The following is a 115,343-nucleotide window of genomic DNA, read 5'->3' as shown; positions in this document are numbered from 1 at the left end:
CATTAATTCATGCCCGCTCAAGCGGGCGTAGGCCTGGAAGTCGCGCACCGAACCTGTATCTGTAGCCAGAATCCGTAACACCTGCCCTGCAGCCAGATCGCGCAATGCCTGCTTTGCCTTGAGTAACGGCAATGGACAATGCAAACCGCGAGCATCCAACTCGCGGCTGACAGGATAGGCAAAACAATCAATAGTTTCACTCAAGGCTTATTACCACGTAAATCCAGTCACCCGATTGACTGGCAGACCGAATATATTCCAGCAACTGTAGAACCCGATCTCGGGCTTATGGTCTTAAAAGATTGCTAACCTAGTCTTTAAGCATCAAAAAGGCTAGAGTTACGCCCTATTTTTTTGCCCACCGGGCAATATGAGCGAGATCCTGCAGGAGTCAATCAGTACCGTGCCCATGTCTTTTCACCGCTGTATATCAACCCTCACCCAGCATTTATTAGCGCCTGCCGGAATAGCACTTCTATTACTTGGTGATTTGATCGCCAATCCCTATAGCAGTCATGCGGAAGTGGAATTACCTAATCTGGGCGATACCAGTTCGATCATGATTTCGCCTGTGCAGGAGAAAATTCTCGGCCAACGCTGGCTCAGGGCCTATCGCAGCCAAGTGCCGACTTCATCTGATCCGTTAATCATCAGCTATCTGGAAAACCTGTTTGGACAGCTGATTCCCTACAGCCAATTGGATGAAAAGCGGGTTGATCTGGTTGTCGTCGAAAATAACACGCTTAACGCTTTTGCGGTACCCGGAAACATCATCGGGGTGCATACCGGCTTGCTGATGTATGCCAAGACAGAGAACCAACTAGCCGCCGTTCTCGCCCACGAAATGGGCCATTTAAGCCAACGCCATTATGCGCGCCGGCTGGAACAGCAAAAGAAAATGATGATGCCCATGCTCGCCGGTATGCTCGCTGGCCTGGTGTTGGCAGCCAATAGCAATAGCGATGCCGGTATGGCCGCCATTATGGGAACCCAGGCCGCCGCCCAACAAGCTTCACTTGCGTTCAGCCGTCAAAATGAGCAGGAAGCCGACCGCATCGGTATGCAGACTATGGTTGAAGCTGGTTTGGATCCTCATGCCGCTGCCGATATGTTCGAACAAATGGTACGCGCCAACCGCTTGAATCGCCGTCCCCCCGAATACTTGTTGACCCACCCTGTGAGTGAAACCCGGGTAGCTGATGCACGCAACCGCGCCCAGCAATATCCGCGCAAACCTGCTGTCGACAATATGGAGTTTCAACTAATGCGCACCCGTGTGCGTGTCAAAGCGGAAGAAACACCTCAAATCGCGGCCAGAATGTTCAAGAGTGAACTCGATAAAGAGAGCAATAACCCCGATGCCAGCCGCTATGGCTGGGCGTTGGCGTTATCAGAAGCGAGCCAATTTGAGGCGGCACGCGACGCACTTGCTCCACTGCTGGAAAAAGAGCCTGAACGCATTACCTATCAGATCATGCGTTCCGATATTGAAATCGCAGCAGAGCGATATAAAGCGGGATTAGAGATTCTTGAAACCCAATTAAAGGCGAATCCGGATAGCTATCCCCTGATTATTCGTCATGCTGAAGCCTTGATGAAAGCTGGGATCTATCAACAGTGCGCCGATATTCTGGAACGTTATTCGCGCAAACGCAGCAACGACGATTACGTGTGGTATTTACTCGCAGAGGTAAATGGTTTGGCGGGAAATATCCTTGGTGTGCATGAAGCGCGCGCAGAATATTTTATTTTGAACGGGGTTTATGACCGCGCGCAGATCCAGCTACGCAATGCATTGAAGCTCACCAAAAACAATTCCTACCGCACTGCGTTAATTGAAGAACGGTTGAAATATGTAGAAGCGCAAATGCGTAACGAAGGTTTCTGATTTACACTGCACTCTAATTGGCTATTGAACAGTACAAGCAGCTATCGATCAGGATGGCTGTTTGATCCATCCCGATTCCACAATCCATTCATCGGCATTAATCACTGCCATCGGCCGGCCAATAAAATAGCCCTGCGCCTCATCGCAGCCCATTTCACTCAAGCGCGCCAGTAACGCCTCGTTTTCTACTCCTTCAGCAACCACCGTTAAACCCAGGTTGTGGGCGAGATGGATGGTGGAATTAACGATTAATTCATCTTGCAAATCTTCCAGCATATTGCGTACAAACGAGTTATCGATCTTCAGCGTTTGTACCGGCAGGCGTTTGAGATAGGCCAGGGAGGAGTAACCAGTGCCGAAGTCATCAATCGCCAAATGCACCCCCAGTGCGTGCAATGCATCGAGGTTGCGCAAGGCGCGCGTGGGATCGGTCATGATCGAACTTTCGGTAATCTCTAACTCAAGCCGCGATGCTGACAAGTGATATTTAGTCAGCAATCGCTCCACTAATTTGGTGATGTTGTCATCCATCAGATTACGTGCCGATAAATTCACTGCAATACTCAGTGACATTCCCTGGTCTTGCCAACGACGGCATTGCTCAATGGCTTTCTCCAATACCCAGGCGGTGAGCTGGTGAATCAAACTGGTTAATTCGGCAATAGGAATAAAATCTCCCGGAGGAACAAAACCTAACTCCGGATGAATCCACCGTATTAACGCCTCAAAACCGTAGCAGCGTTTTTCATTCAGCAACACTTTAGGCTGATAGTACAAACACAACTGGTTTTCGCGGATGGCGCGCCCCAACTCACTTACAATCGCAAGCCGTTTGGTTGAATGCGGATCATACTCCGGGCTGTAAATCGACAAGCCCAACATCTGCCCTTTGGCATGATACATAGCAATGTCGGCATAGCGCATTAATGCATGATGGTCCTGCGCCTGTTGAGGTGAGATCGCAATTCCGATACTCGCAGAAATCTGTGTAGTAAAACCATCCAGATCAAACTCTTGTGCGAGCGCATCCAGCAAACGATGCCCGAATACAACCGCCTGATGTGTACTGCGGATGCGCGGCAAAAACACCGCAAATTCATCTCCGCCCAAACGCGCTACCGTACCTGGAACCTCCGACATTTCATTTGCCAGACGCGGTCCGATCAATTGCAATAAATGATCGCCCACATTGTGACCAAGCGTGTCATTAATCTCTTTAAAACGATCCAGGTCAATTAATAACAACGCACTGATTTGGTCAGCGCTACGCTGTTCAAAACAGGTTTCCATATCGAGATACAATTTTTCGCGGTTAGGTAATGCCGTGAGCGAATCATGGAATGATTGATAGCGAAGTTTTTCTTCGTAGCGTTTGCGCGCAGTAATATCTTTTGTGGTGCCCCACACCCGTTTCAGATAGCCATCTTCTACTATGCCGGTGCAACAAATCTGGAAATAGTAATTTTTACCGCGCTGGTCTTGCCGCACTATGTCGTGGTCAACCATCTCATAGTTGTTGTTCACAAAATAATGGATATCAAAAACATAATTGGTTGAGCCGCTCTCCATTAATCCCATACCCAAAATATCGTCCAGCGAACCGGCGCCAAGCATATTCAGCAGTACTTTATTCGCTTCAACCAGGCGTGCGCTCTGGGCAATTTTTTTGACTTGTTCTTCCAAAACCAATTCCACCGGCACTGGCGGCAACATGTCGTAACACCAAATTGCCTCCGAGCTGTTGGTAATAAAAGCCTTGTAGCTCGCCTCACTTTCTTGCAGCGCATCGCGCGCACTTTTTTCGCGCGATAAATCCTGTAATTGAATTAACACACGCTCGGTATTGCCTTGTCTGTCGCGGATCGGCAGCAAGCTCGCGCGGAAATATAAATTCTTATCGCAAATAAAACGGCTGCGATGAATGTTACCTAATGAGTAATTCATCTCGATGGTGCGAATTTCACCACCGTCATAGACAGCGCGAATAGTGGCACCAAGTTCCGGATCAGAATTGACACGTTTATCGCGCAGAATGGAATAGAAACCTGCCGCACTTTCCGCCTGCCGATGCGTCAAATGGAACAACCGCTCCATCGACTGGTTCATATGCAGGATGATGCCGTGCTTATCAGTGATAACAGTGGGAATCGGGCTTTCAGCAAATAATCCGGATAAAAATTGCAACGCATTTTCATTGCCGGTGTTAGCTAACCAGTGACGAGCGCTAATCACCACACCTTCAAAACGGCGGCCGGTATTATCGGTACCCACCTGTAAACGCCCGACAAAACGCACCTGCGGTTCACCAGCCAAACCAATTAACCGTACATCACACGCACGCAAACGCTCGGTGTCCTGATCATGAGCATCGGAATTAAATGATTGGAGAAAAAGATATTTATCGGATTTTGGCAAGAGTGCTAACAAATCAGAAAGGCAGGACAGCATGGGCACGGGGTCAGCCAGCGACTCAAATAGCTCCGCCGAGATATTCATCTCGCCGGTTAAAACATCCATGTTCCAAGACGCAATATTGGACGCATCCAACGCGTTTTCGATAGCGAGCTCACCCGACAATTGGTTTGCCTGGCCACTCGTTGAACTGGAGTGCTGCATAGTGAATAAAATAGCCCCGTACCCAAAAAAGACTCATCAAGCTCACAGTGTAGACAAGAATTTTTCGGCTGCGTCTGAATACGCACTTTGGCAGATGTTATTCTACTTAATGATAATTTATATGCCACTCCATTTGACTTGGACGTCAAAAAAATGACCTCGGATAACCAAACAACAGCAACAAAAATTCACCGTCAATAATGCGGCGGCCGTTCATTGGTAATTTTCGTCTCGCCACCTTGCGCAGGATCACGCGCCAATTCATCCAGGCGTTGGGCGAGCAAACGCATTTGCTGCTTTAACTGCACTATCTCCGCATCCTGTTGGGTAATCACATCATTCAATTGCGCAAGCGTATCTTCCTGATAAGCAACGCGGGTTTGTACATCGATTAATTGTTCTTCAATGTCAGACATTTTCCTGCTCCACAATTTGATAGGTCGCATCGATCAAACGCACAGCGCGTTCGTCGATCAATAAACCCTGCCCCATACGATGGGTTACATAACCAAAACCCAAGTGATGATCGGGATCGGCAAAACCGAGACAGCCTCCCGCCCCCGGATGACCAAATCCCCGTGTGCCGCGACCGTAGCGACAATCGGTGCGATGGTGTTGCGATAGCATAAATCCATGGCTAATCCGCAACGGCAAACCAAGGGTCCGATCATCCGCAAACGTTTGTTCTTGCCAACACAGCGGCAATACAGATTTCGCTAATAAATCCGTTTCGACCTTTGCCAATTCGCCATAAATAGTTGCCAATGCGCGGGCATCTGCATGGGCACCGGCAGCAGGGATTTGCGCCTGACGCCACTCGCGGGAATTGGTTGCGGTCATTAAACTGACCGGATTGGAAAACGCGCGATTGGTAAGGCCGCGCGGATCGGCTTTCATCAATTTTCCCAAAGCGATGCTATCAGCCCCGGTTGAACTGGCAGCAACACCTGAAGGACGTTTCAGTGGGCCGGTATCGGCAATGGCATCAAGCAAATCATCCGGCACACCAAAGTGACAATTCACTCCCAACGGCTGGGCCACATGCGTTTGGAAATACTCATTGAAGCTGGTGCTGCCACTCGCGCGTTTAACCAGTTCCCCTAAAATCCAGCCAAACATAAACGGCGAGTAACCTTGTGCAGTGCCTGGTTCCCACCAGGGCGATTCCGCTGCTGCCGCTTGCGTAATTGCTGCCCAGTCAAAAATGTGTTCGTTTGCAATATGCTGGTGAAACGCCGATAAACCGGCGCGATGGCACAACAGTTGGCGCAGGGTAATTGCCTCTTTGCCAGCCGCTGCAAACTCTGGCCAGATAGCCATAACAGGCTCATCCAGATTCAATTTCCCAGCGGCAACCAGTTGTAAAATACACAGCGCGACCATGCCTTTGCCTGCCGAAAAAATATTGACGAGCGTATCTTCACTCCAGTCACTGTGCTCCAGTCCTGCCAGTTTATTGCTGCGCTGGCCAGCCCAGGCATTCACAACCAACTCACCGCGATAGACCAGCGCGATACCGGCACCCTCTTCACCTTGCGCAAAATTAGCGACGAATGCATCGATAAGGGGTTGCCATTGCGGCGCCCATTGGCCATTAACTGTCATAGTTCGATCTCTGTGAAATTTACTGCCGTGAAAGATTGTCGAAAAAAGTTGTGCGCATTCTACCAGTGCCCGAGGTTAGAATTGGCAGCTTGTTTCCTGTGAGCTGCCATCATGAGCAAAGACAAAACCTCCCGCCTCGTTTATTCCACCGAAACCGGTCGTATCAAAGAAGAAAAAACCGCTGCAAGCATCCCGCAGGGCGATGGCATAGTCCGCATCCGCCGCGAGACCGCTGGCCGCAATGGCAAGGGTGTCACCACCATTACCGGTATCCCGCTCGATGGAGCCAAATTAAAAGACCTCGCCAAAGCCTTGAAAGTCACTTGCGGTGTTGGCGGCTCATTGAAAGACGGGGTGATTGAAATCCAGGGCGACCAACGCGACAAACTCAAAACCGAACTGGAAAAGCGCGGCTTCACCGTGAAGCTCGCGGGTGGCTGATCATGGACGAATTCCCCTTTGATCCACAGTTACTAAAAGAATTGGTCACCACCCCCATGCCGTACGGTAAATATGCCGGCCATGTGATTGCAGATATTCCCGAGCATTACCTTATGTGGATGGCGCGCGAAGGTTTTCCTAAAGGCAAGCTCGGCCAATTGCTCGGGTTGATGTATGAAATCCGCTTGAATGGCTTAGAGTCCTTACTCAAACCTCTACGTTGAGATGGATGGCAGTGCTCGCTCAAGACCGTCTGAAACATGGACGCCCCACATGGATGTGGAAAGTGTCGCGAATAGCAGGGACCTATTGTGACGGTCGAAGTCTAGCGCCAGGGATTGATTCACGGCATATCTTGAAGTAAGCACTGCCAGTTAGCTCAACACATCGCGAAGCTCACTTACTGGCCTATTTTTTGCAAAAACCCTGTCAACGCATCTAAACCGCCGTTTTTCTGACAGAGGGGCACTACCAAATGGATAACGAGCTTTTTCTACAATTAACCGATACTTCCCTGAAAATTGGCTTGGGCGCCTTGATTGCTGCCGTGACCGCCTGGGTTGTGCTGCGCAAAGGCAATAGCCAACCAGGCACCAGTGCGCGCGACAATCGCCGCCTGCAGATTCTGGAAGAGGTATCCACCCAGGTTGGAACCGTTACCCACATATTCGCCAAATATTCGTCACTGGTGGTGGAGTCGATTCAATTCGGCGAGCGCTGGCCACAGGCGCGTCGTATCGAGCTGGATGCGGTGAACACCGAGTTAGTGGCAGAGTTTAAAAAATTGGCCGAAGCTGAAGCCAAATTGCTGATGCTGGGCGAGAAGAATCTGGAGCGCAGCCTGCGCTTGTACGGCGCCAAGATTGCCGTGTACCGCAAGCAGGTTTACATCGGCCGCAAGGATATTTCGCTGGAGCAAATTACCGCGCTGAAAAATACCATCGTGCAAGTCCGCGAACAGTTCTACGACATGCTCAGCCGCAAGTACGACAGATTATTGGCGAGCGTGTAATCGCACTGGATAGATATCCAACACCCTCCAATTACGCCCGCATTGCGGGCGTAGTTGTTTCTGTTATCTATAAAAGTGGATCACATCAACAGGAGATTGCTATGCTGCGCAGCCTAGATTTCTTATTCATAACAGGTTTATTGTTGATCATGTCCACCTTTACCCACGCAAATGAAATTTGGATTGATGTCCGCACCGCCGACGAATTTAATGCCGGCCACCTTGAAGGTGCTACCCATATTCCCTACGAAGAAATCGCTGTACGCATTAGCGAAGTCACTACCGATAAAGACGCAACCATCCACCTTTACTGCCGCTCGGGCAACCGCTCCGGTATCGCCCAGCAAACCTTGCAAGCCATGGGATTTAAAAATGCGGTGAACGAAGGTGGATACGAAACGCTGTTGCAACAACAAGCGCAATAATTTATGCAGCTATCACTGCACATGCTGAAGGTTTAGATAGCTATCGCGGTGATGAAAACTCGAATTTGGACGAGTGTGAGATTCCGGGAAAGTGATTGTTGCGCTAGCGCGATAGCTTTTGCAGAATGAGTTAACAAACTGTTGGCACTACTCCGCCAATAAATCATCACTCCCTCCAGTTGGAAACCATGTATCACCAACTTTAGTGATTACCATTCCGCGCCAGGTGAGTGGAAATTTTACTGTTTTTGATTCGCTGTTCATCGCTGTTCCCAGCGCCAATATCACATCGTCTTTTGTGGTACTTCTACCATTAATTTGCTCGGGGAAAAAAGTAGATTGAATAGGTTTTTTAGTTTTGGGAGCAAGCGCTCCTTTGACGCTTTGTTGATAGATTCCCAATCCATCAATCGCCGTTTTGCTACCGTAGGTAGTATGAGTTGAAGAGCCTTCCGCCGCAGAATGATAGCCTGTTGGAGTGGTAGTCCCCTCTTTAAAATCACCTTTAAAAACATGTTTTTGCAAAGCAGGCGTCACTCGGGTAGCTGCATCCTCTTTCGCCAGACGTAGTTCTTCTTCGGCTCTCAAACGCTCCTTTTCCACTGCAACCACCGCCCACTGCGCTTCCAAAACCTCAACAATTGCCGCCTGACTTTCTGCTTGCCCATCTTCATCTTGCTCCCATCGTGGATTAGCTTTAAGAGCGGCAGCTACGCCACGCAAAGCGCGAAACCACGTGAATAGATCACTTGGCTTCTTATCTGGCCATACGATACCGACCAGTTTCGGCATTACAAATGACCTAGCTGCATCCGGGCTAAATACCCGCTGAATGACAACTGACCCAGTTCGCTGTGCAGTATTACCCAACCCCTTTGCATACTGAATAACCCCTCCTCCATCCTTCAATGCCCTACTCCCCATTACATCCGCTTCATTCTCCAATCCCACCTCATCATTAACCGATACATTACCTTTCATTTGCATAGTTGGTTTTACTCTGCCCTGAGCCTGCTGCACCACATGCCACGCCTCATGGGGCAAATGCTTTTCCTGTCCCGGTGCCAGATGAATATCGCTGCCCTGCGCATAAGCATGGGCATTGAGTTGCGCAGGTTTATCTGAGTTATAGTGAACCTTGACATGATCCATACTCATACCAGAAAGGGATTCAATACCGACTTTAAGTTGGTTGGGCATGCCCGTGTTATTGGGGTTTTCTTCGAGTTGTACTGTAGATTCAGCCGCAAATTTTGCTTGTAATGATGCTTCATGCTCAGCGCATTGATCCATTTGTTTTTGAGTGATTGCCGAAGACTGCATTGACGTTTGTGTTTTGCGTTGCGCAATTGCCCGGGGACTTGCATGCATCATTCCCTGAGTCTGCAAGCGGGCAACTGAGCTGATGCGATTATCTGCAAATTGTGCAGTTCCATTATGCTGCTGCTCTTGCTGAGTCTGCGTGTTTTGGCTAACGGTCCGATCTGCGTTGCTATATCCCATTCCAAGCCCCGATTCTTAAGTGATTATTGCTATCAGATTTCGAGCTTAGCAGATGTTCCCGTATTTCAACTATTACCTCAAGTTTCAGCTTAATGCTGTATAGGCAAGCCTATTTCTGGGACAATAGCCGCCTGATTCTTCCCCAGCGCAGTACCCAAGCATGAACAGCACCGCCAAACATCTGTTTTCCTACGCAAAACCCAATATCCACGCCCATGTGAAAACCTATAAGCCCGCGCCCTTCCTGCCGATGAGTCGGCAGGAAATGGATAATTTGGGCTGGGATAGCTGCGACATTATCATCGTGTGCGGCGATGCCTATGTGGATCACCCGAGCTTTGGTATGGCAGTGATTGGCCGGTTTATGGAGTCTCTGGGGTTTCGTGTGGGTATCATCGCCCAACCTGATTGGCGCAGTGCCGAACCCTTCAAGGCGCTGGGCAAACCCAACCTGTTTTTTGGTGTGAGCGCGGGCAACATGGATTCTATGATCAACCGCTACACTGCCGACCTGCGTATGCGCTCGGACGACGCCTACACTCCCGGCGGCCAAGGCGGTAAACGTCCCGACCGCGCAGTAACTGTGTACAGCCAACGCTGCAAAGAAGCCTACAAAGATGTGCCGATTGTGCTCGGCGGAATCGAGGCCAGTTTGCGCCGCATCGCCCAATATGATTACTGGAGCAATGAAGTCCGCCGCTCGGTATTGATCGATGCCACTGCTGACATTCTGCTATATGGCAACGCCGAACGCGCTATTGCCGAAATTGCGCATTCGTTGGCGGAAGGTAAAAGTATCAAAGAGCTGGACAGTATTCGCGGCACAGTGGTTATTAAAAAAGAAGCACCCGCTGGCTGGACGGAAATCGATTCAACACGCATCGACTGGCCAGGCAACATCGATAAATTGCCAAATCCCTATGAATATCAACACAATCCAAAATCCGTTGTAGATGCTGCGCAAGCAGACGTTAACAATTCACAAATTGGTTTACGCCAACTCGATCCGGAAAAAATGGCCGAGCAAATTGCAGCCTTAAATCCGGAAGCCGCTGATCAATTAAAGACGCAGGGTTGCCCTGCACAGGGAATCGAAAGCGAAAAAGTGCTCAATCCCAATGATCCGCAGCCGATACGTATTATTCCCATGCCATTACAAAATCGCAGCGACCTGGTTGATAACGAAAAAGTGTATGTGCGTTTACCTTCATTCGACAAAGTACGCAAAGACTCGATTTTATATGCGCACGCCTCGCGGGTTTTGCATCAGGAAGCGAATCCTTATAACGCGCGTCCGATGATCCAAAAACATGAAAACCGCGAAGTCTGGATCAACCCGCCACCGATTCCGTTGGAAACCGATGAACTGGATGGTGTGTTTGATTTACCCTACGCGCGCGTGCCGCATCCGAGCTATGGCAAACAAAAAATTCCCGCCTACGACATGATTAAAACCTCGGTGAATATCATGCGCGGCTGTTTTGGTGGCTGCACATTTTGTTCAATCACCGAGCATGAAGGCCGTATTATCCAAAGCCGTTCGCAAGAATCGATCCTGAAAGAAATTGAAGATATCCGCGAAAAAGTACCGGGATTTACCGGGCATATTTCTGACTTGGGCGGCCCCACTGCGAACATGTATCGCCTTACCTGCAAAGATATGCCAACGCTTTCCAAATGCCGTCGCCTGTCTTGCGTATACCCGACCATCTGTAAAAATTTAACCACCGATCACAAGCATACAACAGCGCTTTATCGCGCTGCGCGCAACGTTAAAGGTGTGAATCGCATCTCAATTGCATCGGGTTTGCGTTATGACTTAGCCGTACGCGATCCCGAATATGTAAAAGAACTAGTCACACATCACGTTGGCGGTTATTTGAAAATTGCCCCCGAGCACACCGAAGATGGCGTGCTTGAGCAAATGATGAAACCGAAAATGAGCAGCTACTACGATTTCAAACGCATGTTTGATAAGTTTTCGAAAGAAGCAGGCAAGGAACAATTTTTAATTCCGTACTTTATCGCCGCTCACCCAGGCACGCAGGATGAAGATATGCTCAACCTTGCACTCTGGTTGAAGAAAAACAATTTTGAAGTGGATCAGGTGCAAACCTTTTACCCATCGCCCATGTCACTGGCGACTGCTATGTATGTAAGCGAACGAAATCCGCTGAAAAAGCTCACCTATAAGAGTGGAAAAATTAATATCCCACGCGGAATAGAACAGCGCCGCCTGCAAAAAGCCTTGTTGCGCTATCACGATCCAGCTAACTGGCCGATTATCCGTGAAGCATTGCGCAGCATGCGCAAATCTCACTTAATCGGCAATAGCACTTCGGCGTTGATCCCGGATGAGAAAGCGGATACGCGCACGACCGGGCGCGGCCACAACCCAAATGCGCGCGCGGGGAAACCAGGCGGCAAACCCGGTTCAGGAAAGTTTACTGGCAAAGCGGGCAATCACCAATCGACGTCCATAGCGAGTAAACCTGCAGCCAAAGCGTTTGGTGATAAGTTTGAAAGTGCCAAAAAATTCAATGTGCAGGCAACCGCTACCAAGCCGACGAGATCATCTGCGAAAAAAGAATTCATTGGTACCAAGACGAGCAAACCGCAACATAACAATAATCGCCCCATCGGGAAAAAACCTCACGGCAAACCCGGTAGCCCGAAAAAATAATCTCCGCTTCTGCCTACCGGTAAGTGATGGATGAACGCAGCGCAAAAGGATTTGTGCAACACAGCCAGTTTATATTCAGCAATCTCCGTTAAAATCAATCGCGACATATTCCTCTTTGCCTGCACAAATATGATTTATTAATAAGATGCAAATTCCTGGCTATACCATCATCAAAAAAATTAACAGTGGCGGCATGGCGACTGTCTATCTTGCGACCCAACACAGTGTCGGGCGCACAGTGGCATTGAAAGTCATGAAGCCTGCGCTTGATAAAGACCCGGAATTCCATCAGCGTTTTCAGCGTGAAGCTAACATCATTGGACAGCTGTCCCATCCCAATATTATTCCCATCTATGACATTGGACGACACCAGGAATTAAATTACATCTCCATGGAGTTTTTATCCAAAGGTTCACTGGATGAAAAAATCAGTAACGGAATAACTATCGAGGAAACTTTAAAAATTGCTTTGGGAATTGCGGCCGCATTAGAACATGCACACAGTAAAGGTTATGTGCACCGCGACATCAAACCGGAAAACATTCTCTTTCGCGATGATGGCTCACCTGTACTCACCGATTTTGGCATTGCACGGACGATAAAATCCAAAGCCAATATGACCCAGGCAGGAACTATTGTCGGCACGCCCTACTACATGAGTCCCGAACAGGCAAAAGGTGAGCCCAGCGATGGTCGCTCTGATTTATATAGTTTGGGTATAGTGCTGTTTGAAATGCTGACCGGGCAGCGACCGTTTCATGCCGATAGCTCGCTTGCGCTGGGAATAAAACACATCCATGAACAAGCCCCCAGGTTGCCGCTCAATTTATTTGCTCTGCAACCTACCCTGGACAAATTGCTCGCTAAAAAACCCGAGCAGCGATTTCAAACGGCAAAAGAATTAATCGCAGAACTGAAATCTTTTAATACCAACACATTTTTGCTGCACGGTAAAAATGGAAGAGCATCATTTTTACCGTTAATAAAAACCGCAGGGCATTTGATTAAGCAAAATGCCAGATTTCTCGCCCAAAAAGCATCCGTTCACGTTCAAACATTAACACGCAAATTTAAACGGCAATCAAATGAAGTTCCTTTTGTTCCTGCTTCTGCACTGCAACAAACACTCGTTGCTACGCGGATATCAGTTCCCATTTCAGGTAATCAATCTGATGATTTATCCAGACACGAAATCTTCAGCGAAAACCGCCACAAACGCTATTGGATTTATAGTGCCATAGTTGTGCTAATTTTATTGGCCGCTGGCAACACCATTATTTATCCTGAATCTGGAGTAAATACCGCTACACAATGGGCAACTCTGGTACCTGATAACAAAAATACTGCGACAGCGGAAAGTTTTGATGCAACCACGAATACCTTAAGGTTTACCGTCACACCTTCCCCTGCCGAGGCGCGCATTAGAATCCTTAACATTAAAGAAAAGTACGCGCCCGGCATAGCGCTTCCAGCGGCCGCCTACCACATCGAAGTAAGTCACCCCGGTTATCTCACCAAAACCAAATGGATACGGTTAAACCAAAGCAATCAGGCATTGGATGTAACGCTACAAAAATCCACTCAAATAACAGACACGAGCCAATTACCATTATCCGATATGGTGCGCTTAACTGGCGGTAATTTTTTGATGGGTAATGCCAATAATCCCAATGATGGCAATACCAAACCAATCAATATTGGACAGGATTTTTTTATTGGCCGCTACGAAATTACCTTTAACGAATATGATTTTTTTGCGCTGGCGACCAACCGTGCATTACCCGATGACATGGGCTGGGGGCGCGGCGAACGCCCCGTTATCAATATCAGCTGGGATGATGCTATTGCCTACGCGAATTGGCTGGGCAAAACGACAGGAAAAAATTATCGCCTGCCGACCGCAATTGAATGGGAATATGCTGCGCGCGGCAATACTACGAGCAGTTATTGGTGGGGTAACAATGAAGCTGATGCACAACAACGGGCAAACTGCCGCTATGGCTGTAAATCATTATGGAAAATTTTTTTTAATAATGAGACAAAACCTGTTGGCAGTTTTCCTCCCAATGATTTTGGTATTCATGATACCGCAGGAAATGTTGCCGAATGGATCAATGATTGCGCCGATAAAGTATCGAAACAAAGCTGTTTAAAACGCGCTGTGCGTGGCGGATCATTTGTTAGTAATGTAGAGTCAATTACGGCTTATTCACAGATTGCGTTTACGGCAAGCAAATCACGCAAATCTATTGGCTTTCGTCTGGTACAGGAAATTCCACCACCACAACTTCGCGATGAAATCAAAAGCGACCAAAAGCCGCGACGCCGCAATATCTTCCGGGAAATCTCCGACAGTATTTTTAAACGCGATTAAATCTAAAACTGACAGACATAAAAAAACCGCTGACTTTTATCAGCGGTTTTTTTATGCTATTCGTATTTAATTACCGTAGCTCATCAAGCGCTGGTAACGGCGCTCCAGCAAAGCATCAATAGGTTCTTTGCTCAAGCGATCAACCTGTGCAATCAAACGCTCCTGTAGCTTTCTCGCCATATCATCGGTATTGCGATGGGCACCGCCTAAAGGCTCAGGAATAGTTTCATCAACAATTCCCAAGTCTTGCAATATCTTGGAAGTCACACCCATCGCCTGGGCTGCTTCCGGTGCTTTGGCAACAGTTTTCCAAATGATGTTGGCGCAACCTTCAGGAGAGATAACGAAATAGGTTGAGTATTGCAGCATGTTCAATTGATCGCCCACACCAATCGCAAGAGCACCACCGGATGAGCCTTCACCAATTACAGTACAAATAATAGGAGTGCGCAGGCGCGACATGACAGCAAGGTTTTGTGCAATAGATTCGGAAATACCGCGCTCTTCCGAGTCGATACCTGGATAGGCACCGGGGGTATCAATCAACGTCAGTACAGGGAGCTTGAAACGCTCAGCCATTTCCATCAAACGCAAAGCTTTGCGATAGCCTTCAGGACGCGGCATACCAAAGTTGCGCATCACTTTTTCATGGACGGTGCGGCCTTTTTCTTCGCCGATAACCATTACCGGTTTGCCATCCAAACGCGCTACACCACCGATAATAGCGTGGTCATCCCCAAAATGACGGTCGCCATGCAACTCGTCAAACTCAGTAAATACACGGGAAATATAATCCGATGTATAAGGACGCAAAGGATGACGGGCAACTTTTACGATATCCCAGGCAGTCAGCTTGGAATAGATAGTTTCAGTCAGCTTGGTGCTTTTTTCACGTAACTTGGCAACTTCATCGGCAATGTTCACATCCGAACTATTGCCAACCAATTGTAATTCTTCAATCTTGCCTTCGAGTTCGGCGATGGGCTGTTCAAAATCCAGATAATTCAGATTCATAGCGAGCTCTTGATCCGGGTAGGAAACTACCATTTTGACTTGTGAGGTAAGTGCGACAGCCTGCTATTGTCGACTTTTCAGTCAGAATAGCAGGAGGCACAATTGGGTCGCTACCTTACGCGAAATGGGCGATTTAGTCGATCTTTTCCAGCGAAATTGGGGGGAAATGCCTCCTGATATGACCGTTGACAAATGGCAAAAATAAGGCATCTACATCAGGATTAGTAGACCAGTTTGACTCGCCCGCTGCCGTAACTATCACGCAAGCGCTGTAATAATTCATCTTCCGGCCGAACGTTCCAATGATTGCCAAAGCGCAATTGCGCGCGCGAATCACTGCGCAGGTAGTCAACCACTATCGCGCAACGCGCCTCCTGTTGTGGTGACTGGCGATAAGGATCCAACATTTCACCTAACTCCCGTGAAAAATTGGCCGGTAAGGCGCCAGACTCCAACTCTAACCAGAGTTCACGCACCTTTTCCTGACGCACGTCGGCAAGCAAGCGCAAGTTTTCGGCACTCATTTTTAACATGCCGCTAAAATCGTCATACCTCACCTGACCACTGATCACCAACAGGCCCTCTTTCGCTAAAACATCACGCGAATTATTAAAGGTCTCGGCAAACAGTGTGATGTCCATGCGTCCGGTACGATCATCTATAGTCAAAATGGCCATATTGTCACCGCGCTTGGTTCGTACAACCCGCTGCGAAATCACGAGCCCGGCAATTGTCTGGGTGCCTTTTTCCGGCTTTAAGTTGGCGATGCGCGAGCCGACCAAGTGGGTTAACTCACTTTCATATTCATCGATTGGATGACCGGTAAGATATAAACCCAAGGTTTCTTTTTCAGCATTCAAACGCTCTTTCATCGTCCAGATGCGTACACGTCTGAAATCGCTGTACACATCGGCAGTCGAGTCATCGCTTGCAATAACAGCACCGAATAAATCCATCATGCCCGCATTGGTGTTCGCCATTGCCTGCTCCGCAGTTTTTACTGCTTCACTCATAGCTGCAAACATCACCGCACGGTCGTGATCAATATTGTGTTGCGGTGTATTGCAGGTTGGCCCCAAATTATCGGCCGCGCCGGAGCGAATAATTGCTTCCATTGCCCGCTTATTGACTTTGCGTGAATCAACGCGGGCGCAGAAATCGAATAGATCTTTAAATGGGCCGCCCTCATTACGCGCGGCAATAATTGATTCAACCGGCCCTTCACCCAAACCTTTAATCGCACCCAAACCGTAAATAATTCGACCTGCATCGTCTACCGTAAAATGAAATTCGCCCGAGTTAACATCTGGTGGTAACAATTTTAATTTCATCGTGCGGCATTCTTCGATAAAGGTAACAACCTTATCGGTTTTATCCATGTCCGAAGACATAGTTGCCGCCATAAAATGCGCTGGGTAATGCGCTTTTAGCCAAGCAGTCTGATACGAAACAATTGCGTAAGCAGCAGAGTGAGATTTATTAAAACCGTAGCCCGCAAATTTTTCCACCAGGTCGAAAATTTTAATCGCCAACTCAGGATCCACCCCCTGATTTTTTGCACCGCTTTCAAATACCTCACGCTGCTTGGCCATTTCCTCCGGCTTTTTCTTACCCATTGCACGACGCAACATATCAGCGCCGCCAAGTGTGTAGCCCGCAAGCACCTGCGCGATTTGCATTACCTGTTCCTGGTAAACAATTACACCGTAAGTCGGTTCCAAAACGGGCTTTAATGTGTGATGCTGGAATTTGGCATCGGGATAAGCAACTTGTGCGCGGCCATGCTTGCGGTTAATAAAGTCGTCAACCATTCCCGATTCCAACGGGCCAGGACGAAAGAGCGCTACCAATGCAATCAGATCTTCGATATTGTCTGGCTGCAAACGTTTAATCAAATCTTTCATGCCGCGCGATTCCAACTGGAATACCGCAGTCGTTTCAGCGCGTTTTAACAAACCAAACGTTTTGGGATCATCAAGCGGAATCGCACTGATATCAAGCCGTTCTTCGCCTTTTTTAATGCGCTGTTTATCGATCATAATACGCGCCCAATCGATAATCGTAAGCGTACGCAAACCGAGGAAGTCAAACTTCACCAAGCCCGCTTCTTCCACATCACCTTTATCAAATTGGGTAACCAAACCGCCGCCCGTTTCATCACAATAGAGTGGCGAGAAATCGGTAAGTTTGGTTGGTGCTATTACCACACCACCGGCATGTTTACCCACGTTACGCGTCAGGCCTTCAAGCTGTACTGCCATCTCCCAAATTTCACCGGCATCGCCATCCTGCTCAATAAATTCTTTAAGCTGCGGCTCCTCTTGTAGCGCTTGCGCAAGTGTCATACCCGGTGTGGGTGGAATCATTTTGGAAAGTTTATCGGCAAGACCGTAAGACTTTCCTTGTACACGTGCCACATCGCGCACTACCGCTTTTGCGGCCATGGTACCGAAGGTAATAATCTGGCTAACGGCGTCGCGGCCATAATTATCAGCAACGTAAGAGATAACCTTATCGCGGTTATCCATACAGAAATCGATATCGAAGTCGGGCATGGAAACCCGCTCGGGATTCAAGAAACGTTCAAACAGCAAATCGTATTCAAGTGGATCGAGATCGGTAATTTTTAACGAATAGGCAACGAGCGAACCCGCCCCCGAGCCACGTCCCGGCCCTACCGGAATATCATGGTCTTTAGCCCATTGGATAAAGTCCATTACGATAAGGAAATAACCAGGGAATCCCATTTGGTTAATAATATCCAATTCGAAATTCAAACGGTCTTCGTATACTTTGCGACGCTCAGTGTAATCCGCAGCAGATTTATCCAGAATCCGCTCAAGTCTTTCATCCAACCCTTCATGGGAAATTTTACGGAAAAACCCGGCCTCGGTAAGACCTTCCGGCACTGGATATGCTGGCAAAAAATATTTACCCATTTGGATATTAATAGTGCAGCGTTTGGCGATTTCGATCGTGTTGGTAATGGCTTCAGGAATATCACTGAAAAGCTCAACCATCTCTTCCGCAGAGCGTAAATATTGTTGGTCACTGTAACGACGTTCGCGACGGGGATCATCAAGCGTGCGCCCTTCGCTAATACAAACACGGGCTTCATGCACCTCAAATTCGCTGGCTTTTAAAAAGCGCACATCATTGGTTGCCACTACCGGGCAATTTAATTGCGACGCTAAATCCACTGCTGCGTGGAGATGATTTTCATCGTTTTCTCTTCCGGTACGCTGCAACTCAAGATAAAACCGGTTAGGGAAATCCTGCATCCAGGCCTGTAGCAATTCGGCCGCTTGCGTTGTTCTGCCACCTAGCAAAGCCATGCCTATATCGCCAAACTTTCCACCGGATAATGCAATAACACCTTCACTGTGCTCGCAAATCCATTCGCGCTGTATATAGGCAACACCTTGCTGCTGCCCCTGCCGCCAACCGAGGGAAATCAACTCAATAATATTTTTATAACCCTTATCATTCATCGCCAATAAAGTGATGAGCGTTGGCTTACCTTCACTATCGTTGCTGGTGATCCAGAAATCGCTGCCTGCAATCGGTTTTACGCCAGCACCTTGCGCTGCCTTATAAAATTTAATCAGTCCATAAAAATTGGTTTGATCGGTGATTGCACAAGCGGGCATATTCAATTCTGCCACACGTTTAACAAGCGATTTAATTCTCACCAAGCTATCGCTAAGCGAGAATTCGGTATGCAAACGCAGGTGCACAAAATTAGCAGCGGGCATAATAATTTTCTTGAATGGATAAAATAATTAGAACAGCGAAATTTGTTCGATTTTTGCTCGCACAGGAGCGTAGGACGTACGATGTATTGGTGTTATCCCCAACCTGTCCAGTGCATCCATATGAACCTTGGTTGGATAACCTTTATGATCGGCAAAACCATAACCTGGATATACTTTATCCAGCTCAATCATTTCACGATCACGCGTTACTTTGGCGAGGATTGAAGCAGCACTGATCGCGGCGACCCGACTATCACCTTTCACAACTGCCTCTGATGTGTAATTCCATTTTGGCAGTTTGTTTCCATCAACCAGAACATGCTCCGGTTGAATATGCAGTCCTTGAACAGCACGGTGCATAGCCAACAAACTGGCTTGTAAAATATTGATTTTATCGATTTCTGCAACAGACGCACGCGCAATACACCAGCTCTTTGCTTTCAACTGGATTTCAATAAATAATTGCTCGCGTTTTTTTTCGGTAAGCTTTTTGGAATCATCCAAACCAATGATCGGGTTTTCAGGATCAAGAATAACCGCAGCGGCTACTACGTCACCCGCTAACGGCCCACGCCCTACTTCATCACAACCGGCGAAGAATAAACCTTGATAAACACTGATAAATGGCTCAAGCACAGGGACACCTTGATATTAATTTTTTTGGATTAATCGAGCAACTGCTTCAGCGGCGCGAACGCTGGCATCGCGTTTTAACTCGATGTGCATTTGCGTAAAAGTTTGACTCAATGCCAAAGCCTCATCAGGATTTTCAAAATAATTCATCACCGCAGCACATAGCGCTTCCGGCGTTGCTTTATGCTGCAGCAACTCAGGTACAAGTTCCTTTTGGGCAAGCAGATTAGGTAAAGAAATCCACGGAGTTTTTACCAGCCAGGACAAAATTTTGAATGTGATAGGAGCCACAATGTAGGCAACGACCATTGGCTTTTTCAGTAATAGCGCCTCTAAGGCTACAGTGCCGGATGCCAGCAACACTACATCTGCTGCTGCCATAGCATCGTGAGAGTGACCATTAATCAACTCAATAGGAAAATCCACATAATCATTTAATTCAATATGCAACTGGCGGTAGCGATCCGGGCTTGCCGCAGGAATAATAAATTGCAGACTTGGATCTTGCTCGAGGCAATGTACTGCGGTACGCATAAATAATTCACCCATACGCTCAACTTCACTTGCGCGACTACCGGGCAACAACGCAACTATGCGCCCTTCTTCTGGCAAACCGAGTATTTTACGGGCGGCCAACTTGTCTACCGCTAACGGAATTTCATCAGCAAGGTGATGCCCGACAAACTCTACCGGAACATTGTGCTCATGATAAAACTTCGCTTCAAATGGCAACAAAGTCAGCATTAAATCTACCGCTCGCGCAATTTTAAAAATCCTTTTTTGTCGCCAGGCCCATACGGAGGGGCTTACATAATGAACCGTTTTAATACCTTGCTCTTTGAGCGATGCTTCCAGAGGAATAGTAAAATCCGGTGAATCGACCCCAATAAATACGGAAGGAGGGTTAACGATAAAATGTTCGCGTAGAAATTTGCGGATGCGCAATAATTCAGGGAGGCGCTTTAAGGGCTCAATCAAACCCATCACAGCCAAACGATCTTGCGGAAAATAAGAATGGAAACCTTGTGCCAACATGCGTGGCCCGCCAATTCCGGAAAACTCTGCTGTAGGAAAATGCTTACGCAGCTCTTGCATCAATGCAGCGCCAAGGATATCGCCGGAGGCCTCTCCGACAACAATACCTATGTGTATGTGATCAGACACTCAGCCCCCTGGATTTTTATTGCATTACTTATTGCAAGAACGGTGCAAATAGGTGCACAGAAAAATTAATAACTGGCGATTAGCGAACTATTCCGCGTGTAGATGAATGCAGAGAATCAATCAACACTTGTAATGCAGGAGATTCTGCAGTTTGCGGCTGCAATTCAATCAACGCCTCATCCAAAGTCAGCCCACGACGATAGATCGTCTTATAGGCCTTGGTCAGCAAATTAATATCTTCTTTAGTGAAGCCTCGACGACGAAGTCCTTCTGCATTAATATTTTTCGCCTCCGCCGGACTGCCATTCACCATGACATAAGCAGGTACATCTTTACCGATTGCAGTACCCATTCCGGAAAAACTATGAGCACCGATTTTACAAAATTGATGGACCAAGGTGAATCCACTAAGAATTGCCCAATCACCAATATGTACATGCCCTGCAAGCGCTACGTTATTCACCAGAATGCAGTGATTGCCAATCACACTGTCATGACCTACATGCACATACGCCATCAACAAATTATGATCACCAATAGTTGTCTCGGCGCGATCCTGAATTGTTCCGCGATGGATAGTTACACCTTCACGGATAACATTGTGATCGCCAATAACCAAGCGAGTTGGCTCACCTTTGTATTTCAGGTCAGGGGTGTCTTCTCCTACTGTTGAAAACTGGTAGATCTGATTGTGTTTACCAATAACGGTGGGACCTTTTAGCACCACATGAGACGCGATTACGGTGCCTTCGCCAATCTCGACATGAGGTCCAATAATTGTCCAGGGACCGACTTTCACATCCGCCGCAAGTTTGGCTTCGGGATGAATAATTGCAGATGGATCTATCAAAATAGTTTCTCGCTAATTTAAGGCTAACGCGAATTAAACTTTGCGATCAGCGCAGAGAATAGTGGCAGATGCTGCCAATACACCATCGACGCTGGCTTTACACTCAAACTTCCAAATACCGCGCTTCTCGGAAATAACACGAGATTCCAATTGCAATCGGTCACCTGGAATAACCTGACGCTTGAAGCGAACATCATCTACTCCCGCAAAAAGATAAATCGAACCATCTTGCGGTTTTTTGTTCATGGTTTTGAAACCCAAAATCCCCGATGCTTGGGCCATAGCTTCAATAATCATTACACCAGGAAATACAGGACTTTGGGGGAAATGACCATTAAACACCTCTTCGTTAACGGTAATATTTTTGTACGCAATAATCGATTCGCCTTCAATCAATTCTACAACACGATCCACCAATAAAAATGGATAGCGATGCGGAAGATATTCGCGAATTTCGTTAACGTCCATCATGGTACAAACCCCAAGCAATCAATGAAAAATTTATTCCGCACCATGAGTGCGTTCAAGTTTTATTAAACGTGTTGCCAATGCATCCAATTGACGAAAACGCACTGCGTTTTTACGCCAATTTTTAGTCGATGATAATGCTGTGCCCGATGAATAAGATCCCGGTTCTGAAATTGAAGCAGATACCAGAGACATAGCGGTGATATGCACGTTATCAGCTAATACCAAATGCCCGGCAATACCCACCGCACCGGCAATAGTGCAACCGGCTCCAATTGTTGTACTACCGGCGATAGCACTATGCGCAGCTATCGCTGTATTTCGCCCAATGTGAACATTGTGAGCTATTTGCACCAGATTATCGATAATTACACCATCATCGATAACAGTATCATCCAGCGCACCTCTATCAATGCAGGTGCATGCACCAATCTCTACTTTGTTGCCGATCTGCACACTACCTAACTGGTGAATTTTAACCCAGCTTCCTGCATCAGGCGCGAAACCAAAACCATCGGCACCAATTACACAACCGCTGTGCAGCAAGCAATCAGCACCAATAATAATGCCATGATAAATACTGACATTACTTACCAGTTGGGTGTTTTTGCCAATTACACTGTCGTTACCGATATAACAGCCAGGACCAACACTCACCCCATCCCCCAAGACTACACCATCCCCAACTACTGCATTCGCTCCAATAGAAACCTTTTCACCAAGAATACACTCACTCCCCACAACGGCGGTTGGATGTATACCTAAAGGAGTTTCACGGCGGAATTCAAATAGTGCTGAGAGACGCGCGTAAGCAATGTAAGGATTTTTGACTATTAGTTTATTGCCTGCAAACTCGTCGGCGAGATTTGCATTGAGCAATACTGCACCCGCCCTGGTCGATGTCAAATGCTTTTTATAAGCAGGACTGGCGATAAAAGTCAGATCAGTATTATTTGCAGATTGTATAGAAGCAAGCGCTCTTATTTCTTGTTGTGAATCACCGCGTAGCTCGGCACCGAGCAATTGCGCCAATTCTGACAGCAGATAAGAACGCTTCATTATCTAAAAGACCTTGGTTTACTTAGCTTTATTAAGCAATTCAGTAACTTTTGGCGTCAAATCATTTTCCGGCTTCGACATCATCACCGCTTTCGCATCAACAATCATAGCGATGTTTTCAGATTCAACGAGTTGCTTAACAGCAGCCTCCATTTTCGGACCAAGCTCTTGCATGATTTGTTGCATCAATGCCTGCTGTTCTGTCTGCAGTTTTTTACCTTGAAATTGGTAATCTTGCCCAAGGCTCTGCAATTTCTTTTCTTTTTCAGCAACTTGTTCTTTGCTCCATACCGCACTGTTTTTCTGGTATTCAGCTTGTAGAACTTTAATATCCGCGGCCAAACCATCAAGCTTGGTTTTTGCAGCTGCAAATTCCGCACTCTTTTGCAATTTTTCAAATTTAGCTTTTGCTGCTGTAGTTCCCATTACTGCACCAGTTGGGTCAAGTACAACTACTTTACCTTGCGCCCAAGTAACAGCTGACATTAGCGATAACGCAACAACAGCAAATATTTTTTGTGTAACAGTCACAATCTATTCCTCTTTAATTTAAATAGTAGATTAAAACATTATTGTTAGAAAGTTTGCCCCAAGGAGAACTGGAACACTTCTGTTCGATCCGCCTCATTTTCATGCAATGGTTCCGCAATACTGAAAGTCATTGGGCCAAAACCGGAAATCCACGTTAAACCAAAACCAACTGATGTGTTAATACGACTAAGATCGACACCATAACAATTTACCTGAGTCGCACCACAATCTGTATCAAACACATTCCCTGCATCCAGGAAGAAGGTTGTCTGCAAAGAACGTTGATCCTTGATAAAAGGTAACGGGAACAGAATCTCTGCACCGCCCTGAATCAATACATTGCCACCAAACGCACCACGGGTCCGACTAGTATAAGTACTACCTACAATAAGATCGCTTACTAACTCACCCGGATTACAAATACGCGGATATCTATTCGAGTTAGATCCAATACCTGGCGCGTCAGGGTCTTCACACAATATATATGCCGGACCACCACGTTCACCTACCTGTACAATCCCATCCCCATTGAGATCATCCCAAACGGTGTATGCGATAGTTTCATCAGTGCTTCGCTGCGGCGAACTACGCGGTCCAAGAGTATTACGCTCAAACCCACGAACCGAACCGAAGCCGCCGGCGTAGTAATGTTCAAAGAATGGCAACTCATCCAGATCACCATAAGCACCGGCGTATCCCAAACGAGTATGCAAGCGCAATGTAAGGGAGCGAGTCAGCGGTTTAAAAATTTGACCGTTGTAGCCAAATTTATAGTATTGCAAATCACCGCCCGGCAATGACAACTCGAAAGTTAGCTGCTGTGAAGCTCCACGGTTAGCCAATATTCCGCGGTTAAGTGTCGAACGCAGCCAATACATGCTGACTTGTGCATCGTTAAAGGTATCACCATAAACATCCAGAAAGCCGGGTGCACCCAGCATATCTTCGGTGAAAGATTTAGATTCATAACTGCCATTCGGAAAGTCGATACCACTAACAAGTTGCTGGTTTAAAGCATAATTTTCGGACTGGGTAATGTAACCCATGTTTGGATTCCAGGCCGGCGTGCGAATAATCTCCTGCGAGGAATAGCGCGTTGGTTCTACTTCCAGGCTACGCAAACCAATATCAAATCCTATACGCTCAATATCGGAAATAGGATAACCAAAATTAACCTTACCACCGTATACGTTCGTACTGTAAGGAGTGATGTTGTATGAACCGTAATCGCTTTTGGTGTAATACAAACTCACACCACGACTCACACCATCAGGGGTGAAATAAGGATCGTTATAGTTGAAGTTATAAGATGTTTGATAGCGGTTATGGCTGAAACTGAAACCAACTTGCTTACCGGTACCAAACCAGTTGTTTTGCTGGATGCTGGCGGAGAACAACAGGCCGGAATATTGCGCGTAGCCAACTTGCAACCCCATACTGCCCGATGGCTGCTCTTCAACGGTGTACTCAACATCGATTTGATCTGAAGTGCCAGGAACTTCTTTATTCTCTACCTTAACTTCTTTAAAGAAGCCCAAACGCTCCAGGCGAACTTTGGAATTTTCGATTTGCGCCGAGTTAGCTGAACCACCTTCCATCTGACGCATCTCGCGACGCAGGACTTCATCGACCGTTTTCGTATTGCCACGAAAGTTAATGCGGTTTACATAAGCGCGCTTGCCCGGCTCAATAAAGAAAGTAATTTTTACCGTCTTATCTGCATCATTACGCTCGGGCATACCTTCTACTTTTGCGAAGGTATAACCTTCATTACCTAAACGCTTGGTCACATATTCTTCTGAAGTCGTCATCAGGATCTGCGAGAAAACCTGATCTTTCTGCATCAGAATCATGCGACGAATAATTTTTTCATCAATAGCAGGATCACCAGCGAGTTCAATATCGCTCACCTTATAAATATCACCTTCGCTGATATTGACGGTGATGAAAATTTTAGCTTTGTCCGGGCTCAAAGAAATTTGCGACGAATCAATTTTGAAGTTCAGGTAACCACGGTCCATATACCAGGACTCAAGGCGCTCCAGATCTCCTTTCATTTTTTCTTTGTTATATTTGTCGTTACCGGAAATCCACGACCACATACCTGTTGTTTTCAGCTCAAATAAATCGATCAACTCTTCTTCAGAGTAAGAGTTGTTGCCTACGATATTGATTTGTTTAATACGTGAAGGGCTACCTTCATCGATTTTCACCAGAACCTTGACCTGGTTACGCGGCATATCTTCAATTTCGATATTCACGCTTGCGCCGTAACGTCCCTGGTTAACATATTCGCGCTGCAAGGCCTGAGTGATACCTTCCAAGGTTGCACGCTGGAAAATTTGGCCTTCTGACAAATTATTATCTTTAAGACTGTCCATCAGGTTTTCAGTTTTGATGGCCTTGTTGCCCTTAAGCTCAATTTTGTTAATGGCCGGACGCTCTTTGATCACCAATACCAGAACATCACCATCGCGCTTGATGGCAACATCGGAAAAGTAACCCACCTTAAACAATTCGCGAGTTGCGTTTTGAATATCGGCCTGGTTAAGAACATCACCAACACGGATTGGCAAAGCACTGAATACCGTACCGGCAGAAACACGCTGCAAACCTTCTACACGTATATCGCTTACACGAAAGGTTTGCGCCTGCACGGCAAAAGACAGGAAAAGCGCTAGAAAACAGCCAAAAATTCGCATCAAAACTCGCTTCATAGAATCTGTTCTAATCATAAATGAATGTTGGTCGCAGCCCGGCACAAGAGATTGCCAGATCAAAGCCGCATTATGTCGTTATACAGCGCTAGCACGCTTAGGCTGATCACCAGAAAAAGCCCAACCTGATACCCCAGCATCTGCACTCTGTCGGACACCGGTTTCCTCTTAATTACTTCAATGAAGTAATAAAATAAGTGACCGCCATCCAGTACCGGGATAGGTAAAAGGTTGAAGACCGCCAGGAAGACACTCAACAGGGCGACAAAACCAATAAAGCTTCTCAGGCCGCTCTCGGCCGAAGAGCCCGCCACCTTAGCAATGGTTATCGGTCCACTCAAGTTTTTCGTGGAAATTTCGCCAAGAATCAATTTTTTGACTGATAAAAGAACAAATCCCGAGGTTTCCCAGGTTTTATTGATGCCGGCGACCAAGGCACCGGGGATGGAATAACTATAAGAACGGATCATTTCTTCAGGCATTTCGTATGCCTGTACAGCGATTCCGACACGCCCGAACCCTTGCCCACCCTCTTCGGCAGTATCGGGAATAAGCGTTAGCAGCAATACTTGGCCTTCGCGCTCAACATTCACTTGCAGTGGGTCGCCCGGATGTTTGCGTACGTAGTCAACCCAAGTCCGCCAATCTTCGATGACCAACTCGTCAACCTTGAGAATCTTATCGCCCGCTTTTAACCCCGCCCTTTCAGCCGCCCCACCGGCAATTATCTCGCCAGCAATCGCCGGAATCTTTGGAAGTTGCAGCGTAATACCCAAGCCTGCAATAGGATCGGGATCGGTCGCTGAACGCAGCCATTCGACTAATTGGGCATCAGATTCATACTGGAAATCGGAGTCGGGATAAGCCACTTTAAAGCGGATCGTGCCGGTTTCACCCAGGCGATTGAGTAACGCTTTGTTAACTGCCTGCCAGGTTGGTGTCAACTTCCCATCGATTGCAACTATCTCCTGCCCTTTTTCCAAACCCGCCTGGGCAGCGATTGATGCAGGAGCGACGCTATCGATTACCGGAATCAAATCCCGCTGCCCTTGCAGTAACAATATCCAAAACAATGCAATGGCCAACACAAAGTTGGCAGCAGGTCCTGCAGCTACGATGGCGATTCGCTGCCAAACATTTTTGGTGTTGAACGCTAAATGACGCTCTTCTACAGGCACTGCGCCTTCACGCTCATCAAGCATTTTGACATAGCCGCCCAAAGGCAATGCAGCAAGCGCAAACTCGGTACCCTGCTTATCGCGACGCGACCACAGCACTTTGCCAAAACCAATCGAAAAGCGCAGGACCTTTACACCGCACAAACGGGCAACATAGAAATGACCGAACTCATGGATAGATACCAGAATCAGCAGTGCCGCCAGAAAAGATAAAATCGTCTGGATTAACTCCATGGATACAACCTCAGGATAATAGTCACCAGCGTGCAATAAATTGCTGCGCCACAGTACGGGCCTCAGCATCGGCGCCTTGGACCTGCGCCAGGCTCCGGGGTTCACAAGATGGAAGGCGGGAAAGCACATGGTCGATAACCATAGCAATCTGGTCAAAGCGGATTGAACGATTCAAAAAAGCCGCCACAGCAACTTCATTAGCAGCATTTAACAATGCCGGTGCAGTACCCGAAGCTTCAGCAGCTTGTTGCGCCAGACGCAAACAGGGGAAACGATTGTAATCAGGGGCAGTAAAATCCAACCGGGCCGTGGCAATTAAATCAAGGCTGGCAACCCCGGATTCAATGCGCTCCGGCCACGCCAACGCATGGGCAATCGGGGTGCGCATATCAGGATTGCCCAACTGCGCCAATACTGAACCATCAATGTATTCGACCATTGAGTGAATCACACTCTGCGGATGAATCACCACCTGCACCTGTTGCGGATGAGTATTAAATAACCAGCAGGCTTCAATCAACTCCAGACCTTTGTTCAGCATGGTCGCCGAATCGACTGAAATCTTTTGCCCCATGCTCCAATTGGGATGGGCACAGGCTTGTTCGGGAGTCACATTGGGAAGATCGGCAATCGGTGTATTTCTGAATGGACCACCTGAAGCGGTCAGCAGGATTTTGCGTACGCCACTCGATTTCAAACCATCAGCCAGATAGTCAGTGCGATGATTAGGCAGGCATTGGAAAATGGCGTTATGCTCACTGTCGATGGGCAGCAGTACAGCGCCATGTTCAGCTACAGCGCGGGTAAACAAGCCGCCCGCCATCACCAATGCTTCTTTATTAGCGAGCAACACTTTCTTACCGGCATTGACTGCGGCAAGAGTAGGCAACAGGCCAACGGCGCCTACGATGGCAGCCATTACCATATCGACCTCATCATGGGCAGCTACTGCAGCTAGCGCTTCGGCACCTTGCAACACTTCGGTTGCACAGCCTTGTCGACGCAGCTCATGCTCCAACTCACTCGCCGCCAGCGGATCATTAAGTACGGCATAGCGCGGTTTGTGAGTCAGGCATTGGGTGGCCAGTAATTGCCAGCGACGGTCAGCACTTAACGCAAATACCTGGTATCGCCCGGGATGACGCGCAATAACATCAAGAGTACTAACACCGATAGAACCTGTCGCACCTAGAATGGTGATTTGCCGGGGAGCATTTGACATAGATTAAACACCCGCGCCCGCTGCAAATGCGCCACTGGCAAGCAGCGCCAACGCAAAGACCGGAGCACCGGCAGTAATGCCATCAACACGATCCAGAATCCCACCATGGCCAGGCAAGATACTGCCACTGTCTTTCACCCCGGCATGGCGTTTGACCATACTTTCGAGCAAGTCGCCCAACACCGAAATCAAACTGGTGGGAACAATCAGCACCAACATTAATAAAAGACTGGTGCTCAAGGTTTGGCTCAAAATGACTGCCAACAGGCAATTAGCTAGCAATCCACCGGCAAATCCTTCCCAGGTTTTGCCGGGGCTAACCGCAGGGGCCAGTTTATGTTTACCGAAACGACGACCAGCGAAATAACCCCCGCTATCGGCGAGCGCCACAATCAGCATTAACAACAGTACCAACCAGGCACCATTAATTTGCTGACGAACATATACCAACGCGACCCACGTCGGGATCAATACCAATAATCCCATTAACAGGCGCAATAACTTGTGTCCCCAGAGAACAGCACTGCCTGGATAACCCTGCACCAATAGCAACGCCACCGCCCACCAGCTGCATCCAACGATCAATAAATCGCGAATGGCTACATTATTGAGACGTGGACTCGCTTCGCCTTCAAAACCCAAATAAAGCGCAGCGCCAACAAGCAATACAAGTACGACGACTGAGTAAGAGAGCCTCTGCCACACAGCGGGTACCCCGGACAAATTCGCCCACTCCCAAGCACCGATCAACACCACCGCGCCAATGAAAAAGGAGAAATAACCTGCGGGCAAACCAAACAATGCCGCCAGAAAAATTGCGGCGAGCACCAGAGCGGTAATAACACGCTGCTTAAGCATTGAGAGCTCCCGCATCAATTTGATCACCCGTCATACCAAAACGACGTTGGCGCTCATAAAAACTGTTGGCAGCCTTTTTTAATTCGCCGCCATCAAAGTCAGGCCAAAGTTTGTCGCTGAAAAATAATTCAGCGTAAGCGCATTGCCATAATAAAAAGTTGCTGATGCGCACTTCGCCACCAGTGCGGATTAATAAATCCAGTGGCGGCAAATCAGCAAGGCACGTGTGTTCGTGCAATGAATCCTCGGTAATTGTTGCGGGGTCCAATTCACCTGCCGCAACCTGCTGCGCCATCTTTTTTGCAGCCTGGGCAATATCCCAACGCCCACCGTAATCCGCCGCAATCACTAAAGTAGTTTTACCACCGCGAGTCAATTCTTCTGCTGCCACTATGGATTTTTGGATGGAAAGGCTAAAACGTTCGCGATTGCCGATCACTCGCAGGGCGACGCCTTTTTTCTTAAGGGCTTTAGCCTCATTTTTGAGATACAACAGAAACAGCGACATCAACGCTTCCACTTCCGGTGGCGGGCGACGCCAGTTCTCACTACTAAAAGCAAATACGGTGAGCACTTCCACTCCCACTTCCTGACAGGCGGCCATCACATCGCGGATGCGCTCGACACCGACCTTATGACCGGAAACTCCCGCCATGCCACGCTGCTTGGCCCAGCGATTATTGCCATCCATAATGATCGCTACATGGCGAAGACTATTGTCAGTCACGCATACTCTCCTGGCGACAGGTTGTTATCGAATAGATCGATAGCCTGTTTTTACTTTTTGTAGTAGTGATGTTGTTGTGCGTCTATGAGTGAGATTGGATTTGATTAATACAAACCAAATCCAATCGGATGATGCGGATTAAACAGCCATCAAATCCACTTCTTTTGCGGCGAGCGCTTTATCTACTTCCGCAATATATTTATCAGTGATCTTTTGAATTTCGTCTTGTGCGCGACGGTCATCATCTTCACCGATTGCTTTATCTTTCAACAATGCCTTCACATCGCCCAATACATCGCGACGCACGTTGCGTACAGCAACACGGCCATTTTCAGCTTCAGCGCGCGCTTGCTTGATAAAGTTTTTACGTGTTTCTTCGGTCAGCATTGGCAGCGGAATACGAATCAAACCATTATTGGTTGATGGGTTTAAACCCAAATCAGATTTCATGATCGCTTTTTCAATCTCGGGCACCAGGTTGCGCTCCCAAGGACTGATAGAAAGCGTACGTGCATCCTCAATATTAATGTTCCCCACTTGGGCAAGTGGAGTCGGGGTGCCGTAATAATTCACCATAAGGCCATCTAACAAGCTGGGATGAGCGCGACCAGTGCGGATTTTATTAAAGTTAAGGCTAAGCACCTCAACTGCTTTTTTCATGCGCGCTTCAGCATCTTTTTTGATGTCATTAATCATGATTTGTCCTCTTCAATCAAAGTACCTTCGTTGCTACCCACAACGATATTCAACAGTGCGCCGGTTTTATTCATGCGGAATACACGTACCGGCATATCGTGTTCGCGGCACAAACAAATAGCCGTTAAATCCATTACACCCAATTTTTTATCCAACACTTCATCGTAAGAAAGACGATCATATTTAGTTGCAGTTGGATCTTTTTTCGGATCAGCAGAATAAACGCCATCAACTTTGGTCGCCTTTAGTACAATGTCCGCATCGACTTCGATACCGCGTAAACAGGCAGCAGAATCGGTAGTAAAGAAAGGATTACCAGTGCCGGCAGAAAAAATAACAACCTCACCGGAATTCAAAAACCGCACCGCGCGGCGGCGATCATAATGCTCAACCACACCACTCATCGGAATAGCGGACATAACACGAGATGAAATATTGGAGCGTTCTAACGCATCGCGCATCGCCAAGGCATTCATTACAGTCGCTAACATGCCCATATGGTCGCCAGTAACACGATCCAAACCTGCTGCACTCAATGCAGCACCGCGGAATAAGTTACCGCCACCAATCACCAAACCGACTTGTACACCTATGCCTACCAACTGGCCGATTTCCAAAGCCATCTTGTCGAGAACTTTGGGATCGATACCAAAACCCTCGGTACCCATCAGCTCCTCACCACTGAGTTTCAATAAAATACGCTTGTACTTTTTATCTCTTGGGCTGGACATAAATGCTCTCCAAAACAATGAGTTAGCCGCGAATACCCGCCCATACTGAGGGGTCGAAAAAATCGGTGCAGTGTAACAGAAAAAAGGCTGCCAGGTGGTGGCACCAACTCTCTTTTTCATACGCCTCTGCACTCAACTAATTTCCCCCCCAACAGAATCAACGGATTGATCAACCGGCGTCCCGGCCACCCGGAATTGATTTCTTGCCGGACTGGATAATACTTAGGCGACAGCTATAACAAAGCCTGCCCGTCGATATGAATGATGAGAACTTTAACCCTGCCCTGCTCGCTAACAATCCTGCCAACGGGAATCGATGTATTTTGCCGAAGACCAACTTTAACCATAACACCATAAAAACATGAAAAACGGGCAACAAAAAAACCCGCACAAGCTACCTTGTGCGGGTTTTTACAGACCCAATTAGCGAGGGCTAATTAAGCTTTTGATGCAGCAACTTGTGCAGCAACTTCAGCAGCGAAGTCCACCACTGCAACTTCGATACCTTCGCCCACTTCCAGACGTACAAAGCTCTTCACTGTAGCGCCGCCAGCTTTGGCGAATTGTGCAACCGTTTGCTCCGGATTCTTAACGAAGGCTTGATCAACCAGGCTAGCCTCTTTAAGGAACTTGCTGATACGACCACCAATCATCTTTTCAACAATCTCAGCTGGCTTGCCAGCCATGTCTGGTTGAGCGCGGATGATTTCTTTTTCTTTCTCTACCAGGTCAGCCGGCATTTGGTCAGAGCTAACCACTTGTGGGTTAACCGCTGCAACGTGCATAGCAACGTCTTTAGCAACTTCTTCGCTGCCGCCTTCCAATTGAACCAATACCGCGATGCGATTATTCAAATGCAGGTAACCGCCAACCACACCACCTTCAACCAGGCTAATGCGACGAACACTGATTTTCTCGCCGATTTTTTGTACCAATGCTTCACGCGCAGCTTCCAACTCGCCAGCCATAACCGCAGCTACGTCGGCTTGTTTGGTGGTGAACGCTTTATCCAATACAGTATTTACGAAAGCCAGGAAGCCGGCATCGCGTGCAACGAAATCGGTCTCGGAGTTAACTTCTACGATCACACCGTAGCTGTTGTCCGGAGCAACTTTAACAGCAACAACGCCGTCAGCTGCAGTGCGACCTTCTTTTTTAGCGGCTTTCAAGCCAGACACTTTACGCAGGTTTTCGATCGCCAGATCAACATCGCCATTGGCTTCGCCCAACGCTTTTTTACATTCCATCATGCCCAGACCAGTGCGGTCGCGCAGTTCTTTTACCAATGCAGGAGTAACAGCTGTCATGGTTGTTTCCTCTATAAAATGTTCGAATTCAATTTTGAAAAAAGGGGGCCAAGCCCCCTCTTCCGACAACTCAGTGCCTGCGCGCAGGCTACTGGAGTTTTATGGTCGTTTGATTACTACCCGAAATTACTCAGCAGCACCTTCGGCAGCTACGTATTCATCTTTGTTTGGAACTGAAGATGCTGATTTAGCACCATCCAAACACGCATCAGCGATAGCCGATACATACAACTTGATCGCGCGGATGGCGTCGTCGTTGCCCGGGATTACATAGTCAACGCCTTCCGGATTGCTGTTGGTATCAACGATACCGATAACAGGGATACCAAGTTTGTTAGCTTCCTGAATTGCAATACGCTCGTGATCGACATCGATTACAAACATTGCGTCAGGCAGACCGGCGATGTTTTTGATACCACCGATTGAACGCTCCAGCTTTTCCATATCGCGGGTGCGCATCAACGCTTCTTTCTTGGTCAATTTAGCAAAAGTACCGTCCTGGCTTTGTGCAGTCAGTTCTGACAAGCGACGAATAGAAGCGCGGATGGTTTTGTAGTTAGTGAGCATACCGCCCAACCAACGATGGCTTACGAACGGCTGGCCAGCGCGTTCAGCTTGTTCTTTGATGGTCTTTTGCGCAGCGCGCTTGGTACCAACAAACAGAATCTTTTTCTTTTGAGAAGCCATTTGCTGCACCAAAGCCAAAGCTTCGTTGAATGCAGGAACGGTGTGCTCAAGGTTGATAATATGAATCTTGTTACGTGCACCGAAGATGTATTTACCCATCTTTGGGTTCCAGTAACGGGTTTGGTGACCGAAGTGGACACCGGCAGACAACATGTCGCGCATGCTTACTTGTGGCATTTTAGTATTCCTACTGGGTTAGGCCTCCATACACCCCGCTAACCAACCATCATGTTCGCCAAAGCGAGCATTGGGCACCCAGGTTTTGCGTGTCGGTATATGTGTGACGTTAGTAAATTAAGTTAAAAACTGTATTTCCCTCATGGGTGAGCAGAACTCATCCCAAAAAGAGGCGCGCTTTATACCACAAAAATCCAGGCGGATAAACCTAAAAAGCAGTTTCCCTACGGTTTTGGCAGTGTAAGGAACTGCTTAGGCGCTAGGCTGCGTTCAATGCAACTTGTACACTAGTCACATCCAACCCCCATCATTAATTTCAGAAAATTTCCAGAGAGTGATGCAATGAAAGAAACCTGGCGCTGGTTTGGCCCTAAAGACACCGTCAGCCTGCAAAACATCGCGCAAGCAGGGGCGACCGGCATTGTGACATCCTTACACCATATTCCGACCGGTGCCGTCTGGCCTATGGTCGACATTATCGAGCGCAAGCGATTGATCGAGGCCAGTGGCCTTGAGTGGGCCGTTATTGAAAGCATCCCGCTGCACAATGACATCAAAACCCGTACCGGCAATTTCCAGCAATATATCGACAACTATAAAGAGTCGATCCGCAACGTCGGCGCCGCCGGTGTTTACGACGTTTGCTACAACTTTATGCCGGTGGTCGACTGGACCCGTACCAACCTTAATTACACCTTGCCTAACAATGCCCGCGCGCTGCGTTTTGAGATGAGTGACTTTGCCGCTTACGATGCCTATATCCTCCAACGCCTTGGCGCGGAGCAATCCTATCGCCCTGACGTACTCGCCAAAGCCAAAGCGCGCCTGGATGCAATGACTGACGAAGAAAAAATCCTGCTTGAGAAAAATATCATCGCCGGTTTACCCGGCGGCGAAGGTTCCTATGACCGCGACGGCATACGTGCCGCTATCGACCTGTTTATCCAAATGGGTGACGAAGGCATGCGCGCCAATCTGTTTGCCTTCCTGCGCGAGATCATTCCCGTTGCCGAGGAAGCCGGTGTACGTATGTGCATCCACCCCGATGACCCGCCGTTCTCCCTGTTCGGTTTGCCGCGTGTAGTGTCTACCGCAGATGACGCGCGCGCATTGCTCGAAGCTGTGCCTAGCCCGGCAAATGGCCTGACCCTGTGCGCCGGCTCCTACGGTGCGCGTTGCGATAACGACCTGGTCGCTATGGCACGTGAATTCGGTGAGCGTATTTATTTTGTCCACTTGCGCAATATCAAACGTGAAGACGACGGTTCCTTCTATGAATCTGACCATCTTGATGGCGACAATGATATGGTCGGTTTGATTGATGCACTATTAGATGAGGAAGAGCGTCGGACAAAAGCGGGAGTCAATCTTCCCGCGATCGCCATGCGCCCGGATCATGGCCATTTAATGGGCGACGAAATTGGCAAGGCAGGCATCAATCCCGGCTACTCATATGCTGGCCGGATGAAAGGGTTGGCAGAGCTACGCGGTGTGATACATGCGCTATCAACCTTGCGTAGCCGAGCGGTGTAATCGTCCCAAGTAGCCACATATAATAAAAAGCAGCTTCATATTAAGAAAGGGGCCAGACAGGCCCCTTTTTGTTTCTATCGATTGCCGCATAGATGAATCATCGAAATGCGTTGTCCAGCATCATCATCAAAATAAAGCCAATAGTTAAACCGCTGGTAGCATGGATCTCGTGCCCTTTGCGGTGCGATTCCGGAATAATTTCGTGGCTAACGACAAACAGCATAGCACCCGCCGCAAACCCCAAACCCCAAGGTAACAACAGCACCGAGTGGCTTACAATACCTGCACCGAGTGCCGCGCCTACCGGCTCAATCAAGCCAGTTGCCGCACCAATCAGGATGGATTTAGTGCGCGAATAGCCCGCTGCAACCAGTGCAATCGCAACCACTAAACCCTCGGGAATATCCTGGATGGAAATGCCTGTCATCAACGCATCCCCTACCTCTGTACCACTGGCATATGCCACACCAATTGCCAGTCCTTCAGGCAAATTGTGCAGAGTGATAGCGAATACAAAAAGCCAGGTACGACGAATGATGGAGGCAGGCCCCTCCACTCCTTTGATGAAATGCTCGTGCGGCAGGCGACTATCGATCAACAACATTAATCCACTGCCGAGAAATAAACTGATACCAATGGCGCCAGCTGCCTGCCAGCCATTCATACCAATCCCTCTGGCGGCATCCAAACCGGGAATTATCAATGAGAAGGCGCAGGCAGCTAGCATAACGCCTGCGCCAAATCCCAGAAGACCATCCTGGATTTTGCCGGACAGGTTGCGAAACAACAGAATGAGTAATGCACCTAATGCCGTGCATCCTGCGGCGATAAAGCCTCCATGCAGAGCCTCGGGTACATTGGGCATCAGCTCCAGCTCGCCCCAGCAGGTATAGACCAACACCGCCAAACCCAGCAGATTGATAACTAACCCCAAGATGCGGCGAAACAAGGATGCGCGAATCCAGTTGAGGAACGCCGCCGTCAAACCCGTGTTTTCACCAGAGGTCGCATTGCTCATTCGTTTATTGCTCCTTATGCCAGCGCGCTCCGGTAGCGACGCTCAACTTCAGGCCAATTAATAACATTGTAGAACGCCGCAATATATTCAGGACGACGGTTTTGGTAGAGCAGGTAATAGGCATGCTCCCACACATCCAAACCAAGGATCGGTGTATTACCGCTCATTAGTGGGCTGTCCTGGTTGCCACTGCTTTCAACAACCAATTTTTTCTCCGGAGTAACCGACAACCACGCCCAACCACTGCCAAAACGGGTTAATGCAGCGGCAGTAAATGCCTGCTTAAACGCATCCAACCCACCCAGATCCGCATTAATCGCCGCAGCTAATGCACCGCCTGGCTCACCACCACCATCAGGAACCATCACTTTCCAAAACAAACTGTGGTTGGCATGACCGCCGCCATGGTTGCGCACCGCATCGCGCAATTTTTCGGGAAGCGACTGAATGTCGTTGAGCAACTGCTCCAGGGTACGGCTTTCGTATTCCGTCTCTTTAATTGCTGCATTCAAGTTGTTGATGTATGCCTGATGATGCTTGCTATGGTGAATTTCCATCGTCCTGGTATCGATATGGGGCTCAAGGGCATCGTATGCGTAATCAAGCGGGGGAAGTATGTAAGTCATAATCGTTAGAGTCCTTGTTTCGGGTTAAAAAGCCTGGCTGCAGGAGTGGATGGCATGCATCCAAGCATTGAGGAGCGAATGATCTTCCGGAAATGTCAGCTGGCACGCATGCCCTCCCCTCTTACATCAAAATTCGTCTTTGATAAAGTTAGTGCCACACACAATCAAATGCAAGTAATTATTATTTACATATAAGATAAATTGTCCATTGCGCATTTGTGCTAATTTTGGCGTGCAGCAACAATTGCGTTTGATTTTGGTCAAAAAGGAGCTGAATCGTTTAGAATGCTGCAACTTTACAATCACCCGCCGAGATTGCCTGAATTCATGTCAGTTACTATCAAAACTCCGGAAGAAATCGAAAAAATGCGCGTCGCTGGCCGTATGGCTGCCGAGGTACTGGAAATGATTGGCCCTTATGTCCAGCCAGGTGTTACTACGGCCGAGTTGGATAAACTCTGCCATGACCATATTGTGCATGTGCAAAAAGCCATTCCTGCCTGCCTTGGCTATCGCGGATTTCCGAAATCCATCTGTACGTCAGTTAATCAGGTGGTTTGCCACGGGATTCCCTCCGAGAAAAAAGTCCTTAAAGCGGGCGATATCATTAATATCGATGTCACTGTGATTTATGAGGGCTACCACGGCGATACCAGCGCTATGTATTTTGTCGGCACCCCGGCACCCCACGCCGAGCGTTTGGTTAACGTCACCCAGGAATGTATGTACAAAGCGATCCAACTGGTTAAACCCGGTTGCCGTTTAGGTGATATCGGCCATGTGATCCAACAACACGCCGAAGGCAGTTATTACTCAGTGGTACGCGAATACTGCGGCCATGGCATCGGCAAAATCTTCCATGAAGATCCACAAATTCTGCATTACGGACGCCCCGGCACCGGCATGGAATTAAAAGAAGGTATGACCTTTACTATCGAACCGATGATCAATGCAGGCAAGCCACACACCAAATTAAAAAATGACGGCTGGACGGTGGAAACAAAAGACGGCCGCCTTTCTGCGCAATGGGAACACACTATGGTGGTTACCAAAGATGGCGTAGAAGTTCTCACTGCGCGTAGCGGCGAAGTTTTTTAAGCGATGAGCCTCCCCGATTTTTTAAAGCGGGTTTTCAATAAACCCGCCCCGACCGCTGAGACGCCAATTACGCAGCCTCAATCGCCTCAGGAACCCAGCAAACCCATGTCGATAACAGCGGTGCCCTACTTTGAACGGCCATTGTTTTTCTTTGACCAAAGCCGTTTTCGTCGCGCGCTGGCCGAAAAGCCGATTATCACTGTTTTCAAAGACGCTATTAACGCTGCAGGTACGCAAGCGAATCGCCGCTTTATTGAAGGTGAAGATATTCGTGCATTGGTTTACGAACGCGCACTGTTTATCGATTGCGTATTGCACTATGCCTGGTACCAATTTGAGTGGCCGGAAAGCATCAGCCTCGAAGCCGTGGGCGGTTATGGACGCGGCGAATTACACCCCGGTTCTGATATCGATTTATTAATCCTGCATCGTCCGGACATCTTTGAAAGCTGCAAAGACAATATCGAAAAATTCCTCACCCTGCTGTGGGATATCGGCCTTGAAATCGGCAGCAGTGTACGCACCGTCAAACAGACAATTGAAATCGCACGCACCGACATCACCGTCGCCACCAATATTATGGAGTCGCGTACTTTGGTGGGCGATCAATCGCTACGCTACGAATTATTGCAAGCATCCACGCCCGATAAAATTTGGCCGATAGAAGAGTTCTTCCGCGCGAAATACCAGGAACAACTGGATCGCCACAAAAAATACAACGATACCGAATACAACCTCGAACCCAATATCAAAAATGCACCCGGCGGCTTGCGCGATATCCAGACGATTAACTGGGTAACCAAACGCTACTTTGGCGTGCGTACCCTAAGACAGTTGGAAGGCAAGGGATTTTTTACCGACGAAGAATTTTCACTGCTTAACTCGGGCGAAGAATATTTGTGGCGCGTACGCTATGCGCTGCACATGGTCGCCAAGCGCCCGGAAGAGCGTTTGCTATTTGATTACCAGCGCGAAATTGCAAAAATATTTGGTTACACCGATAACCATGAAGGACTGGCTGTCGAACAGTTCATGCATAAGTACTATCGCACTGTGCTGGCGCTGCGCGAACTTAATGATGTCGTACTGCAATTTTTGTCTGAAGCCATTTTGAAGAAAGGCAAAACCAAAAGTGTTGTATCGATTAACGAACGCTTTCAACTACGCGATGATTTTATCGAGGCAACACACACCTACGTCTTTGAAGAAAATCCTTCCGCGCTGTTGGAAATGTTTGTGCTGATGGCGCAAAACCCGCAAATCGCAGGCGTGCGTGCATCCACAATTCGCTGGATTCGTGAAAGCCGTCATCTAATCGATGACAATTTCCGCTCCAATCCAAAAAATACCCAAATGTTTATCAAACTCCTGCAGCACCCTGCCGGTTTGGTTGAACAATTAAAGCGCATGTCGCGCTACGGCATTCTCGGCCTGTATTTACCTGAGTTCGGTTTGGTTACCGGACAGATGCAACACGATCTATTCCATATCTACACAGTGGATGCGCACACGTTAAAAGTGGTGCAGAACATGTGTAACTTCCTGTTGCCATCAGCAAAAGAAGATTTTCCGGTCGCGGCGACCATCATGACACGCCTGCCGAAACTGGAACTGCTTTATATCGCCGGTTTGTATCATGATATCGGCAAAGGCCGCGGCGGCGACCACTCCACACTGGGCGCAGTGGATGCCGAAGAATTTTGTATTCGCCACGGCATATCACCGCGCGAAACACGCTTGATTTGCTGGCTGGTTGAAAAGCATCTGCTAATGTCGCAAGTATCGCAAAAGCAGGATATTTCCGATCCGGAAGTTATCCATAAGTTTGCGCTCGCCATGGGTGATCAATTGCATCTGGATTATTTGTATTGCCTGACAGTTGCGGATATTAACGGCACCAATAAAGAACTATGGAACACCTGGCGTGCCAGCTTGTTGCGCAACTTATATCTGGACACACGCCGCGCATTGCGCCGCGGTTTGGAAAATAACGTTGATAAACAAGATCTGATCGACGAGACCCAACAAGCGGCCATTCGTAAACTTGCGCGCAAAGGTTTGAGCAAAGAGCAAGCACTCGCGCTCTGGGGCGATATGGGCGACGATTATTTCCTGCGTGAAAACTTTGCCGATATTGCCTGGCACACAGAAGCAATTGCTGCACGTACCGATGACAAACCGCTGGTATTGATCAAAAAAACCAGCAGCAAAGAATTGGCTGGTGCGACCCAGATTTTCGTCTACAGCAAGAACCAAAAAAATGTATTTGTCGCAGCCGCCACCGCGTTGAGCAACTGTAACCTCAGCATTCAGGATGCAAAGATTTACAGCTCCAAAGCCGGTTACACCATCGATACCTTTTTTGTGCTTAACGAAAACGGCGAACCGCTGGGCAATAACCCGACTTTACTCAAACAAATCCAGCAAGCGCTAATCGATGAACTCAGTTTGGTGAACGATAACTATCGTGAAGTCATTGGCCGTCGTACTCCGCGCCGCTTGAAATATTTTGCATCACCGACGCGTACGTCACTCAACACCGATATCATTCGCAATTGCAGCGTGCTGGAAGTTATCAGCCCTGACCGCCCTGGCCTGCTCGCCTGTATCGGTCGCATCTTTATGGATTTTGATATCCAACTATTGAATGCGCGCATCGCCACCCTCGGTGAGCGTGTAGAAGATATATTTTTTATCGCCGACAGTGAAGGCAAGCCTTTGAGCGATCCGGAGATCTGCGAAAAATTACAGCAGCAAATTCGCGAACAACTGGATAAACGCGTCGATAAACTTTAATTTAGCCTGACTATACGATTATGAATCCGGATTTAAACCAGCTTCATCCCTACCCTTTTGAGAAACTTGCCGCGCTCAAGGCGGCAGTAACTTCACCGGCACAACTTAGCGATATTATGTTGTCTATCGGTGAACCTAAACATGAGCCGCCGGCCTTTGTATTGGATACACTGGTTAAAAATCTGGGCAAACTTTCCCATTATCCAACCACGAAAGGTTTGCCGGAATTACGTGAGGCAATTGCCACTTGGGCAACCAAACGTTTTCAATTAAATGCTGGAACCTTCACTGCCGATAAACATGTATTGCCGGTAAATGGTACTCGCGAAGCGCTGTTTGCATTTGCTCAAGCGATTGTTGATCGCAATAAAGCAAATCCGCTGATTGTATCGCCCAACCCTTTCTATCAAATCTATGAAGGTGCGGCAATTTTATCGGGAGCGGAACCCTATTTTTTAAATTGCACACCGGAAAATAATTTTATTCCCGATTTTATAGCAGTGCCTGCATCGGTGTGGGAACGCTGCCAGTTATTATTTATTTGCTCACCCGGCAATCCAACCGGTGCGGTCATGAGCAGTGCGCAGTTAAAACAATTGATCGCCCTTGCAGATCAGTATGATTTTGTTATTGCGTCTGATGAATGCTACTCCGAACTCTATTTTGACGAACAAAATCCACCGGTCGGATTACTGCAAGCATGCGCTGAATCAGGACGCGATGATTTTTCCCGCTGTGTGGTATTCCATAGCCTTTCCAAACGGTCCAACCTGCCAGGTTTACGTTCGGGTTTTGTCGGTGGCGATGCAAAAATACTGGAAAAATTTTTACTCTATCGCACCTATCATGGTTGCGCTATGCCGGTACCCAACCAATTGGCAAGTGTTGCCGCATGGCAAGATGAAATTCATGTAATAGACAACCGTGAAGCCTATCGTCAAAAATTTGATGCAGTATTGAAAATATTGGATGAAGTATTAGTAGTAGAAAAACCGGATGCAAGTTTTTATCTTTGGCCTAAAACGCCGATCAAAGGTGAAGACTTTGCCCAACAACTATTTGCCCAACAAAAAGTAACAGTGTTACCCGGTAGTTATTTAGCACGCGAAGCAGATGGAATCAATCCCGGTGAAAATTACGTGCGTCTTGCATTAGTGGCGCCACTGGCTGAATGTATTCAGGCAGCTGAACGAATCAAGGCATTTGTACAATCATTATGAGTAGCGACAAAAATTTAACCAAAGCAGAGCGGGTTGAGTTTATTTTGCACAAGCTGCAAACCCTCTATCCCAACCCGCCAATTCCGTTGCTGCACAAAGATGCCTATACATTACTAGTCGCCGTTTTACTCTCGGCACAATGTACAGATGAACGGGTAAACACGGTAACACCGGCACTTTTTGCATTGGCAGATAATCCTTACGACATGGCTAAATTGCCGGTCGAAAAAATCCAGGAAATTATTCGCCCTTGCGGTTTATCGCCGCAAAAATCCAAAGCGATTTCTGTTTTATCGCAAATGCTTATTGATGAACATCAAGGCCAGGTTCCCGCCGATTGGGAGGCGCTGGAGCGCTTACCCGGTGTTGGCCACAAAACAGCGAGTGTGGTGATGAGCCAGGCATTTGGCTATCCGGCGTTTGCGGTGGACACCCACATCCATCGCCTCGCGCAACGCTGGGGATTAACCAATGGCAAAAATGTGGTGCAAACCGAGAAGGATTTAAAACGATTGTTCCCGCAAGACACCTGGAACGCGTTGCATTTGCAAATTATTTATTACGGCCGCGAATTTTGTTCGGCAAGAGGTTGCGATGGCACCGCCTGTGAAATTTGCCGAACCTGTTATCCGACACGCAAAAAACCTAAAATTGTTTTGAAGCCTTAAATTTATGACTACGTTATACGGTATTAAAAACTGCGACACTGTTAAAAAAGCGCGCACCTGGTTAGAACAACATAAGATTGACTATCGCTTCCACGATTTTCGTGCAGATGGCCTGACCGCTGCGCAAGTAAGCAGTTGGATTGCTGAAATCGGATTGGAGTCGCTGATTAACAAACGCAGTACAACCTGGAAAGAATTGGACGAAGCCACCAAAACCACGTTTTCAGAGGCGACTGCACCGGCAATTGTTAGCGCAAATCCAACGCTGATCAAACGCCCACTGCTTGATACCGGTAAGCAAAAACACGTCGGTTTTAAAGACGCAGAATACGCAACATTTTTTAATTAATTATTGAAACTATTGTCAGGAAAAATTATGACCCAACTCTACGCACTCGGTTTAGGCATTGGCACCCAGAATTCAAAAGGTGAATGGCTGGAAGTGTTTTATGCACTGCCGCAGCTTAATCCATCAGAAGCCAGCGCAAGTGTTATTGCAAAGATTGTTGGCTACACCGAAGGCAATCAGGCAATTGTGTTAACCAACAGTCAAGCAAGTGAAATCGCACAAGCACTTTCCGTCGCGGGCGACACAACTCAAGCTGACATTGCCAAAGCACTCGTCAATAGCAAACGTCCGTTGGTTGCTACTTTGCTCGCAACAGATACCAAGCCAGCTTCAGTTCCTGAAGGTTACTTGAAATTACATTTGCTTTCACACCGTTTGGTTAAACCGCACAACACTGTACTCGCTGGCATTTTCGGCGTATTGCCGAATGTTGCCTGGACGAACCAAGGTGCAATCGATGTTAACGAACTGCCCGCACGTCAACTGCAAGCGCGCTTGAATGGCGAAGAGTTGGAAGTATCTTGTGTAGATAAATTTCCAAAAATGACCAATTATGTTGTGCCCAAAGGCGTGCGTGTTGCGCACACTGCGCGGGTACGTTTGGGTGCGTATTTGGGTGAAGGCACTACCATCATGCATGAAGGTTTTGTTAACTTTAATGCAGGCACCGAAGGTCCGGCGATGATCGAAGGCCGTATCTCTGCTGGCGTATTCGTCGGTGCCGGCTCTGACTTGGGCGGCGGCAGCTCCACTATGGGCACCCTCTCCGGCGGCGGTAATATCGTGATCTCGGTTGGCAAAGAATCTTTAATCGGAGCTAACGCCGGTATTGGTATTCCATTGGGCGACCGCTGCAAAGTAGAATCGGGCCTTTACATCACTGCGGGTACAAAAGTAGTGGTATTAGATGATGCAGGCAGCGAAGTGAAAACCCTGAAAGCCCGCGAACTTGCCGGCGTTTCTGACCTGGTATTCCGCCGCAACTCCATCACCGGCCGTGTAGAAGTAGTTACCAATAAAAGTGCATTACAATTAAACGCCGCACTGCATGTAAATTAATGGTAGGGGCGCTGCTTGCCGCGCCCTGCTTTCAGAGCATCAATTTTCGATAAATCAGGGCGGGCGCAGCAAGCAGCGCCCCTACACACATAAAGGGCGCAATATGTAGCGCCCCAATGAGGCGATAATTATGGGCGCACAATGGAAAGCAAAACACAAAGAAGAAGCCGCCAGCGCAAAAGGTAAAATTTTTACCAAACTCACCAAAGAAATTATGATCGCTGCACGCAGCGGCGCCGACCCGGATATGAATCCGCGCCTGCGTCTGGCAATCGTTCAAGCAAAAAAAGCATCCATGACGCGCGAAACGTTAGAGCGCGCCATTAAAAAAGGTTCCGGCCAACTCGACGGTGCCGCCAGCTACGAAAAAGTAACCTACGAAGGTTATGCCCCGCATCAAGTTCCGGTGATCGTTGAATGCCTCACCGACAACGTCAACCGCACCATCTCCAATATCCGCGGTTTATTCCGCAAAGGCCAGCTTGGTACTTCAGGTTCCGTTTCTTGGGATTTTGATCACCTGGGCATTATTGAAGCCACTGCTGCCAGCGCCGATGCCGATGTGGAAATGGCCGCGATTGAAGCGGGCGCGCAGGATTTTGAACTGGATGACGATGGCACCGCCACCTTTTACACTGACCCAACCGATTTGGATCTCGTGCAAAAAGCCCTGCCCGACCAAGGCTTTACCGTAGTCTCCGCAAAGATCGGCTACAAACCCAAAAATCCTGTGGCACTAAGCGCCGAAGCATTGGAAGAAGTGGAGGCCTTTCTCGCCGCCATTGATAACGACGATGATGTGCATGAAGTTTATGTGGGATTGGCGGGGTAAATCCCCGGATTTAACGAATAGGGCGCAGCCAGAACTGCGCCCTTTTTTGACCACTTTAATGGTTACCGGCTTGATCGATCGAAGGCATAGCGGATACAGAATCCGCTGTAGTTGATGTCTCCTCCGCCTGCGCTGCCATCAAACTTTCTTTGTTAATAGTTGCGATGCGCTCAAACTCATACTGGCTAAGCCTGAAGTAAATTTCCTTATCATTGCGTTTAACAAAATAATTGTTGTCCGCTTTGATAAAGTCATACTCAAATTCACCGGCAGATGACTTAACAACTGCTTTTGTTATCTCGCCGCCTTGTGGAGTTTGTGTTGATACTTCCTGCACCTGCAAGCTGTTTAATGCATTGCTCAATCCAACCGCCTTGGCACGGTCAACTTTTTCTGCAACATCACCGGCAAAGCTCCAACTGTCACCGGTTTTTTGCAATTCATAATCAGCGCCCTTAATCCATTGTGGTTCCCTGGCGGCAAGTAAATCTTTCTGCAACCAGTCGTTGGCAGCAGTTGCAAATTCAAAAGAACTCAACTCAACCGCATAGACCTGGTCTTCGCCTTCGCGGCGCAGATGTATTTTCTTGAAGCCGGGAACCGAGCCCAACCAGATATCCGCTTTTTTATTTTCCCCCTGGAATAATTCAATACGGCGCTGGAATTTATTCGCAGTCACTTCAAAACGTTCGTGGCTCGCGGTGGTAGTGGTGACCGGCCAGGTCAGTGTGGTGCTGTCCAATTTTTGCAGGATATCGTCCAGCTTTTGTTGCTCCGCGGGCAATTGGTGCAGATCCGGCAACTGCCATTCGCTACCGGATTTTTTCAAGGTTAGGCTATTGTTTGCATCGCGAATAACCAAGCGATCAAGCGCTGTTGTTTTGATACCGAGCAACGGCTGGGCCTCCACCTGCGGCTGTGCGTTTTGCCGATAGGCAAAGATTGCGATGATCAACAATACCTGGATTGCCAACAGCAGCGTTAACCGCCGCTGCCATAGTGTGAAGGGCGACGCAGGCTCCGCTGCCTGCGTCCTGGTTACATCAATAGTTACTGATTGGTTCATCATGATTACCTCTAGTCAGGGCAAATTATTCCGCTCGCTATCAATTGGCCAGCCACTGTTGGTATTGCTGTTCGCGTGCACGTTTAATGCGGTGCTGCACAAAACCGACAATCAGCAGCGCCAATAATGCCAGCGCGTAATTTAAATACTCCCAGAAAGCCTGGGTGCCTTGCTCCAGCGTCGGCAAGGTGCGGTTGAAATTGCTGCGCGCGCGGATACTCATCAAGCCTTCATCTTCCAACGCCCAATCGAGAGTATTCGCCATGAGTTGCAGGCTATTGAGATATTGGCCACCACTCGCCATACCGGCCATAGAAACAACCGGATCGGTCAGGAAGTCATTGGAACTGAATACAATAATGCGCGCGGAATCCGGTGAATGCTGGATAACACTGCCGATATGTTTCGCGCCGTCCTGCGTATCGTTTTCGTTTTGCCCATCAGTATTGGCAGGTTCATCTTTTTGCAACAGCGGAGATTCTTTTCCCGCAAAGAATGAATCAAAACGCCCTTGGGCAATCACACCTAACAATTGCGATTTTTGTTCGCTCGTAGGCAGATAGCGCGTCACGCCTTCATCGGTAACCTGCGGCACTATATTCATATCGCCGCTCACCCAGGATTTATCCGAACTGCGCAACAACTCTGTTATTTTACGCGCTTTTTGTTTTTCACTATCCAACACAATCGGCGATGCCCAGGCCATAGTGGTTTGCGGCAAACTGTTGGTAATCGCGTTGCCGGCATTTAACCCGGCGCCACGCACATCAATAAAATAGGGATAATCCAGCATACGCATTTCCTGCACACTAAAACCGCCGATATTGCGCATAACAGGCAGCGGGAAAGGTACATTTTGTTTATCCATCACCAACGTTTCTTCAATGCTGATACCCTGGTGTGTCAACCACGCACGTAAACCGCTCTCCTGCTTTTGCACACTCAGGTTGCGCTGGCTTAATGATGCCGCGTAAGGTGAAGTTACCGCGATAACCGTACCACCTTGCATCAGGAACTGGTCAACGGCAAACAGTTGTTTCTCGTCGAGGTTTTTGGGCGCCGCCAAAAAGAGCACATCGGCTTCACCGGTGACTGAGCCATCGCGCAGGTCTTCGCGCACAATATTTAATTCAGCGCCGAGGAATTGTTCCAACTGGTTAAACTGCGCACCGCTGTACTGGGTATAGTGATCCATCGCCGGTTCCGGTGCGACAAATGCCACCGTTTTGGTAAAGCCGCTGGCAAAACGTTTTACCGCTGAGGCAAGGTTGCGCTCAAAGCTGGTCGCCGTCATATCATCCAGCGGGATCTGCACCAACTGGTCGCCCTGTGCGAGCGTCATATAAAAATAGAAGCGCTCATTGCTCAACAGACTGGTTGCCATGGGTTTAAAACCATAATCCTGTGCAATCTGTTCACCGAGTTTTCCGCCGTCTGCCGCCGGATCCAAAAAGTTAACGCTTAAACGATCAGCAGATTTTTCTTGCTGTTTTTTGATTTCGCTTTCCACCGCACGTTTAAAATCCTGCAGCGGTTGCGGCAATACTGAATCAGCAGAGACATACGCGTTAAACACCAGATTGCCGTTGACCGTATCAAATAAATTGCCGCCCGCTTGATAGCTGTGCAGTACTTTTTTGATGGCGCGGGTCAGGTCATGTTCGGGGTTGCGCAGCTTTACATCCAGATCGGCTTCACCACCGGTTTTGACTTCGATTAAATCACGGAAACCCAGTACCTGATATTCATCGCCGTATTGCACCAGTACATTGAAATAAGAATTCACGACTGATGCTTGATAGCGATCCGATATTTGAAAGGGCACAGGTTGTATCGCATATTTCTGATTAGCTTCCTGTTCCAGTTCCGGATTGGTCAGTGGGTCAATGAATTCCACGCGCACCCGGCCCCGGCTTTCAATTTCATATTCTTTTATCAGGTCGCGGATTTGCGGCACCAGCGGCGACAATAACGGATGGGTTTTGTTGCTGAAATAACCGCGAATCAACAAGGGTTCTTGCAGTTGCTGCAAATAGTGCCGGGTCGCCGGGGAAATCGAATATTGCTTACCCTGGGTGGCATCCATGCGCAGGCTGTTGATTTGCCCGAGCCACAGGTTTGCACCCAACGCATTGACCAGCAGCAACCCCGTGAGCATACGCCAGCCCTGGTGATACTGTTTATTGCCTGTTGCCGCCCAGCGCTCGCGCTCCAAGGCAAAGGTATTTAACGCGAGGAATACCAATACCAGGCTGATGTAGTAATAAAGGTCGCGTATATCAATCACACCGCGGGTAATCGCTTCAAAGCGCGAGCCGGTACCCAACAAGCGCAACCATTCACCCGCGCCGGCACCGAAAAAATCGGTGATGGTTTTACTGCCGAGCAGATAAAAAACACCGCAGAGTGCAACAGCACTGATCAAGCTGACAATCTGGTTATCGCTGCGCGAAGACACAAACAGGCCGATACTCAAATAAGCGGCGCCGAGCAACAAGGTGGCGATATAGCCGGCAAACACCGGCCCCCAATCGAGATCCCCCAGGATCGCTACTGTTATCGGCAACGGCAAGGTAATCAGCAAGGCCACCAGCAGCAGTGCCAGACAACCGAGGAATTTTCCAACCACAAAATGCCACAGCGGCACCGGTTGCGTCAGTACATGCTCAAGGGTTCCACTGCGGCGCTCTTCGCTCCACATGCGCATGGTCAGGGTGCTGGCAAGGAAAATCAGCAGCAGCGGCATCCACTCAAACAGCGGGCGCACATCGGCGATATTGCGTGCAAAAAAAGCTTCGCCCCAAAAAAAAGTAAATAAAGTAACAGCTACAAAAGCTGCCAAAAATAAATAGGCAATAGGCGATGAAAAAAATAAGGAAATTTCTTTATTGGCGATACGCGCAATAGTTTGCTTAGGCTGCATGGTCGAATGCCTCTTTCTTATTGTCAGCTGGGAGCTTGCTGTTCACTTCGCGGAACAGACTTTCAAGATCGCGGGTTTCCGTTTGCAGTTGATAGAGTTCAGCACCGCTGCCGACCAGCACTTTTGCGATAGCGGCACTGATCGATTTCACATCGCCCGCTTCACCTATATGCACACGTACCCGTGTTTCACCTTCACGGCTATCGAGCAGGTCGATGGCCTTTACCCCGGTGATAGTACTGAGCGTTTTTTGCAGCACATCTGATACAAGACCGGCAGTCACCAACAGTGAGCGACTGACTCTCAACTCCGCCAGTTTTTCATCGAGCACCAACCGCCCCGCGCGCATCATCAAGACGCGGTCGCAGAGCGCATCGACCTCTTGCATAATGTGGGTGGATAAAATAACCGTAGCGTCTTTGGCAATCGCGCGGATCAGTTCGCGCATTTGCAGGGTCTGTTGCGGATCGAGGCCATTAGTGGGTTCATCCAGAATTAACAAACGCGGCTTACCCAGCAAAGCTTGCGCAACCCCGACACGCTGTTTGTAGCCGCGCGATAAGGTTGCAATAGGCGCAAGTAATTTTGCGGCTATGTCGGTAGCATTGACCACACGTTTTACTTCCTGCTGTTTTTCAAGGCCGCGCAGACCTTTGAGTTCAGCGGCATAATCCAGATATTCCGCCACCGACATTTCCGGATAGACCGGCAGGCTTTCCGGTAGATAGCCAATTTTTTGTTGCAGCGTTTTTAAATGATCGGCGAGCAGTTTTCCCTCGAAAACAATCTGGCCTGCACTGGGTTCCAGATAACCGCTGAGCATTTTCATCACCGTAGTTTTTCCCGCACCGTTATGGCCGAGCAAGCCTACAATTTCACCTTTGGCAATGGAAAAATCCACCGCATCGGCCGCGACAAAATCGCCATAGACTCGCTTGAGTTTTAACACTGTCAGCATAAAAGCCTCCCTAGAATGGACGAAAGAAAAAGAACAACAAAAACGAAGATGCAGCAACTCCCTTCAAGCGAGGAAGCAGCAGAAATACATTAGGGGAAATACGGAATTAATTCGGAGGTGGACGCCAATAAAAGGCACGCCGGGAACGCAGCTGAGTGATCGCGTTATACATTGTTTTTTCCTCAGTAACGGGACAATTCCCAGAAAACAATCGTAGTGGACGAAGACGCGGAATTAGATAGGGTTGCCCTGAAAAAGTTCAAGCATAATGTCGATAAAAATTTAATAAAAAAATTTATAAATCCAAATACCGGAATAAATATTTATTATTAAATGAAAACTTGAATCTCCTCACATAGTCCCTAGTTAAAAAGGGTGATTGGTGTCTCCGCGAGAGCCGTCACCTATTAATTGTTTTTGTTTCCTATCGCTTCTTACCGGAGGATATTTTATGAACACAATTGATCTCTCTCCCCTCTATCGCAGCACCATAGGTTTTGACCGTTTAGGTGCATTGCTGGATACCGCTCTGCGCGCTGACCAAAGTGCGGCAGGTTATCCGCCATACAATATCGAAGTGACCGGTGAAAACCGTTACGGTATTACCTTGGCGGTGGCCGGCTTTGAGCAAAATGAATTGGATATCCAAACCGAGCGCGGTGTGTTGACTGTGCGCGGCAAAAAAGCCGACGACAGCAAAGAAGAGCACAAGTATCTCCATCAGGGCATAGCCACACGCAGTTTTGAGCGCAAGTTCAGCCTGGCCGACCATGTCGAAGTGACCGGTGCCCAACTCAACAATGGTTTGCTGAGCATCAGTCTGGTGAAAGAAATTCCTGAAGCGATGAAGCCAAGAAGCATTGCCATCAACAACACAGGAAATTTGATCCAACACAATAGTGATGAAAGCAAAGCCGCCTAAGTGCTGCGGGGTCAAGCAATTTGCTCCCGCTGACATGCAGTGCTGTTTTAACCAGGCACTGTATAGGTATCAGGACTGATAATGCACCTCCCCCGCCACCCGTCCAGCACAGTGGGTGGCGGGGGCTTTTTTTATTACCCGCAGACACCGAATGAGGTGCAAAATCGCGTAAAATCGCCAGCGAATTTATCCCAATCCCCGGACGATACAATGACTACTGCGTTAACCCCTACCCTGCAACTCGCCACCGATTTAATCCGCTGCCGTTCAGTCACTCCTGAAGATGACGGTTGTCAGGCAATGATGATCAAACGTCTTGATGCCATTGGCTTTAAAACCGAGCGTCTGCGTTTCGGTGAGGTAGATAACTTCTGGGCCATCCGCGGCGACAGCGGTCCCATCCTCGCGTTTGCAGGCCACACCGATGTAGTGCCCACCGGTCCTGAAGCTAACTGGAATAACCCGCCATTTGAGCCAACCATTATCGATGGCATATTGCATGGCCGCGGTGCGGCCGATATGAAAGGTTCGCTTGCCTGCATGGTCATCGCCTGCGAAAACTTTATTGCCCGACATCCCAATCACAAAGGACGCATTGCATTCCTGATCACTAGCGATGAAGAAGGCCCCTCAATCAACGGCACTGTTAAAGTGGTGGAATGGTTGGAGGCCAGCAATACCAAAATGACCTGGTGCATTGTGGGCGAACCATCCAGCACCAAAGTAGTAGGCGATGTGATTAAAAATGGCCGTCGCGGTTCGCTTGGAGCCATTTTGAAAGTAAAAGGTATTCAGGGGCACGTGGCTTATCCGCATTTGGCCGACAACCCCATCCACAAACTTGCACCCGCACTGGCTGAACTCGCAGCGGAGCATTGGGATAACGGCAATGAATTTTTCCCGGCGACCAGTTTTCAGGTCTCCAATATTAATGGTGGAACCGGTGCAACCAATGTGATTCCCGGTGAAGTGGAAGTAATATTCAATTTCCGTTTTTCCACTGAACTCACCGAAGCCATTTTGCGTGAGCGCACCGAGGCGATTTTAAATAAACATACGCTCAAATATGACTTGCAATGGATTTTAAGCGGACAGCCATTTTTAACCCCGCGCGGTGACTTGGTAAATGCGGTTGTGGATGCAATTAAAGCGGAAACCGGACTTGATACAGAATTGTCTACTTCTGGTGGCACTTCTGACGGCCGATTTATTGCACCTACAGGTACACAGGTCGTTGAACTCGGCCCTATCAACGCCACCATTCACAAAGTGAACGAATGCATTAGCGCCGATGATTTGGAAAAGTTAACTAAAATTTATGAGCGGACGCTGGAAAAGTTATTAGTTTAATAATCAAGGTGGGCAATGCCCGCCTTTCAAAAGACACTTCACAATTAAAATCTGGTAGATTCGTTTTTTCACTGCTATTTCACCTTTTCATTATCCTTCACATTTTTCTACTCTTTTACGCCGCTGTAAAAAAACATTCGATCATAACGTTCACATCCAGGATAAATTTTATCTGATTTCTTTGTCGCTTAAATTACTTTAAATAAATTAATGATCTGCAATTAGAAGCGTCAATTAGCTGGCGCTTAATTGCTCAATAATAATTAAAGTCGTTGAAAATCATAAGAAATTTATTCTTGTCATAGTTTTTGCTGATGCTTGCCTGACTGCCGCACAGTGCCGTCTTTTTGAACATTTTTGCGCGCGCAGTATCAAGCCCACCTTTTGCTTTTCAAGCAATTTTTGTCATTCAGCATTTGAAAGGAAGATGAACATGACTACCTCTTTTTTCAGCGAAGTATTGCGTATCCCCGGTGCCAAAGTCTTGAGTCGCGAGGAGGCGGCTTTTCAATATGGTGCAGATACCGGAGCCAGCCAACGCTTACCGGCCGGAGCCATCATTATTAAAGAAGTCGATGCAATCCAGGATGTGTTGGCACTCGCCAATGAATTTAAAGTTCCACTCTGGCCCATCAGTGGCGGGCGCAATTTTGGTTATGGGACTTCGCTCCCGGTAGACAGCCGCAGTTTTATTGTGGATCTGTCACAACTGCGCCGTGTTTATATCGATGTGAATTCTTCGACCGCATTAATTGAGCCGGGTGTTACCCAAGCCGATTTACATGCGGCGATTAAAAAAAGCGGGGCGGATTTATTAGTGCCGACCACCGGTGTAGGACCGAATGGAAATATTCTCGGCAACGCATTGGATGGTGGCTATGGCTTAACGCCAATCGCCGATCATTTTAATGCGATCAGCGAACTGGAAGGTTTTTGGGGCAACGGCACCGAGTTTCGCCACACCTACCAAGATCTGGGTTGTGCCGAAATGGCAAAACGCTGGAATGCGGGAACAGGTTATTCCTGGGCCGGCTTATTACGTCAGGGTAGCTTTGGCATAGTGACCAAAGCGCGCGTGCAATTGGCGCGCTCACCGGAAGCCACCCGCATTCTGGTTTTTGAATGGAAAAGTAATGAAGCTTTTATCGCTAGCCAAACTGAACTGAATAAACTCACCGAAGATATTCCCGGGATCGGCGGCATTATTATGATGAACGATTGCCGCATTCTTTCTACTCAAGTTGATACGCCTTTAGCATCGCCGCTCAAAGGTGATGAACGTGCCGACTATTTAAGAAAGCTCGCCAAAGAACGCAAGATTTCTGCGTGGACAGGTTTGGGCACATTATACGGTTCGCGTGCCGCAGTGGCAGGTTCGGTAAAAGATATTCGCCGTCGCTTAAAAAATTGCCGCGTATGGAGTTTTAGCCCGGATGAAATTCGTCTGTTGCAACAACTGCAAACCTATTTACCTTCCTGGGGATTCTCATCGCTGCGCCGTCATTTCGGTGCGCTAGTTAATACCTTGGGCACGGTGGAGGGTTATCCCATCGTTGCCTTTCTAAAAATCGCTTATGCGCTTGATCCTACCGCTAAAAAGCTTGATGTAAACTCCCACCCCGCCAAAGATGGTGCCGGTATTTTATGGTATGCGCCGCTGGTGCCTTTTACTGCAGATGAAGTCGAGCGCTACCGCACCGTAATGAGCAAATGTTTAATGGATAACGGTTTTGATCCATTGCTGGCCGTTACATCGCGTTCATCGCGTACACTCTCGGGCACAATTCCGGTTTTATTTGACCGCAAAAATCCGGATGATGTTGCACGCGCTAAAAATTGTTATCGCCAACTAGTAAAAACCGGGCTGGAAAATGGTTGGCCACCCTATCGTTTGGGTATTGATTATATGGATATGATCGCCTGTCCTGTTGACTCACCCAGTGCACAGGTTCAACACATGTTGAAAAAGGCATTGGATGAAAATGAAATAATTGCATCCGGTCGCTATGAACACGTTAAACCGACACCTTTTGTACCTGCAGCGCCAATCAAAGAATTGGAAAAAGTGGTCGAGGTGGTTCACCACACTGGCGAGCCACAGCTCGATTACACCAAAGTGTTCGGTACTCGTTTGCTCGAAACCGAAACTACCGAAGTGTAACTGGCGACTGAAAAATCCCAACACTTAACAATAACGATACGAGAAGGAATTACTCATGAACAGAATAATTTTCCAGCGCATCAGGGATGATGCCCTCTCAAGAATTTTAACTAGCTAATAGCCTTAATTTTCTTCGCTGTCCAAATGGTTACCAAACCAACCACGCAAGCAATATAACCTACCCAGTCATAACGCAATATTTCACCCGCGTCGCTCTTCAACATAATTAATCCTGCAACAAAAGCGGCCACACCTGAACCTAAATTTTGCATCGCCGAATTAAAAGCCATTACCCGCCCGCGAAAGTGCGGTTCGCAAGATGCAGTCACCATTGCCGAACAGGGAATAAAGCGACCGCTGACAAAAATGAAAAATAATCCTGCCATTATCAAGTGCCAAAACAAGCTAACGTGCAAGGTTTGCGTGACCAATACGATAGGAATAAAACTGAGCAATACGATCCAGGTAAATACCTGCGCATGGGGATACCTATCGGTGAGCTTCGCGATGATCGGACGCGTAATCAGCGTCACCGCACCCCCAACAAGATAAATATAAGGAAGATCGCCATTACCCAATTCCGTATTAGCGACTACCGCAGGGGCAATATAGGGAATCACCATAAAACCGCCAAACATCACCAATGATGAAGTGATAAATCCCCACCAATGATTAGGTACGGTGAGCAACTCGCGATAACTCTGCAGCATAGGCACATGCTGTTGCTGTAAATGTCCGCGCACCGCAGGAACAACAAACCAACTGATCAACAACACGATTGCACAAATCACCACTAAAAATAAAAACGGTGTCTGCCAGTGATAATGGTTGGCAATAAATAATCCCAGAGGCACGCCAGCCACAGCGGCGAGAGAGAACGCCAACATAACGATACCCATTGCCTGCCCACGTCGCTGTGGCGGGATAATATCGCCGATAATTGCCATAGCAACAGCACTCATCACGCCGCCGAAAAAACCGGCAACAATGCGCGCAACCAACAACAAGAAATAAGAATCGGCAAGGCCGCAACCAAGGGTTGCAATCGTCAGCCCAAGATAACAAGCTAATAATGCATGGCGACGATCAAACCGATCGGCAATCGCGGAGGCAAGCAACGCCGATACGCCGGCAGCGAGTGAATAGGAAGAAACCAATAAACCAAATTCTGCCGGCTGGATTGTAAAGGCATCCATTAATTGCGCCGAAAGCGGCATCATAATCATAAAGTCTACGATGACTGTAAACTGTAGTGCCATCAGTGTATACAGCAACGCATGTTCGCGCGTTGCGGATAACACTGGCGAAGGGGAAGGTAAAACAGACATGTATCGACTCACGCAATAACAATTAACGTCAGTCTACAGGTTGAACTTAGTGAGCGCTAATGACACTCATCAGGAATCGAGCTGAACCACCAAAATACTGCCGGTGAAACGCTTGGGCTCAAAACAGTACCAGGTAAACATTTCGCAGTCCCAGCGGTCGTAGCATTTATCGACCAGTTTCAAAAACGGGCCTCGCCCCGGATCGGCAAGCACCAGTTTTTTAACGCCTGCACTGGCAGCGCGTTTGAGCATTGCAAACCACTCGTCAGTTAATTCATCCCAGAAACAAATATCGCCGCCGACAATCACATCGTATTTAACAAGGTCTGCTTTTTTCATCGAGGCCATTGCGCCTTGGCGAGTATTAATAGCTACGCCATTTAGCTCCGCCTGTACATCCAAAAATGCAAAGACATCGTCATCCACATCCAAACCAGTGACACTGTGACCATTGTTGGCCAGATAAATGGATGTAGGTCCCCAACCACAACCGACATCCAGAATCCTGCTTTTTTTCTTGAGCGGATTGTGAGTGAAGTAATCCATCAGCAAATAACTGGAGTCCCAATGCTTATCGCCGTGCACACTCGGACTGCGCTCCTTTTTAAGATTTTTAATCGCTCGACTTTTTTCGTTGTACAACCAGATTCCATAAGTGTGAAACGTGTTCTTGGCGGGAGGGGCTAGTAGTTCGGGCACGATATCATCTCACTGGTAAAAGGCTCGGATGAATTCATTCAAAAGGCCTAGTTGAATTCGCTCAATAGCGTTGGGATTCTATGACAAAATTACGACATTTATGTGACAAGCAAACACAAAATACACACAAAACAAACGCAAACCAGAACAAGCGATGCAGTGACCTTTGATAAAAAATAATTTCGCGTTGTTGACAGTGAAAATTTTCGGCGTATTATCGCGCCCAATTTCCGGGGCACTGTTTTAACACACTGCCCTGGTAACACTGAAACCGCAAGCTCGCTTGCACAACCATAGGAGTACTCAAACATGACTTACGCGAACTATACCAACGCATAAACTTTCCGAGTACTCGCTTGGAAGGACAACAATACGAACCTTCCGAGCCAGGCGCAATACCCAAAGCCCTGATCGGGAAACTGATCAGGGCTTTTTCTTTATCAGGATTGCAATTAGTGATCGCGGAAGTTTTATTTTTTAGTGCAAAAAAATGATTGTTAACAATCATTTAGAAGGTTTATCACAGCTATACCTGACGAGGAACCGGCGATGAAACAGGAAAAACGCAATGGTCATGCATTCCACCCCATTATGTGCAAAGGTGGGGTGCATGAAAAAACCAACAAAGCCAAACGCAAATCCGAGCGGCAAGATACCGACCGCAAAGTAAAAGATTGGCTGGGCAAAGGCGCCAGTAAGCAAGCCGTAGAGGATTCTGCGGCTTTTTTATTTGGCATCTCCGCATAGGCGATGCGCCGGTGTGTTAAAGCTATAGCCTCAGGTTAGATTCACATGCTATTTTTGCCGCGCCGTTACTTTCGAGCCATTCGATATGATTGAACGTTTTATTTTCTGGCCGCTATTTTTCACCTGCCAACTCATCGTACTCGCGCTGGTGAGCTGGCACTTGCTGGCACAATTTCATTTTGCTTACCCAAGCGGCTACCAGTTACTGGATCTGGATAAACACATCGCCGAGTTTGCCCCGCTTAATCGTTTTAAAGAGGATTTTGAATTCACCGCACCGGAAGAACACTGGCGGCTTTTTGGCGAGATTAGCAATGCAGTGCAATCCAGTGGCAAAGGTTTGGATAATATCAGTTACACCTTGCAAACTGGCGAGCGTACCGCGCTGATGCATGAGGCCGAAATAATTCACCTGCAAGACGTCGCCAATTTGATTGATGCATTTTATCTGGCGGGAATAGTTTGCCTGCTTATCTGGATAGCATTAATTACTTACGCCTATTATCAACAACTAAAACTGCCTGCCATTAAAAGAATCCTGCTGGGATTCTTGGCCGGTTTCGCATTGATCACGATTATAGTATTGGCCATCGGCCCCACCGCTGTTTTTTATTGGTTGCACGTGCAGGTATTTCCCGATGGACACCAATGGTTTTTCTATTATCAAGATTCACTGATGACCACCTTGATGAAAGCGCCGGATATTTTCGCCTTCATCACAATCCTGCTGCTTTCCGTGTTGATCCTGTTGTGGTGCGCAAGTTTATATGCGCTCAACCGGTTGCTCGGGCGCGCAATTTAAAAATGCCACACACAACAAGCCAGTGGTAACGGCAAAAAAAAACGGCAGCCTGAGCTGCCGTGTTTATCCACAGGATATGGATTAGTTACAGCTACGTACCAATGTCCATGCGTTAGTCCAAGCCCAACCAGTACCCGGCGCATACGGACCACCAACAGTACACCAACCGCCAACGATGCAACGGTATTCACTGCCGGCATTTTTCACCAGAGCGTTAGTTGCGTAAGTTGATCCGTCGACATAGTTAGGTGATGTGCAATTGCCACCAGTAGCCGATGAACTTGAGCTGGATCTTGAGGAAGGTGCCACAGAACTCGGTGGCGTCACTGATGACTGGCTTGATGCATTACTGTTACAAGCACCCAAATCCAACCAGTAGTTATATTGGCCATTGGTCAACTCAGGATTGTTGCCCTGGGTCCAATAGTTAGCTTGGTAACGTCTGCTGTTGAACTTCACTTGTTGCGGGTTGGTATACGCAGTCGCCGCGTTCCAGGTCGGCAAGCCGGCGCAAGTATCGCTGGTTATGCTTGAGCTGGATGCAGAAGAGCGTGAAGACGATGGCACTGAGCTACTGGTAGTTGGAATACTTGAATTGCTAGTACCGTATTGCACATCAATACATTGATAGAAGCCTTCCGGCGCATCGGCATAATCGCGCTGCCAAATACTGTAAACCACGTGTTTACCGGTACGGGCAGGCAGGTTCACCACATGGCGGGAAGTTGCTTCTTGACCAGTAGGCGCTGATTGATGGATTTGCTCCAGATCGGACCACTTTAACGGGTTCGCCGGATTGTAGCCCTGCTTGGTGATGTAATAACGGAAGTACATAGTTCTGTGTTGCGCGGTATTAGTCCACACGAATTCGCGCGGGCCGGCTGACACAGTTGTTGCAGGCCAATCGGTTCTGGCCAGGTCGAGACCACCGTACCCACCTACACCTGCACTGCACAATTTGCCATCAGCAATCACTGATTGATGATTATCTTTTACACCGCCGATCGCAATACTTTGCGGTGAATAGAAACCTACATTGCCCGCCGCCTTTGCAGCGACACACGCGGGTAGCGTCGGATTTTCAATACCATTTTCTTTACAGACAATGACACGGGCTTTTGGCGAGGAAACATAACCATGCGCACTCACGTCAACTGCTCCCAAAAACGCCGCACTGGCAACAACAGCAGAAAGACCTAAGGTTCTAACACGAGAAATGGCGGAACGTTTGTTGATTATTTGCACTTTCACATTCTCCTTCATCGGCAACCATACCGGTCATACCGGTTATGACTACTCTGGTTAGTTGGATATTTATTGGGATATTTATTACTGCTATAAACAAACCTGATAGCAGGCAAAAAAATCCTAAAACGCCAGCCAATGAAAGGCCAGTCCCAGTTTTCGATTTGCGGTTCGACTTTGGGTGGAAAGTTCGAGCTTTGGAACCAAACATGTGCCATTAAGTGCGAACAGTGATTTTGACGCCAAGGCATTGACATGTGTGGGTTTAAACTCGTATTGCGGATGTGCTGGAGAGAGGTACTCTCTCCAGCACAAGTAACCTTGCCGGGATAAGAAACCTAACTCTGGGCCAGTATCAACTCTTTCACGATAGTGCTGCAGGCTTGAGTGGAAACCTGGATTTTAAGTGTCTCCGTACCGGTGAAATAAAACATAAAACAGATTTTTTTATCTGAGCTACCGACCAGACGTTTAATGTCGATAGCGCTGACTACTTGATAATCGTATTCGGCATTCGGAGAATTTTTGGCGATATTCAGTTTTACGTAACCTTTCCCGAGTGACTCAATGCTTTCAATACTATCCGGCATGCGTCCTGCAAAAACGCTGGTAGAGATGAATAACACAGTTAACAATAACCAATATTTTTTCATGATCAAACCCCGCAACTTCAAGATACTGAAATAAATTATCAAACCAAATTTATAGCTGGATTAATTGTTGTCGCCTGGCACTCTCTTCGCCTGCCAATAACAATTCAACTCCAAGTAAAGATTGTTGCGGCATAAATGCCAAAGGGTTTTCTCCTGCAATTGCCGCAACAATATTTTGATAATAATGTTCATAGCAACCGCGCTGCCCGGGAATAATTGTGCGCGTAGCTTCACCATTATTATGTGCATGCAATACGCCGTAATTATCTTCACCCGGTTGCGCCCAACCTGGCATACCGGGAATCAGTCCGCGCATCATTTGCGCTTCCTGAACATCCTGACCAAATTTCAGGAAAGAACCTTTATCTCCATGAATCGCGACGGTTGCACCTTTTTCACTAACAAAAGTATTTGAGCGAAGAATCACACGCATATCATCGTAATGAAAAATGACATTGAAATAATCAGTAGAACCTTCTGCACGGCGCAGGCTGCGCATATCGCCATACACCGCATTGGGTTTACCAAACAAACTCAACATGGAATCCACCATATGAATGCCCAAGTCAAACCAGGTGCCGGAACCGGGAAGTTTATCTTCTTTCCATTTTTTATGCGTGACGTTAGTGCGGTAGCGGTCGTAATGCCATTCAACTTCGACAATACGCCCAAGCGCGCCCGAAGCAATTATTTTTTGCGCGTCAAGATGATCGCTTTCCAAACGTTTATTTTGAAAAACTGCAAGGATTTTTTGCTGCCCACCAGCAAGTACAATTAATTCATTGCCTTCATCAAGGTTCAGAGTAAACGGTTTTTCAACCACTACATGCTTACCAGCTTGTAGTGCCGCTTTTGTCATTGGATAATGGTGCTCGTTAGGCGTATTGACGACAACCAAATGAATATCCGGATTGATAAGGATTTCTTCAAAGGTTGTTACGATACCCACGTCCGGATAATCCGCCAAGGCCGTAGGTTCGCCGCGCTGCAATATTGTATGAAGACACAAACCGGATTCCGCTGTAATCAGCGGAGCGTGAAATACCTTACCCGACATACCATAAGAACAGAGAGCAACATTGATCATAGGATTTTCCAGCTATTGGACGTGCGGGAGTTAAAATCTAATTGTCCCGGGCACGAGGTTTTAATTTGACATAAACGCGGCGTTTTACGCGCGCGACTAATTGATCGTTATCATCTTTGATGTCAACCAAAAACTCGGGTACGTATTTTTCACCGCCCGCCGTTTTTGCACGGATATCGTCAAGGATTTCATCGTTAATACTGAAGCGGGCATGCACATGGGTTTTGCCGGGAGCGATGTAATCTATCTCGGCGTGTTTGTCCCACACAAAATAATCGCGTCCCAGGTTGTTCATAATCATCAACATATACCAGGGATCGGTCATAGAGATTAAACTGCCGCCGTATTGTGTACCGACGTAATTGCGATTGTACCAACGCAGCTTTAACGTTACCTGCGCTTCCCGATAATCCGCAGCCAAATAGGTTATCCTGATGCCAGAGAAAAATAATGGCGGCCACAGATTGGCAAAAAATTTAAATACACCTGCGTTCATAATTGCCGCTCCAAAAGGAAGAACACACTTTAAGACTTGCAGTATTTTTACCGAGACACGCCGTAAACCCATCCCTGGGAGCTCGACTTCGTCATCCATACCTCAGACGGGCTCAGTAAAAATACCGCACGTTTCTACTGGTTAGTGTTCATCTAAAAATTCAAACAACCCGTTTACGAGGGATGATCACCACACCTTCATCGCGGCAATCAACATACGCACTTATACCGTAAACCTGTTGTAAATTTTCGGTTGTTAACACATCGATGGGGTTACCGTCGGCGACAATTTTTCCGCGATGCAATAACACCAGCCGCGAACAAAAGCGCGCGGCCAAACTTAAATCATGCAGAGCTGCTAACACTGCCCCGCCCTGCTTTGCATGTTCGGCGAGCAATTCCATCATATGCAATTGATGGTAAGGATCGAGTGCTGCGATAGGTTCATCAGCGAGGATAATCTGTGGTTCGCCAGCAAACACCCGCGCCAGCAAAGTACGCTGCAATTCACCACCGGAAAGTGTGGTCACAATACGCTGACGCAGTGATTGCAATTCAGTCTGTTCCAGCGCGCGCTCAATGGCCTGTTTATCGCGCGGGGATTTTCCGGTCAGTGGTGTGTGCCAGGGTGCACGACCAAGGCCAACCAAATGCTCCACCTGTAATGGCCAGGCGGGCACTTCTTGCTGGGGCAAATATGCCAATATCTGCGCGCGCTCGCGCCCGGAAAAATCATTCAGCAATTTTTTGTCGGTGCCGCCCAATGACAAAGTTACTCTGCCTGCGTCAGCACGTTGCAAACCTGCCATCACCCGCAGCAGCGAACTTTTACCGGCGCCGTTCGGACCGATCAGTCCTACAATCTCACCGGCTGACAATTGCATGCCCACATTATCCAGAATGTGGTTGCCATCGCGTGCAAACAAAACGTCCCGGGCACTGAGTGTTGTTATCATTATCATGCCCACCGTGAACGGGTTTTTAAAATTAATAACAGGAAAAAGGGCGCACCGATTAATGATGTAACTACACCAATTTTTAATTCCCGCGCACTGTCAAACTGGCGTACGAGAATATCGGCAAGCACCAACAATAATGCACCGCCCAACGCGCTCGCTAACATCAAACGCCCGGGGCGATAACCGACAAAGGGCCGCAACAAATGGGGAATCACCAAACCGATAAATCCAATTGCACCACTCACCGCTACGCATGCACCAACGCCAATTGCGATACCCAACAATAAAACGCCGCGCTCGCGATGATTATTAAAACCCAACGAGCGCGCGCTGTCTTCACCCAAGCTAAGCGCATCGAGAAAACGGCTGCGGCTCAGCAGCATCATCCAGCTGATAACCGCAAGCGGTAGCGCGATATACACATGGTCAAAATGGCGGTTAGCCAGCGAGCCCAATAGCCAGAAAACAATTTCCTGCATGGCATATAGACTGGGCGCGAAATTTAAAGCGACTGCAATAAACGCGACCATGATTGAACTCATTGCCGTGCCCGCCAGGATTAATGCCAGCATACTGCTGTGCATTCCGGCCAACAAATACACCATAAATAAAGTAAACAATGCACCGACAATTGCCGCGCCCGGTAGCCAATACCAGGCACTGGCAGCGAGACCAAAATACAATGTACAGATCGCACCGAACGCGGCGCCGCTGCTCACTCCCAACACACCGGGATCAGCCAGTGGATTACGCAACAATCCTTGCATAGCCGCACCCGACATTCCCAAAGTAGCGCCAATGACTATCGCCAGAATCAAACGCGGCAAGCGAATTTGCCCGACGACATTCGCAGCGAGACTTTGCTCGCCACTAAAAAAATCCTGCAAGCCGGCGACAACGTCAATATCAGCAAGGCCGGTATTCAGCGCGAGCACGGAGGCAGCGATGAGCGCTATAACCAAGGCGCCGGACAAAGCCGTAAACGAAATAATAGTCCGCAAAGTAAACTCTTCTTGTTAAGTTAATTGATAACGGCCGTGCGCTCAATCATTCGCTTCGATTACTAACGCCTGTTTAAGAGCGGCAGCTACATCACCGATAACTGACGCAGCACACCCCGATAAACCTGCTGGCAAAATGACTACTTTAAAATCGGCATGTTTCAATGCCGGGTGCGACAGATATTCGCGCGCAAGTGAAAATGCATCATCACTGCTTTCTTCCACAATTAAAATTTGTGGTTTCGCACTGAGCAATAACTCCAGATCGAGCTGATTGAAACTGAACATGCCCCGCTCTGCCGCCAAATTGCGCAAACCGGCAAGCTGCATCAACTCATGTTCTAAAGTCCCATCGCCAATCACTACACCGTTGGCGGAATACCAAAATGCAGTCAGTGGTGTTTTTCCAATAGTGGCTGCTTGCAGTTCTGCAATCTGGTGATTAATTTCTTGCACCATTTTTTGTGCTTTTAGTTGCGCGCCGATCAACTCTGCTAATTCCACAATCTGTATATTGATGTCATCCAACTTGCGCGGCAATGGTAACCGCTCAACACGCAGCCCCAACTTTTTTAATAATTCGATAGCATTGGGCGCATCAAATTCGCCCGCAAAAATAACATCAGGTTTTAACGGCACTATCTCCTCAGCCAAGCCGTGATTTAATGCCACACCGCGAACTTGTTCGGCAATGGGAGACCACATTGGATTCGCCGTAAGATAGCTGATAGATACCAAACGCTCATGGGGCACCAATTCCCAGAGCAATTGATCAATACAAATATTGAGCGATGCAATGCGCTGTGGCATTTTCGTGTAATCCGTAGCGACCTGAGCACGGCTGACGCTACACAATATTAAAAACAAAAAGCCCATCACCAAGCGGATGGGCTTTTTGTTTGCAGCCATTAAACAAAAGCTACGCAAGTGGATTCAACCAGGCCGCACCGCGCACGCCACTGGAGTCGCCGTGAACTGCGGGTTTTATCGGTGTATCGCACTCACCACCGAACACATATTTGGGTAATAGCTTGGATACTTCACTATAAATAGCTGCAATATTGGAGGCACCGCCACCCAATACAATCACATCCGGATCCACGATATTAATCACCGCCCCAAGTCCACGCGCTAATTGATCGAAATAGTTTTCCAGCACAGCTATGGCAGTTTTATTTCCAGCTTGCGCCATAGCAACAATTTCATTGCCTTTGATTTTTTCGCCCGTCGCTAATTGATAGGAGAGACACAAACCTGTGCCGGAGAGAAAAGTCTCCTGGCATCCCGCCCGGCCGCAATAACAAGGGCGCGCATTCAGGTCGGCATCATTCGTCCAGGGTAAAGGATTGTGTCCCCACTCACCCGCTACACCGTTAGGGCCGACAATTGGCTTACCCTGAAACGCCACACCGGCACCGCAGCCTGTCCCCAGAATTCCGGCAAATACCAGATCGTATCCGCGCCCTGCACCATCCGTCGCTTCGGATACTGCCAGGCAATTGGCATCGTTGGTGACTTTGACATCGCGTTGCAAAAAATCAGAAAGGTCTTTTTGGAAAGGTTTGCCATTGAGCCAGGTAGAGTTGGCATTTTTGACCCAGCCGGTCTTGCGTGAAATCGTACCGGGAATACCGATCCCCACCGGCAAGTTGGTTTGCCCTGCAGCCGCTTCAGCTTGCCCGACTAAATCGGCAAGGTCGCGCAAGGTAGCAGCATAGTCATCGCGGACTGTAGGGATGCGGGTGCGGAATAGCTCCTGACTGTTGCCATTGAGCAGGATAACCTCGGTTTTAGTGCCGCCAAGATCAATACCAACACGAAAATCTCTCATAAGAATCAGCCTGTTATCACACGTGTCGGGATTATAGGTGCGGCCGGATGCCAGAGGCAAATAGGCGAATCAGGCAATGCGAAGAATGGCGAAACGGCTGCCAACGACTACACTGGAGGAAGCATATTCGCAACATCCGGCAGCCGGACGGTTGCGCGAGACCACACCGTGACTGATAGAACAAACTATGACCACTACCAACAACAAAAATACTGCTAACGAGCGCCGCAAATTTAGCCGCATTCTTTTTGATGCCCATGTCGAACTGGCACAGGGCGAATTCCACTGGCGTGCAAGCTTATTGGATATTTCGTTGAAAGGCTTATTACTACAACAAACCTTGCCCGCTGAAGTTGCGCATGATCACCCCATACTGGTGAAAATCCTGCTGTCGGACAACACCAGCATTGCTATGTCCGTTACCGTGGCACACCAGCATCACAATCAAACCGGATTGATGTGTACCTCTATTGATATTGATAGCGTAAGCCATTTACGCCGCTTGATTGAATTGAATCTGGGCGATGCAAAATCCGCCGAACGGCAACTCTCTGAATTAATCAGCGACTACTAACCATAACACTGGTCCGACGAGTACCGATTTGCGGAGCCCTCCAAGTAATGAGTGAAGAAATAATCTACGAAAGCACCAGCGGCTTTGAATTCCAACCTGACACACCAGTTGATAAAACATTGCTTCATGAACTATTAACCCTCATAGAAAACAACCATTAATCAGAACATCTCTATGCGGTATCTGGCGTTCTTTTTTTTGTTGTGTATGCCATTCTGTTTCAGCCAATCTGCGTTGGCGGAAACCATCCTGCGTCTGACACTTCCCAAAGCTGGCTCACTTGAACCTGAAGTAACCAGCCGTTTTTACGAAGAAGCTTTGTATTTGGCATTAACCAAAACAAGCAAAGAATCTGAACGCATCCAATTTGATCATCACTCTATTGCGGTTAACCGCGAGCGAGCACGCTTGTTAGTTAAGCAAGGCGTACTAGATGTTGTCTGGAGCAGCAGTAATAAAAAGCGGGAAGAAGAACTGGCGCCGGTTAAATTCAATTTAATCCGCGGCATTAACGAGTATCGATTATTGTTGATCCGCACCGCTGACCAAGCCAAATTTGATCAGGTTAAAACCGTCGCGGATTTGCAAAAGTTTAAAATCGGTAGTGGTACCCAATGGAGCGACACCGATGTCTATCGCTTTAATGGTTTACCGTTAGTAACATCTTATTCTTACCGGCCAATGTTCAGAATGCTGAGCCTCAAACGATTCGATTACATCGCACGCGGCCTGCAGGAAGTAGAATCCGATTTAAAAAATTACGAAAGTTTAGGATTGGCAGTGGAAAAGAATCTGGCGATCCATTATCCACAACCGATTTATTTTTTTGTTAATGACAGCGATCTTGCCTTACGCATTCAAAGGGGATTGGAATTAGCGCAACAAGATGGAAGTCTGGATGCCTTATTTTTTTCCATCCCTAATTTTCGCGAAGCCTGGGAACAATTAAAAAAGATTGATCGCCATATAATTGAACTGAAAATTCCGGATTAAGTATCGTTAGGATAGCTAAAGTGCATTCAGCGCTTCTTGCAAATTTTTAACTGCAACAACTTCAATTCCTAAATTCTTTTCGCGCGGGGCATTGGCAAACGGGACTATTGCGCGTTTGAACCCATGCTTGGCTGCTTCACGCAAACGCTCGTGGCCGCTCGGCACCGGGCGAATCTCACCGGAGAGGCCCACCTCGCCAAACACAATTAAATCCTGCGGCAAAACGCGGTCGCGAAAACTGGAGACGACGGCAAGCAGCAGCGCCAGGTCTGCGCTTGTCTCCATCACTTTTACCCCGCCAACCACATTCACAAATACATCCTGGTCGCCCACCATAATACCGCCGTGGCGATGCAAAACGGCAAGCAACATCGCTAACCGATTTTGATCCATACCTACCGCGACCCGACGCGGATTGCCCAAATGACTGTCATCAACCAGCGCCTGGATTTCTATCAGGAGCGGACGCGTGCCCTCCCACATCACCATCACAACTGAACCGGATGATGCATCTTCCGCGCGCTGTAAAAAAATCGCCGAGGGATTATTTACTTCGCGCATACCTTGCTCGGTCATCGCAAATACGCCCAACTCGTTGACGGCACCAAAGCGATTTTTGTGGCCACGCAAAGTACGGAAGCGAGAGTCGTTGTCGCCCTCCAATAAAATGGAACAGTCGATCATATGCTCCAACACTTTGGGACCGGCGAGAGAACCGTCTTTAGTAACATGGCCGACAAGGATTAATACCGTGCCGGTTTGTTTGGCAAACCGGGTGAGATAGGCGGCGCTTTCCCGCACTTGCGATACAGAACCGGGCGCGGAAGAAATATCTTCCATATGCATGACTTGGATCGAGTCAATCACCATCACTTTCGGCGCGACTTTTTGCGCAATAGTACAAATACTTTCTACGCTGGTGTCGCTCAGCATTTGTAACTGATCGGTGGGTAACCCGAGACGCTGTGCGCGCATCGCAACTTGTTGCAATGACTCTTCGCCAGTGATGTAAAGCGCGGGCATAGTGCGAGCAAGATTGCACAGGGTTTGCAACAACAGCGTCGATTTACCTGCGCCAGGGTTACCGCCGATCAGGACGACTGAACCCGGCACAAAGCCACCGCCCAGCACGCGATCAAACTCACCTGCGCCGCTGCTAAAACGCGGCACATCATTGAGTGAGATCTCGGCAAGTGTTTGGATTTTATTGCCGGTGGCACCGCCTGCATAACCTTCAAATTTTGCGGTGCGATTAGTCGGTGTTGGCCCCAAGCGCACTTCACTCAAGCTGTTCCATACACCACATTCAGTGCATTGACCCTGCCATTTTTTATAATCTGCACCGCAGTCATTGCAGACAAATGCACTTTTGGTTTTGGTGGACATGAATTATTTTCTCGCATGAGTGAACTCCCCTCCCACTTGCGCGCCCCGCTTAAAATGGGGAGGCGCCGGTCAAGAATGGCGTTATTCTTTTTCGCTGGTCAATTTCAAATAAGCGCCCAAACCGACTAATAAAGCAACAGCAGCACAGAGCATCCACACCGCAGAATTCAAGTGCGTTGCATCACCCAGCAATGACTTAAACATTAACAATAAGGATTCAATCGATACCGCAATCACAATCGCCGACATAAAGCGACTAATGGTACGGCGAGTCGAGCCGGTGTGATGAATATCTTTGTGTAGCAACACTTCTTCTTCGAGAATCGTTTTACCCAAATCGAAAATTGCCAAGCCCAAGGTCACCAGAATAACAAGATGGAACGCCTGGGTTGCCGTGTTGGTGTGCTCATGCACCACATCAAATAAAGAGCTGCCAGCCGAGTACAACAACAGGCCGGACACCAATACCAACATAGAGCCAATAATGCCGTAGATAAGCTGGAAAAAAGGGTGAACCATGCGGCGTAAACTATCGCCATTCAGGAAAGTGATGAGTTTTTCCAGATTGAAATTAATCACCAGATAACGCGTGGCATCGTTGGGATCAACAAAACGCTGCACCGCAGAAATCGCGAGCTGGTGCGTAGCGCTGGAGAGATAAGGCTGGGTAACCGTGGCAGCAGCGGCATTGTCGCGCGCGCGCGCATAGTAAACGCGATGGCTACGGTCAGAACCAAAGCCCGGTTCGCGACGTTTAGGATCAGGCACGGTTGGTGATGCAGCAGACTCGGTAATTTGTATGCCTTGGTCATCCAGGCAATAAATCAATTCCACAAACGGATAGGACTCATGCAGGCGCCCTACAATTTCTTTCAGCTGTTCATTGGATGCACCAAATTTGTTGGGCGACAGCGAGGTTACTATCGACTCCAGCAAACGCTCGATCTGCGGCTGGTATTCATCGTACTTTTTTAACAGGTATAAGTAATTGCGTGGGGTCATGCTGGAAACTCAAGGCTGATTAAAAATAATCCATCACTACGACGATGAATAACTGGCGGCATAATCCCGAAAAACACCTTTGAACACAAGAATGCCGTGAAGATTTACCGGACCTACACTACCTAGCAGGTATTACGCCATTGTTTATGAGTGCTTGTGGTTCGACAAAAAAATAACCCCGGCATTGCCGGGGTTTAGTTCCTCACCTTAACACGATTAGTTAGCAGGCAACTCGATATTCCCCGGAGCCCCGCTACCAACGCCGACGTTACCGTTATTCAACACAAAGGTAACGACTTGTGCCTGCAATTCTGCGGTGACTTGCGGTGCACCGCCTTCAGGACGCAAAAGGGATGAATGCCCACCGGCAGTGTGTTTAACGTAGCCGCGCCCCAACTGGGTGCTACCTAAACCTAACTGTGTAGCGTTAAGCAGCGATGCCATCGCCGAGGTTCCGGCAAGCGGTGCACTGGCAGCACTATTAGGAATTACCGCATCGTTATTGATTTGCTGCACCAATACCGGAATCCCCAATAGAGCCAGAGGTTGCATAAAGTTAACCGGATCACCAGAGTCCATTGCGCTTTGCGCGGCGTACAGGAAACGTTCGTAGTTACTGGTGCCCACATTCACGCCGCTAGCCGCCAAGCCATTATTGATGACCGGCGCGAAAGTCGCGGAGTTCACCAGAATTTGCGCGACCTGGGTGCCTGCACCGCTGGTCACCAGGCCGCGAATCGGATTGAGGTTGGACGGCAGACCAATTTGGGCATCGTTGGCGATGGCGATTTGGTTAACGGTAGTGAAAACACTGCCCAAAATCCCGCCGAGGGATACTCCCACAACATAGACACGATTCAAGTCCAACCCGGTATTTACTGATTTGCGAATTTCAGTGTTAATACCACCGAGGCTGGCATTGAGATTGAGCAGATCCATCACTGCCTGACGGTTGTTATCGCGGGTATTAGTCAAATATCCCAGATTGATAAATTGAGCGCCCGAACCATCGGTAGTGCCGGGGGTTTCAAAATTCATTGGTGCCGGCGCGCCACCGGAACCAGCAACGTTGAAGTGACGCTCGTGCGGCGCGTTGGCCCCGTAAAGTGCAACAAACGGAATCGACTTACTCTTTTCCACATTCAGCGCATTGACAAATGCACTATTTGCCGGAACCCCGTGCACGGGAAGATCAATGGCCACTGTCGCAATACAGCGACTCGCCAGTGTATGCCCGAGGGCAACTATCGAGGTGCGGTCACTGGTAATACCGTGAACATAAATAACCGTTGGATAACCGGAGGCGGCGTAGATCTGACCACAGTTAGCTGCACCCGCATAACCCGGCACCCAGTTATCCTGGGGCAGTGTGACCTGCAGAGGAATTGATTCATCACCTGTTTTCGCCGCAAATGGATAGCGATAAGTGACGTTGTAACTGCCATCCACATCGGTTGGCACAGTGACACCCAAAGCACCCGCGAGGGTCAGATCAGGCTTCCAGGTGCGTTGTAAATATTCCCCAAACGCCAAACCCGTCGCAGCAGTTTGGTAATAAGGTACCTTGATATAACCGGTGTAAAGCTTGCCCACATTTGCAGCCAGCGCAGCGCTAAAGTTATTGAAATCAATGCCCGTGAACCCGGAAATTCCAAGATCGCGTTTTTTGGGAGTCGGCAATAACCCCAGCGAGTCAAGCATCACTGTATTGGCAACTGCAGCCTCAGGTGAGGTTCCCGCCGTAATCTGGGTGGAAGCAATAGCCGCACGCGGTGCGGCCATCGCAATGAGCGGTGTAATCGGGTCGCTGGTAGTGAAGGTATAGGTAAGCACCAGTTTCTCTTTAGCTGTCGCCGCACTTAACTGCCCTCCACTTACTGCGGCCAAAAAGCCGCTGGCAAGTGTTTCCCAACCGACAATCGCTGTGCGCACGGGCGCCAGACCGGCAAGAGTGTCATAACTTGTATCGCGCAGCGCGTTGTAAGTCCAGGACCGAGTCAGCGCGCTACCGCTGGAATCTTTAACATCGCTGGTAATCGCAACCAGATATTTGGTTTTGGATTTGAGCGGCTTGGTGGGGCGAATGCGGATGGTATTGTTGGTTCCACCATCCTGGGAAACCACCGTCGCGTCATAATTTGCCAAGCCAACCACTCCCACAATATTGGCCGGGTTTAATGCATCCTTACCGCCGGTATTCAACTCAATCAAAAACACACTTTTCGATGCCAGCACCGAAGCGGGATCAACACTGCCGCTGATCAAAATATCAAAAAAGGCCGAAGTGGAAAAACCGTCCAGTTGATTGATGGTGGCACGTACCGGATCAGTCGCAGCTCCCAGGCTGGCAGTACCATCGGAGGTTGCCGCAGCGGCAAATACCAAATCAGTATTAAACGGAATGTCGGAAATCACAGGATCAAAACGCGGGTTTGTACCGACCTTATAAACATCCGGCGCTGCAGGTGCTGGCGGCTTTTCTGTATCACTACCGCCCCCACAGCCATGCAGGGCTACCAATGAAGCTGCAATTGATAAAAACAGGATCCGGTTAGTTTTATTGTTCATGGTCACTTCCTGAGCAGACGTTATGGAATTATCTAGAAAGTGTAGCCAGATTTTTCTTTCGTGCTAAACAGAAAATGCAGGAATGAAATATTGTGCGGTGAAAAACACGATGGAGTTGTCATTTAGGCCGCAGATTGGTAACGAATATTCACACCAGCGGAAAGTCTTTGGTTTTTGGAATGATAAGGGGTATTTAAGCGCTTGTTCATCTCCGTGCCGTCCCTGGCACGATGTCTGAATTTTCTTCAACTACTGCAACTACACAGCAATCTCAGCCAGATTACCCTTTTCCTCCAGCCAATTTTTTCTATCGCCCGCGCGCTTTTTGGCGAGCATCATATCCATGATTTGCATAGTGCCATCTTCTTCACCGATAGTGAGCTGAACCAATCGGCGAGTGTCGCGTGCCATCGTAGTTTCACGCAACTGCAAAGGGTTCATTTCCCCCAAACCTTTAAAGCGCTGCACGTTAGGTTTACCTTTTTTGTTTTCGGCTGCGATACGATTGAGCACACCGTTCTTCTCACCTTCATCAAGCGCGTAATACACTTCCTTGCCGATATCAATACGGTACAGCGGTGGCATTGCCACATAGACATAACCATGGCGAACCAGCACTGGAAAATGCTTTACAAACAGTGCACACAACAAAGTGGCGATGTGCAATCCATCCGAGTCCGCATCGGCGAGAATACAAATTTTGTGATAACGCAATTCGCCGAGATCTTCACTGCCGGGGTCCATACCAATGGCGACGGAAATATCGTGCACTTCCTGACTCGCAAGAATCTCTCCGGAATCTACCTCCCAGGTATTCAGGATTTTCCCGCGCAGCGGCATGATGGCCTGGAATTCACGGTCGCGCGCTTGTTTAGCTGAACCGCCCGCCGAATCACCCTCTACTAAAAATAATTCACTGCGCGCCGGATCGCCGCTGGAACAATCAGCCAATTTGCCAGGCAACGCCGGCCCTTGGGTAACACGTTTACGTTCAATTTTTTTGCTCGCACGCACACGTTTTTGCGCGTTGCTGATACAAAATTCAGCGAGCTTGTCGCCATCTTCTGTGTGCTGGTTTAACCAAAGCGCGAAAGCATCTTTGGTAATTCCGGATACAAACGCAGCAGCTTCACGCGAAGTTAAACGCTCTTTGGTTTGGCCGGAGAATTGTGGATCGGCATGCTTGTACGATAAGACAAAACAACATGCCGTCCATAAATCTTCCGGGGCGAGTTTTATACCGCGCGGAATTAAATTGCGGAATTCGCAATAATCGCGTAACGCATCCAACAAGCCGGTACGCAAACCATTTACATGAGTTCCACCCTGAGCGGTGGGAATCAGGTTGACGTAACTTTCCTGAATTAATTCGCCACCTTCCGGCAACCATTGCAATGCCCAGGTTACGGCTTCCGTTTGGCCGCTAAAATCGCCCACAAAGGGATGCTCAGGCAAAGTAATAAATTCTTGCGTGGCACCGGCGAGATAATCTTTTAAACCATCTTCGTAATACCATTCATCTTTTTCGCCGGTCTGTTCATCCAAAAATGAAACCGACAATCCCGGGCACAAAACTGCTTTTGCACGCAGTACATGACGCATGCGGCTAACAGAGAATTTGTTGGAATCAAAATAACCAGGGTTCGGTAAAAAATGAACACTGGTGCCGGTTTGACGCTTGGGACAGGTATCGATAATTTCCAGATCGCTGGCTTTTTCGCCATTGGAAAAACCCATTTGGTATACGTTGCCGTCGCGCTTAACGGTGACAATTAATTTCTCGGACAGGGCGTTCACAACCGAAACACCTACACCATGCAAACCACCGGAGAATTGATAGTTTTTGTTGGAGAATTTACCGCCCGCGTGGAGTGTACACAAAATAACTTCGACACCGGGTTTGCCTTGCTCGGGATGGATATCCACCGGCATACCACGACCATCATCGATGACAGTGATTGATTGATCTTTATGCAAAATAACATTGATCGATTTGGCGTGACCTGCGAGAGCTTCGTCCACCGAGTTATCGATAATTTCCTGCGCAAGATGATTGGGGCGTGTAGTTTCGGTATACATACCGGGGCGTTTTTTAACCGGGTCTAATCCCGTGAGTACTTCAATATCTTCTGCGGAATAATTAGCCATATTATTTTCTATTTACCGAGTAGTTTAAAAAAAGGCCGAGTGTTTAAAAAAGAGAATGCAATCATCAAGAAAGCGCTCAAATCCCTGGAAGGAATGATCTCCGCCCTCTTCTATTGTCTGTTTGCACGATTGGTATTTTTGCACAGCTTGTCGGTAATCCAGGGTTTCATCACCTGTTTGCACCAACAACCAATAATTTTGCAGGCGCGTAACCGGCACATCGACCGCAACAGCCTCGTCGATGTGGTGTGCGCTTAAGCGGTAGCTATCATCCGTGTGATAACTTTTCAGGTCAACCTCTAAATAAGCAGGCATAAAATCCTGCGGGCGAACTGCCGGATTAATCAGCACTGCACGCAAGTCGTATTTTTCCGCCAGCCATGTCGCCCAGAATCCTCCCAGCGAACTTCCCATTACATACACAGGCTCAGGTAGTAAGCGCTCAACAAGCGACTCCAGCAATTGTTGGGTATCGGCGGGATAAGGCGTTAATTGCGGGCAGTGGAATTCAATGTCCGGATGATACGCAGCCAGCCATTGTGCTGTTTGCTGCGCTTTGAACGAGAGGGGAGAGCTGAGGAAACCGTGGATATACAGCAATGCAGCCATAGGCAATCAATAACCCGCTGATTTGTAATCGATCACGTACTGTTTATTGGTGACGCGGGCGATACCGGTGGCAAAGGTGCCATCGTCGTTCAATTCAAACCAGCGATAACCCGGCATTTGGGTATCCACGGTAAAGTCATCACATTGAGGTTTAAATTGCACACAAGTAGAAGGAGTTGCGACCATAGTGACGCCTTTGCGTTGCATCTCGAAATCCTGATGTACATGGCCCCAGACAATCAATTTCACTTGCGGGTATTCATCTACCAACTGGAATAGCGCATCTGAATTGCGCACTACATATTGGTCGATCCATACGCTCCCCACGGGAACAAGCTGATGGTGCAGAGAAACGATAGTGTGTTTATCAGGATGAGCCTTAAGGACATGCTCAAGAAAGTCCAACTCACTGGCCGCAAGTTGGCCGTAAACCTGGCCCGGGACACTGGAGTCCAGCAACACTAATAACCATTCACCCAATTCCACTAACCGTCCTTGAATACCAAGGGACTCTTGCACCGATTCCATAATATCGGCAGAGTCATGGTTGCCGGCAAGCCAGCTGATAGGTTGGGAAAAATGACTGCGAATCGTTCGAGCGAAACGTTGATAGCAGTCTATGTGACCGGCACTGGCAACATCACCGGTACAAACTAAATGATCAAAACGCGGCTCTGCCTGTTGGATAAGCAGTAGCACATCCTCAAGGCTCTGGTCGGTATTTAACCCCAAAAGGGTTTCGCTTTGTTGCGGTCCCAAATGGCAATCGGTTATCTGAATCAGACGCACTGGCTGCTCTCGTCCTTCGATAGTCGGTTTCTGTTGATTAACAGACTGAATTCCACTCTCATTGACGCGTGGACTTAAGTGTCAAAATGGATAAGTTTCAATCGCAACGATATACGCTAATCATTCTTTACGCCACCCTGAAACTGTGGAAAAAAATGGATTTAGGCCCAAGAAGTGTAAAAAGTGTGAGGAAGTTAAGAATTGTTCCCGATGAATTTTAATCATCGACACAGGAAGCGAGCAATTATTGACACGCCATAAAGGTAGTTAAAAAACCGGAAAACAAGTCTTACTCAAAGCAAAAACTTTCGTCCAGGCTATGGCCATGCTCCAGACAAACCGTCAGCCACTCACCTAGAAAACGATTGAGCTGGTATTTTTCGTCATTCTGATACATGGACTGATTGGGATATTCATAACGCGGACGCAGGCGTTTGTGCCCTTCCCATGCCAATACCTCGGCCAGCTTTGCATCGTGATACATACGCAATGTCAATTTAGGCATCGCCAACCAATTAGAATTTTCACCAACAGCCGTACGGCCCAATTCCAATGTGGTGGTATAGGGTGAGCGCTCAGTGATGCGCAGTACATGCAGCCAGTTTTGTTGGCCGCGCGACACCATAAAACGAAACTCGTCTTGCACTATCAATTTATCGGCATGCTGCTTGACCAGCAATTTGCTTAAACGTGCATAATTGGTTTCACATTCAGCCATCTGCAATGGTAAGTCCACCTTGTAACGCTCTTTGTAAGTAACGTATTCAGGTTGGGCTTTGGCAGCGCGCAATGTGAACATAGAGGCCTTTAAAAATAGTGAAAAGAAATTAACATACGATGTTAGAACAGCGGGCACAACCAATGTCGATTAAAACGCCCTTGAAGGAAGTGTTAGCCAGACTCGATGTTAAGTCAATGGTTACAAAAAATTATTCATTGGCGGTCGGTTGCGAACACAACCGCAACCGCGAACGGTTCAATTGCAACCACTGTAAACAAATAAGTGCGGTGGCGTTATTAAAAGCACCGTTTAATAACTCAGCGAACACATCGTCCGCTGCCAAAACATGGACGCGAATATCTTCCCCCTCTTCCGGTAATCCGTAAATACCGCCAGCCTCACTCAGATCGCAGAGGCCACAGAATAAATGTAATTTTTCATCGCAACCGCCCGGACTGGACAGATAATTACAAATATATTCCATCGCATAGGGTGTAACATTTGCCTCTTCAATCAATTCACGGCGTGCCACTTCTTCTGGCGATTCACCCTCCTCCAACATACCGGCTACGACTTCATAGCACCAAGGGCCGTTAGGTTCATTGAGTGCACCTATGCGGAATTGTTCGACCATGCCGATCAAATCATTTGCCGGATCATAAAGCACAACGGCAACCGCTTCGCCACGCACAAATAATTCGCGGCTGATTTCCTTACCCCAGCCACCGTCAAATAATTTGTGGCGAAGAAATACTTTTTCCACGCGGAAAAAACGTTTGTACATTTCTTCGCGCCGGATGATCTCTACATCCGTGCGGCTAAATTCCGGTTTTTTAATCATAGCTTTTTATTGTGCAGGTTTATCGTTGATCGATGCGCCCATGAACTTTATTCAAGGGCGCGATTGCTACTCTATACTTTATGGTACAACTCGGAGCCCTGCTCCAAAAACTCTTTGGATTTCTGTTTCATTTCAGCTTCAACATCAATCATTTTAATGACTTGATGATCGCCAATTACTGAAATATCAGTACCATTTTTAGCCGCGTAGTCACGTACTTCCTGCGTGATTTTCATGGAGCAGAATTTTGGCCCACACATAGAACAAAAATGCGCTACCTTTGCTGAATCTTTCGGCAAGGTTTCGTCATGGTAAGAACGAGCGGTGTCAGGATCAAGACCAAGGTTAAACTGATCTTCCCAACGGAATTCAAAGCGCGCTTTTGACAAAGCGTTATCGCGCAATTGTGCACCCGGATGGCCCTTAGCTAAATCCGCAGCGTGCGCAGCAATTTTGTAAGTGATAATACCTGTTTTTACATCGTCTTTATTGGGCAAGCCCAAATGCTCTTTTGGTGTTACATAACAGAGCATAGCGCAACCATACCAACCAATCATAGCAGCCCCGATTCCCGAGGTGATATGGTCGTAGCCAGGTGCGATATCAGTGGTCAATGGGCCGAGCGTATAGAAAGGCGCTTCATCGCAAACTTCCAATTGTTTTTCCATATTTTCCTTGATCATGTGCATAGGCACGTGCCCCGGACCTTCAATCATACATTGAACATCATGTTGCCAGGCAATTTTGGTCAGTTCACCCAGAGTTTCCAATTCGCCAAATTGCGCTTCGTCGTTCGCGTCGGCAATCGAGCCGGGACGCAAACCATCGCCCAATGAAAAGCTGACATCATAAGCTTTCATAATTTCGCAAATTTCATCGAAATGGGTATAGAGGAAATTTTCTTTGTGATGCGCCAAACACCACTTGGCCATAATCGATCCACCGCGCGACACAATACCGGTCACACGTTTAGCGGTAAGCGGTACATAACGCAGCAATACACCGGCATGGATGGTGAAGTAATCGACACCCTGCTCGGCTTGTTCGATCAACGTATCGCGGAAAATTTCCCACGTAAGATTTTCAGCAACACCATCTACTTTTTCCAGCGCTTGATAAATAGGTACAGTACCAATGGGTACATGTGAGTTACGAATAATCCATTCGCGGGTTTCATGGATATTTTTACCGGTGGACAAATCCATCACAGTATCGGCGCCCCAACGCGCGCCCCATGTCAGTTTTTCTACTTCCTCTTCGATTGAAGAACCTAAAGCAGAGTTGCCAATATTGCCGTTAATTTTTACCAGGAAATTACGGCCGATAATCATTGGCTCAACTTCGGGGTGATTAATGTTTGCAGGGATAATCGCACGACCGCGAGCCACTTCACTGCGCACAAATTCCGGGGTAATTTCATCAGGAATACTCGCACCAAAGCTCATGCCCTGATGTTGTTCTTTAAGAATACCCAATTCACGTGCCTGAGCCAGCGCCATATTTTCACGGATGGCGATGTATTCCATTTCGGGAGTGATAATACCGTGCTTGGCATAATGCATTTGCGACACATTCATGCCTGCTTTAGCGCGACGTGGTTTGCGCGTGAGATTAAAACGCAGCGCCGCCAACTTGGGATCATTCAAACGCTCATTGGTAAATTCCGAGTGACTCTCCTCCAGGATCTCACTGTCATTGCGCTCTTCAATCCAGACACTGCGAACATCGCCTAAACCGGTACGCAGATCGATAATAACATTGGGGTCAGTGTACGGACCGGAAGTGTCGTATACGCGCACCGGTGGATTTTTTTCGCCACCAAAATCGGTAGGTGTATCTGCCAGGATGATTTCACGCATAGGCACACGGATATCCGCACGCGAGCCCTGCACATATATTTTCTGTGATCCGGTGAACGGCTGCACCGACGCCTTATCGACCTCGGCAGTTTGACTCAGGATTTTTTCGACGCTGCTATTCATGGTATCCCCTCTCTGTTAAAACGGTTGGGAGGTTTGAGTTATCAAACCTGATTTAAATTTTTACATTAATGGTGAGCAGTCGTTCTAGCGCAATTAGTGTCACTCATGCAAACAACTTAATAAAACGAATAAAAGTGATGAACAGGCCCTGCGCCCTGCCCTATCTTTAATTTTTCGGAATGCACAAGTGCATTGTGCAAATAATCTTTCGCCTGCCTGACTGATTCACTGAGCGATAATTTTTTCGCTAGCCCTGCAGCAATTGCCGATGCCAATGTGCATCCGGTTCCGTGGGTATTATTGGTCGATAAACGCGGAGCAGAAAATGCCTCGACACCATCGATAGTAATTAATAAATCTGTTGCATTTTCACCGTCAGTGTGGCCGCCTTTTATCAACACGGCTTTTGCACCTATTCGCAACAATTGCTCGCCTTGAGTTTGCATTTGCTCAAGGTTGATCGCTACAGACGCATTGAGTAGCACTGCCGCTTCATGCAAGTTGGGCGTGATCAGCGTTGCCAGCGGTATTAATTTTTCGATCAGCGTCTGAATCGCATTTTCCGCCAACAAGCGGTCGCCACTCGTGGCCACCATCACCGGATCAAGCACAAATGGAATTTGTGGATAGGCACTAAGGGACTCAGCAACTGCAGCAATGATATCGGCAGTTGCCAACATGCCGGTTTTGATTGCACCGACATTGATATCACTCAGCACCGATTGGATTTGCTGCTGTACGAACTCAGGAGGAATCGGCAGTACACCTTGCACGCCTAATGTGTTTTGCGCGGTGAGTGACGAAAGCGCACTGCAACCAAATACACCCAATGCGGAAAACGCTTTCAAGTCCGCCTGGATACCCGCACCACCACCACTATCGCTGCCAGCAATAGTCAGGGCAATAGGTGTCCCGGTCGGTAAAAGACCTGTTGATGGGGAGACAGATAATGGAGCTGATGGACTCATTGAAATTCCGCAAAAAGAAAGGCGCGGAACTGGAGAGGAATGCCATAGGCACATCACATAATGAAGCTCTCGTTCCCTACGCCGGTACTAACCGGATCAGGTCGACGGGTATGTCTCAGCCTCATCACTTGTAACCCAAGTGGAAAAGCACCCCGACAAGAAAAATGGCAGTCTATTGGAGTTAATGGGGAGAGTAAAGGAACAGATTTCCCCCAAGCGCGGGTTGGGATTATTGGTTGATGGATTCAAACCAATTGAACCCTGATGGGATATCACCTCCAATCGTCTAAAAAACAACCGCAAGGATAAGTAAAACAGTTAGTGAAACTGACATTTTTGCGATCATTGAATCTATATGATGCACTGCTGCGTCTAACGACTTGAACCTGCCTCGGAAGCGTCATACCTGCGCCTTACTGGTGGCCCTATGGCTAAACCCATCAGGATCGCCAAACCGTATAGTTAGGTAAACAGCGGGCGAAGCTTACATTTGTAACTTCACTCTGAAAGCGGCGCGTTTTACCCTTTTTAACCGGTGAACTCCCGCGCACTTCTCGACCCAAAGGCAGCAAGCGGCTACACTCCACGCCATTCGTACAAACGCTTATGGCCGATTCGGCTAACACACACCAGATGCATGGTTATTACTGGTGTAGAACTGGAATTCTCAACTCTGGACTTTTGGAAACCTCTATGAAAAAGACCAAGCTTTACCTGCTCGTCAGCCTGTTTTCTCTTGCACCTTTGACTGCCAGCGCCAATAGCCTGCTGGATGTGTATGAGCTGGCACTGAAAAACGATGCCCAATTAAAAGCCGATCAAGCCAAATATGAAGCTGGATTACAGAACAAAACTATTGGTCGGTCAGGATTGCTTCCGCAAATCAATGCGGGTGCCGAGGTTTCCAAAACCGATGGTGAATATACAAATAATCTGACCAATACCACGATCAAAAACGATTATGACTCCAAGGGGTGGGATATTTCCCTTACCCAACCACTGTTTAATATGTCCTCCTGGTATATCTACAAACAAGGGGCAAAACTGAGCGAACAAGCTGAAGCTCAATATGGCGCTGACCAGCAAAGCTTGATTGTGCGCGTAGCAGAAGCTTATTTTAACGTGTTGCGTTCGGTTGAAACTCTGGAGGCAAACATTGCTGAAGAAAAAGCGCTTGAGAAACAGCTCGAGCAAACCAAACAGCGTTTTGAAGTAGGTTTGACAGCAATCACTGAAGTGCATGAAGCCCAAGCTGCATTTGATAGCGCTCGTGCATTTGCATTGGAAGCACGCGGCAACCTCAGCATCAATTACGAAGCTTTGGAAGTACTGACCGGTAAACCAGAAGATCAGGTAGCGCCACTGTCACCGCAATTTCCAGTGATCAACCCTTCGCCAGCCAACCGCGCTGATTGGGTCGAGTTTTCACTGAAAAACAACTACAGCTTAAAAGCGTCAAAACTTCAGGCTGACGCTGCGTTGCAAACCGCAAGAGCAAATAAATCAGGACATCTCCCCACCATTGGAGCAACTTTGGCTTATTCAGATACCGAAAATGACGGCATTGAAACAGGCGATCCAATGGACACTGCAAGAGATGGCAGCACCATCAAGATCCGCATGGAAGTGCCGATTTTCAGTGGTGGCGCAACAACTGGCCGCAGTCGCCAGGCTTATGCGCAATACACCCAGGCGCAAGAGTTGTATAACAGCACCCAGCGCAGCGTTATCCAAAGTACTCGCGCACTGCACCTTTCGGTAGAAACCGATGTGGCGAGCGTACAAGCGCGCAAGCAGGCGATTGTATCCAGCCAATCTGCGCTGGAAGCAACCCAATCCGGCTATGAAGTAGGTACCCGTAACCTGGTGGAAGTGTTGCTGTCACAGCGCAACCTTTACCAAGCGCGCCGCGATTATTCAGATGCACTGTTCAACTATGTTATCGACACGATCAAACTGCGCGAAGTAGCCGGTATGTTGACGCCAGCCGATGTACAGGAAATCGATAAGTGGTTACTGGATGATGCGTTGGTTAACCGCAGCAAATACGAAAACTGATTAGTTAAAATCACGTTTTTCAATAAAAATGCCGGGCTTTTTTAGTCCGGCATTTTTTATGGATAAAAAATCCAAACAATAAGTGACGTATCAATCAATACATCTTTCGCAACCTCATCACAAAAACATTTATTTGTCACATAAATGGATTCTGTTGTTTAATAAACAACCGTATAGTTCCCTCGCTTTTCGCCGTATCAAGAGCACATATAACAATAAATAGTCTGCGCTTATTTCTCTGGAAAGCTGTAACTCCCCTGAATTTAGCAGGCGTCATTATTCGGTCAATCCGTTCATTTATCCCCAATAACTGACGAGATTGAAATCATGTTAAAAAAAACCTTCATTACTACTGCGTTACTCGGTTGCGCTGCCAGCGCATTTTCTGCATCCAACCGTCCTGATGGTTATGTCACCATTTGTAAATCAGGACAAACATGTTCGGTCAGCGGCTCAACCAATGTTGCTTTCGGTGCTGCAGATAAATTTGTTTATAAAATTTTAAGTGACAGTTTTTCCTGTTCAGTTGCCACTTTTGGCTCAGACCCAAACCCATCGAAATCAGTAAAAGAATGTTCAATTCCCTCCTCCGGTTCTGGTGGTACCACTTCATCATCACCATCCACCTCATCGTCCGGCAGTAACAGCAGCAGTGGCGGTAGTTCAGGCAACATCACCGGTGCAACTTGTGGCTCAGGTGGATCTACAGTGAATGTAAGCTCTACCATTATCGTTTCCAGCGGTACTTACGATGGCGGTTGCAAAGTATTTAATGCAACAAGTGCGCTGGGTGATGGCAGCCAAAGTGAAGGGCAAAAACCGGTGTTCCGTGTAGAAAATGGTGCAACCTTGAAAAACGTCGTATTCGGCAATAATGCGGCCGATGGTATTCACTTTTATAACGGCGGCTCCATCGATAATATTCGTTGGACCAATGTGGGTGAAGATGCGATGACGATCAAATCTTCCGGTACGGTAAATGTGAAAAATATTTCCGGTTTCGCTGGCTCCGATAAATTTATCCAGGTAAATGCGGCATCTACTTTAAATGTGTCCAACTGTGTGGTTGATAACATGGGTAAATTCTTGCGTCAGAACGGTGGCACTACCTTCAAGATTGCAGTAAATGTAGATCGCTGCCAGATCTCCAATATGGGTGAAGGTATATTCCGCACTGACAGTTCCACCAGCACTGCAAAAATCACCAATAGCCGGTTAAAAAATGCAGGCAGTATCTGTATCGGTAAATGGGCAAGCTGTACCAGCTCAGGCATCACCAACTATTAATTGTTAGCGATAAAAAAACGCCGGATTTTCATTAACTGAAAATCCGGCGTCCTTTTATTTTCTATACAATTAGATGTAAACAATAAAAAAATAAGACCATTTATCTCAGATAATCAGTAATCACTGCCAAGGTTTTATCCAAGGCGCCACGATTATCCAGGGCGACTTGCAAAGCAGCCGAACCAACTGCGGCCCTGCGCGATTCATCACTAAGCAAACGAATAAACTCCTTTGCAAGTGACTGCGCCGAATTTACTGTTGTTAAAGCGCCCGCATCGTTAAGTAAGCGCGCAACTTCTGCAAAATTAAATAAGTGTTCTCCGCTTATCAATGGCAATCCCCAAGCCGCCGGCTCGATAAAATTATGCCCGCCATTAGGCACAAGGCTGCCACCGACAAATGCGATATCGCTGGCGCCAAACATCAACATCAACTCTCCCATGGTATCACCGAGCAAAATATCGTTTTGATTACTCCAACTGCGATCACTGCGTCGCGCAACAGAAAAGCCTCTATTAACACATAACTGTCCCACTCGATCAAACCGTTCAGGATGGCGCGGCACCAGAATCAGAACCGCAGATTTTGCTGAAGAGTTTTCACTTGCGCGCACTTGCGTAAATGCGTCGAGAATAATTTCGTCTTCCCCTTGATGAGTACTGGCTGCAATTAACACCAATCGCCGACCGTCATTTGATAATTGCCCTTTCAGCAGCACCGCCTGATTACGCAGATCATCACTTAAACTCAAATCGAATTTAATATTACCCGTCACCCTCACGTTTGACTCAGGTAAACCCAGTGCGATAAAACGACCAGCATCAGTTGAGTTTTGAATTGCAGCACAAGACAAGTTTTGCAACATCGGTTTAGTCAATGCGCCAAAACGTGCATAACCCCGCGCGGACTTTTCCGACAATCGCCCATTAATTAATATCGCCGGAATATTATTGCGCGCGCATACCGCCAATGTATTCGGCCATAGTTCCGTTTCCATTACCAAATAAAGAGAAGGTTTGATTCGCCTTATGAATCGGGCAAGAGCATCGGGTAAATCATAGGGTGCATAAACATGAAAAACTGAATCACCCAAAGTGGCACGCACCCGCTCAGAACCAGTTGGGGTTGTAGTGGTAATTACCAGCTGCAAACCCTGGTCCGCCAGTAACCGACGAATCATCGGCAATGCCGCCAGGAATTCACCAACAGATACTGTATGCAGCCAAGCCACCTTTTTAGCGGTAACCAGTGTTGGAAAAAAACCGAAACGTTCCGCCCAACGCTTCGCATAGGCCGGCGTTGCCACAGAGCGCCAAAGCAACCGCAGCAAAATAAAAGGCAATAAACAGTAGAAAAACAGGCTGTAGATAACGCGCATAAAATTTTAATAATTAAAATGGCTGTCAACGGCTCACTCAATAAAGTGGAGCCGGATGATTAAATCATTGTGCCTCAGCTATCAGCTGTACACGTGGTGGACCACCTAATTTAATATCACCGCGTACGCGATACCCCGGTACTGCATCGCGCATTTTTTGATAGATCCAACGGCCTTCCACATCGCTGCGGGCGATAATAATGGCGAGACTATTGGTTGATTTTAGCTTTTGCGCGATTTCGGAAATTCGGGCAAGAATTTTGGGATCATCTTTACCTAACAAACTTGCGTCCAACAAAAACTCGTTGGAGCCGCCGCGATATGGCTCAACCGGGGGCGCTGATTTAATTTGCGCAGCAAGGCCTTCAGACACTTCTTTAATTAATAAATTATCAGGATCAACAATCCGTGCGTTGTTGAGCATGGTCGTCGCTTGCGAATAATTACCGCGCGCAGCTGCCTGGCGGGCGAGATCAACGTAGCGCATGACAATTCCCTGAAGGCCGCCTTTGGCTCGACTGCTGTCGGGATTAAGTTTCAGCGCTGCACGAAAATAATCATACGCATTGTCATTGGCGGGAGTCAGCAGCTGATTTTGCGCCAGGGTGTATTCGCCATTGAGGATCAGCAATTTCACCGCTTGCGAATCCTGTACGACCGGTTTGGGCTGCACTACCGGTGCAGGCGCTGGAGCGGGCTGTTTTTTCTGATTGGCAAAAAAAGGCGCCTGGCATGCGCTCAGTGCGCAGACAACACCTATTACTACACCACTGCGAATGACTAAATTAACCATAAAACTTTTTCTCTTGAATGGGATAACGGAAGAACAACTTCCTTCACATTGATGAGTTGACCGACTACCGCGAAAGAAAAAATACACATCAGGTAGAATGATGTTCATTGCCGGTTGTCTACAAAGCGACGTATGTTACTGTAAGTCGCCTCGTCGGGCACCCCTTGTGGGATGTTCCTCGTCGAGCTTCCGCTTAAACCATGCATGAATTTTTTATCCAGACCGGGAAACACCAACTACCATGCGCAGCCTGTCTTCATTATCGCTCAGTGTGAAATTGCTTTTATTATCGCTTTTGCTGGTCCCCATCTGCTTTGCTGATGACTTGCTAACACAAAAAGCCGATCCATTTGCCAAGAGCAATAGCACACTAAATTCCAATTTACTTTCGGGACAGGACGAGTTTTTACCGGTAGCAGAAGCATTCAAACCCGGCTACACCATTGACCAGGGCAAACTGGTACTGCATTGGCAAATTGCCGATGGCTACTATTTATATGAAGAGCGATTCAAATTCCACGCCGATGAGGGAGTCCGGATCACCCCCAGCTACACGCCGGGGAAGATGAAATATGACGAACTATTCGAACGCGAAACCATGGTGCATTACCATGAGGTAGCGGCGAGCTTCGACTTAGCGGGCATTGCCAAACCATTCAATGTAAAATTGGAATACCAAGGTTGTGCCGATGCAGGCCTTTGCTATCCACCACAAAAACTGACCCTGGCTGTTGATCCTGCCAGTGCATCCGTGGTCGAGCAAACATCCGCTGCAACACTGGCGCAATCGCCAGCCTCTACACCTATTCCTGCACCTCAAAATGCACCCGCTACACCTGACTCAGGTTGGTTATTGCAAGCCATTTTATTTGCCGTGCTAGGCGGGATGATCCTCAATTTAATGCCCTGCGTGTTCCCGGTGCTTTCTATTAAAGTGATGAGCCTGGCGGCGGCGGATCGCGCGCGGCTTGCTACCCATGGCTGGGTTTACACCCTTGGGATTGTGGTGTGTTTTGTGGGTTTTGCAGCGGCGCTATTACTCGCACGTAAAGGTGGCGAAGCTATCGGCTGGGGCTTTCAATTGCAATCACCCGGGTTGATCGCCGCGCTCGCCTATTTGTTTTTTGTAATGGGTCTGAGCATGTCTGGCCTGATTCATTTCGGTACGCGGTTGATGGGTGCAGGCCAAAGCCTGACGGAAAAATCCGGCTTGAGCGGCTCGTTTTTTACCGGCGTGTTGGCTGCCGTCGTTGCCAGCCCCTGCACTGCTCCCTTTATGGGCGCTGCACTAGGATTTGCGTTAACGCAGCCAGCCATCGCCTGCTTCGCCGTTTTCGCGGCATTGGGCTTTGGCATGGCGCTCCCACTATTATTGCTCTGCTATTTGCCAGCGCTGGCAACCCGCCTGCCCAGACCAGGCGTATGGATGGATAATCTCAAACAATTCCTCGCCTTCCCCCTTTACCTTAGTGCCATTTGGCTCCTATGGGTATTTGGTCGCCAAACCGGTGTTAGTGGCATGGCAATGTTGTGCGTCGGTGCGGTCGCCATCGCTTTCGGTTGTTGGCTATTGGGGCGTGAAGCCCGTGGATTTTGGCAACTAGTGCGCCGAGCCAGCATTGCTGCGAGCTGGGTACTGGCAATCGTATTAGTGTGGCAAGGAGCAGAACATCGCGAGCGGCAGGTAATATCGGATCGCTGGCAAACCTATAGTCCTGACCTGGTAAATGCATTACGCACCGAAGGCCGGCCAGTGTTTATTAATTTGACTGCCGATTGGTGCCTGACTTGCCTTGCTAACGAGAAAATCGCGCTGCACACCGAGGCAGTCGAGCAGACGTTTGACGAACTTAACGTAGCGACAATTAAAGGTGATTGGACAAATACTGATCCGAACATCACTGAACTCCTGCAGGAATATGGTCGTAGCGGTGTACCTTTATACCTCTGGTTTCCCGCCAACAGCGTTGATAAAGCTATTGTTTTACCGCAATTATTAACGCAAGATCTGCTTATTAAAACATTGAAAAGTGAAAATAAGCCTTAAATTGCTTATTATTGGCGACAATAGGCTCATTTATTACCAATATCATATAACTTCTTGCATCTTGTCGTTAAAATGAAGGCAAGATGCGGGGATAATCGAACAAAATAGCTATTTGCAGCACTATTTTTACTACTTCTTCGACCAACTTCTGCAATCATGCAGGCATTTTCTGCTATCTAAACAAAATTTCGCTGCTAACGTGGACATATCCTGTTTTTTGCGGCAAACTCCCTCCACTTTGAAATCCCGGCAAGCTGAACTTGGCCTTTCGCTGCAAGTTTCGGCACAAAACCAGAAAATCACCGCAGGATCACTGTTAATGGCAACCATTTTGGTACTTCACGGCCCCAACCTGAATTTATTAGGGCTGCGCGAACCAGGCATCTACGGTGCAATTACGCTCGCTGATATCAATCGCACCTTGACCCAAACTGCCACTGCCGCCGGCCATCATTTACAAACCCTGCAAAGCAATGCTGAATATGAATTGATTGATCGTATTCACGATGCGCGCAAAGAAGGGGTCGATTTCATCATTATCAACCCTGCTGCTTTTACCCATACCAGTGTCGCCTTGCGCGATGCATTATTGGGTGTTGATATTCCGTTTATTGAGGTGCATTTATCCAATGTGCACAAGCGCGAAGCTTTTCGTCACCACTCCTATTTTTCTGATGTCGCCCAAGGCGTCATCTGCGGCTTCGGCGCTGCCAGTTACGAACTGGCATTGCAGGCCGCATTCAACCTGATCAAGTAGTTAATTGATTTTTAATATTTGGTATTAACACCAAAACCAACCATCACCTTGTTGCAGAGAGGACACCATGGATATTCGCAAAATTAAAAAACTGATCGAGCTGTTGGAAGAGTCCAACATCGGCGAACTGGAAATCAAAGAAGGCGAAGAATCTGTTCGTATCGCACGTAACAGTGGCACCACCCAATATTTCAGCGCTCCGGCACCAGCTTATGCAGCACCAGCGGCAGCTCCCGCTGCTGCACCGGTAGCGGCCGCACCGGTAGCTTCTACACCTGCCGCCGCACCCGCCACTTCAGGCCATGTGGTTAAATCACCTATGGTCGGCACTTTCTACCGCTCACCAAGCCCGGGCTCACCTTCCTTTATCGAAATAGGCAAACACGTTAAGGCAGGCGACGTTATCTGTATCATCGAAGCGATGAAAATGATGAACCAGATCGAAGCCGATAAGTCTGGCGTTATCGAAGCCATTTTGGTTGAAGATGGTAACCCAGTTGAATTTGATCAGCCTTTAGTGACTATTGCTTAATCATCCATTGCGGTTGCCGTGCGCGGCAGCCCAATCGCTAAACGCTGAGGAACTGGTTTATGTTCGATAAAATTCTGATCGCCAACCGTGGCGAAATTGCACTGCGTGTTTTGCGCGCCTGTAAAGAAATGGGCATCAAAACTGTTGCTGTCCATTCGCAGATCGACCGTGATTTGAAACACGTACGCCTGGCCGATGAATCTGTTTGTATTGGTCCCAATCCATCGCCAAAAAGCTATTTGAATGTGCCGGCAATTATTGCTGCCATGGAAATCACTGATGCCCAAGCCGTTCACCCGGGTTATGGTTTCCTTGCCGAAAACGCTGACTTTGCCGAACGCGTGCAAAAAAGCGGCTTTACCTTTATCGGTCCGGACCCGGATGTAATCCGCATGATGGGTGACAAAGTAGAGGCAATTAAGGCGATGAAAAAAGCCGGCGTTCCTACCGTGCCCGGTTCAGATGGTCCACTGCCTGATGACGAGGAAGAGTGCCATAAAATCGCCAAGCGCATCGGCTACCCGATTATTATCAAAGCTGCTGCCGGCGGTGGCGGTCGCGGTATGCGCGTAGTACACACCGAAGCCGCACTGATCAACTCTATCCACATCACCCAGGGCGAAGCCAAAGCTGCTTTCGGTGATGGCACCGTGTACATGGAAAAATTCCTGCAGAATCCACGTCATGTGGAAGTTCAGATTCTTTCCGATGGGCAAGGCCATGCAATCCATTTAGGCGACCGCGACTGCTCATTGCAACGCCGTCACCAGAAAGTATTGGAAGAAGCACCGGCACCGGGAATTCCGCAAGAAGTACGCGAAGAAACCTACGCAGCCTGCGTTAAAGCGTGTATCGACATCAAATACAAAGGTGCAGGTACATTTGAATTTTTGTACGAAGACGGTCGCTTCTATTTCATCGAGATGAACACCCGTATTCAAGTGGAACATCCGGTATCCGAAATGGTGACCGGCATCGATTTGATTAAAGAACAGATTCGTGTTTGTTCTGGCTTGCCACTGTCGTACAAACAATCTGACGTAGTTATTCGCGGTCACTCATTTGAATGCCGTATCAACGCCGAAGATCCAAAAACCTTTATGCCCTGCCCCGGCTTGGTCAAAGGTTTCCACGCACCCGGTGGTTTGGGTGTGCGTGTAGACTCGCATTTGTATAATGGCTACACAGTTCCGCCGAATTACGATTCAATGATCGCCAAGATTATCACTTTTGGTGATACGCGCGAAATCGCCTTGAACCGTATGCGCAACGCGCTGGATGAAACCATTGTTGATGGCATTCGCACTAATATCCCACTACAACAAATGCTGGTGCGCGATACCGGGTTCCGCAAAGGTGGTGTGAACATCCATTATCTGGAAAAGAAACTGGCGGAATAAATTCAACACCATGCTTTGATGTAATTGTAGGGGCGCGATTTATCGCGCCCTTTTACATTGCACGATTTATGATTTGCATCCATCATTCCAACCTCCAAAATATTGGATGCGATAATTCAGGGCGCAATAAATTGCATCCCTACGATTAAATCTCTATCAAGAAATAAATCTTATGCCTTGGCTGCAACTTAAAATTGTCACTCCACGCCGCTATGCCGAATCACTTGAGGATTCATTACTTGCTTGTGGTGCTGCCTCTGTCACCCTGCAAGACAATGCAGACCAACCCATTCTTGAACCCGGTTTGGGCGAAACGCCGCTGTGGGACAGCGTGAAAATAACCGGGTTATTTGACGCGGAGATAGATACCGCCAAGACCATCGCCATTGCCGAGCGGCGTTTTGGCAATTCACTGCCGGAGCACCACTGGGAACAATTGGAAGATAAGGATTGGGAACGCGAATGGATGAGCAACTACCATGCAATCCGCTGCGGTGAACGCCTGTGGATTTGCCCTAGCTGGCAGCAGCCACCCGAGCCGGAAAAAGTAAACCTGATGCTCGACCCCGGCCTCGCGTTTGGTACTGGAACCCATCCCACTACGTTTTTGTGTATGCAGTGGATCGACCAGCAAAACTTCGATGGACTGGAAGTCGTTGATTACGGCTGCGGCTCCGGCATCCTCGGTATAGCTGCATTGCTGCTGGGCGCTAAAAAAGTGATCGGCGTAGATATTGACCCCCAGGCATTACTGGCCACCACCGAAAACGCCAAGCGCAATAACTTACCAGCCGACGCAATGCCTGTGTATTTGCCACCTCACTGTCCACCGGTCCAGGTAGATGTAATGCTCGCCAATATCCTCGCCGGCCCTTTAGCCGAGCTTGCGCCATCGCTCAGCACCATGACCAAAATCGGCGGAAAGCTTTGCTTATCAGGGATTTTGTCAGTGCAGGCCAAGTCTGTAATAGCAGCTTACGAACCCTGGTTTGTATTTGACCCCCTTGCCGAGCAGGAAGAATGGGTGCGCTTGACCGCAACAAAGGTGAGCTAGTTGGCATTGCCGAGGGAGAAAACGCCTACCGGCTGTCGCCGGAATTTACCGTACGTCTCCCTAAAGTTACACTGTTAACCATCGATAATAATGTAACGGGGTTTTCATGACTCCAATGCACCAGGCAAATAGACAATGACTTCTGCGAGCAAACAAATCATCACCCGTTGCCCCAAATGCGGGACTGCATTTCGCGTGACACCGACCCAGTTGCAATCCGCTAAAGGTGCGGTACGTTGCGGGTCTTGTTTGCATGTATTCAAAGCGCAGGAGTATATAGTCGCAAGTCCACAATCTACCGCTGCACCGCAGCTAAAACCATCGACTGGCACCGCAATAGCAAAAAGCAACATATCAGCAAAAACCACTATATCGATTGAGCCGGCAAAAACACCAACCCCGACAGCAGTAGTAACCGCACCGCAAAAACCGCTTGCCCCATTACCGCCCGCAAGCAAACCAGCAACAGTGGTCGAATCCGCAATTTTAAGTGCGATCAAACCACTTGGCGTGGACTTGCCAGCATCATCCCCAGTTGCAAAAACAGTGACTCCAAAGACCGCAAAACCCGTTGTGCGTGTGATTGACAAATCCCCCTTCGCACAATCAGATGACATCTTGATCAGCGATGATATGGATGACCATAAGAGCGACAACAAGAATTATGAATTCGATGGCTTTATGGATATCGATCTGGCTCCAAAATCCGAAGTGTCACTCTTCGAGCGCAAAATTCGCGATAAGGATGAAGACGATTCCAGCAAGGACGCCGATGAATCCTGGGCGGAGATGTTGATTGATGAAGAGGACGATGGCACACCGCAACTTGGCATCCTCAAACCCAAGACGGAAGAGCAACTCGCCGATGATGAACTGACGGCCAGTTATGCAGTTAACCCCGAAACAAGGGACACTGGTCCAACCGAATCCTATTCACCAGCGCCAGCATCTACACCTGGACTCGTATTCAGCTTGATTGGTGAACCAGAGGAAAAACCACAGCAAAGCGAAATATCCAGTGACGATTTCATCATTAGTGATGAACTCGCCCGCATTCCAAGTAATCAAGGTTTTACCCAAGCACCTGTTCCGGAAAACACCGGTCCATTGCTCGACCCGAGCATCTTCGAGACCCCGGATGAGAGCGCTGACGATAATTCGCCTAAACGCCAGGTAAAAACCCAACCCAAAATCCGCGCTTACGATGGTTCACGCACCGCATTGCTGATGAACATTATGCCGGCGCCAATTGAATTCACTGCCAAGCGGATGCGCCGTTGGTATCAGCGGAAACTCTGGCCAAGCCTCAGCTTGCTTGCGTTGGTTGCACTGATCATCCAGGTCGGCTGGTTTAAGTTTGATTATTTCAGCCGCGCCGAACCCTATCGCACCGGTTATCTATTCCTCTGTCCTTACATTGGCTGTGAAGTACCAACTCTAGTGGATACCAGCCGTATAGTGGCATCCAATCTGGTGGTACGCGAGATTCCGGAAACGCCGGGCGCACTGGCGGTCGATGTGATGATCATTAACAATGCACCATTCGAACAACCTTACCCTGACCTGATTCTGGTATTCACCAATATCGATGAGAAGCCAGTTGCCTCCCGCCGTTTTGTTCCCAAGGAGTATTTGGGCGGTGAAGTCGCAGGCCAGGACCTAATGCCGCAAAACAGAAAAGTCCACATCAGTCTCGATATGGTTGATCCGGGCCCGGAAGCGGTCAATTACCACATCGATATTCCGCGCTAACCATAATCATAACGGCAGCTCCGCCCAGACCTGCCCCAATTCACTTTTTTTTGCAACCCAAAACGACTAAAAAACGCGTTTTTATCGCTCAAAAAAACGCCATTTTTTCTGCTTTTTGCGTTCCAAACCACCGCTCAAACGGGTATTATGGCGACCCTTTTACGCAGGGCACCCAAGACCGAAATGGCATGGGAATACCCAGGTGAAACCGGCATTTTCGGCTCAACCGCAACTAAACGATTCACTCACTACAAGCCAGCCACGTGTTTACTATCGGCCCCTATTGCATCGACAGTCAGGTCATTCTCGCGCCTATGGCAGGCGTTACTGACCGACCTTTTCGTCAATTATGCCGTTCACTGGATGCAGGCTTGGTGATCTCGGAGATGCTTACCGCCGATTCTGCATTGTGGAATAGCCGTAAAAGTAGCTTGCGGATGGATCACACCGGCGAAGCCGAGCCGATTGCGGTGCAAATTGCCGGCGGTGATCCGGAGATGATGGCTGAGGCAGCGCGCCTGAATGCGGCCAATGGCGCCCAGATTATTGATATCAACATGGGTTGCCCCGCCAAGAAAGTATGTAAAAAAGCCGCCGGTTCTGCGCTTTTGAAAGATGAGCAACTGGTCGCTGATATTTTGCAGGCAGTGGTAAGTTCAGTGGACATTCCGGTCACCCTGAAATTTCGCACTGGCTGGAGCAACGAAGAACGCAATGCTGTGCGTATTGCACGCATCGCCGAAGATGCCGGCATACAAGCTTTGGCGCTTCATGGCCGTACCCGCGCCGATGCTTTTTTGGGCCAAGCCGAGTACGACACCATCGCCAGTGTAGTGAATGCGGTGAAGATTCCCGTGTTTGCCAATGGCGATATAGATTCACCGCACAAAGCCAAAGCCGTGTTGGATCACACGGGTGCCGCAGCGGTGATGATTGGACGGGCCGCCCAAGGCCGCCCCTGGATCTTCCGGGAAATTGCGCATTACCTGCGTACCGGTGAGCAATTACCCGAACCGTCCCTGATCGAAGTCAGGGATATTTTATGTACCCATCTGTGTGAGCTATACCGTTTTTATGGTGAGTTTATGGGCCCGCGTATCGCTCGCAAACATGCGAGTTGGTATTTGCAAACGGTTCCTGGCAGCGAAGCTTTTCGCAAAACCTTTAACGCTATAGATAACGCGGAAGAACAACAAACCAGCATTCAAAATTTCTTTGAACAGCTGCTTACGAAAGAGGAAAAAGCCGCATGAACACCGCAACTTTCTTTGCTGAATCAACTCCAGCACAAGCTGCAAGCCCCAACCAACCAGTACAAGCTCAATCGCTGCGCGGCTGCGTAGAGCAAGCAATGGAAAATTATTTCAAACACCTTGATGGCCAGGACGTAAGCAATGTTTACGAAATGGTTCAGGCAGAAGTGGAAGCGCCAATGCTTGAAATCGTATTGAAATACACTCGTCACAACCAAACCCGCGCTGCACAAGTATTGGGGTTGAACCGTGGCACACTGCGTAAAAAATTGAAGCAATACGGCCTGCTGTAATTTTTCCAGCGCCGCATGGCAACCAAAGAGGGGTGGTAATTTATTTCCACCCCTTTTGCTTTTTAACAGTTTGAATTTTTCACTTACAGGGGAACTGCGTATGTCTAACACTTCCGATCTTGTTGCGGTAAAACGCGCGTTAATCAGCGTGTCTGATAAAACCGGCATTGTCGAATTTGCCCAAGCCCTGCACGCCCAAGGCGTAGAAATTTTATCAACCGGTGGCACCTTTAAATTGCTCACCGACAACAAGGTCCCTGCAATTGAAGTCTCTGACTACACCGGCTTCCCGGAAATGATGGACGGCAGAGTAAAGACACTGCATCCGAAAGTACATGGCGGTATTTTAGGCCGTCGTGGCCTTGATGAAGGTGTGATGGCACAACACGGTATCAATGCGATTGATATGGTCGTTGTAAATCTCTATCCGTTTGAGAAAACCGTCGCCAATAAAGATTGCTCATTGGAAGACGCCGTAGAAAATATCGATATCGGCGGCCCAACCATGGTTCGCGCCGCTGCAAAAAACCACGCACATGTAAACATCGTTGTTAATGCATCAGACTATGCAAATATTCTTGCAGAACTCAAAGCCAACAACGGCAGCACCTCGCTGAAAACCCGTTTCAATTTGGCGATCAAAGCCTACGAACATACCGCCGCGTACGACGGTGCCATCGCCAATTATTTTGGTCGTTTGGTAGAAGGCGGCAGCGCCGATTTCCCGCGCACGTTCAACACCCAATTTATCAAAGCACAAGAAATGCGCTACGGTGAAAACCCGCACCAAAAAGCCGCCTTCTATGTTGAAAAAAATCCACAGGAAGTAGGCATAGCGTCCGCAAAACAATTGCAAGGTAAAGAGCTCTCTTACAACAATGTTGCCGATACCGACGCAGCACTGGAGACAGTAAAATCCTTTAGCGAACCCGCCTGCGTTATTGTTAAACATGCAAACCCTTGTGGTGTTGCAGTAGCAGAATCGATTAAACACGCGTACGACCTGGCGTACTCAACTGACAGCGAATCAGCATTCGGCGGCATCATCGCGTTCAACCGCGAATTGGATGCCGAGACAGCCAAAGCCATTGTTGAGCGTCAATTTGTAGAAGTGATTATTGCACCGGGCGTTTCAGCAGAAGCCATCGAAATCGTGAAAGCAAAACAAAATGTACGCTTGCTTGCTACCGGCGAATGGAGTTCAGTTCGCGTCAAAGGCCTGGATTATAAACGCGTCAACGGTGGCTTGCTGGTACAAGACCGCGATGACGGGATCATTACCGAAAGTGATTTGAAAATTGTCACCAAACGCGCGCCAACGGCAGAAGAAATTCAAGATTTGTTGTTCGCATGGAAAGTCGCCAAGTTTGTAAAATCCAATGCCATTATTTACGCAAAAAACAAACACACCATCGGTGTAGGCGCCGGCCAAATGAGCCGCGTAAACTCTGCGCGTATCGCTGCAATCAAAGCTGAACACGCCGGCTTGCAAGTCGCGGGTTCCGTAATGGCTTCTGACGCCTTCTTCCCGTTCCGCGACGGCATCGACAACGCTGCAAAAGTTGGCATTGCCGCGGTAATTCAACCGGGCGGCTCAATGCGCGATGAAGAAGTGATTGCAGCTGCGAACGAACACGGCATGGCAATGGTGTTCACCGGTATGCGCCATTTCCGTCATTAATTAATGGCGACATTGATTTTGTAGGTTGGCGGTGAGCTTGCGAACCCCAACAATGGTTTCTGTCATATGGTCATGTTGGGGTTCGTTCCTCACCCCAACCTACGTAAACAACACAAAAAGATACCGATTTTATGAACCTATTAATTATTGGCAGCGGTGGCCGCGAACATGCACTCGCCTGGAAAGCAGCACAAAGTGCACAAGTAGAAAAAGTATTTGTTGCACCGGGTAATGCTGGTACAGCGCTGGAAGCAAAATTGCAAAACATGGCAATCGACATTTTAGATTTTGAAGCGCTGGCAAACTTTGCCGAAAATAATAATGTCGGCTTAACCATTGTCGGCCCGGAAGTGCCGCTGGTTGCCGGGGTGGTGGATTATTTTCAATCGCGCAACTTATTGTGCTTTGGCCCGAGCAAAGGTGCTGCACAATTGGAAGGATCAAAAGCATTCACTAAAGATTTCCTGGCACGCCACAAAATCCCGACTGCCGATTATCAAAACTTTATCGAGGTTGAACCTGCACTTGCTTACTTACGTGAAAAAGGCGCACCGATTGTAATTAAGGCCGATGGCCTTGCTGCAGGTAAAGGCGTAATCGTTGCTGAAACACTGCAACAAGCAGAAGACGCTGTGCGCGATATGTTGTCAGGCAATGCATTTGGCGATGCTGGTTGCCGCGTGGTAATTGAAGAATTCCTCGCAGGTGAAGAAGCCAGTTTTATCGTGATGGTGGACGGCAAAAATGTATTGCCAATGGCGACGAGCCAGGATCACAAACGCGTCGGTGATGGCGATACAGGCCCGAACACTGGCGGTATGGGAGCTTACTCACCAGCGCCGGTAGTTACACAAACAGTTCATGACCGCGTGATGAAAGACATTATTTATCCAACTGTGAATGGCATGGCCGCAGAAGGTAATACTTACGTTGGCTTTTTATATGCCGGTTTGATGATTGATGCTGCAGGCAACGCCAAAGTGATTGAATATAACTGTCGTTTTGGTGATCCTGAAACACAGCCAATCATGTTGCGTTTGCAATCGGATCTGGTTGAGCTTTGTTTAGCAGCACTCAAAGGTGATTTGGATAAAACCACTGCCGATTGGGATTCGCGTGCTTCAGTTGGCGTTGTACTCGCCGCAGGCGGTTACCCGGATGCTTATGATAAAGGCGATATTATTTCCGGTTTACCCACCACTGAAATTGCAGGCGAGAAAATTTTTCATGCCGGCACTTCAACAAAAGATGGCCATACAGTAACTAACGGCGGTCGCGTGCTCTGCGCTACTGCATTAGGTGATACCGTGTTGGAAGCGCAACAACGTGCTTATCAACTGGCGAAAAAAATCAGCTGGAAAGGTATGTTCTATCGCAACGATATCGCCTACCGCGCAATTGACCGCAAGTAATAAGAAGAGCATGCGGTCTAATCGTTAACGACAAACCTTTGCGCAATACCGCACATACATCCCCTGATTTTGCCAGCTACACTCATAGTGAATTAATTGAGAAGCTTGCAAAGCTCAGGGGGATTTATGCTAATCCACACACACGCAGCAACACGCTTATCCCAACGTCTTACCACACCTGAAATACTTCTTTCTTCTGCCGCATTATTGTTTTCTATCGCACTACTTCCTGCGCCATCAATGGCAGCCTCATTTCAAATACTCGAACAAAGTCCTGCACATCTCGGTAAAGCATTTGCAGGTACCGCTTCTGATGTCACAGACGCGAGCAATGTATTTTTCAATCCCGCCGGTATTACTGAATTGGATCGACCTACATTAACTGTCGGCGGTAATGCGATTTTTACGCGCTCCAAGTTTAATGACGAAAGCTCCAATACTAATGGTGGCGCGGGTAAAACTGATGAAATTGGTTATGTACCCAATATTTATTATGTGCATCCAGTATCAGAGCGGCTGGCATTCGGATTTGGAATCAATGCTCCTTATGGACTTGCGAGTAAATATGACGATGATTGGGCCGGGCGTTATCTCGCCACTCATAGTGAATTGGAAGTCGTCAATATCAATGCGGTTGCTGCCTACGCACTGACTGACAAATTATCTTTGGGTCTAGGTGTTAATTACCAGCGTGCTGATGTCACACTCGAAAGCCAATTCGATTCAACACTGGGCGTTAATCCATCGCCAGCCACTGACAGCAGTGCAAAAATTCAAGGCGACGATGACAGCATCGCAGCCGATGTGAGTTTATATTTCAAACCATCCGACCGAACCAGTATTGGATTAGTATGGCGACAAGGCGGAGAATTTGATCTTGAAGGCGATGCGAGTTTTTCGTTGAATCCATTATGCAGCCCCGGTCAGGGATATCCAACCGGTGCACCACCAGCACCCACTACCGGGACTATTTGTGCCGCATCATTGAATGCTGTGGCAGGCGATGCACAAGCAAGCTTCCAATTGCCTGACACTATTACCTTGAGTGGTACACAGCAATTGAGCGATTACTGGTGGATTCACGCCGATATCGCCTGGACTGAGTGGAGCAATATCCAAAACATCCATGTCATTAATAGCAGCAACGCTCTCACCATTAATACATTGGAATTACATTACAAAGATACTATGCGCTATGCATTAGGTTTCACCCACAATTCTGATTGCCCATGGACCTGGCGCTTCGGGATTGCCTTCGACGAGGCACCACAAACCGATCCCGCGCTCGTTAATCCACGCATTCCGGATCAGGATCGTATCTGGTTTAGTGCCGGCTTTAATTACGAGTTTTCACCCAATACATCACTGGACTTTGCGTATAGCTACATCAAAGTAGATGAAGCCAGCATCAACAATACCAACACACAAACCGGTCATCATGTTGAAGGAAAATTTGATGCAGGTGTCAATATTGTTGGCTTGCAGGCAAATTTTAAATTTTAGCTATTACTAAAGCAGATGGACAAAAAAAAGCGGAAACTATTGTTTCCGCTTTTTTATTATTGCATTTCATCGCTGCTTATTTTACCAACCTAGTTGCGGCTCTTTGTAATAATTCACACCCCATTTATCGAACGCAGGTTTAAGGCTGGATAAACGTTTAGTAAATTGGCCATAATCGCGGTCTGTTTGTTTTGACCAACCGATTTCTGCTACTGCGGCCAAACGCGGCCAAATCCGATTATCCAATGCAGCTTCCGTCGTAATCAATTCACTCCACACCGGCGCTTCAACTCCAGTCACCAGCGAATATTTTTGCGGATTGAAGCTATATACGCGCTCCAGAGGAATACCTTGTTCGCGGCACCAGGTATAAGTCTCAGGTTGCCCCTTGTAGTTGCCATGATCAATATACATGTAACTGCAGGGCGAAAGAATCAAATGAATATTGCGATCAATTGCCGATTGAATATCGTAGCTGTCATTCCACAATTGCAGAAGTGTATCGCTACTGAGATTTTTTGCAGCAGAAGCCTCTTCCCAGCCGATCATAGTGCGATTTAGGTCTTTAATGATCTGGTTGGCCTTGCCAATAAATTCAGGATACAAACCATGCTTGATTTCATCGCCACCGATATGAATATATTGCGCGGGAAAAATACTGGCCACTTCGGTCAATACATCTTTTACAAACGGATAAATAACATCAGGTTTGGTCAAGCACAAAAAGCTGAAGCCCACTTTCAAACCCGTGTACAAACCAAGATTGGTAATATCATCACATGCCAATTCATTGTATGAAGCAATGGCAGCTTGAACGTGACCGGGCATATCCAACTCCGGAATAATTTCAATTTGATGCTGCGCCGCAAAGCTAACCAATTCTTTTAATTCTTCCTGTGTATAAAAACCACCGGGGCCACCACCCGCAGCAGTAGAACCACCAATGCTGGTCAGCTTCGGATATTTTTTAATTTCCATCCGCCAGCCCTGATCATCTGACAAGTGTAAGTGCAGTTTGTTGAGCTTGAACGCAGCCATACGCTCGATGTGTTTTTTCAAATAATCCATACCAAAAAAATGACGCGCCACATCGACCATACTGCCCCGCCACGCATATTGCGGAACATCGGTAATCTCTACCTGCGGTAACTCATAATTTGCTTGCGCATTCACAGGCAGTAATTGTTTTAAAGTTTGTATTCCGTAAAACAATCCCGTATCCGTTTGCGCATTGATCTGGATATCATTGCCGATCACTAACGAATAACCTTCACGCCCCAGATCGGGTTGGTCCACCAATGATAAACCCAGAGTAACTTTTGCTGTATCAACCGATTTGATTCCTAACTCGACCAATAATTCGACCACCGCCAAAGTGCTTGTTGCCGCTGCCGGATCAATCTGTAAATTCAGCTCACTCCCTAGCTCTAAGTTCGCGCTTTTATCGATAATCGTACCAGGCCAGGGAACTAATGGAAGTTGCCTGGCTACACTAACAGATGAGCTGGCAGAAGAACTCGATAAGCTGGCCTTTCCTGAATCCCCATCCGGTTTATTGTTAGCCTTGCCCCCGCATGAACACAGCAATACTGCGGTTATTAATACGATATATTTATTCATTATCGACTCTCAATTTTTTAGTTTTTATCGCGCCCGACGAAAACGGACATCGTTGGTTGTGCCGCACTTATATAAACCAGTGAGTCTGGAGCAGATAACTCCTTTATCAAATCTTTACCCGCCCCTTACGCACTACCGCAAAATCTTTATTCATTACGCAAAAAAGTCGTAGGGCCAATGCCACTCGCTGATGAATTCATCTATAGTTGTGAGGTATTCATACAAGCCAATTTCCGACGCAACCGTGTCGCTCAAGCATCCACATTTTTATTTTTCGACTTATGATTGCCACCCTGATTAGCCACCCGGATTGTCATAATCACTATATGCCCACAGGCCATCCTGAATGCCCTGAGCGTATTGATGCTATCGCCAACCAATTACTAGCCAATGGTATTGATGCGCTCCTGTATCAACGCGAAGCACCCGCGGTTACCGATGAGCAGCTACTGCGTGTTCATTCAGCAGAGCATTTGCAAAAAATCGCGCAGGCAACGCCGCAAACGGGAAGTCACTTTTATACCGATGATGTGTATCTTTCGCCCGGCACATATTCGGCCGCGCGCCATGCAGCCGGCGCAGCTGTTCTCGGTGTGGATATGGTTATGCGCGGTGAAACCGATGCAGTATTTTGCAATGTACGGCCACCGGGACATCACGCCGAACGTATGCGTGCAATGGGTTTTTGCATTTTTAACAATGTTGCTGTTGCCGCTGCACATGCGCTCGATACCTATGCCTTGGAACGTGTCGCCATAATTGATTTTGATGTGCATCATGGCAATGGGACACAAGATATTTTTTTTAATGAGCCGCGCGTTTTATTTTGCTCCAGCTTCCAATATCCCTTTTACCCTAATACCAATATTGATGATGTACCTGCGCATATTATTAATACTCCCTTACCTGCCACTTGTCGCAGTGAAGGTTTTCGCGCAGCTGTTAGTGAGAGTTGGTTTCCCGCACTGGAAAATTTTAAACCACAGTTAATTTTAATTTCGGCAGGATTTGATGCGTACATTGATGACGATATGTCATCTATAAGTTTGGTGGAGCAGGATTATTTCTGGATCACCCAACAGTTGCGCAAGCTAATGGATAACAGCCAAACACTTGCACCTGAGCAGCAATGTAAGGGAATTATTTCTACGCTGGAAGGCGGTTACGATTTATTAGGATTAGGCCGTTGTGCAGCCGCACATATCAAAGCCCTCGCCAAACTTTAATTCAGCATCGAACCTGAAAGATTCTGAACTTGAAAAACGACGCTGTTTTTTTACAGCGTCAGGCTCATATCAATCAAACCATCCTCGCGATTATATTTCACGGTAAAACCCAGCTTGCGCGCGAGGTTTGCCATACCGGCATTTTCCAGCATAGTAAAGCCGGTAAGTTGTTGTGTGCCTTGACTGCGGCAATAATCAATCATTTTTTGCAACAGGCGTCCGCCCAAACCTATACCTTTTAGTTCGCTGCGCACCGCCATCGCGAATTCAGCCATCGTATTATCCGGGTGTATTTGTACACGCACCACACCTAAAATTTCTTCTTGCTGTTCACTATTGCTCGCCACTGCGATAAATGCCATTTCGCGCGCATAATCTATTTGTGCCAAACGCGCCATTTGCTCATGGGAGAATTGTGGCAACTCGGCAAAATACCGTTTATATCTATCTTCTTTGCTTTGCGAGCTATCAAAGATTTGTAAATTCACTTCGTCTTCCGGACGAATCGGACGCAATAATACCAAACGCTGATCGCGCAAAATAAACGGCTCTTCCAATTCTTTAGGGTAAGGCCTGATCGCTAATGGATAGGTATTTATTTCTGTACTGATTTCCAAACTTACATCCAGCACGCGTATATCATCACCCGCAACTAGCACCGGGTTGATCAATAAATTATGCAGTGATGGATGATCAATCACAATTTGACTAATTTGCGTCAGCAATAAACAAAGCGCAGGCATATCGAGTGGCACATACAATTCGCGCTCGCGGATTTTTCCTTCTGCAAGTGCCTGTATCACCATGTAGCGCGCCAGTGCCATATTTAATGGCGGCAATGCAACCACTGCATTGCGTCGAATACTCCAGTGACTGGCAGCCTCCCCCAATAAAATAACCGGGCCAAATACCGGATCATTTTGCACTTGTATCCGCAATGGATGCGCACCTTTGCGCTGCGAGTGGGTGACATTTGCGGACGCATTTTCAATTTCTGCAAAGGTGTTAATACCGTAATCATTCAGCAAAGCAATTGCTTCGGCTCGCGTTAATTGTGTACGCGCTTCTGCCAATGCCTGCGCAATAATCGCTTGGGCATTTTGTGGCTGATAAGGAACCTTATCGCTGATGGACTCCGGGGTCTCAGACAATAGTTTTTGATTGCGGCGATATTGCACCATATGCATGAAAGCACCGACTGCGCCTTCCGGTGTACGGAAGGATGCGATACTCGCATCGGCAAAACGCAAGCGTGCATTTTGTGCGGCATCTTCCCCCATCCAATTGGCAAATAAATTGGGTTTGCGTCCAATGTAATTTTTATAAGTATTGATTACCGCATCGGCATAAACCTCACCCGAGGTTAATGCCGACGGTGCCTGCATAATCAAAATATTATCCACGCTATTACTCTGTAATAATACTTGCAGGACTTGCTGATAGGTTTCCGGTGAGGCATCGCCTAACAAATTGATTGGGTTGGTAGCACGACCGCCGGAGTGAATTAATGGTTGCAGCTGTGCCACGACTTTTTCATCCAGTGTTGCCAAGCGACCGCCGCGCTGCAGGAGTGCATCAACAGCCATTGCACTCGGGCCATTGCCATTGGCAATAATCACCAATTGCTCACTGTAAATCGGCTTTCCATTTGCCAGTGTTTCCACTGCCGCCAGCAACTCACGCAAGTCACCTACACGCAGCATGCCGGCACGGCGAAATGCTGCATCGTAAACGGCATCGTTACCCATTTTTTCGGCGGCCAACCGCGAGGTCAGTGCACTGGTTTCAGAATAAATTCCCGCCTTAATGACTAATATAGGTTTATTAAAAGACGCCGCCCGCGCGGCCGACATAAATGCACGGCCATCGTGAATTGCATCGATATACAAAAGAATCGCCGAAGTTTTTGCATCGCGCCCGAGATAATCAAGTATCTCGTCAAAATCAATATCAACACCTTCACCAAGCGAAATAAATTGCGAAAAACCAATGCGACGGCGACAAGCCCAATCCAGCAAGGTTACGCATACTGCAGACGATTGGGATACCACTGCAATTTTTCCCGGTAATGCATTGATGTGGGCGTAACTCGCGTTCAACCCCAATTCAGGAATGATGATACCCAACGAATCCGGCCCGAGAATCCGCACCCCCCACTCTTTGGCGATAGCAAGCATTTGCTCTTGCAGGTTAGTACCCTGCGCGGTAAATAAATTATCCAGCCCTGCAGCAATCACAATCGCATTTCGAGTGCCTTTTCTTCCCAGCTGTAAAATAATTGCCGGTACACGGGTTGCGCGGGTACAAATAATGGCGAGATCGGGAACAATCGGTAACTCATCAATCGAACGATAAGCCAATACACCATTCACTGATTTATAGTGTGGTGTGACCGGCATAATGGGACCGTCAAATTGCCCTTGCAGCAAATTGCGCATCACTGCATTGCCCGGGCGGTTAGGCTGGTTGGATGCACCTATGACCGCAATTGAATGAGGCTTCAGTAATTGTTCAACACTTTTTACTGTCATTTATTTACCGTCATAGCCTTTTCTATTTATCCGTTTATAAAATTACAAATTCTCTTCATCATCAATTTTTTGCAAACTCAATTCACCGAAACTGGTTGGTGGCGCTTTGGGTTGAGCTTGCGGTGCAGCAACAATGGCTTCCGCCTTGGGTACGGCAACACTATCAGTTGCCAACTTTATCCGCAGGCGCACATTATTAGGCGAATCGGCATTCGCAATGGCATCATCAAAACTTACCTTACCTGCCATATACAATTTAAAAATAGCGCCATCAAATGTTTGCATGCCGAGATTTTCGGATTTCTCCATGATCTCTTTAATTTCAGTGAGCCGGCTTTTTAGAATCAATTCCTGAACGGTTTTAGTGCCCAACAACACTTCCACCGCAGCACAACGTTTTCCATCAACGGTAGGCAATAACCGCTGCGACACAAATGCGCGCAAATTTTGCGATAAGCCCATCAACAATTGCGGCCGGCGCTCTTCCGGAAATAAATTGATAATCCGTTCCAGCGCCTGGTTAGAATTATTCGCGTGCAATGTTGAAATTGCCAAATGCCCGGTCTCGGCAAATTCCAGCGCGTGCTCCATGGTTTCGCGGTCGCGGATCTCACCGATTAGAATGACATCCGGCGCTTGGCGCAAGGTATTTTTCAGCGCTGCTTTATAGCTGCGCGTATCAACACCCACTTCGCGCTGGTTAATCACACTGCGCTTGTGTTTGTGCACAAATTCCACCGGATCTTCGATGGTAATAATATGGCCGCCGCTCGATGAATTGCGATGATCAATCAGCGCAGCAAGCGATGTCGATTTACCCGACCCAGTGCCACCGACAAACAAGACCAAGCCGCGCTTGGTCATAATTACATCTTTTAATACTTCCGGCAGACCCAGCGCATCAAATTGCGGAATATCGGTTTTGATATTCCGCGCGACTATCGCTACTTCATTGCGCTGTTTAAAAATATTGATCCGAAAGCGACCAACACCGTGAATAGAAATCGCCAGATTCATTTCCAATTCGTGCGCAAAAACAGCGCGCTGTTCATCATCCATAATTGCATTGGCGATTGCCTCTATCTCACCCGGCTTGAATGACTCGGTTGCCAATGGTTTTAACACGCCCTGAAATTTTGCACAGGGCGGCGCACCGGTACTGAGATATAAATCAGATCCGTCTTTCTTGGCGAGAATATTTAAATATTGATCGATTGGCGTTGCCATACAAAACTCCTGGGTGCGCAAGACAATAGGAGGAGTATAGTCAGGATTACCCGGAGGGCATGGCAAGAATGGCTAATCTATCGCCGCCACAAACGCAATTTCCACCAACATCGCGGGATCGAGCAATTCCACTTTTATACAGGCGCGTGATGGCGCACAACCCGCAGGCAACCAAGCCTCCCAGGCTTTATTTAATGCGGGCACGTTATCTTTGTCAGTGATGTAAATCGTCGCTGATAGCAGACGGGACTTATCACTGCCAATCGCCGCCAAAGTCACCTCGGCTTGCGCCAGAATTTGCGCGATCTGCCCAGCCATAGCGCAGCCGGTATCGTTAGGCACTTCAACAAAATGGGTTATACCCTTGTACACAGTCGCATCTGACCAGCGCGGCGCTGGATTCAAGCGTTGAATATTCATGCAGAGTTTTCCTGATAGAGTGTTTGCAAATCAAATCTGGCGCCTATAATAGCCGCCTTTTGCGCTTCGCCCAATTTTAACCTCTTCTCAATAAAAGCGACTTGATTCATGGCATTAACCTCCATCATTGCACACCGTATTTACCGTCATTCGCCCGGCAGCGCCTTTGAATTGCAATTGCGCGGTGATGCATTTACCAGTGCAGGTAAATTGGAAGAATTAGCCTATGAATTCAAAACCCAATTTATTCGTAAAGGCGGCAAGAGTTACGGACGCTTCTCAGACGAGTTAGGCGAATTCCCCCTGCCCGCCTGGCTGCGGGATTATCGCGAGGAGCGGTTGAGTTTTGTCAGCTTCACACACAAGGCAATGCAGCAATTCCAGCAGGCTCTGGAAAAGGCGGAATCGCTACTGGATGCCTATGTATTTTTCGTGGAGGAGAATCTGGAAATTGGCGATACGCTGACTGTTTATTTGGTTGAACATCAAAGCGGGCTGTATCTGGACGGTGAATTAAGTGTTGATGATTCACTGTTCCTCGACACCAGCGGTTTTAACCTTGCAGCGAAAATCCAGCTTAATGATTGGAGATCAGGTGACTCAACAACCTATCTAACGCTAATGCGTGCTCGCAGCGATAAAGATATCGCCGATGCGTTCACGCAATTTATCGCCTTTACCGATAAACAAGATATCAAACAGGAAACTGCCGAGTTCTTGCAAATCGTCGATAATTTCAGCCAGACACTCGATGAAACCACCGCCAAAATTACTCGCAGTAAAGTGGTGAATTACTGCCTTGAACAGAATAAAGCCGGTAAGCCAGTCACTATCGCCGCACTATCAAGCAATCTCTCGGAAGAAGTGAAGAGCTATGAACCCGAGCGCTTTGTGCGCTACGTGGAAAACAGCAAGCCGGAGCTCAAGCCCGAGTTTATTCCCCATGCCGGGCAAATTCGTAGCTATGTGCGCATCAGCGGGCGCAACGACTCGTTAAGCATGAGCTTCGCATCTGAATGCCTGGGGCGGGAAATCGAGTATGATGCGGAAAACGACGTACTTACCATCAAGAACCTGCCGCCATCGTTAAAGGCGCGTCTGATAAAACATCTAAAAGATGGACAGTAAATTTAATCGTGTAATGCCAGTATGTACTTTGCTACCGCCGAAAATAGCAAAAAACTACACATTCCATAACTATATAAACTAAACCTACCCTTGCAAAAGCAGACGACTGGTCATATATTTACCACATGAGCAAACGCGAACTGAAAAAAGATTATCTTCTTGATGCCGGGTTAAAGGTAATGGCCACCCGTGGCTACAACGGCACCAGCATTCAAGACATAGTCAACTCTGCCAATGTGCCCAAAGGTTCTTTTTACACTTACTTCAAGAGTAAGGAAGATTTTGCGATTGAAGCACTGGAGAAAGTAACCGAAGAGCGCATGATCCAGAATCGCCACCTGCTAAGTGACCGCAATATTTGCCCTCAGGAACGCCTGACCCGCTTTTTTGTGAACAATATTGGTGGTTGCGAGGAAAACCTCAACGGTGGCTGCTTCCTGGGCAATATGTGCCAGGAGATGTCGGAATCCAGCGAGGCAATACGCATCAAAGTTCGCCAAATGTTGCGCAATAGCACCCAAGCAATCGAAGACGTATTGGAAGAAGCACGGCTTAAAGATGGTCTGAAAAGCCAGCTACCCTCTCCGATTCTGGCAGAGTTTTTATTCAATGCCTGGGAGGGGACATTAATGCGTATGAAGGCATCCAAATGTCGTGAACCACTCAACGCCTTTTTAACTGTTTTACCCGAACTTTTTTCCAAGCCACAGGATTAAGATTTAACGATCCCTTTAAAAAATTACCTTTCCGGGTATTTTTGTTCCATAAAAATAAGATGACCAGTCACTTTTTTGATACATGAGATTATAGATATCTCATCTTCAGGCGAATTCGTTCGCCTATTTTTTGGATCAAAAATAAGACGACTGGTCATTTATTTAAAAAGTAAACTGAAACCATGGTAACAAAAGAAAAGGAGTTACCGACATGCAAGACCAAGACAAACAAAGAGACTCCAGTAGAAACCTCGATACAGCTAGCAGATTCTGGTTCGTGGAGTCATTACTTATTCAGGCTTTTGCCCTATCGTTGTTGTTCAGTATCGCCAGTACTGTATTTGCAGATCAGGGCAGCTATCTGGCTGAGCAGCAGCCACAATGGTTACAACTTGTCAGCTTGGCCGATGATGAGAAGCAACCATTGCTGCATCTTAAGGATCAGCCCACCAAGCCAACCAGCAGTTGGGCATTCGCATTCGATAATGATCTATTGGTACCAGGCCACCGTGACCAGGACTATACCTATGGACTCAACTTTACCCAAACAGGAGCAAGCGCCCGGGCAGCAAAAGTCTCCCTCAATACACCGCTGGTTGTGCTCGATAGATGGCTGAGGTTCGAGCATTCATCGCTAGGCACAGAGGAAACCTTTAGTCGGGAAGTCGGAGTTTTTGGCTTCACCCCCGAAGATATCAGTGTTAAAGAAGCCAACCCTGATGATCGCCCCTACGCCAGCCTGGCTTACCTTTCCAGCTCACGTGAGCAGGTTGACCTGGTCGATAATATCGCTTGGAAGAGTACGCTGACTGTGGGCTTACTCGGCACTGGATTGGCGGGAGAGTTACAGAATCTCGCCCACAAAATAACGAGTGGCGAGAAAGCGGAGGGCTGGAATAACCAGATTAGTGATAGTGGAGAATTAACCGGTCGCTATGTGCTTGCCCGGCAACAATATTTCGATAGTTTTTCAGAAAGCGTCGAAGTAAAAAGTACCGTACAAGCATCCGTTGGTTATCTGACTGAAGCAAGCTGGGGCCTGAGCATGCGTACCGGCAGAATTCACAGCCCTTGGGCATCATTCAACCCCGAGTTGGCCAGTTATGGTGAAAAGTCATCTTACTCAAGCAATGCCAAAGCAGTGAATGAGCGTTATTTCTGGGCTGGGATTGCAATTAAAGCACGCGCTTACAATGCATTTTTACAAGGACAATTTCGCGACAGTGCTGTGAATTACAATCATAACCAATTGAATCCTTTACTGGTTGAAACTTGGGCTGGTTACACATTTGCGTTCAAGCAGGGCTATCGCGTCAGCTACGTACTGCGCGGACACAACTCGGAAATTAAAAGCGGCGCAGGTGATCGCAATTTGTTGTGGGGCGGAATTATTATTGCCCGTAGCATCTAACAAGGACGTTAGAACAAATTAAAAATAAAAGTTACTATTCCACCTCTTCCATCTGCGGTTGCAACATCGCAAGCAAATTTGTAAAGGGTACCGGTCGGGAAAAATAGTAGCCCTGATATTGCTGGCAACCCAGTTCCTGCAAACAAGCCAACTCTTCCCGGGTTTCCACTCCTTCAGCAAGAATCTCCATATCAAGATTACTTCCCAATGCAATAATCATTCGTGCAATCGAGCGGCTTTCAGCATCGCTGTGAATATCACGCACAAAGGAGCGATCAATTTTAATCATGCGCGCAGGAAAACGTTTTAAGTAGGCCAATGATGAATAGCCCGTACCGAAATCATCAATTGAACACTCAACACCAATTGCCTGCAAGTCCGACATTAATGTCATTGCTTGATTGATTCCGCTCACCAATACGTTCTCAGTAATTTCAATGGCAAGATTTTGCGGTGGAGCATCAGTTACAGCAAGCGCCTGACAGATACGTGCAAAAAAATCTTGCTGCGTTAGTTGCTTACCACTGACATTAATCGATAACTTTTTGAATCCCTCTAACAGCCCTTGTATTTGCAAAATTTTTAAATGCCTGCAAGCTTCGTTCAATACCCAATCGCCAATATCTAAAATCAAATCGCTATCTTCTGCGATTGGGATATACACAGCGGGTGATTCAAATTGGTACTTTGGATTATGCCAACGCAATAACGCTTCGGCACCGATAATTTCGTGGGCGTAATTAAACTGCGGTTGGTAATAAAGCTCAAATTCATTATTTTTTATTGCAGCTTTTAAATCCGATACGTAAGCCAAACGAGTATTGTGTTTCTCCGACATATCAGGATGATATGCCAATGCAACACGTTGACGCATGACTTTTGCTTCATACATTGCCAAGTCGGCATTCTTAATAATGTCGCTGTATAACTCATCAAGATTGGGGAAAATTTCGTATCCCATACTGCAACTAATATTGTATCCAACACCTGCCAGATCAAATGTCACTTCAACAGCATCATGGATACGCGCAGCAGTACCGCAAACAATCAGCTCGGCTTCTTCACGATTACGTCCTAAATCAGGCAACAGAATAACAAACTCATCTCCACCAAAACGCGCGACCGTATCTTTGCTACGGGTAATACTCAACAAACGTTGAGCAACCTCTTGCAAAATTTTATCCCCAACATCATGTCCCATCACATCATTTATCGATTTGAATTGGTTTAAATCAATAAATAATAAAGCACCGTATTTTTGATAATGTCGACAATGAGCTAAAGATTCCTCCAGTTTTTCTGTTAGCTTGCGGCGATTTGCCAACTGGGTAAGCTCATCATGGGCCGCTTGGTGAGCAATAGTTTTTTCCGCCAGATGGCGCGCGGCCATTTCCTTCAACAAAGATTCATGGGCAATGCAGGCATAGCAACTTAATGATAATTTTTTAAAAATAGGATCGAGCGACTTTTGGATAACCGAATCCAATTCATAAACCCCTTCAAAAACTATAACGCCATGAGCGGGCAATGAAAAACAGTGGTATGTTTTATTATTGAGTGCAATTGTTGATGAGAGGCTTTTGGACTCCAGGTGCTGTGCAACCATTGACTGGAGCACCAAGCATTCCGACCAAGGCGCACCTAAATACTGACGCGGAATACTGAGACAGTGTTTAATCACCAGTGGTTTACCGGAGAAGTCGGCAAAGGTCGGTACACCTGTGGGATCACAAAAAAGAAATACATGAACGCTACTGAGATCCAAACGCGACATACTGACGCGCATAAAGATGCGTAGCATTTCTATCAACTTCAAGTCATTACCAATAGCCATGGCAAGCTCATGTTGTATTGATATTATTTGCAGTGCTTTTTTCATATGAGGCAATCGCTAGAGTTGACCCACCACTATGGATTTATTCAACAAATTAATAGTTCCTCTTGCAGTATTGGTAATTTCACCAATCGACAAAACACCAAGAATCGTTTTGCCTTCACCAATGCCACTGCTCAAGGCCAGTAACTCATCAGAAAAATCCTCTCCCAAGTAGAGCGAACGACTAATGCAATCAAAAGCCAATGCCATTCCCAGTGGCTTATGTGATAGCTGTTGCAGCTTCAAACCGGATTGCTCTCCAGCCAAAAATGCCGCCTCGATAATAAATTTACGTCGCCCTTGCAAGATATAAATCATGGTATTAGCGGGCACACAACCAACACACACCAACTCATTTTTAATGCGCTGGATCGGATCTCGCACCATGATCTCTTCGTTAATGCCAACAATTCCCAAAGGGAAGTTTTTAGATATTTCAAAAAAATTATTTTTATTAAATTGATTACCGGTTATACGCTCAATACTGTCTCGATACACTTGAAATGCCGGCAAATAATCAATTGTCTTAACCTTGGTACCCTTAGCTTCGGTAACAAGGTATGGTCCATCTAGCACTTCCCAACCATGATCTACAGCGCAGCGCATAGGAATCGGTAACTTTATCACCAACGCGGCATCTTGCAACAAACCTGCACGCGTAAACAAACAGGGCCGCTGAATAAAATTTATCGATCCAGCGCCGCCGCCAATAACATGACTACCTCCGCCAATTGTTTCATATAGCGTGTTAATAAATACTTCAGTTGTTTTTGCCATGGCATCAACAAAAACCATCAAATCAGCAGCGAAATCAACTCTATCACCATCCTGCCACGATGGATTTTCAATAAATAATTTCGCTTGGGACAAATCGTCGTAAACATCAACTTGAACAGCAAAAGGAAAACCAATAAGGAGCGAACCACGGTCCATACATTTTCCATCGAAGAAAATACCGGGAAAAATGCCACCGAAAACAGGCACAGGACAAGCACCCAACAAAACTTTTAATCGGTCCGCCGAGTGCGCATTGTTACTACATGCCAAAACCAAAATGCTGCTGGCACCACGAGTTACCAAGAGTTCAAGGGCTATTCCCAATTGCTCATCAGTACCCTCAGTGTCCAGCCATATAGGTGGCAATGCATAGGTATTATTATTCTGTGTTACCAATGCCATCGACCATTCCCGCGTCAATCACTGATTATTATTTCAATAAAGGCGAATTCAATGCTTCTACCTTTGGCCCAATTAATTTTTCTGTTGCTTTACGCAAGTCATCCAGCGATACCTTGCGAAGCACCATTAACTGTTGGGTTATATCATCAATACTGTGTTTATTATTACTGCGCTTGCGAATTTCTTTGTCCAACTCATCCAGCAACACAACAGCACGGGCTGTCACGGGTCCGGTCGATTTGGTTGTACGCAAATGTTTTACTTCAGCACCCCAAGCGGCTAAATTTTTAATTATTTTGCTGCGTCGCGCTTTAGTCATTCCATCAGCACGATAAAGTAATTCGAAGGAATAGAATTCAGCAATCCCTTCTGCGATCCAATCATCGTTTGTTTTTGCAGTGGTTGCACCACGAATACGTGTGACCATGTGGGTCAATTCATGCAATAAAGGACTAGTACCATTTTCACTTACCAAAGGACGATCTGAATGTAAAAATAACGAGTTCGAAGCTGACAACCCGCCCCTCCACATCGGATCATCTGCCCCTACTACCAATAATTTTTTTGGCGTTACGTTAAAAGCCGAGTGCACTTCCGGCCAGACAAAATTAAAAAACGTGAGTGCATCCATACGACGCAACCCTTCACCTGTGGGAGCACTAACCGCAATTGAAGTCTGTTTAATTGTCGCTCTTCGAGTACCGATTTTCCCTGCAATCATCCAGCCTATTGGGCGATCGAATAATCGCTCCGGATTATCAATGATGAACAAGTTACCTTTTTGACGCGGCCAGCCGGTTTCAATACCCGGCCATCCCTCCGGTAATATAAACTCTAATTTAGCGATCGCACGCGCACCAGGGATTTCAAACGTTTCTACTGGTGGAATTAAATCATCACCGCGAAACAATGCCCAATCTTTTGTTACCCGCGCGTCAAATTTACCAGCCGAACGCTCATGAGTTAATTTCACAAAATAGGTTAACCTGGCATCTTTCGCAGGTAACTCCCAAAAAACCTGCTTATTCTTAATCGTTAATTTGCCATTTCCCTGGATTTCCGAATAGATACCATCGGCGTTATCAAAACGCATTTTTCGTAATAACCCACCATTATCAATCGAAATCTCGACAGCTGCACCTTCCCGCTCGGGAACGAGTTTAACCAGATAGTCCAGTTGGTATGTATTATCAACCTGAGGCTCAGCGGCTTGAACAACTAAACAAAACAATGCCAAGCTTAAACAACATGCATTCGCTCTCAGCGATCTAATTAAATGACCGGATAAAAAACTCATCACTTCATTCCCATAATAAGAACAGTATTGGTCGCAGTGTAAAGGATAAGACCAAAACCGCAATAACGAATCCCGTGCTTTACTTTCCCACTTTCATAAAACCGCAACTTCATATGGTCAATTTCCTACAAATGAAAGCGATTTTTATGACTAGTTCGGCTGCCTGGATTACGCCAAAATAACTACATCAAGGACGAAAACCATTTAAAGGATAAATGGGCTGCAAGGATAAGCAGATACAGGGAGCACAAGGAAATCAATATCAAGATGATATTGGAGTAGCGCCAGGAATGATGACAGAAGTTTTACGGAGTCATCCATAGGAAAAGCGGGCAGTAGGAGCAAAACTGACTCAATGCGCTCGGAGGGATTTAACCGGGAGGAAAGTAAACAGGAGTATTAGAAGGAACTTACGTAAGATTCACGAGGCTTTTGCAGGAAGCTGCTGCAACACATATATCCAATTATGGATACACTACGGGGCTTTAACATAAAGCCCCTTTCTTTTTAGCTTTTTTTATAGAAACATTAAAAATTATCAGCCAGAAATTTCTGCGCCAAACGGGCGGCATCTGAACTGCCGCCAGCAACTTCATTCAATAGGGATCGAGCTTTGGCCTTATCTCCCGTCATAAAATACACCTTCCCCAAATCCAATTTGGCATCAGGTACCTTTGCAGCACCAGGAAAGTTCGTTACCAACTGGGAAAACCAGTTTTTAGCTTGCGGGTAATCCTTTTTTAGCATGGCAATCTTACCCAGCCAATAGTGACTGTTACTGGCAAAATCACCATTCGGAAAACGGCTCAAATGTTCCTGGAATGCTGCTAAAGCACCATCAAAATCTTTTTGATTTAGTAAATCATATGCATTTTTGTATACATCGCTTTCACTGGCAGAGGCAGGTAGACGCGACACAGATGCAATAGTAGATGGCGCTATAGAGATAG

Annotated in this window: 96 protein-coding genes and 1 riboswitch (2 of these 97 only partly in view); of the genes, 39 read left to right on the top strand and 57 right to left on the bottom strand. The window is 47.7% G+C overall.

Features of this window, described 5'->3' with window-relative positions; genetic code table 11:
- On the bottom strand, positions 1-204 hold the 5' portion of the coding sequence (locus AC1RJL_RS03760) for a sulfurtransferase TusA family protein (RefSeq protein ID WP_492911408.1). The gene continues 57 nt to the left of window position 1, outside the view; 204 of the gene's 261 nt are visible here — the first part of the coding sequence; the start codon lies at positions 202-204; its stop codon lies beyond the left edge, outside the window.
- A gap of 205 nt (positions 205-409) precedes the next feature.
- Between AC1RJL_RS03760 and AC1RJL_RS03755 the strand changes: the two genes are divergently transcribed.
- A complete protein-coding gene (locus AC1RJL_RS03755; RefSeq protein WP_492911407.1) occupies positions 410-1,888 on the top strand; it encodes a M48 family metalloprotease in 1,479 nt (492 codons plus the stop codon).
- Positions 1,889-1,936: 48 nt separating this feature from the next.
- Here the strand turns inward: AC1RJL_RS03755 and AC1RJL_RS03750 are convergent, their stop codons facing one another.
- From AC1RJL_RS03750 to AC1RJL_RS03740, 3 genes are all read right to left on the bottom strand, one after another.
- On the bottom strand, positions 1,937-4,504 hold the full coding sequence (locus AC1RJL_RS03750; RefSeq protein ID WP_492911406.1) for an EAL domain-containing protein: 2,568 nt from the start codon (positions 4,502-4,504) through the stop codon (positions 1,937-1,939).
- Between the two features lie 194 nt (positions 4,505-4,698).
- Positions 4,699-4,920, bottom strand: coding sequence for a SlyX family protein (locus AC1RJL_RS03745; RefSeq protein WP_492911405.1), 222 nt, complete (start codon positions 4,918-4,920; stop codon positions 4,699-4,701).
- Positions 4,913-6,109 carry a serine hydrolase domain-containing protein gene (locus AC1RJL_RS03740; RefSeq protein WP_492911404.1) on the bottom strand — a complete coding sequence of 399 codons (1,197 nt, stop codon included), beginning with the start codon at positions 6,107-6,109 and terminating at the stop codon, positions 4,913-4,915. The genes AC1RJL_RS03745 and AC1RJL_RS03740 overlap by 8 nt, the downstream gene beginning before the upstream one ends.
- 111 nt (positions 6,110-6,220) lie before the next feature.
- On the opposite strand from AC1RJL_RS03740, the gene yciH reads away from it, so the two are divergent.
- The 4 genes from yciH to AC1RJL_RS03720 all read left to right on the top strand — a co-directional run bounded on the left by yciH (position 6,221) and on the right by AC1RJL_RS03720 (position 7,987).
- Complete coding sequence (gene yciH / locus AC1RJL_RS03735; RefSeq protein WP_492911403.1) at positions 6,221-6,550, top strand: stress response translation initiation inhibitor YciH; 330 nt, start codon at positions 6,221-6,223, stop codon at positions 6,548-6,550.
- A 2-nt stretch (positions 6,551-6,552) separates the two neighbouring features.
- Positions 6,553-6,774 carry a DUF3820 family protein gene (locus AC1RJL_RS03730; RefSeq protein ID WP_492911402.1) on the top strand — a complete coding sequence of 74 codons (222 nt, stop codon included), beginning with the start codon at positions 6,553-6,555 and terminating at the stop codon, positions 6,772-6,774.
- Between the two features lie 251 nt (positions 6,775-7,025).
- Complete coding sequence (locus AC1RJL_RS03725) at positions 7,026-7,562, top strand: energy transducer TonB (protein WP_492911401.1); 537 nt, start codon at positions 7,026-7,028, stop codon at positions 7,560-7,562.
- 101 nt (positions 7,563-7,663) lie between these two features.
- Positions 7,664-7,987 carry a rhodanese-like domain-containing protein gene (locus AC1RJL_RS03720; protein ID WP_492911400.1) on the top strand — a complete coding sequence of 108 codons (324 nt, stop codon included), beginning with the start codon at positions 7,664-7,666 and terminating at the stop codon, positions 7,985-7,987.
- A gap of 147 nt (positions 7,988-8,134) precedes the next feature.
- Here AC1RJL_RS03720 and AC1RJL_RS03715 read toward each other — a convergent pair whose 3' ends face one another.
- Positions 8,135-9,490 (bottom strand): eCIS core domain-containing protein, encoded by a 1,356-nt coding sequence (locus AC1RJL_RS03715; RefSeq protein ID WP_492911399.1) that lies wholly within the window; start codon positions 9,488-9,490, stop codon positions 8,135-8,137.
- A gap of 250 nt (positions 9,491-9,740) precedes the next feature.
- On the opposite strand from AC1RJL_RS03715, the gene AC1RJL_RS03710 reads away from it, so the two are divergent.
- Both AC1RJL_RS03710 and AC1RJL_RS03705 read left to right on the top strand, forming a co-directional pair.
- A complete protein-coding gene (locus AC1RJL_RS03710) occupies positions 9,741-12,173 on the top strand; it encodes a YgiQ family radical SAM protein (RefSeq protein WP_492911768.1) in 2,433 nt (810 codons plus the stop codon).
- Positions 12,174-12,318: 145 nt separating this feature from the next.
- On the top strand, positions 12,319-14,547 hold the full coding sequence (locus AC1RJL_RS03705; protein ID WP_492911398.1) for a bifunctional serine/threonine-protein kinase/formylglycine-generating enzyme family protein: 2,229 nt from the start codon (positions 12,319-12,321) through the stop codon (positions 14,545-14,547).
- 66 nt (positions 14,548-14,613) lie between these two features.
- Here AC1RJL_RS03705 and AC1RJL_RS03700 read toward each other — a convergent pair whose 3' ends face one another.
- The 17 genes from AC1RJL_RS03700 to rpsB all read right to left on the bottom strand — a co-directional run bounded on the left by AC1RJL_RS03700 (position 14,614) and on the right by rpsB (position 34,555).
- Positions 14,614-15,561, bottom strand: coding sequence for an acetyl-CoA carboxylase carboxyltransferase subunit alpha (locus AC1RJL_RS03700; RefSeq protein WP_492911397.1), 948 nt, complete (start codon positions 15,559-15,561; stop codon positions 14,614-14,616).
- Positions 15,562-15,782: 221 nt separating this feature from the next.
- Positions 15,783-19,316: a DNA polymerase III subunit alpha gene (gene dnaE / locus AC1RJL_RS03695; RefSeq protein ID WP_492911396.1), complete on the bottom strand. Its 3,534-nt coding sequence runs from the start codon at positions 19,314-19,316 to the stop codon at positions 15,783-15,785.
- A gap of 27 nt (positions 19,317-19,343) precedes the next feature.
- A complete protein-coding gene (gene rnhB, locus AC1RJL_RS03690; protein WP_492911395.1) occupies positions 19,344-19,952 on the bottom strand; it encodes a ribonuclease HII in 609 nt (202 codons plus the stop codon).
- Positions 19,953-19,967: 15 nt separating this feature from the next.
- The gene (gene lpxB, locus AC1RJL_RS03685) at positions 19,968-21,113 is read right to left on the bottom strand and encodes a lipid-A-disaccharide synthase (RefSeq protein ID WP_492911394.1); all 1,146 of its coding nucleotides are present in this window, start codon (positions 21,111-21,113) and stop codon (positions 19,968-19,970) included.
- A gap of 79 nt (positions 21,114-21,192) precedes the next feature.
- Entirely contained in the window at positions 21,193-21,963 is a 771-nt protein-coding gene (gene lpxA / locus AC1RJL_RS03680) for an acyl-ACP--UDP-N-acetylglucosamine O-acyltransferase (protein WP_492911393.1), read from the bottom strand.
- Positions 21,964-21,996: 33 nt separating this feature from the next.
- The gene (gene fabZ, locus AC1RJL_RS03675) at positions 21,997-22,434 is read right to left on the bottom strand and encodes a 3-hydroxyacyl-ACP dehydratase FabZ (protein WP_435783638.1); all 438 of its coding nucleotides are present in this window, start codon (positions 22,432-22,434) and stop codon (positions 21,997-21,999) included.
- 30 nt (positions 22,435-22,464) lie between these two features.
- Positions 22,465-23,490, bottom strand: a complete 1,026-nt coding sequence (lpxD, locus tag AC1RJL_RS03670) for a UDP-3-O-(3-hydroxymyristoyl)glucosamine N-acyltransferase (RefSeq protein ID WP_492911392.1) — start codon at positions 23,488-23,490, stop codon at positions 22,465-22,467.
- Positions 23,491-23,508: 18 nt separating this feature from the next.
- Entirely contained in the window at positions 23,509-24,021 is a 513-nt protein-coding gene (locus AC1RJL_RS03665) for an OmpH/Skp family outer membrane protein (protein WP_492911391.1), read from the bottom strand.
- 44 nt (positions 24,022-24,065) lie between these two features.
- Positions 24,066-26,723, bottom strand: a complete 2,658-nt coding sequence (bamA, locus tag AC1RJL_RS03660; RefSeq protein WP_492911767.1) for an outer membrane protein assembly factor BamA — start codon at positions 26,721-26,723, stop codon at positions 24,066-24,068.
- A 74-nt stretch (positions 26,724-26,797) separates the two neighbouring features.
- Positions 26,798-28,150, bottom strand: coding sequence for an RIP metalloprotease RseP (rseP, locus tag AC1RJL_RS03655; protein ID WP_492911390.1), 1,353 nt, complete (start codon positions 28,148-28,150; stop codon positions 26,798-26,800).
- Positions 28,151-28,172: 22 nt separating this feature from the next.
- Positions 28,173-29,372, bottom strand: coding sequence for a 1-deoxy-D-xylulose-5-phosphate reductoisomerase (ispC, locus tag AC1RJL_RS03650; RefSeq protein ID WP_492911389.1), 1,200 nt, complete (start codon positions 29,370-29,372; stop codon positions 28,173-28,175).
- Between the two features lie 3 nt (positions 29,373-29,375).
- Positions 29,376-30,230, bottom strand: coding sequence for a phosphatidate cytidylyltransferase (locus tag AC1RJL_RS03645; RefSeq protein WP_492911388.1), 855 nt, complete (start codon positions 30,228-30,230; stop codon positions 29,376-29,378).
- Positions 30,223-30,957, bottom strand: a complete 735-nt coding sequence (gene uppS / locus AC1RJL_RS03640) for a polyprenyl diphosphate synthase (RefSeq protein ID WP_492911387.1) — start codon at positions 30,955-30,957, stop codon at positions 30,223-30,225. Before uppS ends, AC1RJL_RS03645 begins: the two co-directional genes overlap by 8 nt.
- Before the next feature lie 138 nt (positions 30,958-31,095).
- Positions 31,096-31,653 (bottom strand): ribosome recycling factor, encoded by a 558-nt coding sequence (gene frr, locus AC1RJL_RS03635; protein ID WP_492911386.1) that lies wholly within the window; start codon positions 31,651-31,653, stop codon positions 31,096-31,098.
- The gene (gene pyrH, locus AC1RJL_RS03630) at positions 31,650-32,384 is read right to left on the bottom strand and encodes a UMP kinase (RefSeq protein WP_039911917.1); all 735 of its coding nucleotides are present in this window, start codon (positions 32,382-32,384) and stop codon (positions 31,650-31,652) included. Before pyrH ends, frr begins: the two co-directional genes overlap by 4 nt.
- Positions 32,385-32,821: 437 nt before the next feature.
- Positions 32,822-33,691, bottom strand: coding sequence for a translation elongation factor Ts (tsf, locus tag AC1RJL_RS03625; protein ID WP_492911385.1), 870 nt, complete (start codon positions 33,689-33,691; stop codon positions 32,822-32,824).
- Positions 33,692-33,817: 126 nt separating this feature from the next.
- Positions 33,818-34,555, bottom strand: a complete 738-nt coding sequence (rpsB, locus tag AC1RJL_RS03620) for a 30S ribosomal protein S2 (protein ID WP_492911384.1) — start codon at positions 34,553-34,555, stop codon at positions 33,818-33,820.
- A gap of 342 nt (positions 34,556-34,897) precedes the next feature.
- Here rpsB and uxuA point away from each other — a divergent pair, with 342 nt between their 5' ends.
- On the top strand, positions 34,898-36,088 hold the full coding sequence (uxuA, locus tag AC1RJL_RS03615) for a mannonate dehydratase (RefSeq protein WP_492911383.1): 1,191 nt from the start codon (positions 34,898-34,900) through the stop codon (positions 36,086-36,088).
- A 97-nt stretch (positions 36,089-36,185) separates the two neighbouring features.
- Here the strand turns inward: uxuA and AC1RJL_RS03610 are convergent, their stop codons facing one another.
- Positions 36,186-37,106 carry a ZIP family metal transporter gene (locus AC1RJL_RS03610; protein ID WP_492911382.1) on the bottom strand — a complete coding sequence of 307 codons (921 nt, stop codon included), beginning with the start codon at positions 37,104-37,106 and terminating at the stop codon, positions 36,186-36,188.
- Positions 37,107-37,120: 14 nt separating this feature from the next.
- Entirely contained in the window at positions 37,121-37,732 is a 612-nt protein-coding gene (locus tag AC1RJL_RS03605; protein ID WP_492911381.1) for a superoxide dismutase, read from the bottom strand.
- Positions 37,733-38,059: 327 nt separating this feature from the next.
- Between AC1RJL_RS03605 and map the strand changes: the two genes are divergently transcribed.
- From map to AC1RJL_RS03570, 7 genes are all read left to right on the top strand, one after another.
- Complete coding sequence (gene map / locus AC1RJL_RS03600; RefSeq protein ID WP_492911380.1) at positions 38,060-38,830, top strand: type I methionyl aminopeptidase; 771 nt, start codon at positions 38,060-38,062, stop codon at positions 38,828-38,830.
- Between the two features lie 105 nt (positions 38,831-38,935).
- The gene (locus tag AC1RJL_RS03595) at positions 38,936-41,626 is read left to right on the top strand and encodes a [protein-PII] uridylyltransferase (RefSeq protein ID WP_492911379.1); all 2,691 of its coding nucleotides are present in this window, start codon (positions 38,936-38,938) and stop codon (positions 41,624-41,626) included.
- Between the two features lie 20 nt (positions 41,627-41,646).
- On the top strand, positions 41,647-42,846 hold the full coding sequence (gene dapC, locus AC1RJL_RS03590) for a succinyldiaminopimelate transaminase (RefSeq protein ID WP_492911378.1): 1,200 nt from the start codon (positions 41,647-41,649) through the stop codon (positions 42,844-42,846).
- Complete coding sequence (gene nth / locus AC1RJL_RS03585) at positions 42,843-43,514, top strand: endonuclease III (RefSeq protein ID WP_492911377.1); 672 nt, start codon at positions 42,843-42,845, stop codon at positions 43,512-43,514. The genes dapC and nth overlap by 4 nt, the downstream gene beginning before the upstream one ends.
- Positions 43,515-43,518: 4 nt before the next feature.
- A complete protein-coding gene (locus AC1RJL_RS03580) occupies positions 43,519-43,863 on the top strand; it encodes an ArsC family reductase (protein ID WP_492911376.1) in 345 nt (114 codons plus the stop codon).
- Positions 43,864-43,890: 27 nt separating this feature from the next.
- Positions 43,891-44,922: a 2,3,4,5-tetrahydropyridine-2,6-dicarboxylate N-succinyltransferase gene (dapD, locus tag AC1RJL_RS03575; RefSeq protein WP_492911375.1), complete on the top strand. Its 1,032-nt coding sequence runs from the start codon at positions 43,891-43,893 to the stop codon at positions 44,920-44,922.
- Positions 44,923-45,052: 130 nt separating this feature from the next.
- Entirely contained in the window at positions 45,053-45,754 is a 702-nt protein-coding gene (locus tag AC1RJL_RS03570; RefSeq protein ID WP_492911374.1) for a YebC/PmpR family DNA-binding transcriptional regulator, read from the top strand.
- Between the two features lie 55 nt (positions 45,755-45,809).
- On the opposite strand, the gene AC1RJL_RS03565 is transcribed toward AC1RJL_RS03570, so the two are convergent.
- Genes AC1RJL_RS03565 through AC1RJL_RS03555 form a run of 3 tightly spaced genes read right to left on the bottom strand, consistent with a single transcriptional unit; the run spans position 45,810 to position 50,701 of the window.
- Positions 45,810-46,823: a DUF4340 domain-containing protein gene (locus AC1RJL_RS03565; protein ID WP_492911373.1), complete on the bottom strand. Its 1,014-nt coding sequence runs from the start codon at positions 46,821-46,823 to the stop codon at positions 45,810-45,812.
- Positions 46,824-46,860: 37 nt separating this feature from the next.
- On the bottom strand, positions 46,861-49,743 hold the full coding sequence (locus AC1RJL_RS03560; RefSeq protein ID WP_492911372.1) for a Gldg family protein: 2,883 nt from the start codon (positions 49,741-49,743) through the stop codon (positions 46,861-46,863).
- Positions 49,733-50,701: an ABC transporter ATP-binding protein gene (locus AC1RJL_RS03555; RefSeq protein WP_492911371.1), complete on the bottom strand. Its 969-nt coding sequence runs from the start codon at positions 50,699-50,701 to the stop codon at positions 49,733-49,735. The genes AC1RJL_RS03560 and AC1RJL_RS03555 overlap by 11 nt, the downstream gene beginning before the upstream one ends.
- A gap of 451 nt (positions 50,702-51,152) precedes the next feature.
- On the opposite strand from AC1RJL_RS03555, the gene AC1RJL_RS03550 reads away from it, so the two are divergent.
- The 3 genes from AC1RJL_RS03550 (at position 51,153) to AC1RJL_RS03540 (ending at position 55,134) form a co-directional block, all read left to right on the top strand.
- Complete coding sequence (locus AC1RJL_RS03550; protein WP_492911370.1) at positions 51,153-51,623, top strand: Hsp20 family protein; 471 nt, start codon at positions 51,153-51,155, stop codon at positions 51,621-51,623.
- 210 nt (positions 51,624-51,833) lie between these two features.
- A complete protein-coding gene (gene dapE / locus AC1RJL_RS03545) occupies positions 51,834-52,973 on the top strand; it encodes a succinyl-diaminopimelate desuccinylase (protein ID WP_492911766.1) in 1,140 nt (379 codons plus the stop codon).
- Between the two features lie 433 nt (positions 52,974-53,406).
- Entirely contained in the window at positions 53,407-55,134 is a 1,728-nt protein-coding gene (locus AC1RJL_RS03540) for an FAD-binding oxidoreductase (RefSeq protein ID WP_492911369.1), read from the top strand.
- Between the two features lie 110 nt (positions 55,135-55,244).
- Here the strand turns inward: AC1RJL_RS03540 and AC1RJL_RS03535 are convergent, their stop codons facing one another.
- Both AC1RJL_RS03535 and AC1RJL_RS03530 read right to left on the bottom strand, forming a co-directional pair.
- Positions 55,245-56,462, bottom strand: a complete 1,218-nt coding sequence (locus tag AC1RJL_RS03535) for an MFS transporter (protein ID WP_492911368.1) — start codon at positions 56,460-56,462, stop codon at positions 55,245-55,247.
- Between the two features lie 69 nt (positions 56,463-56,531).
- Positions 56,532-57,161, bottom strand: coding sequence for a class I SAM-dependent methyltransferase (locus tag AC1RJL_RS03530; protein ID WP_492911367.1), 630 nt, complete (start codon positions 57,159-57,161; stop codon positions 56,532-56,534).
- Positions 57,162-57,710: 549 nt separating this feature from the next.
- Between AC1RJL_RS03530 and AC1RJL_RS03525 the strand changes: the two genes are divergently transcribed.
- Both AC1RJL_RS03525 and AC1RJL_RS03520 read left to right on the top strand, forming a co-directional pair.
- Positions 57,711-57,908: a hypothetical protein gene (locus AC1RJL_RS03525; protein WP_492911366.1), complete on the top strand. Its 198-nt coding sequence runs from the start codon at positions 57,711-57,713 to the stop codon at positions 57,906-57,908.
- An 85-nt stretch (positions 57,909-57,993) separates the two neighbouring features.
- On the top strand, positions 57,994-58,710 hold the full coding sequence (locus AC1RJL_RS03520; RefSeq protein WP_492911365.1) for a lipoprotein intramolecular transacylase Lit: 717 nt from the start codon (positions 57,994-57,996) through the stop codon (positions 58,708-58,710).
- A gap of 81 nt (positions 58,711-58,791) precedes the next feature.
- Here the strand turns inward: AC1RJL_RS03520 and AC1RJL_RS03515 are convergent, their stop codons facing one another.
- The 8 genes from AC1RJL_RS03515 to AC1RJL_RS03480 all read right to left on the bottom strand — a co-directional run bounded on the left by AC1RJL_RS03515 (position 58,792) and on the right by AC1RJL_RS03480 (position 65,981).
- A complete protein-coding gene (locus tag AC1RJL_RS03515; protein WP_492911364.1) occupies positions 58,792-59,955 on the bottom strand; it encodes a lytic polysaccharide monooxygenase in 1,164 nt (387 codons plus the stop codon).
- Positions 59,956-60,293: 338 nt separating this feature from the next.
- A complete protein-coding gene (locus AC1RJL_RS03510) occupies positions 60,294-60,608 on the bottom strand; it encodes a hypothetical protein (RefSeq protein ID WP_492911363.1) in 315 nt (104 codons plus the stop codon).
- 49 nt (positions 60,609-60,657) lie between these two features.
- Entirely contained in the window at positions 60,658-61,695 is a 1,038-nt protein-coding gene (locus tag AC1RJL_RS03505; protein WP_492911362.1) for a Gfo/Idh/MocA family oxidoreductase, read from the bottom strand.
- Between the two features lie 37 nt (positions 61,696-61,732).
- On the bottom strand, positions 61,733-62,191 hold the full coding sequence (locus tag AC1RJL_RS03500; RefSeq protein ID WP_492911361.1) for a DUF4442 domain-containing protein: 459 nt from the start codon (positions 62,189-62,191) through the stop codon (positions 61,733-61,735).
- 160 nt (positions 62,192-62,351) lie between these two features.
- Entirely contained in the window at positions 62,352-63,146 is a 795-nt protein-coding gene (locus tag AC1RJL_RS03495; RefSeq protein WP_492911360.1) for an ABC transporter ATP-binding protein, read from the bottom strand.
- Positions 63,147-63,148: 2 nt separating this feature from the next.
- The gene (locus AC1RJL_RS03490; protein WP_492911359.1) at positions 63,149-64,150 is read right to left on the bottom strand and encodes a FecCD family ABC transporter permease; all 1,002 of its coding nucleotides are present in this window, start codon (positions 64,148-64,150) and stop codon (positions 63,149-63,151) included.
- Between the two features lie 42 nt (positions 64,151-64,192).
- Positions 64,193-64,960, bottom strand: a complete 768-nt coding sequence (locus AC1RJL_RS03485; protein ID WP_492911358.1) for an ABC transporter substrate-binding protein — start codon at positions 64,958-64,960, stop codon at positions 64,193-64,195.
- Between the two features lie 109 nt (positions 64,961-65,069).
- The gene (locus AC1RJL_RS03480) at positions 65,070-65,981 is read right to left on the bottom strand and encodes an ROK family protein (protein ID WP_492911357.1); all 912 of its coding nucleotides are present in this window, start codon (positions 65,979-65,981) and stop codon (positions 65,070-65,072) included.
- Between the two features lie 187 nt (positions 65,982-66,168).
- On the opposite strand from AC1RJL_RS03480, the gene AC1RJL_RS03475 reads away from it, so the two are divergent.
- Entirely contained in the window at positions 66,169-66,555 is a 387-nt protein-coding gene (locus AC1RJL_RS03475) for a PilZ domain-containing protein (RefSeq protein WP_492911356.1), read from the top strand.
- Between the two features lie 174 nt (positions 66,556-66,729).
- Positions 66,730-67,548: a hypothetical protein gene (locus AC1RJL_RS03470; protein ID WP_492911355.1), complete on the top strand. Its 819-nt coding sequence runs from the start codon at positions 66,730-66,732 to the stop codon at positions 67,546-67,548.
- 15 nt (positions 67,549-67,563) lie between these two features.
- Here the strand turns inward: AC1RJL_RS03470 and radA are convergent, their stop codons facing one another.
- From radA to thiD, 10 genes are all read right to left on the bottom strand, one after another.
- Positions 67,564-68,934 (bottom strand): DNA repair protein RadA, encoded by a 1,371-nt coding sequence (gene radA / locus AC1RJL_RS03465; protein WP_492911354.1) that lies wholly within the window; start codon positions 68,932-68,934, stop codon positions 67,564-67,566.
- Positions 68,935-69,015: 81 nt separating this feature from the next.
- Positions 69,016-69,936 carry a PDC sensor domain-containing protein gene (locus AC1RJL_RS03460; protein ID WP_492911353.1) on the bottom strand — a complete coding sequence of 307 codons (921 nt, stop codon included), beginning with the start codon at positions 69,934-69,936 and terminating at the stop codon, positions 69,016-69,018.
- Between the two features lie 216 nt (positions 69,937-70,152).
- Positions 70,153-72,504: an Ig-like domain-containing protein gene (locus AC1RJL_RS03455; RefSeq protein ID WP_492911352.1), complete on the bottom strand. Its 2,352-nt coding sequence runs from the start codon at positions 72,502-72,504 to the stop codon at positions 70,153-70,155.
- A 258-nt stretch (positions 72,505-72,762) separates the two neighbouring features.
- Positions 72,763-74,652, bottom strand: a complete 1,890-nt coding sequence (gene parE, locus AC1RJL_RS03450) for a DNA topoisomerase IV subunit B (RefSeq protein ID WP_492911351.1) — start codon at positions 74,650-74,652, stop codon at positions 72,763-72,765.
- Positions 74,653-74,676: 24 nt separating this feature from the next.
- A complete protein-coding gene (locus AC1RJL_RS03445; protein WP_492911350.1) occupies positions 74,677-75,261 on the bottom strand; it encodes a YqiA/YcfP family alpha/beta fold hydrolase in 585 nt (194 codons plus the stop codon).
- Between the two features lie 6 nt (positions 75,262-75,267).
- Positions 75,268-76,071, bottom strand: a complete 804-nt coding sequence (gene cpdA, locus AC1RJL_RS03440; RefSeq protein WP_492911765.1) for a 3',5'-cyclic-AMP phosphodiesterase — start codon at positions 76,069-76,071, stop codon at positions 75,268-75,270.
- Between the two features lie 268 nt (positions 76,072-76,339).
- A complete protein-coding gene (locus AC1RJL_RS03435) occupies positions 76,340-76,849 on the bottom strand; it encodes a DUF1249 domain-containing protein (protein ID WP_492911349.1) in 510 nt (169 codons plus the stop codon).
- Between the two features lie 130 nt (positions 76,850-76,979).
- Positions 76,980-77,612 (bottom strand): NUDIX domain-containing protein, encoded by a 633-nt coding sequence (locus AC1RJL_RS03430; protein ID WP_492911348.1) that lies wholly within the window; start codon positions 77,610-77,612, stop codon positions 76,980-76,982.
- Between the two features lie 71 nt (positions 77,613-77,683).
- The gene (gene thiC / locus AC1RJL_RS03425; RefSeq protein ID WP_492911347.1) at positions 77,684-79,594 is read right to left on the bottom strand and encodes a phosphomethylpyrimidine synthase ThiC; all 1,911 of its coding nucleotides are present in this window, start codon (positions 79,592-79,594) and stop codon (positions 77,684-77,686) included.
- Between the two features lie 116 nt (positions 79,595-79,710).
- Entirely contained in the window at positions 79,711-80,562 is an 852-nt protein-coding gene (gene thiD / locus AC1RJL_RS03420) for a bifunctional hydroxymethylpyrimidine kinase/phosphomethylpyrimidine kinase (protein ID WP_492911346.1), read from the bottom strand.
- Between the two features lie 56 nt (positions 80,563-80,618).
- A riboswitch (TPP riboswitch) is annotated at positions 80,619-80,727 on the bottom strand.
- A gap of 528 nt (positions 80,728-81,255) precedes the next feature.
- Here thiD and AC1RJL_RS03415 point away from each other — a divergent pair.
- On the top strand, positions 81,256-82,620 hold the full coding sequence (locus tag AC1RJL_RS03415; protein ID WP_492911345.1) for a TolC family outer membrane protein: 1,365 nt from the start codon (positions 81,256-81,258) through the stop codon (positions 82,618-82,620).
- A 327-nt stretch (positions 82,621-82,947) separates the two neighbouring features.
- On the top strand, positions 82,948-83,907 hold the full coding sequence (locus AC1RJL_RS03410; RefSeq protein WP_492911344.1) for a pectate lyase: 960 nt from the start codon (positions 82,948-82,950) through the stop codon (positions 83,905-83,907).
- Positions 83,908-84,007: 100 nt separating this feature from the next.
- Here AC1RJL_RS03410 and waaA read toward each other — a convergent pair whose 3' ends face one another.
- Both waaA and AC1RJL_RS03400 read right to left on the bottom strand, forming a co-directional pair.
- Positions 84,008-85,285: a lipid IV(A) 3-deoxy-D-manno-octulosonic acid transferase gene (waaA, locus tag AC1RJL_RS03405; protein ID WP_492911343.1), complete on the bottom strand. Its 1,278-nt coding sequence runs from the start codon at positions 85,283-85,285 to the stop codon at positions 84,008-84,010.
- A gap of 64 nt (positions 85,286-85,349) precedes the next feature.
- Positions 85,350-86,078, bottom strand: a complete 729-nt coding sequence (locus AC1RJL_RS03400) for a tetratricopeptide repeat protein (RefSeq protein WP_492911342.1) — start codon at positions 86,076-86,078, stop codon at positions 85,350-85,352.
- Positions 86,079-86,319: 241 nt separating this feature from the next.
- Between AC1RJL_RS03400 and AC1RJL_RS03395 the strand changes: the two genes are divergently transcribed.
- The 11 genes from AC1RJL_RS03395 to AC1RJL_RS03345 all read left to right on the top strand — a co-directional run bounded on the left by AC1RJL_RS03395 (position 86,320) and on the right by AC1RJL_RS03345 (position 99,762).
- Entirely contained in the window at positions 86,320-88,125 is a 1,806-nt protein-coding gene (locus AC1RJL_RS03395; protein WP_492911341.1) for a protein-disulfide reductase DsbD family protein, read from the top strand.
- 319 nt (positions 88,126-88,444) lie between these two features.
- Positions 88,445-88,882: a type II 3-dehydroquinate dehydratase gene (aroQ, locus tag AC1RJL_RS03390; protein WP_492911340.1), complete on the top strand. Its 438-nt coding sequence runs from the start codon at positions 88,445-88,447 to the stop codon at positions 88,880-88,882.
- 67 nt (positions 88,883-88,949) lie between these two features.
- Positions 88,950-89,414, top strand: a complete 465-nt coding sequence (gene accB, locus AC1RJL_RS03385; protein WP_492911339.1) for an acetyl-CoA carboxylase biotin carboxyl carrier protein — start codon at positions 88,950-88,952, stop codon at positions 89,412-89,414.
- Positions 89,415-89,473: 59 nt separating this feature from the next.
- Positions 89,474-90,814 (top strand): acetyl-CoA carboxylase biotin carboxylase subunit, encoded by a 1,341-nt coding sequence (gene accC / locus AC1RJL_RS03380; RefSeq protein WP_492911338.1) that lies wholly within the window; start codon positions 89,474-89,476, stop codon positions 90,812-90,814.
- 172 nt (positions 90,815-90,986) lie between these two features.
- Positions 90,987-91,868 (top strand): 50S ribosomal protein L11 methyltransferase, encoded by an 882-nt coding sequence (gene prmA, locus AC1RJL_RS03375; RefSeq protein ID WP_492911337.1) that lies wholly within the window; start codon positions 90,987-90,989, stop codon positions 91,866-91,868.
- Positions 91,869-92,003: 135 nt separating this feature from the next.
- Positions 92,004-93,620: a DUF3426 domain-containing protein gene (locus tag AC1RJL_RS03370; protein ID WP_492911336.1), complete on the top strand. Its 1,617-nt coding sequence runs from the start codon at positions 92,004-92,006 to the stop codon at positions 93,618-93,620.
- A 263-nt stretch (positions 93,621-93,883) separates the two neighbouring features.
- Positions 93,884-94,873, top strand: coding sequence for a tRNA dihydrouridine synthase DusB (dusB, locus tag AC1RJL_RS03365; protein ID WP_492911335.1), 990 nt, complete (start codon positions 93,884-93,886; stop codon positions 94,871-94,873).
- Positions 94,870-95,166 carry a DNA-binding transcriptional regulator Fis gene (fis, locus tag AC1RJL_RS03360; RefSeq protein WP_435783704.1) on the top strand — a complete coding sequence of 99 codons (297 nt, stop codon included), beginning with the start codon at positions 94,870-94,872 and terminating at the stop codon, positions 95,164-95,166. Before dusB ends, fis begins: the two co-directional genes overlap by 4 nt.
- Before the next feature lie 100 nt (positions 95,167-95,266).
- Positions 95,267-96,847, top strand: a complete 1,581-nt coding sequence (gene purH, locus AC1RJL_RS03355) for a bifunctional phosphoribosylaminoimidazolecarboxamide formyltransferase/IMP cyclohydrolase (RefSeq protein WP_492911334.1) — start codon at positions 95,267-95,269, stop codon at positions 96,845-96,847.
- 131 nt (positions 96,848-96,978) lie between these two features.
- Positions 96,979-98,259 carry a phosphoribosylamine--glycine ligase gene (purD, locus tag AC1RJL_RS03350; RefSeq protein WP_492911333.1) on the top strand — a complete coding sequence of 427 codons (1,281 nt, stop codon included), beginning with the start codon at positions 96,979-96,981 and terminating at the stop codon, positions 98,257-98,259.
- A 126-nt stretch (positions 98,260-98,385) separates the two neighbouring features.
- Positions 98,386-99,762: an OmpP1/FadL family transporter gene (locus AC1RJL_RS03345; protein WP_492911332.1), complete on the top strand. Its 1,377-nt coding sequence runs from the start codon at positions 98,386-98,388 to the stop codon at positions 99,760-99,762.
- Between the two features lie 81 nt (positions 99,763-99,843).
- Here AC1RJL_RS03345 and AC1RJL_RS03340 read toward each other — a convergent pair whose 3' ends face one another.
- Positions 99,844-101,382, bottom strand: a complete 1,539-nt coding sequence (locus AC1RJL_RS03340) for a beta-N-acetylhexosaminidase (protein ID WP_492911331.1) — start codon at positions 101,380-101,382, stop codon at positions 99,844-99,846.
- Positions 101,383-101,708: 326 nt separating this feature from the next.
- Between AC1RJL_RS03340 and AC1RJL_RS03335 the strand changes: the two genes are divergently transcribed.
- Entirely contained in the window at positions 101,709-102,608 is a 900-nt protein-coding gene (locus AC1RJL_RS03335; RefSeq protein ID WP_492911330.1) for a histone deacetylase family protein, read from the top strand.
- Positions 102,609-102,658: 50 nt separating this feature from the next.
- Here the strand turns inward: AC1RJL_RS03335 and AC1RJL_RS03330 are convergent, their stop codons facing one another.
- The 3 genes from AC1RJL_RS03330 to AC1RJL_RS03320 form a co-directional block, all read right to left on the bottom strand.
- Positions 102,659-105,139, bottom strand: coding sequence for a bifunctional acetate--CoA ligase family protein/GNAT family N-acetyltransferase (locus AC1RJL_RS03330; RefSeq protein WP_492911329.1), 2,481 nt, complete (start codon positions 105,137-105,139; stop codon positions 102,659-102,661).
- A gap of 42 nt (positions 105,140-105,181) precedes the next feature.
- Positions 105,182-106,366 carry a PilT/PilU family type 4a pilus ATPase gene (locus AC1RJL_RS03325; protein ID WP_492911328.1) on the bottom strand — a complete coding sequence of 395 codons (1,185 nt, stop codon included), beginning with the start codon at positions 106,364-106,366 and terminating at the stop codon, positions 105,182-105,184.
- A gap of 72 nt (positions 106,367-106,438) precedes the next feature.
- Positions 106,439-106,786, bottom strand: a complete 348-nt coding sequence (locus AC1RJL_RS03320) for a RidA family protein (protein ID WP_492911327.1) — start codon at positions 106,784-106,786, stop codon at positions 106,439-106,441.
- 108 nt (positions 106,787-106,894) lie between these two features.
- Between AC1RJL_RS03320 and AC1RJL_RS03315 the strand changes: the two genes are divergently transcribed.
- From AC1RJL_RS03315 to AC1RJL_RS03305, 3 genes are all read left to right on the top strand, one after another.
- On the top strand, positions 106,895-107,914 hold the full coding sequence (locus tag AC1RJL_RS03315) for a nucleoid-associated protein (protein WP_492911326.1): 1,020 nt from the start codon (positions 106,895-106,897) through the stop codon (positions 107,912-107,914).
- 125 nt (positions 107,915-108,039) lie between these two features.
- Entirely contained in the window at positions 108,040-108,630 is a 591-nt protein-coding gene (locus tag AC1RJL_RS03310) for a TetR/AcrR family transcriptional regulator (RefSeq protein WP_492911325.1), read from the top strand.
- Positions 108,631-108,841: 211 nt separating this feature from the next.
- Complete coding sequence (locus AC1RJL_RS03305; RefSeq protein WP_492911324.1) at positions 108,842-110,041, top strand: lipid A deacylase LpxR family protein; 1,200 nt, start codon at positions 108,842-108,844, stop codon at positions 110,039-110,041.
- A 34-nt stretch (positions 110,042-110,075) separates the two neighbouring features.
- Here AC1RJL_RS03305 and AC1RJL_RS03300 read toward each other — a convergent pair whose 3' ends face one another.
- The 4 genes from AC1RJL_RS03300 to AC1RJL_RS03285 form a co-directional block, all read right to left on the bottom strand.
- Complete coding sequence (locus tag AC1RJL_RS03300; RefSeq protein ID WP_492911323.1) at positions 110,076-111,875, bottom strand: putative bifunctional diguanylate cyclase/phosphodiesterase; 1,800 nt, start codon at positions 111,873-111,875, stop codon at positions 110,076-110,078.
- A gap of 57 nt (positions 111,876-111,932) precedes the next feature.
- Complete coding sequence (locus tag AC1RJL_RS03295) at positions 111,933-113,096, bottom strand: FIST C-terminal domain-containing protein (protein ID WP_492911322.1); 1,164 nt, start codon at positions 113,094-113,096, stop codon at positions 111,933-111,935.
- A 28-nt stretch (positions 113,097-113,124) separates the two neighbouring features.
- Positions 113,125-114,393 (bottom strand): hypothetical protein, encoded by a 1,269-nt coding sequence (locus tag AC1RJL_RS03290; protein ID WP_492911321.1) that lies wholly within the window; start codon positions 114,391-114,393, stop codon positions 113,125-113,127.
- A 528-nt stretch (positions 114,394-114,921) separates the two neighbouring features.
- On the bottom strand, positions 114,922-115,343 hold the 3' portion of the coding sequence (locus AC1RJL_RS03285; RefSeq protein WP_492911320.1) for a YbgF trimerization domain-containing protein. Its footprint extends 325 nt past the window's final position; only the last 422 of its 747 coding nucleotides appear in the window; its start codon lies off the right edge, out of view — the gene reads right to left on this strand; it ends in the stop codon at positions 114,922-114,924.

The organism is Cellvibrio sp. GW822-FHT04B05 (assembly GCF_058800985.1).
This window is presented reverse-complemented; position numbering and strand designations above follow the sequence as displayed.

Excerpts from the sequence above, each read along its gene's own strand:
- AC1RJL_RS03475 (WP_492911356.1), top strand. The coding sequence starts at position 66,169 with ATGACCACTACCAACAACAAAAATACTGCTAACGAGCGCCGCAAATTT.
- AC1RJL_RS03335 (WP_492911330.1), top strand. The coding sequence starts at position 101,709 with ATGCCCACAGGCCATCCTGAATGCCCTGAGCGTATTGATGCTATCGCC.
- radA (WP_492911354.1), bottom strand. The coding sequence starts at position 68,934 with ATGTCCACCAAAACCAAAAGTGCATTTGTCTGCAATGACTGCGGTGCA.
- thiC (WP_492911347.1), bottom strand. The coding sequence starts at position 79,594 with ATGAATAGCAGCGTCGAAAAAATCCTGAGTCAAACTGCCGAGGTCGAT.
- nth (WP_492911377.1), top strand. The coding sequence starts at position 42,843 with ATGAGTAGCGACAAAAATTTAACCAAAGCAGAGCGGGTTGAGTTTATT.
- AC1RJL_RS03705 (WP_492911398.1), top strand. The coding sequence starts at position 12,319 with ATGCAAATTCCTGGCTATACCATCATCAAAAAAATTAACAGTGGCGGC.
- AC1RJL_RS03435 (WP_492911349.1), bottom strand. The coding sequence starts at position 76,849 with ATGTTCACATTGCGCGCTGCCAAAGCCCAACCTGAATACGTTACTTAC.
- AC1RJL_RS03565 (WP_492911373.1), bottom strand. The coding sequence starts at position 46,823 with ATGATGAACCAATCAGTAACTATTGATGTAACCAGGACGCAGGCAGCG.
- AC1RJL_RS03320 (WP_492911327.1), bottom strand. The coding sequence starts at position 106,786 with ATGAATATTCAACGCTTGAATCCAGCGCCGCGCTGGTCAGATGCGACT.
- fabZ (WP_435783638.1), bottom strand. The coding sequence starts at position 22,434 with ATGATGGACGTTAACGAAATTCGCGAATATCTTCCGCATCGCTATCCA.
- ispC (WP_492911389.1), bottom strand. The coding sequence starts at position 29,372 with ATGTCAAATGCTCCCCGGCAAATCACCATTCTAGGTGCGACAGGTTCT.
- accB (WP_492911339.1), top strand. The coding sequence starts at position 88,950 with ATGGATATTCGCAAAATTAAAAAACTGATCGAGCTGTTGGAAGAGTCC.
- aroQ (WP_492911340.1), top strand. The coding sequence starts at position 88,445 with ATGGCAACCATTTTGGTACTTCACGGCCCCAACCTGAATTTATTAGGG.
- AC1RJL_RS03430 (WP_492911348.1), bottom strand. The coding sequence starts at position 77,612 with ATGATTAAAAAACCGGAATTTAGCCGCACGGATGTAGAGATCATCCGG.
- AC1RJL_RS03755 (WP_492911407.1), top strand. The coding sequence starts at position 410 with ATGTCTTTTCACCGCTGTATATCAACCCTCACCCAGCATTTATTAGCG.
- dapD (WP_492911375.1), top strand. The coding sequence starts at position 43,891 with ATGACCCAACTCTACGCACTCGGTTTAGGCATTGGCACCCAGAATTCA.
- AC1RJL_RS03555 (WP_492911371.1), bottom strand. The coding sequence starts at position 50,701 with ATGCTGACAGTGTTAAAACTCAAGCGAGTCTATGGCGATTTTGTCGCG.
- AC1RJL_RS03720 (WP_492911400.1), top strand. The coding sequence starts at position 7,664 with ATGCTGCGCAGCCTAGATTTCTTATTCATAACAGGTTTATTGTTGATC.
- AC1RJL_RS03340 (WP_492911331.1), bottom strand. The coding sequence starts at position 101,382 with ATGAATAAATATATCGTATTAATAACCGCAGTATTGCTGTGTTCATGC.
- AC1RJL_RS03470 (WP_492911355.1), top strand. The coding sequence starts at position 66,730 with ATGCGGTATCTGGCGTTCTTTTTTTTGTTGTGTATGCCATTCTGTTTC.
- AC1RJL_RS03525 (WP_492911366.1), top strand. The coding sequence starts at position 57,711 with ATGAAACAGGAAAAACGCAATGGTCATGCATTCCACCCCATTATGTGC.
- parE (WP_492911351.1), bottom strand. The coding sequence starts at position 74,652 with ATGGCTAATTATTCCGCAGAAGATATTGAAGTACTCACGGGATTAGAC.
- AC1RJL_RS03345 (WP_492911332.1), top strand. The coding sequence starts at position 98,386 with ATGCTAATCCACACACACGCAGCAACACGCTTATCCCAACGTCTTACC.
- AC1RJL_RS03645 (WP_492911388.1), bottom strand. The coding sequence starts at position 30,230 with ATGCTTAAGCAGCGTGTTATTACCGCTCTGGTGCTCGCCGCAATTTTT.
- AC1RJL_RS03605 (WP_492911381.1), bottom strand. The coding sequence starts at position 37,732 with ATGACTTACATACTTCCCCCGCTTGATTACGCATACGATGCCCTTGAG.
- AC1RJL_RS03550 (WP_492911370.1), top strand. The coding sequence starts at position 51,153 with ATGAACACAATTGATCTCTCTCCCCTCTATCGCAGCACCATAGGTTTT.
- frr (WP_492911386.1), bottom strand. The coding sequence starts at position 31,653 with ATGATTAATGACATCAAAAAAGATGCTGAAGCGCGCATGAAAAAAGCA.
- AC1RJL_RS03560 (WP_492911372.1), bottom strand. The coding sequence starts at position 49,743 with ATGCAGCCTAAGCAAACTATTGCGCGTATCGCCAATAAAGAAATTTCC.
- accC (WP_492911338.1), top strand. The coding sequence starts at position 89,474 with ATGTTCGATAAAATTCTGATCGCCAACCGTGGCGAAATTGCACTGCGT.
- yciH (WP_492911403.1), top strand. The coding sequence starts at position 6,221 with ATGAGCAAAGACAAAACCTCCCGCCTCGTTTATTCCACCGAAACCGGT.
- purD (WP_492911333.1), top strand. The coding sequence starts at position 96,979 with ATGAACCTATTAATTATTGGCAGCGGTGGCCGCGAACATGCACTCGCC.
- fis (WP_435783704.1), top strand. The coding sequence starts at position 94,870 with ATGAACACCGCAACTTTCTTTGCTGAATCAACTCCAGCACAAGCTGCA.
- uxuA (WP_492911383.1), top strand. The coding sequence starts at position 34,898 with ATGAAAGAAACCTGGCGCTGGTTTGGCCCTAAAGACACCGTCAGCCTG.
- AC1RJL_RS03750 (WP_492911406.1), bottom strand. The coding sequence starts at position 4,504 with ATGCAGCACTCCAGTTCAACGAGTGGCCAGGCAAACCAATTGTCGGGT.
- AC1RJL_RS03315 (WP_492911326.1), top strand. The coding sequence starts at position 106,895 with ATGGCATTAACCTCCATCATTGCACACCGTATTTACCGTCATTCGCCC.
- AC1RJL_RS03370 (WP_492911336.1), top strand. The coding sequence starts at position 92,004 with ATGACTTCTGCGAGCAAACAAATCATCACCCGTTGCCCCAAATGCGGG.
- dapC (WP_492911378.1), top strand. The coding sequence starts at position 41,647 with ATGAATCCGGATTTAAACCAGCTTCATCCCTACCCTTTTGAGAAACTT.
- AC1RJL_RS03480 (WP_492911357.1), bottom strand. The coding sequence starts at position 65,981 with ATGAGAGATTTTCGTGTTGGTATTGATCTTGGCGGCACTAAAACCGAG.
- AC1RJL_RS03580 (WP_492911376.1), top strand. The coding sequence starts at position 43,519 with ATGACTACGTTATACGGTATTAAAAACTGCGACACTGTTAAAAAAGCG.
- map (WP_492911380.1), top strand. The coding sequence starts at position 38,060 with ATGTCAGTTACTATCAAAACTCCGGAAGAAATCGAAAAAATGCGCGTC.
- AC1RJL_RS03715 (WP_492911399.1), bottom strand. The coding sequence starts at position 9,490 with ATGGGATATAGCAACGCAGATCGGACCGTTAGCCAAAACACGCAGACT.
- AC1RJL_RS03535 (WP_492911368.1), bottom strand. The coding sequence starts at position 56,462 with ATGTCTGTTTTACCTTCCCCTTCGCCAGTGTTATCCGCAACGCGCGAA.
- AC1RJL_RS03460 (WP_492911353.1), bottom strand. The coding sequence starts at position 69,936 with ATGACCCCACGCAATTACTTATACCTGTTAAAAAAGTACGATGAATAC.
- tsf (WP_492911385.1), bottom strand. The coding sequence starts at position 33,691 with ATGACAGCTGTTACTCCTGCATTGGTAAAAGAACTGCGCGACCGCACT.
- AC1RJL_RS03310 (WP_492911325.1), top strand. The coding sequence starts at position 108,040 with ATGAGCAAACGCGAACTGAAAAAAGATTATCTTCTTGATGCCGGGTTA.
- AC1RJL_RS03495 (WP_492911360.1), bottom strand. The coding sequence starts at position 63,146 with ATGATAACAACACTCAGTGCCCGGGACGTTTTGTTTGCACGCGATGGC.
- AC1RJL_RS03510 (WP_492911363.1), bottom strand. The coding sequence starts at position 60,608 with ATGAAAAAATATTGGTTATTGTTAACTGTGTTATTCATCTCTACCAGC.
- AC1RJL_RS03410 (WP_492911344.1), top strand. The coding sequence starts at position 82,948 with ATGTTAAAAAAAACCTTCATTACTACTGCGTTACTCGGTTGCGCTGCC.
- AC1RJL_RS03455 (WP_492911352.1), bottom strand. The coding sequence starts at position 72,504 with ATGAACAATAAAACTAACCGGATCCTGTTTTTATCAATTGCAGCTTCA.
- AC1RJL_RS03710 (WP_492911768.1), top strand. The coding sequence starts at position 9,741 with ATGAGTCGGCAGGAAATGGATAATTTGGGCTGGGATAGCTGCGACATT.
- waaA (WP_492911343.1), bottom strand. The coding sequence starts at position 85,285 with ATGCGCGTTATCTACAGCCTGTTTTTCTACTGTTTATTGCCTTTTATT.
- AC1RJL_RS03300 (WP_492911323.1), bottom strand. The coding sequence starts at position 111,875 with ATGGCTATTGGTAATGACTTGAAGTTGATAGAAATGCTACGCATCTTT.
- prmA (WP_492911337.1), top strand. The coding sequence starts at position 90,987 with ATGCCTTGGCTGCAACTTAAAATTGTCACTCCACGCCGCTATGCCGAA.
- dapE (WP_492911766.1), top strand. The coding sequence starts at position 51,834 with ATGACTACTGCGTTAACCCCTACCCTGCAACTCGCCACCGATTTAATC.
- AC1RJL_RS03540 (WP_492911369.1), top strand. The coding sequence starts at position 53,407 with ATGACTACCTCTTTTTTCAGCGAAGTATTGCGTATCCCCGGTGCCAAA.
- AC1RJL_RS03400 (WP_492911342.1), bottom strand. The coding sequence starts at position 86,078 with ATGGTTAATTTAGTCATTCGCAGTGGTGTAGTAATAGGTGTTGTCTGC.
- AC1RJL_RS03395 (WP_492911341.1), top strand. The coding sequence starts at position 86,320 with ATGCGCAGCCTGTCTTCATTATCGCTCAGTGTGAAATTGCTTTTATTA.
- AC1RJL_RS03505 (WP_492911362.1), bottom strand. The coding sequence starts at position 61,695 with ATGATCAATGTTGCTCTCTGTTCTTATGGTATGTCGGGTAAGGTATTT.
- AC1RJL_RS03445 (WP_492911350.1), bottom strand. The coding sequence starts at position 75,261 with ATGGCTGCATTGCTGTATATCCACGGTTTCCTCAGCTCTCCCCTCTCG.
- AC1RJL_RS03485 (WP_492911358.1), bottom strand. The coding sequence starts at position 64,960 with ATGCCACAGCGCATTGCATCGCTCAATATTTGTATTGATCAATTGCTC.
- AC1RJL_RS03610 (WP_492911382.1), bottom strand. The coding sequence starts at position 37,106 with ATGAGCAATGCGACCTCTGGTGAAAACACGGGTTTGACGGCGGCGTTC.
- pyrH (WP_039911917.1), bottom strand. The coding sequence starts at position 32,384 with ATGTCCAGCCCAAGAGATAAAAAGTACAAGCGTATTTTATTGAAACTC.
- AC1RJL_RS03325 (WP_492911328.1), bottom strand. The coding sequence starts at position 106,366 with ATGGCAACGCCAATCGATCAATATTTAAATATTCTCGCCAAGAAAGAC.
- AC1RJL_RS03740 (WP_492911404.1), bottom strand. The coding sequence starts at position 6,109 with ATGACAGTTAATGGCCAATGGGCGCCGCAATGGCAACCCCTTATCGAT.
- AC1RJL_RS03570 (WP_492911374.1), top strand. The coding sequence starts at position 45,053 with ATGGGCGCACAATGGAAAGCAAAACACAAAGAAGAAGCCGCCAGCGCA.
- AC1RJL_RS03330 (WP_492911329.1), bottom strand. The coding sequence starts at position 105,139 with ATGACAGTAAAAAGTGTTGAACAATTACTGAAGCCTCATTCAATTGCG.
- AC1RJL_RS03290 (WP_492911321.1), bottom strand. The coding sequence starts at position 114,393 with ATGAGTTTTTTATCCGGTCATTTAATTAGATCGCTGAGAGCGAATGCA.
- AC1RJL_RS03415 (WP_492911345.1), top strand. The coding sequence starts at position 81,256 with ATGAAAAAGACCAAGCTTTACCTGCTCGTCAGCCTGTTTTCTCTTGCA.
- lpxD (WP_492911392.1), bottom strand. The coding sequence starts at position 23,490 with ATGAAGCGTTCTTATCTGCTGTCAGAATTGGCGCAATTGCTCGGTGCC.
- rseP (WP_492911390.1), bottom strand. The coding sequence starts at position 28,150 with ATGGAGTTAATCCAGACGATTTTATCTTTTCTGGCGGCACTGCTGATT.
- AC1RJL_RS03295 (WP_492911322.1), bottom strand. The coding sequence starts at position 113,096 with ATGGCATTGGTAACACAGAATAATAATACCTATGCATTGCCACCTATA.
- AC1RJL_RS03500 (WP_492911361.1), bottom strand. The coding sequence starts at position 62,191 with ATGAACGCAGGTGTATTTAAATTTTTTGCCAATCTGTGGCCGCCATTA.
- AC1RJL_RS03700 (WP_492911397.1), bottom strand. The coding sequence starts at position 15,561 with ATGAATCTGAATTATCTGGATTTTGAACAGCCCATCGCCGAACTCGAA.
- dnaE (WP_492911396.1), bottom strand. The coding sequence starts at position 19,316 with ATGCCCGCTGCTAATTTTGTGCACCTGCGTTTGCATACCGAATTCTCG.
- rpsB (WP_492911384.1), bottom strand. The coding sequence starts at position 34,555 with ATGCCACAAGTAAGCATGCGCGACATGTTGTCTGCCGGTGTCCACTTC.
- AC1RJL_RS03305 (WP_492911324.1), top strand. The coding sequence starts at position 108,842 with ATGCAAGACCAAGACAAACAAAGAGACTCCAGTAGAAACCTCGATACA.
- thiD (WP_492911346.1), bottom strand. The coding sequence starts at position 80,562 with ATGAGTCCATCAGCTCCATTATCTGTCTCCCCATCAACAGGTCTTTTA.
- AC1RJL_RS03745 (WP_492911405.1), bottom strand. The coding sequence starts at position 4,920 with ATGTCTGACATTGAAGAACAATTAATCGATGTACAAACCCGCGTTGCT.
- AC1RJL_RS03725 (WP_492911401.1), top strand. The coding sequence starts at position 7,026 with ATGGATAACGAGCTTTTTCTACAATTAACCGATACTTCCCTGAAAATT.
- AC1RJL_RS03730 (WP_492911402.1), top strand. The coding sequence starts at position 6,553 with ATGGACGAATTCCCCTTTGATCCACAGTTACTAAAAGAATTGGTCACC.
- purH (WP_492911334.1), top strand. The coding sequence starts at position 95,267 with ATGTCTAACACTTCCGATCTTGTTGCGGTAAAACGCGCGTTAATCAGC.
- bamA (WP_492911767.1), bottom strand. The coding sequence starts at position 26,723 with ATGCGAATTTTTGGCTGTTTTCTAGCGCTTTTCCTGTCTTTTGCCGTG.
- AC1RJL_RS03520 (WP_492911365.1), top strand. The coding sequence starts at position 57,994 with ATGATTGAACGTTTTATTTTCTGGCCGCTATTTTTCACCTGCCAACTC.
- AC1RJL_RS03595 (WP_492911379.1), top strand. The coding sequence starts at position 38,936 with ATGTCGATAACAGCGGTGCCCTACTTTGAACGGCCATTGTTTTTCTTT.